The sequence below is a fragment of the Undibacterium sp. CY21W genome, assembly GCF_014284265.1.
GTDB classification, from domain to species: Bacteria; Pseudomonadota; Gammaproteobacteria; order Burkholderiales; family Burkholderiaceae_D; genus Undibacterium; species Undibacterium aquatile.
This window is the reverse complement of sequence record NZ_JACOGE010000003.1, coordinates 288,358-403,700: the sequence shown is the minus strand read 5'-3', so window position 1 is coordinate 403,700 and position 115,343 is coordinate 288,358. Positions and strand designations below refer to the sequence as shown.

At 48.6% G+C, this 115,343-nt stretch carries 100 protein-coding genes and 3 pseudogenes (2 of these 103 only partly in view); 47 read left to right on the top strand and 56 right to left on the bottom strand.

The window, feature by feature from the left end; genetic code table 11:
• Positions 1-1,007, top strand: the 3' portion of a protein-coding gene (locus H8K29_RS09830; RefSeq protein ID WP_186897428.1) for an MFS transporter. The gene continues 235 nt to the left of window position 1, outside the view; 1,007 of the gene's 1,242 nt are visible here — the last part of the coding sequence; its start codon lies beyond the left edge, outside the window; it ends in the stop codon at positions 1,005-1,007.
• Between the two features lie 29 nt (positions 1,008-1,036).
• Here H8K29_RS09830 and H8K29_RS09825 read toward each other — a convergent pair whose 3' ends face one another.
• The 3 genes from H8K29_RS09825 to H8K29_RS09815 form a co-directional block, all read right to left on the bottom strand.
• Positions 1,037-1,780, bottom strand: a complete 744-nt coding sequence (locus H8K29_RS09825; RefSeq protein WP_186897427.1) for an NRDE family protein — start codon at positions 1,778-1,780, stop codon at positions 1,037-1,039.
• The gene (locus tag H8K29_RS09820) at positions 1,771-2,058 is read right to left on the bottom strand and encodes a DUF4936 family protein (protein ID WP_186897426.1); all 288 of its coding nucleotides are present in this window, start codon (positions 2,056-2,058) and stop codon (positions 1,771-1,773) included. Before H8K29_RS09820 ends, H8K29_RS09825 begins: the two co-directional genes overlap by 10 nt.
• Positions 2,059-2,226: 168 nt before the next feature.
• Positions 2,227-3,285 carry a folate-binding protein YgfZ gene (locus tag H8K29_RS09815; protein WP_186897425.1) on the bottom strand — a complete coding sequence of 353 codons (1,059 nt, stop codon included), beginning with the start codon at positions 3,283-3,285 and terminating at the stop codon, positions 2,227-2,229.
• Between the two features lie 265 nt (positions 3,286-3,550).
• Here H8K29_RS09815 and mltG point away from each other — a divergent pair, with 265 nt between their 5' ends.
• The 14 genes from mltG to H8K29_RS09745 all read left to right on the top strand — a co-directional run bounded on the left by mltG (position 3,551) and on the right by H8K29_RS09745 (position 19,549).
• The gene (gene mltG, locus H8K29_RS09810) at positions 3,551-4,537 is read left to right on the top strand and encodes an endolytic transglycosylase MltG (protein WP_186897424.1); all 987 of its coding nucleotides are present in this window, start codon (positions 3,551-3,553) and stop codon (positions 4,535-4,537) included.
• 86 nt (positions 4,538-4,623) lie between these two features.
• Positions 4,624-5,310 (top strand): dTMP kinase, encoded by a 687-nt coding sequence (gene tmk / locus H8K29_RS09805; protein ID WP_186897423.1) that lies wholly within the window; start codon positions 4,624-4,626, stop codon positions 5,308-5,310.
• 1 nt (position 5,311) lies between these two features.
• Positions 5,312-6,346, top strand: coding sequence for a DNA polymerase III subunit delta' (gene holB / locus H8K29_RS09800; protein WP_186897422.1), 1,035 nt, complete (start codon positions 5,312-5,314; stop codon positions 6,344-6,346).
• A 19-nt stretch (positions 6,347-6,365) separates the two neighbouring features.
• The gene (locus H8K29_RS09795) at positions 6,366-6,743 is read left to right on the top strand and encodes a PilZ domain-containing protein (RefSeq protein ID WP_186883761.1); all 378 of its coding nucleotides are present in this window, start codon (positions 6,366-6,368) and stop codon (positions 6,741-6,743) included.
• Positions 6,744-6,749: 6 nt separating this feature from the next.
• On the top strand, positions 6,750-7,253 hold the full coding sequence (locus tag H8K29_RS09790; protein ID WP_186883399.1) for a GNAT family N-acetyltransferase: 504 nt from the start codon (positions 6,750-6,752) through the stop codon (positions 7,251-7,253).
• 78 nt (positions 7,254-7,331) lie between these two features.
• Positions 7,332-8,261 carry a 23S rRNA (adenine(2030)-N(6))-methyltransferase RlmJ gene (locus H8K29_RS09785; protein ID WP_186883398.1) on the top strand — a complete coding sequence of 310 codons (930 nt, stop codon included), beginning with the start codon at positions 7,332-7,334 and terminating at the stop codon, positions 8,259-8,261.
• 341 nt (positions 8,262-8,602) lie between these two features.
• Positions 8,603-10,255, top strand: a complete 1,653-nt coding sequence (locus tag H8K29_RS09780; protein ID WP_186897421.1) for a 3-(methylthio)propionyl-CoA ligase — start codon at positions 8,603-8,605, stop codon at positions 10,253-10,255.
• 117 nt (positions 10,256-10,372) lie between these two features.
• On the top strand, positions 10,373-11,608 hold the full coding sequence (locus H8K29_RS09775; RefSeq protein ID WP_186883396.1) for a branched-chain amino acid ABC transporter substrate-binding protein: 1,236 nt from the start codon (positions 10,373-10,375) through the stop codon (positions 11,606-11,608).
• Positions 11,609-11,707: 99 nt separating this feature from the next.
• Positions 11,708-12,655, top strand: a complete 948-nt coding sequence (locus tag H8K29_RS09770) for a branched-chain amino acid ABC transporter permease (RefSeq protein WP_186897420.1) — start codon at positions 11,708-11,710, stop codon at positions 12,653-12,655.
• A gap of 2 nt (positions 12,656-12,657) precedes the next feature.
• Entirely contained in the window at positions 12,658-13,944 is a 1,287-nt protein-coding gene (locus H8K29_RS09765; RefSeq protein ID WP_186897419.1) for a branched-chain amino acid ABC transporter permease, read from the top strand.
• On the top strand, positions 13,941-14,708 hold the full coding sequence (locus H8K29_RS09760; RefSeq protein ID WP_186897418.1) for an ABC transporter ATP-binding protein: 768 nt from the start codon (positions 13,941-13,943) through the stop codon (positions 14,706-14,708). The genes H8K29_RS09765 and H8K29_RS09760 overlap by 4 nt, the downstream gene beginning before the upstream one ends.
• Positions 14,705-15,412, top strand: a complete 708-nt coding sequence (locus H8K29_RS09755; protein ID WP_186883392.1) for an ABC transporter ATP-binding protein — start codon at positions 14,705-14,707, stop codon at positions 15,410-15,412. The genes H8K29_RS09760 and H8K29_RS09755 overlap by 4 nt, the downstream gene beginning before the upstream one ends.
• A gap of 162 nt (positions 15,413-15,574) precedes the next feature.
• Positions 15,575-17,653: a 3-hydroxyacyl-CoA dehydrogenase NAD-binding domain-containing protein gene (locus H8K29_RS09750; protein WP_186897417.1), complete on the top strand. Its 2,079-nt coding sequence runs from the start codon at positions 15,575-15,577 to the stop codon at positions 17,651-17,653.
• Positions 17,654-17,947: 294 nt separating this feature from the next.
• A complete protein-coding gene (locus tag H8K29_RS09745; RefSeq protein WP_186883390.1) occupies positions 17,948-19,549 on the top strand; it encodes an ABC-F family ATPase in 1,602 nt (533 codons plus the stop codon).
• A 67-nt stretch (positions 19,550-19,616) separates the two neighbouring features.
• Here H8K29_RS09745 and H8K29_RS09740 read toward each other — a convergent pair whose 3' ends face one another.
• The 5 genes from H8K29_RS09740 to H8K29_RS09720 all read right to left on the bottom strand — a co-directional run bounded on the left by H8K29_RS09740 (position 19,617) and on the right by H8K29_RS09720 (position 24,052).
• Complete coding sequence (locus H8K29_RS09740; RefSeq protein WP_186897416.1) at positions 19,617-20,204, bottom strand: hypothetical protein; 588 nt, start codon at positions 20,202-20,204, stop codon at positions 19,617-19,619.
• Positions 20,205-20,331: 127 nt separating this feature from the next.
• Positions 20,332-20,592 (bottom strand): hypothetical protein, encoded by a 261-nt coding sequence (locus H8K29_RS09735; RefSeq protein WP_186897415.1) that lies wholly within the window; start codon positions 20,590-20,592, stop codon positions 20,332-20,334.
• Positions 20,593-20,594: 2 nt separating this feature from the next.
• Positions 20,595-22,484: a ferrous iron transporter B gene (locus tag H8K29_RS09730; RefSeq protein WP_186897414.1), complete on the bottom strand. Its 1,890-nt coding sequence runs from the start codon at positions 22,482-22,484 to the stop codon at positions 20,595-20,597.
• Positions 22,484-22,774 carry a FeoA family protein gene (locus H8K29_RS09725; protein ID WP_186897413.1) on the bottom strand — a complete coding sequence of 97 codons (291 nt, stop codon included), beginning with the start codon at positions 22,772-22,774 and terminating at the stop codon, positions 22,484-22,486. The genes H8K29_RS09730 and H8K29_RS09725 overlap by 1 nt, the downstream gene beginning before the upstream one ends.
• Positions 22,775-22,942: 168 nt before the next feature.
• Positions 22,943-24,052: a DNA-binding protein gene (locus H8K29_RS09720; protein WP_186897412.1), complete on the bottom strand. Its 1,110-nt coding sequence runs from the start codon at positions 24,050-24,052 to the stop codon at positions 22,943-22,945.
• A 258-nt stretch (positions 24,053-24,310) separates the two neighbouring features.
• Between H8K29_RS09720 and H8K29_RS09715 the strand changes: the two genes are divergently transcribed.
• The 7 genes and pseudogenes from H8K29_RS09715 to H8K29_RS09685 all read left to right on the top strand — a co-directional run bounded on the left by H8K29_RS09715 (position 24,311) and on the right by H8K29_RS09685 (position 32,634).
• A complete protein-coding gene (locus H8K29_RS09715) occupies positions 24,311-25,231 on the top strand; it encodes a tyrosine-type recombinase/integrase (protein WP_255423323.1) in 921 nt (306 codons plus the stop codon).
• Between the two features lie 176 nt (positions 25,232-25,407).
• Positions 25,408-27,051, top strand: coding sequence for a Na+/H+ antiporter (locus H8K29_RS09710; protein ID WP_186897410.1), 1,644 nt, complete (start codon positions 25,408-25,410; stop codon positions 27,049-27,051).
• A 587-nt stretch (positions 27,052-27,638) separates the two neighbouring features.
• Entirely contained in the window at positions 27,639-28,298 is a 660-nt protein-coding gene (locus tag H8K29_RS09705) for an FAD-dependent monooxygenase (protein ID WP_186897409.1), read from the top strand.
• A gap of 146 nt (positions 28,299-28,444) precedes the next feature.
• Positions 28,445-31,446 (top strand): annotated as a pseudogene (locus H8K29_RS09700) (Tn3 family transposase).
• Positions 31,443-31,826, top strand: a complete 384-nt coding sequence (gene tnpC, locus H8K29_RS09695) for a Tn3 family transposase post-transcriptional regulator TnpC (RefSeq protein ID WP_186897408.1) — start codon at positions 31,443-31,445, stop codon at positions 31,824-31,826. The pseudogene H8K29_RS09700 and the gene tnpC overlap by 4 nt, the downstream one beginning before the upstream one ends.
• Before the next feature lie 116 nt (positions 31,827-31,942).
• Positions 31,943-32,224, top strand: a complete 282-nt coding sequence (locus tag H8K29_RS09690; RefSeq protein WP_186883381.1) for a type II toxin-antitoxin system HigB family toxin — start codon at positions 31,943-31,945, stop codon at positions 32,222-32,224.
• Positions 32,212-32,634, top strand: coding sequence for a type II toxin-antitoxin system HigA family antitoxin (locus H8K29_RS09685; RefSeq protein ID WP_186883380.1), 423 nt, complete (start codon positions 32,212-32,214; stop codon positions 32,632-32,634). Before H8K29_RS09690 ends, H8K29_RS09685 begins: the two co-directional genes overlap by 13 nt.
• Positions 32,635-32,676: 42 nt before the next feature.
• Here H8K29_RS09685 and H8K29_RS18190 read toward each other — a convergent pair whose 3' ends face one another.
• Both H8K29_RS18190 and H8K29_RS09675 read right to left on the bottom strand, forming a co-directional pair.
• Positions 32,677-33,684 (bottom strand): site-specific integrase, encoded by a 1,008-nt coding sequence (locus H8K29_RS18190; RefSeq protein WP_370527159.1) that lies wholly within the window; start codon positions 33,682-33,684, stop codon positions 32,677-32,679.
• A 138-nt stretch (positions 33,685-33,822) separates the two neighbouring features.
• Positions 33,823-35,670 (bottom strand): P-loop ATPase, Sll1717 family, encoded by a 1,848-nt coding sequence (locus H8K29_RS09675; protein WP_186897407.1) that lies wholly within the window; start codon positions 35,668-35,670, stop codon positions 33,823-33,825.
• Between the two features lie 320 nt (positions 35,671-35,990).
• Between H8K29_RS09675 and H8K29_RS09670 the strand changes: the two genes are divergently transcribed.
• Together H8K29_RS09670 and H8K29_RS09665 are read left to right on the top strand one after the other, a co-directional pair.
• Positions 35,991-36,248, top strand: coding sequence for a hypothetical protein (locus H8K29_RS09670; RefSeq protein WP_186897406.1), 258 nt, complete (start codon positions 35,991-35,993; stop codon positions 36,246-36,248).
• A 468-nt stretch (positions 36,249-36,716) separates the two neighbouring features.
• Positions 36,717-36,944 carry a hypothetical protein gene (locus tag H8K29_RS09665; protein WP_186883374.1) on the top strand — a complete coding sequence of 76 codons (228 nt, stop codon included), beginning with the start codon at positions 36,717-36,719 and terminating at the stop codon, positions 36,942-36,944.
• Positions 36,945-37,090: 146 nt separating this feature from the next.
• On the opposite strand, the gene H8K29_RS09660 is transcribed toward H8K29_RS09665, so the two are convergent.
• Both H8K29_RS09660 and H8K29_RS09655 read right to left on the bottom strand, forming a co-directional pair.
• The gene (locus tag H8K29_RS09660) at positions 37,091-37,708 is read right to left on the bottom strand and encodes a 4'-phosphopantetheinyl transferase superfamily protein (RefSeq protein WP_186897405.1); all 618 of its coding nucleotides are present in this window, start codon (positions 37,706-37,708) and stop codon (positions 37,091-37,093) included.
• Positions 37,709-37,725: 17 nt separating this feature from the next.
• Positions 37,726-41,793, bottom strand: coding sequence for a Pls/PosA family non-ribosomal peptide synthetase (locus H8K29_RS09655; RefSeq protein WP_186897404.1), 4,068 nt, complete (start codon positions 41,791-41,793; stop codon positions 37,726-37,728).
• Positions 41,794-42,201: 408 nt separating this feature from the next.
• On the opposite strand from H8K29_RS09655, the gene H8K29_RS09650 reads away from it, so the two are divergent.
• The 7 genes from H8K29_RS09650 (at position 42,202) to H8K29_RS09620 (ending at position 50,142) form a co-directional block, all read left to right on the top strand.
• Positions 42,202-45,129: an EAL domain-containing protein gene (locus H8K29_RS09650; protein ID WP_186897403.1), complete on the top strand. Its 2,928-nt coding sequence runs from the start codon at positions 42,202-42,204 to the stop codon at positions 45,127-45,129.
• A gap of 67 nt (positions 45,130-45,196) precedes the next feature.
• Complete coding sequence (gene pcaF, locus H8K29_RS09645; RefSeq protein WP_186897402.1) at positions 45,197-46,402, top strand: 3-oxoadipyl-CoA thiolase; 1,206 nt, start codon at positions 45,197-45,199, stop codon at positions 46,400-46,402.
• A 303-nt stretch (positions 46,403-46,705) separates the two neighbouring features.
• The gene (locus H8K29_RS09640; protein ID WP_186897401.1) at positions 46,706-48,100 is read left to right on the top strand and encodes a hypothetical protein; all 1,395 of its coding nucleotides are present in this window, start codon (positions 46,706-46,708) and stop codon (positions 48,098-48,100) included.
• Positions 48,101-48,584: 484 nt separating this feature from the next.
• On the top strand, positions 48,585-48,824 hold the full coding sequence (locus H8K29_RS09635; protein ID WP_186897529.1) for a hypothetical protein: 240 nt from the start codon (positions 48,585-48,587) through the stop codon (positions 48,822-48,824).
• Positions 48,814-48,960, top strand: coding sequence for a TonB-dependent receptor (locus H8K29_RS09630; protein ID WP_255423322.1), 147 nt, complete (start codon positions 48,814-48,816; stop codon positions 48,958-48,960). Before H8K29_RS09635 ends, H8K29_RS09630 begins: the two co-directional genes overlap by 11 nt.
• A gap of 33 nt (positions 48,961-48,993) precedes the next feature.
• A complete protein-coding gene (locus H8K29_RS09625; RefSeq protein ID WP_186897399.1) occupies positions 48,994-49,536 on the top strand; it encodes a molybdopterin-dependent oxidoreductase in 543 nt (180 codons plus the stop codon).
• A 9-nt stretch (positions 49,537-49,545) separates the two neighbouring features.
• Entirely contained in the window at positions 49,546-50,142 is a 597-nt protein-coding gene (locus H8K29_RS09620) for a nitrogen fixation protein NifQ (protein WP_186897398.1), read from the top strand.
• An 87-nt stretch (positions 50,143-50,229) separates the two neighbouring features.
• On the opposite strand, the gene H8K29_RS09615 is transcribed toward H8K29_RS09620, so the two are convergent.
• Positions 50,230-51,147 (bottom strand): diguanylate cyclase domain-containing protein, encoded by a 918-nt coding sequence (locus tag H8K29_RS09615; protein ID WP_186897397.1) that lies wholly within the window; start codon positions 51,145-51,147, stop codon positions 50,230-50,232.
• A gap of 390 nt (positions 51,148-51,537) precedes the next feature.
• Between H8K29_RS09615 and H8K29_RS09610 the strand changes: the two genes are divergently transcribed.
• Positions 51,538-51,867, top strand: a complete 330-nt coding sequence (locus H8K29_RS09610; protein WP_186885311.1) for an SMR family transporter — start codon at positions 51,538-51,540, stop codon at positions 51,865-51,867.
• A gap of 260 nt (positions 51,868-52,127) precedes the next feature.
• Positions 52,128-52,640 (top strand): helix-turn-helix domain-containing protein, encoded by a 513-nt coding sequence (locus H8K29_RS18185; protein WP_186897396.1) that lies wholly within the window; start codon positions 52,128-52,130, stop codon positions 52,638-52,640.
• Positions 52,641-52,677: 37 nt separating this feature from the next.
• Here the strand turns inward: H8K29_RS18185 and H8K29_RS18180 are convergent, their stop codons facing one another.
• The 5 genes and pseudogenes from H8K29_RS18180 to H8K29_RS17945 form a co-directional block, all read right to left on the bottom strand.
• A complete protein-coding gene (locus H8K29_RS18180) occupies positions 52,678-53,028 on the bottom strand; it encodes a nuclear transport factor 2 family protein (protein ID WP_370527158.1) in 351 nt (116 codons plus the stop codon).
• Between the two features lie 380 nt (positions 53,029-53,408).
• Entirely contained in the window at positions 53,409-53,621 is a 213-nt protein-coding gene (locus tag H8K29_RS09595; protein ID WP_186897395.1) for a hypothetical protein, read from the bottom strand.
• A gap of 2 nt (positions 53,622-53,623) precedes the next feature.
• Complete coding sequence (locus H8K29_RS09590; RefSeq protein ID WP_186897394.1) at positions 53,624-53,938, bottom strand: hypothetical protein; 315 nt, start codon at positions 53,936-53,938, stop codon at positions 53,624-53,626.
• Positions 53,939-54,088: a hypothetical protein gene (locus H8K29_RS17950; RefSeq protein WP_255423340.1), complete on the bottom strand. Its 150-nt coding sequence runs from the start codon at positions 54,086-54,088 to the stop codon at positions 53,939-53,941.
• Positions 54,089-54,301: 213 nt separating this feature from the next.
• Positions 54,302-54,496: pseudogene (locus H8K29_RS17945) on the bottom strand (replication initiation factor domain-containing protein); the annotation flags it as partial.
• Between H8K29_RS17945 and H8K29_RS09580 the strand changes: the two are divergent.
• Positions 54,458-55,066: pseudogene (locus tag H8K29_RS09580) on the top strand (OB-fold nucleic acid binding domain-containing protein); the annotation flags it as partial. The pseudogenes H8K29_RS17945 and H8K29_RS09580 overlap by 39 nt on opposite strands.
• 127 nt (positions 55,067-55,193) lie before the next feature.
• Here H8K29_RS09580 and H8K29_RS09575 read toward each other — a convergent pair.
• The 19 genes from H8K29_RS09575 to rpsB all read right to left on the bottom strand — a co-directional run bounded on the left by H8K29_RS09575 (position 55,194) and on the right by rpsB (position 76,505).
• Positions 55,194-56,135, bottom strand: coding sequence for an L-lactate dehydrogenase (locus tag H8K29_RS09575; RefSeq protein ID WP_186897392.1), 942 nt, complete (start codon positions 56,133-56,135; stop codon positions 55,194-55,196).
• A gap of 70 nt (positions 56,136-56,205) precedes the next feature.
• Positions 56,206-56,559, bottom strand: a complete 354-nt coding sequence (locus tag H8K29_RS09570) for a YkvA family protein (protein ID WP_186897391.1) — start codon at positions 56,557-56,559, stop codon at positions 56,206-56,208.
• Between the two features lie 1,454 nt (positions 56,560-58,013).
• Complete coding sequence (locus H8K29_RS09565; protein ID WP_186897390.1) at positions 58,014-59,324, bottom strand: nitrate/sulfonate/bicarbonate ABC transporter ATP-binding protein; 1,311 nt, start codon at positions 59,322-59,324, stop codon at positions 58,014-58,016.
• A gap of 99 nt (positions 59,325-59,423) precedes the next feature.
• A complete protein-coding gene (locus H8K29_RS09560; protein ID WP_186897389.1) occupies positions 59,424-61,157 on the bottom strand; it encodes an ABC transporter permease subunit in 1,734 nt (577 codons plus the stop codon).
• 444 nt (positions 61,158-61,601) lie between these two features.
• Positions 61,602-62,252, bottom strand: a complete 651-nt coding sequence (locus tag H8K29_RS09555) for an ankyrin repeat domain-containing protein (RefSeq protein WP_186897388.1) — start codon at positions 62,250-62,252, stop codon at positions 61,602-61,604.
• Between the two features lie 8 nt (positions 62,253-62,260).
• Positions 62,261-63,040, bottom strand: a complete 780-nt coding sequence (locus H8K29_RS09550) for a TatD family hydrolase (RefSeq protein ID WP_186897387.1) — start codon at positions 63,038-63,040, stop codon at positions 62,261-62,263.
• Positions 63,041-63,098: 58 nt separating this feature from the next.
• A complete protein-coding gene (gene lpxB, locus H8K29_RS09545; RefSeq protein ID WP_370527157.1) occupies positions 63,099-64,262 on the bottom strand; it encodes a lipid-A-disaccharide synthase in 1,164 nt (387 codons plus the stop codon).
• A 9-nt stretch (positions 64,263-64,271) separates the two neighbouring features.
• Positions 64,272-65,063: an acyl-ACP--UDP-N-acetylglucosamine O-acyltransferase gene (gene lpxA / locus H8K29_RS09540; RefSeq protein ID WP_186897519.1), complete on the bottom strand. Its 792-nt coding sequence runs from the start codon at positions 65,061-65,063 to the stop codon at positions 64,272-64,274.
• Positions 65,060-65,521: a 3-hydroxyacyl-ACP dehydratase FabZ gene (gene fabZ, locus H8K29_RS09535; protein WP_186885340.1), complete on the bottom strand. Its 462-nt coding sequence runs from the start codon at positions 65,519-65,521 to the stop codon at positions 65,060-65,062. The genes lpxA and fabZ overlap by 4 nt, the downstream gene beginning before the upstream one ends.
• Positions 65,518-66,579 (bottom strand): UDP-3-O-(3-hydroxymyristoyl)glucosamine N-acyltransferase, encoded by a 1,062-nt coding sequence (gene lpxD, locus H8K29_RS09530; protein ID WP_186897386.1) that lies wholly within the window; start codon positions 66,577-66,579, stop codon positions 65,518-65,520. Before lpxD ends, fabZ begins: the two co-directional genes overlap by 4 nt.
• A 3-nt stretch (positions 66,580-66,582) precedes the next feature.
• Positions 66,583-67,059, bottom strand: a complete 477-nt coding sequence (locus H8K29_RS09525) for an OmpH family outer membrane protein (protein ID WP_186885618.1) — start codon at positions 67,057-67,059, stop codon at positions 66,583-66,585.
• Positions 67,060-67,137: 78 nt separating this feature from the next.
• Complete coding sequence (gene bamA / locus H8K29_RS09520; RefSeq protein ID WP_186897385.1) at positions 67,138-69,486, bottom strand: outer membrane protein assembly factor BamA; 2,349 nt, start codon at positions 69,484-69,486, stop codon at positions 67,138-67,140.
• Positions 69,487-69,556: 70 nt separating this feature from the next.
• Positions 69,557-70,924: an RIP metalloprotease RseP gene (gene rseP / locus H8K29_RS09515; protein WP_186897384.1), complete on the bottom strand. Its 1,368-nt coding sequence runs from the start codon at positions 70,922-70,924 to the stop codon at positions 69,557-69,559.
• Entirely contained in the window at positions 70,921-72,102 is a 1,182-nt protein-coding gene (ispC, locus tag H8K29_RS09510; protein ID WP_186897383.1) for a 1-deoxy-D-xylulose-5-phosphate reductoisomerase, read from the bottom strand. The genes rseP and ispC overlap by 4 nt, the downstream gene beginning before the upstream one ends.
• Positions 72,103-72,106: 4 nt before the next feature.
• Positions 72,107-72,925, bottom strand: coding sequence for a phosphatidate cytidylyltransferase (locus tag H8K29_RS09505; protein WP_186897382.1), 819 nt, complete (start codon positions 72,923-72,925; stop codon positions 72,107-72,109).
• Between the two features lie 298 nt (positions 72,926-73,223).
• Positions 73,224-73,784 (bottom strand): ribosome recycling factor, encoded by a 561-nt coding sequence (frr, locus tag H8K29_RS09500; RefSeq protein ID WP_186885346.1) that lies wholly within the window; start codon positions 73,782-73,784, stop codon positions 73,224-73,226.
• An 84-nt stretch (positions 73,785-73,868) separates the two neighbouring features.
• On the bottom strand, positions 73,869-74,585 hold the full coding sequence (pyrH, locus tag H8K29_RS09495) for a UMP kinase (protein WP_186885347.1): 717 nt from the start codon (positions 74,583-74,585) through the stop codon (positions 73,869-73,871).
• Between the two features lie 156 nt (positions 74,586-74,741).
• Positions 74,742-75,623 carry a translation elongation factor Ts gene (gene tsf, locus H8K29_RS09490; protein WP_186885348.1) on the bottom strand — a complete coding sequence of 294 codons (882 nt, stop codon included), beginning with the start codon at positions 75,621-75,623 and terminating at the stop codon, positions 74,742-74,744.
• Between the two features lie 135 nt (positions 75,624-75,758).
• Positions 75,759-76,505 carry a 30S ribosomal protein S2 gene (gene rpsB, locus H8K29_RS09485; RefSeq protein ID WP_186885349.1) on the bottom strand — a complete coding sequence of 249 codons (747 nt, stop codon included), beginning with the start codon at positions 76,503-76,505 and terminating at the stop codon, positions 75,759-75,761.
• A 320-nt stretch (positions 76,506-76,825) separates the two neighbouring features.
• Here rpsB and map point away from each other — a divergent pair, with 320 nt between their 5' ends.
• Genes map through H8K29_RS09470 form a run of 3 tightly spaced genes read left to right on the top strand, consistent with a single transcriptional unit; the run spans position 76,826 to position 81,017 of the window.
• Positions 76,826-77,635, top strand: a complete 810-nt coding sequence (gene map / locus H8K29_RS09480; RefSeq protein ID WP_186885350.1) for a type I methionyl aminopeptidase — start codon at positions 76,826-76,828, stop codon at positions 77,633-77,635.
• A 22-nt stretch (positions 77,636-77,657) separates the two neighbouring features.
• Positions 77,658-80,210 (top strand): [protein-PII] uridylyltransferase, encoded by a 2,553-nt coding sequence (locus tag H8K29_RS09475; RefSeq protein WP_186897381.1) that lies wholly within the window; start codon positions 77,658-77,660, stop codon positions 80,208-80,210.
• Between the two features lie 60 nt (positions 80,211-80,270).
• Positions 80,271-81,017 carry a pseudouridine synthase gene (locus H8K29_RS09470; RefSeq protein ID WP_186885352.1) on the top strand — a complete coding sequence of 249 codons (747 nt, stop codon included), beginning with the start codon at positions 80,271-80,273 and terminating at the stop codon, positions 81,015-81,017.
• A gap of 143 nt (positions 81,018-81,160) precedes the next feature.
• On the opposite strand, the gene def is transcribed toward H8K29_RS09470, so the two are convergent.
• The 5 genes from def to smc form a co-directional block, all read right to left on the bottom strand.
• The gene (gene def / locus H8K29_RS09465) at positions 81,161-81,694 is read right to left on the bottom strand and encodes a peptide deformylase (RefSeq protein ID WP_186897380.1); all 534 of its coding nucleotides are present in this window, start codon (positions 81,692-81,694) and stop codon (positions 81,161-81,163) included.
• A gap of 118 nt (positions 81,695-81,812) precedes the next feature.
• Positions 81,813-82,688 (bottom strand): UTP--glucose-1-phosphate uridylyltransferase GalU, encoded by an 876-nt coding sequence (galU, locus tag H8K29_RS09460; RefSeq protein ID WP_186897379.1) that lies wholly within the window; start codon positions 82,686-82,688, stop codon positions 81,813-81,815.
• A gap of 1 nt (position 82,689) precedes the next feature.
• The gene (gene ligA, locus H8K29_RS09455) at positions 82,690-85,068 is read right to left on the bottom strand and encodes an NAD-dependent DNA ligase LigA (protein WP_186897378.1); all 2,379 of its coding nucleotides are present in this window, start codon (positions 85,066-85,068) and stop codon (positions 82,690-82,692) included.
• Between the two features lie 17 nt (positions 85,069-85,085).
• Positions 85,086-86,180, bottom strand: a complete 1,095-nt coding sequence (locus H8K29_RS09450; protein ID WP_186897377.1) for a cell division protein ZipA C-terminal FtsZ-binding domain-containing protein — start codon at positions 86,178-86,180, stop codon at positions 85,086-85,088.
• Complete coding sequence (gene smc / locus H8K29_RS09445) at positions 86,177-89,701, bottom strand: chromosome segregation protein SMC (RefSeq protein ID WP_186897376.1); 3,525 nt, start codon at positions 89,699-89,701, stop codon at positions 86,177-86,179. The genes H8K29_RS09450 and smc overlap by 4 nt, the downstream gene beginning before the upstream one ends.
• A 394-nt stretch (positions 89,702-90,095) precedes the next feature.
• Between smc and dapC the strand changes: the two genes are divergently transcribed.
• The 7 genes from dapC to H8K29_RS09410 all read left to right on the top strand — a co-directional run bounded on the left by dapC (position 90,096) and on the right by H8K29_RS09410 (position 98,235).
• On the top strand, positions 90,096-91,322 hold the full coding sequence (gene dapC, locus H8K29_RS09440; RefSeq protein WP_186897375.1) for a succinyldiaminopimelate transaminase: 1,227 nt from the start codon (positions 90,096-90,098) through the stop codon (positions 91,320-91,322).
• Positions 91,323-91,401: 79 nt separating this feature from the next.
• A complete protein-coding gene (dapD, locus tag H8K29_RS09435; protein ID WP_186885359.1) occupies positions 91,402-92,229 on the top strand; it encodes a 2,3,4,5-tetrahydropyridine-2,6-dicarboxylate N-succinyltransferase in 828 nt (275 codons plus the stop codon).
• A 113-nt stretch (positions 92,230-92,342) separates the two neighbouring features.
• Positions 92,343-93,485, top strand: a complete 1,143-nt coding sequence (locus H8K29_RS09430; protein ID WP_234030574.1) for a PilT/PilU family type 4a pilus ATPase — start codon at positions 92,343-92,345, stop codon at positions 93,483-93,485.
• Positions 93,486-93,499: 14 nt separating this feature from the next.
• The gene (locus H8K29_RS09425) at positions 93,500-93,886 is read left to right on the top strand and encodes an ArsC family reductase (protein ID WP_186885360.1); all 387 of its coding nucleotides are present in this window, start codon (positions 93,500-93,502) and stop codon (positions 93,884-93,886) included.
• Positions 93,887-93,888: 2 nt separating this feature from the next.
• Positions 93,889-95,016, top strand: coding sequence for a succinyl-diaminopimelate desuccinylase (dapE, locus tag H8K29_RS09420; protein ID WP_186897374.1), 1,128 nt, complete (start codon positions 93,889-93,891; stop codon positions 95,014-95,016).
• 78 nt (positions 95,017-95,094) lie between these two features.
• Positions 95,095-96,015, top strand: a complete 921-nt coding sequence (gene prmB / locus H8K29_RS09415; RefSeq protein WP_255423321.1) for a 50S ribosomal protein L3 N(5)-glutamine methyltransferase — start codon at positions 95,095-95,097, stop codon at positions 96,013-96,015.
• 231 nt (positions 96,016-96,246) lie between these two features.
• On the top strand, positions 96,247-98,235 hold the full coding sequence (locus tag H8K29_RS09410) for an ATP-binding cassette domain-containing protein (protein WP_186897373.1): 1,989 nt from the start codon (positions 96,247-96,249) through the stop codon (positions 98,233-98,235).
• Positions 98,236-98,327: 92 nt separating this feature from the next.
• Here the strand turns inward: H8K29_RS09410 and H8K29_RS09405 are convergent, their stop codons facing one another.
• Positions 98,328-99,185, bottom strand: coding sequence for a zinc-dependent peptidase (locus H8K29_RS09405; protein ID WP_255423320.1), 858 nt, complete (start codon positions 99,183-99,185; stop codon positions 98,328-98,330).
• 319 nt (positions 99,186-99,504) lie between these two features.
• Between H8K29_RS09405 and H8K29_RS09400 the strand changes: the two genes are divergently transcribed.
• Positions 99,505-100,092, top strand: coding sequence for a hypothetical protein (locus H8K29_RS09400; protein WP_186897372.1), 588 nt, complete (start codon positions 99,505-99,507; stop codon positions 100,090-100,092).
• A 170-nt stretch (positions 100,093-100,262) separates the two neighbouring features.
• On the opposite strand, the gene H8K29_RS09395 is transcribed toward H8K29_RS09400, so the two are convergent.
• Entirely contained in the window at positions 100,263-100,901 is a 639-nt protein-coding gene (locus H8K29_RS09395; RefSeq protein ID WP_186897371.1) for an NAD(P)H-dependent oxidoreductase, read from the bottom strand.
• Between the two features lie 501 nt (positions 100,902-101,402).
• Between H8K29_RS09395 and H8K29_RS09390 the strand changes: the two genes are divergently transcribed.
• Positions 101,403-102,515: an NADH:flavin oxidoreductase/NADH oxidase gene (locus H8K29_RS09390; protein ID WP_186897370.1), complete on the top strand. Its 1,113-nt coding sequence runs from the start codon at positions 101,403-101,405 to the stop codon at positions 102,513-102,515.
• A 130-nt stretch (positions 102,516-102,645) separates the two neighbouring features.
• On the opposite strand, the gene H8K29_RS09385 is transcribed toward H8K29_RS09390, so the two are convergent.
• The 3 genes from H8K29_RS09385 to ppsA form a co-directional block, all read right to left on the bottom strand.
• The gene (locus H8K29_RS09385) at positions 102,646-103,593 is read right to left on the bottom strand and encodes an SPFH domain-containing protein (protein WP_186885366.1); all 948 of its coding nucleotides are present in this window, start codon (positions 103,591-103,593) and stop codon (positions 102,646-102,648) included.
• Positions 103,594-103,651: 58 nt separating this feature from the next.
• Positions 103,652-104,086 carry an NfeD family protein gene (locus tag H8K29_RS09380; protein WP_186897369.1) on the bottom strand — a complete coding sequence of 145 codons (435 nt, stop codon included), beginning with the start codon at positions 104,084-104,086 and terminating at the stop codon, positions 103,652-103,654.
• A 338-nt stretch (positions 104,087-104,424) separates the two neighbouring features.
• On the bottom strand, positions 104,425-106,842 hold the full coding sequence (gene ppsA / locus H8K29_RS09375; protein ID WP_186897368.1) for a phosphoenolpyruvate synthase: 2,418 nt from the start codon (positions 106,840-106,842) through the stop codon (positions 104,425-104,427).
• 211 nt (positions 106,843-107,053) lie between these two features.
• Here ppsA and H8K29_RS09370 point away from each other — a divergent pair, with 211 nt between their 5' ends.
• The gene (locus H8K29_RS09370) at positions 107,054-107,902 is read left to right on the top strand and encodes a pyruvate, water dikinase regulatory protein (protein ID WP_186885369.1); all 849 of its coding nucleotides are present in this window, start codon (positions 107,054-107,056) and stop codon (positions 107,900-107,902) included.
• Positions 107,903-107,977: 75 nt separating this feature from the next.
• On the opposite strand, the gene H8K29_RS09365 is transcribed toward H8K29_RS09370, so the two are convergent.
• The 9 genes from H8K29_RS09365 to fabF form a co-directional block, all read right to left on the bottom strand.
• Positions 107,978-108,766 carry an RNA methyltransferase gene (locus tag H8K29_RS09365; RefSeq protein ID WP_186897367.1) on the bottom strand — a complete coding sequence of 263 codons (789 nt, stop codon included), beginning with the start codon at positions 108,764-108,766 and terminating at the stop codon, positions 107,978-107,980.
• On the bottom strand, positions 108,763-109,359 hold the full coding sequence (rnhB, locus tag H8K29_RS09360) for a ribonuclease HII (protein ID WP_186897366.1): 597 nt from the start codon (positions 109,357-109,359) through the stop codon (positions 108,763-108,765). Before rnhB ends, H8K29_RS09365 begins: the two co-directional genes overlap by 4 nt.
• Before the next feature lies 1 nt (position 109,360).
• The gene (locus tag H8K29_RS09355) at positions 109,361-109,612 is read right to left on the bottom strand and encodes a glutaredoxin family protein (RefSeq protein WP_186897515.1); all 252 of its coding nucleotides are present in this window, start codon (positions 109,610-109,612) and stop codon (positions 109,361-109,363) included.
• 137 nt (positions 109,613-109,749) lie between these two features.
• The gene (locus H8K29_RS09350) at positions 109,750-111,225 is read right to left on the bottom strand and encodes a DegQ family serine endoprotease (protein ID WP_186897365.1); all 1,476 of its coding nucleotides are present in this window, start codon (positions 111,223-111,225) and stop codon (positions 109,750-109,752) included.
• A 24-nt stretch (positions 111,226-111,249) separates the two neighbouring features.
• Positions 111,250-112,245: a MucB/RseB C-terminal domain-containing protein gene (locus tag H8K29_RS09345; RefSeq protein ID WP_255423319.1), complete on the bottom strand. Its 996-nt coding sequence runs from the start codon at positions 112,243-112,245 to the stop codon at positions 111,250-111,252.
• A 5-nt stretch (positions 112,246-112,250) separates the two neighbouring features.
• On the bottom strand, positions 112,251-112,919 hold the full coding sequence (locus H8K29_RS09340) for a sigma-E factor negative regulatory protein (protein ID WP_186897364.1): 669 nt from the start codon (positions 112,917-112,919) through the stop codon (positions 112,251-112,253).
• A 48-nt stretch (positions 112,920-112,967) separates the two neighbouring features.
• Complete coding sequence (gene rpoE, locus H8K29_RS09335; protein ID WP_186885374.1) at positions 112,968-113,570, bottom strand: RNA polymerase sigma factor RpoE; 603 nt, start codon at positions 113,568-113,570, stop codon at positions 112,968-112,970.
• Positions 113,571-113,663: 93 nt separating this feature from the next.
• Positions 113,664-114,143 (bottom strand): protein YgfX, encoded by a 480-nt coding sequence (locus H8K29_RS09330; RefSeq protein WP_186897363.1) that lies wholly within the window; start codon positions 114,141-114,143, stop codon positions 113,664-113,666.
• Positions 114,144-114,204: 61 nt separating this feature from the next.
• On the bottom strand, positions 114,205-115,343 hold the 3' portion of the coding sequence (gene fabF, locus H8K29_RS09325; protein WP_186885376.1) for a beta-ketoacyl-ACP synthase II. It continues 103 nt past the right edge of the window; only the last 1,139 of its 1,242 coding nucleotides appear in the window; its start codon lies off the right edge, out of view — the gene reads right to left on this strand; its stop codon occupies positions 114,205-114,207.

The following is a 115,343-nucleotide window of genomic DNA, read 5'->3' as shown; positions in this document are numbered from 1 at the left end:
TTATTCTTTATTCTCTGCCACTGTTGATTCCCGGTTTTTACGCACTGTTTCATCCGCCAGCGGCAACGATGGTTACGCCAATGCTCTGGTTTTTCTGTGCCTTGCTGATGGTGTATGCCGGATTCAGTCTTGCCAGTATCGCCTTTCAAAGTTGGGGCGCCGCGCTGACCCAATTGCCCGGTGAGCGTCTGCGCCTGACTGCGACACGTGAATTATGCGGCATCGCCGGTGTCGTCACTGCTGCATTGTTATCGCAATTCGCTGATATTTCGTGGGTGTCTGCGGTGCTGATCTGTAGCTTGCTGATCGCGACCTTTTTGTTGCTGCGTTTTACCCCTGACATGGTCAATCGCCATCAGGATCAGCAAAGTAGCCTGCGTTGGCGTCATTTGTTCTCGAATCCATATTTTCGCTCATTATTTCTGGTCTTTGTTCTGAATGGTATTGCGGCGGCGATTCCAGCCACCTTGTTTTTATTTTTTGCCAAAGACCGGCTGCAACTGGCGTCGTATTCTGGTGTGTTGTTGCTACTGTATTTTGTCGCTGCCGCGATGTCATTGCCATTGTGGGTCAGAATCGCGCAGCGCATCCACGAAAGTCGCGCATGGTTGCTGGCGATGTTGTTATCGGTGCTGAGTTTTATCTGGGCTTACAGTCTGCAAGTGGGTGATCTGACTGCCTTCGCGGTGATTTGCGTGTTATCCGGCTTGTGTCTTGGTGCTGACCTCGCTCTGCCTCCGGCCTTGCTCTCGGGAGTGATACGTCAGGCGGGGCATAGCGAGCGCTATGAGGGGAGCTATTTCGGCGCGTGGAACTGGGCCAATAAAATGAACCTCGCACTCGCCGCAGGTTTGTCGCTGCCTTTGCTCGACTATCTGGGCTACACGCCGGGCATCAGCTCCGGCAGCGGATTGCAAGCATTGTCATTTGCCTACGCAGTTTTGCCCTGCGTACTGAAATGCCTGGCTGCTTTGGTGTTGTGGCGAGCGCCGTTGCGTAAGGTTTGACGCATCTACTTTTTACGATTTTGCTGACCTCAACGCAGAATTTTTTCGTGGAACTCTGCCGGGTAATCCTGATGCATTTTCACCAGCGTCGAGACGCGGGTGCCGTAGTTGGGTGAGACGATGCAGGGCGCGGAGAGCAGGCGTTCCATTTCAAACGAGACGCCGGTATCCGGCAGGCGGCAATCGGGGGCAGGATTCGTATTGGCGAGCATTTCAAAGAACGCGTCTTCAGGCGCAAGCTGGCAAAGCAGGCTGCAGAATTCTGCTTTGGTCTTGATCACTTTGTGCCAGCAGGTGTCCAGCGCCGCATTTGAAATGCCGTAAATGCCCGGCGCCATCGGCAGGCCGTTACGCGGATCATCGGTGTGGCGATTCGAAAACCAGATAAGATCTTGCGCGTCACCGACGAGCAGGTTAAAGCCATTGTAGTGATCAACTTTACCGCGCAATTGGGCGACATAATCCTGCGCAGACATGTCATTTTGCAGATAGTCAGAAACCAGACCGCCACGCGAAGGTGCATCGTCACGTTTTTCGGAAGGCGCTCGGACGTTGGTGATGGCAGCAAATTTTCTGGCTGGCGCATCGGCTTGTGGGCTTTGTATTCCCAGCCAGGTGCCGCCGGATTGCAGATCGCGCCCTGCATAAATCTGCGGATGGTCTTGCCACCAGCCTGCGGGCGCCGCCGGGCGGTCATAGTATTCATCGCGATTGGCTGCGACCAGCAGCGGCGTGGCGGGGAGTAACTTCCATGCAAAAACGATCAGGCACATACATCTACATCCAAAAAATATTCAGTACGACGTTCACTGTACTGCAATTCAGCTAAGCCCGTTTGCTGTACCAGTTTTTCCAGCAGCGCGGCGAAATTGTCGGGCACATTCGCGTACACCTCCATCCAGGTGTGCAGATCATTCGCAGATTCAGGGCGTCGTTGCACTTTGGCCTTGATTGCGAATTGCGCTAGCACCAGTTGTTGCAGGGATTGTTCTGCCGCGATCACTTTTTCCTCCAGCGCGGTTCCGGCTTTGAAATAAATATAACAATCCATCGTGTGTTTTAAGGAAAAAGGGGGAGTATCTGCCAATTTACCGCTAATGTCCGCATAGAATAAGGGCTGTAAAAAATACTCCGGGGAGTATTTTTTTGCCCTGAAATCACTTTTCTGAGCTTATTTTGCGCTTATTTGGGGCGGACGAGGTCTGGATAAACGGCAGATTTAACGCGTGATATCGGTAATCTCGTAGGGTAATGGCAAGAGTTGTGCCAGCGGGCCGTCTATGCTGCCGCAACGGATCATGCCGCTTTCCTGATCTGCCAGCGTCATTTCGATTAAGGCCAGAGTGCTGTTCTCATTGATTTGTTCCGCATTCACGATCACGCCGCAGGGCTGTTTGTTTTCGCCAGCATTGGTATCGTCGCCATCGTTGACATTAAAAACATCCATGCCGTCGCTTAGTCCGACAGCCGGAATCTGCGCGAGCGTCATGCGGCGTTTGAGTTTGCCCAGATACTGGCTGCGGGCAACGATTTCCTGCCCCGGATAGCAGCCTTTTCTGAAGTTCACACCGCCGACCAGTTCAAAGTTAATCATTTGCGGCACAAATTTTTCCTGCGTAAGCTGATTGATGTGCGCGATGCCTGCCTGAATCTCACTCAGATTCCAGTCAGCAGTATTTGTTGGTTGTAACTGTGCGCAGAGTGCGACCCAAGCTGCTGCGGCTTTGTCGGCAGGGCACAGCCATTGATAACGCGCGACATTCAGCACATCGGCACAACGGAGCAACGTGCCGTATGTATTGCTGACATGCGCGTTGGTCGCCGGTAGATCTGGAAACCAGTTGGTCAGCACCTTTGCTGCCTGTGCGCCGCCGAGCGCGAAACTGACATACTGCTCGCTGACATCGTTGAGTTTTACCTTGGCGCGCAGAACAAACATGCCCAATCGTTTTTGTACCGGTGTCTGTATGGATTTGGATAGTTGTAAAACGATCGCTGCGTCGGTCTTCCAATACACAAAGCTGACCAGCATCCGCCCCTTTGCTGTGCAATACGCGGCACGGCGAACTTCACTCGCGGACAAATGTTCTACGTCATTGCTTAGCTGGTTGTGTAAGAAACTAGCGGCATCGTCACCGTCGGCTCGAATCAGGCCGGTATCCGGCAGCAGTGTCACGAAGCCCTCTTGAAAACCTGCCTTGTTCCAGACCGATACTTGTCCGCTGAGTTTGCCATCGTTGATCTGTAGATGCTGTTGCTCTGTAAATTCTTGCCACATGATTAGATTTGCTTTCTGCTGAACTGAATGAAAACCGGCGGCATCTGCGTTGTCTGTGCTTGTTGCCTGCTGACGGTATTTTTGATGAATTATAGTAGCCTCAGCAAATCTTGGTGCAGCAGGCGCGTTTTTTGCAGCCCGATAACGGCAGGATCAGAGAATAGCGTAGCGACTTGCGTTACACTACGCGCCTCAGATTTAATTGGCATATGATTTCCGCCATCTTTTTTTTCGCCATCGTTCCGCTATCAACCCACGCGCTTGTATGAGACTGATCAAAACTCTTTTTCTGTTGTGTCTATTGTCAGGCGCCGCTGCAATTGCAGGCTTTATTTACTGGACTGAGCAACCGATAGCGCTGACGTCGGCATCCGTCGAATTTACGATCAAACCCGGTAGCGGCGTTCGCAGCGCGACGAAACAGATACAGGAAGCGGGTATTCCATTGCCGCCGTTTGCATTTGAAATGCTGGCACGCGTGACGGATAAGGCGAATAAGCTGAAGGCAGGTTCTTACGAACTGCTGCCAGGGAAAACCCCGGTTGAATTGCTGGATAAAATCGTCAACGGCGATTTTTCACAAGGCTCGGTCGCGATTATTGAAGGCTGGACCTTTGCACAAATGCGCAAGGTCATTGATGCGAGTACGGCATTGAGACACGATACCAAAGGGCTGACGGATGCAGAGTTGATGAAGAAAATCGGTGCTGAATTTAATGCGGGCGAGGGCATGTTTTTTCCGGATACTTATTTATTCGCCAAAGGCAGCAGCGATATACAGCTCTATCAGCAGGCGTATGCAAGTCAGCTAAAGCGTTTGAATGATGCATGGGAAGCGCGTGCCGCGAATCTGCCTTATCAATCGAAATATGAAGCGCTGATCATGGCATCGATCATCGAAAAGGAAACCGGTCAGCCGTCGGAGCGCGCACAGATTGCTTCGGTATTTGTGAATCGTCTGAAAACCGGCATGTTGTTGCAGACCGATCCAACGGTGATTTACGGCATGGGTGACAAATATCAGGGCAAGATTTATAAGCGTGATTTGCTCACAGATACGCCGTACAACACCTACACCCGTGCCGGTTTGCCGCCGACACCGATTGCCTTACCGGGATTGGCATCGATTACGGCAGCCTTGAATCCGGCGCGCAGCGATGCTTTATACTTCGTGGCACGCGGTGATGGCACCAGTCACTTTTCAGAAAACCTGAGTGAGCATAATCGCGCAGTGAATAAGTATCAACGCTAGAACTGTGACAGTAGCAAAGTAAATAACGACGCCAATGAATGTCTGTCATCGCGGATAGTAATTACAAATACCAATAAAAAGAAAAAATGAAAGCAACTGGAAAATTTATAACGTTTGAAGGCATCGATGGTGCTGGTAAATCGACGCATATTGCGCATGTCGCCGAGCGACTCAGCCAGGCGCTGTCGCCACGCGGTGTTGAGGTCATCAGCTCACGTGAGCCTGGTGGCACGCCTTTAGGCGAAACCTTGCGTGAAGTATTGTTGCAACAAAAAATGCATCTTGAAACAGAAGCGCTGCTGATGTTTGCAGTACGACGCGAACACATTGCACAAGTCATCCAGCCTGCGCTGGAACGCGGCGACTGGGTTATCTCTGACCGTTTCACCGATGCGAGTTTTGCGTATCAGGGCGGCGGCCGTCATTTGTCGCTCGATAAGCTGAACGCTCTCGAACAATGGGTGCATCCGGATTTGCAACCCGATCTGACCTTGTTGTTTGATGTACCGCTGGCAGTGGCGCGCGCACGTCTGGATGCGACCCGCGAACTGGATAAATTTGAACAGGAAAAAGCGGATTTTTTCGCCGATACCCGCAATGAATATCTGCGCCGTGCGGCAGAATTTCCGCAGCGTTTCCGTATTATTGATTCCACCCAAAGTATTGCTGCTATCCGTGATGAACTCGACGGCATCATTGATGCGCTGTTATTGTCTGCAACAGAACAGAATCAAGTAAATCAGATTCATCAAGTAAAAACGGGTAACGCCTGATATGACCAATCCGCTTTTCAGTTGGCAAACATCTGCGTGGGACTATCTGCAATCATTGCAAGGTCGCATGCCGCATGCTTTTTTGTTGCATGGGCCTGAAGGCATAGGAAAAACAGTCTTTGCTGAGCACATGGCAAAGTCTTTGTTGTGTGAGCAGCCGGATGCCGCCGGACATGCGTGTGGTGCTTGCGGTTCCTGCGGCTGGTTCAGTCAATACAGTCACCCTGATTACCGGCGCGTTCGACCTGAATTGCTGGATGAGGAAGAAGCCTCTTCGGCTGACGCCGATAGCGAGCCCGCCGCAAAAACGAGCAAAGCGAGCAAGACACCATCGAAAGAAATTGTGATCAATCAGATCCGGGCGCTGGCGGATTTCATGAACTTGTCCACGCACAGACAAGGGCGGCGCGTGATTGTGCTCTATCCGGCCGAGGCGCTGAATATTCCGGCGGCGAATGCCTTATTAAAATCGCTGGAAGAACCCGGCGCGGATACCGTATTTATTCTGGTTTCTAACAGCATTGATAAACTATTGCCGACGATATTATCGCGTTGCCATAAATTACCGATGGGGATGCCGGAACGATCGGTTGCGCTCGCGTGGCTCAAACAGCGCGGCGTGAGTGATGCCGATGTCTGGTTGGCACAGCAGGGTGGTGCGCCGCTCGCTGCGCTGACGATGGCCGAGTCAGATACGCGTACAGAGCTGGATGATTTTCTACGACAATTAGCGCGCCCCAGTGTCGATACCAGCCTGAAGTTGGCCGATAAAATGCAAAAAATGGAGATGCCGGTGACGGTTGCGTGGATGCAGCGTTGGCTTTACGATATATTTTCTTACAAACAAAGCGGGAGAATCCGGTATTATCCTCGCTATGAAAAAGAGGTAAAGGCGTTGGCTTCCGCTATATCCAATGAAGCATTACTGAGCTTGATCAAGAGCAGTAACGAACGTCAGGCAATCGCGACGCACCCTTTATCGCCGAAATTATTTTTAGAAGATATGTTGCTTGAGTATTCTGCACTCTTCGCATAACCGCAGCGAAAGTATGTCTATGTCAGATTTAGCATTAGAACCGATGCACAATGCACCGAATCGCCCGTCAGTATTATCTCTGGCGATTAAGGAAAAAGCCGCGTTATTTGCTGCTTACATGCCGTTTCTGAAGAACGGCGGTATTTTTGTTCCGACCAATAAGGCGTACCGTCTCGGTGATGAAATATACCTGATCCTGACTTTGCTCGATGATCCTGCAAAATACCCGATTGCTGGTAAGGTGGCGTGGGTGACACCGGCCGGTGCCGGCAATAATAAATCCCAGGGTATAGGCGTTCACTTTCCCAGCGACGAAAGTGGAACAAGAATACGCTTACGTATCGAAGATGCACTTGGTGCCGCTATACGTTCTAATCGGCCTACACACACAATTTAGAGTATCATGCCGGATCATTTTTCATACAGAATCGCCAATTTTGACGATTTGCCAGCGATTGTCGCTATTTATAATTCGACGATCGCCTCCCGCCAGGTGACAGCCGATACGGAACCTGTGACAGTGGAATCGCGGCATCAATGGTTTTACGATCACGCGCCAGAGCGTCGGCCTTTATGGGTCAGTGAACAGGATGGTCAAATTACCGGTTGGTTGTCGTTTTCCAATTTCTATGGACGCCCCGCATATGCGGGAACTGCGGAATTATCGATTTACCTGCATGAAAATGCGCGTGGCAAAGGTCTGGGAAAACACTTTCTGAGTCTGGCAATCGGACACGCGCCGGCAATCAATGTCCATACCTTGTTAGGATTTATTTTTGGCCACAATACGCCTAGTCTGAAATTGTTTGAAAATTTCGGATTCGGAACCTGGGCTCACATGCCACGTGTTGCCACTCTGGATGGGATAGAGCGCGATCTGATTATTGTCGGCAAGCGTGTAGCCTGACATCCCTGTTCAACGGCTTGGTTATTATGGCAATCTGCGCAGGCAGGTTGCCTTTCATTTTTTATAGGAATTCAATTCATGCTCAGTTATCGTCACGGCTTTCATGCTGGCAATCATGCCGACGTACTTAAGCACCTGGTCTTAATTCAGTTGCTGCAATACATGAATCAGAAAGACGCAGCATATACATATATCGACACCCATTCCGGCGCAGGCTTGTATGCACTGGACAGTGGTTATGCCATGAAAAATGCTGAATATGAGACTGGTATTGCTCCTTTGTGGGATAAAAAGGATCTGCCGCCAGCGTTGGCAGAATATATGGCGCTCATCAAAGATCTGAATCCCAGTGGCAAAATGCGTTATTACCCGGGGTCACCATACTGCGCCGATAAGGTCATGCGTGAGCAAGACCGGCTGCGCTTATTCGAGTTACATCCGAGTGAAATCAAGATACTCAGTGAGAACTTCCGTAAGCTCGACGCGCACGCCGCCGAACAGGGGCGACGCCCAACGGTGCGTGGTAAGCGGGTGATTATTTCTGATGGCGATGGCTTTGAAAGTATGAAGGCATTATTACCGCCACCATCACGTCGTGGATTAGTGCTGATTGATCCACCGTATGAGGTGAAAGACGATTATCGTCGCGTTAAAGTAGCACTGGAAGATGCATTGAAACGCTTCCCGACAGGAACTTATGCCGTATGGTATCCGGCATTACAACGTCAGGAATCGCGACAACTGCCGGAAAAATTGAAGCGACTGGCGTCAAAAGAATGGCTGAATGTGACTTTATCTATCAGTGGGCCGTCGCCTGACGGATTTGGCTTGCATAGCAGCGGTATGTTTATTCTGAACCCGCCCTGGACCTTGATGGCAACCCTGAAAGAAACGATGCCGTATCTGGTTGCAGCATTAGGACGTGATAAAGACGCCCGTTTTGAACTGGAAAGTGGCGCACCGTTGACGGGCATGAGCGCAAAAGCATTGCGCCCTCAACGCGGATAACACAGAAATAATGAAAACTTGACGGTAGTTATTTGCATAGCAGTAATTATTCTTGCTTGTTTAATAAAAAGGGTGGCAGACATTGCGTGTCTGCCACCCTTTTTTTCATTATCAGGAGCAGCTTATTTTTTCCGTTTTTGCGCAGTGCAATATGCGGGAATGCGTTGCCAGAAAAGAGTTTGTAATAAATAGAGGAAATTCTCTAAGAGCATATGTTGCTATGCAAAAAAAATAGTGATTGACGGATTAGTACGGTCGTACAAAAATCAGCTAAGAATAAAATTTAGAAAATGCAGTTAAAAACGAAGTAAACAACTTAGTAGTTCATCAGAGGAGAACAAATGTCAGCGTACCCTAAGAGTCCGGTCATGGGCCAAATGATGCAAAAGCCTTTGCTTATCTCAAGCCTTATTGAGCATGCGGATCGGTATTTTGGACAAAGCGAGATCGTCTCTCGCCGCGTTGAAGGTGATATTCATCGCTACAACTACACTGAGTGCCATCGCCGCTCGAAAAAGCTGGCGAATGCTTTATCGAATTTTGGCGTCAAAATAGGTGACAGAATAGCGACGCTGGCATGGAATGGTTATCGCCATCTCGAAGCGTATTACGCCGTATCCGGCTCTGGAGCAGTGCTGCATACCATCAATCCACGTCTGCATCCCGAGCAAATCACTTACATCGTGAATCATGCCGAAGATCAGTATCTGATGTTTGACATCACGTTTTTACCGATAATCAAAGCGATTGCAGCGCATTGCCCGACGGTAAAAGGTTTCATCATGATGTGCGGGCGTGAACACATGCCCGAAGACAGTGGAGTTCCGAATCTGTTGTGCTATGAAGAATTGATTGATGCGAATACAGATGATTTTGTCTGGCCATTATTTGACGAAAATTCGGCTTCCAGCCTGTGCTACACATCGGGTACAACAGGCCATCCTAAAGGTGCTTTGTATTCACATCGTTCGACTATTTTGCATTCGTATGCATCGGCAATGCCGGATGGACTGAATGTATCTGCAAGGGACTCTATCGTTCCTGTGGTTCCGATGTTTCATGTGAATGCGTGGGGCTTGCCATATTCGGCACCATTAACCGGTGCGAAACTGGTTTTCCCCGGTCCGCACCTTGACGGTAAATCCTTGTATGAATTATTTGAGCAGGAAAAAGTGACTTTTTCCGCCGGCGTTCCGACGGTATGGTTAGGTTTGCTGAACTACGTGGAGCAAAATAAACTGACGTTCTCTACGTTCAGACGCACTGTTATTGGTGGCTCAGCCTGTCCTCCGGCGATGATGCACACGTTCCGGCACACCTATCACGTCGAAGTCGTGCACGCCTGGGGAATGACGGAAATGTCTCCGCTAGGAACGGCTTGTTCCTTGCTGACCAAACATATGGAGCTGAGTGAACCGGAAAAAGAAGCTGTGCTGACCAAACAGGGACATGTGTTGTACGGCGTTGATATGAAAATCGTCGGCGATGATGGCAAAGAGTTGCCTTGGGACGGTAAGACGTACGGCAACCTGTTGGTCAAAGGCCCGTGGATCATTAATTCTTATTATAAAAATGAAGGTGGCGAAGTGCTGGAGGATGGCTGGTTCCCGACTGGCGACGTGGCGACGATCGACGCCGATGGCTTTATGCAGATTACCGACCGCAGCAAAGACGTGATCAAATCCGGTGGCGAATGGATAGGCACGATAGATCTGGAAAACGTTGCGGTTTCTCATCCGGCGGTGATGCAGGCGGCGTGTATCGGTATTTTTCATCCTAAATGGGATGAGCGTCCTTTACTGCTGGTGGTAAAAAAGGCAGGGGCAGAAGTAACGAAAGAAGAACTCTTACAATTCTTTGAAGGTAAGGTCGCGAAATGGTGGCTGCCGGATGACGTCGCATTTATCGATGCATTGCCATTGGGTGCAACCGGTAAAATTTTGAAAAACAAACTGAGAGAACAATTTAAGGAGCACAAACTACCGACAGCATAAAAGATCAGATTGCATTACTTTGGCTGCCTCTTACATAAAACATTCCAATGAGGCAGCCAGCGCAAGACAAGTCAGCAGGGTAAAAAATTTCCATTCCTAAAAAACGGAGAGAGACAAATGAAATTCCCATTACGCGCATCTTTCGTCGCAATTGCATTCGCTTTAACTTCACCAGTATCGATGGCAGAGAATATTAAAATAGCCTACATCGACCCTTTATCCGGCCCGTTTGCACCGGTTGGCCAGAACATTCTGAATTCCTTCCAATATATCGCCGATAAAGCAAACGCTGAAAAATGGGCAGGCAATAATACGTTTGAAGTCGTTGGCTTTGACAATAAAGGCAGCCCACAAGAGTCACTGAATGTACTGAAAACAGCGATCGATAAAGGTTTTCGTTATATCACGCAAGGTAATGGTTCTGGCGTCGGTCTGGCATTGCTGGATGCAGTCAATAAATACAATGAGCGCAATCCAGGCAAGGAAATCATTTACCTGAATCATGCCGCCGTCGATCCTGATATGACGAACAGTAAATGCAGCTATTGGCATTTCCGTTTCGATGCCAATTCCGACATGAAGATGGAAGCGCTGACGACCTATATGGCAGCAGATAAGACTGTGAAGAAGGTCTATATCATCGGTCAGAATTATTCTTTCGGTCATCAGGTAACGCGGGCTGCGAAAGAGTATCTCGCACGCAAACGCTCCGACGTACAAATCGTCGGTGACGATCTTCATCCTATCGGACAGGTCAAAGATTTTTCCCCTTACATTGCCAAAATCAAAGCTTCCGGTGCGGATACCGTCATCACAGGAAACTGGGGCGCCGATCTGGCTCTGCTGATTAAGGCGGCCAAAGACGCCGATCTGAAAGCCAACTTTTATACCTACTACGGTTCGACCACAGGCGTGCCGACTGCAATGGGTGCGGCCGGTATCGATCACGTGAAATACGTGGGCTACTGGAATGTGAATAATGAGACCTACGCCGGTAAAGATATCGTCGAGGGATTTAAAGCCAAATATAAAGACGACTACTATTCCATGGCGACGTATTCCATCATTCAGGCAATGTCGCAAGCGGTAAAACAAGCAAAGAGTGCTGAACCGGCGAAAATTGCTGCTGCACTTGAAGGTGCGACCTTTAAGAGCCTCAATGGTGAAGCGGTGATGCGTAAGGTTGACCATCAGTTGCAGCAACCTCTGTACATCGCTACCTGGGTAAAAACCAACGGTAAAGATGTGAAGTTCGATCAGGAAAATACAGGGCTGGGCTGGAAAACAAATCAGAAAATTGATGCGTTTGTGGCTTCCCAGCCTTCGTCTTGTCAAATGAAGCGACCAGGTTAATTTTTTAATCTGAAAAGAGAGTCATGCCACAATTGACTCTCTTTTTTTGTCACAAAATAGTACGATCGTTCATAAGATGTCGCTGAAAGGGATGTTGCTGTGGAATTTACCCTTATTACTTTGTTGAATGGGATCAGTTATGGGCTGCTGCTGTTCATGCTGTCATCTGGCCTGACACTGATTTTCAGCATGATGGGTGTGCTCAATTTTGCGCATGCCAGTTTTTATATGCTGGGTGCCTATTTTGCCTACATGCTGAGCTCGAAATTTGGATTCTGGACGGCTTTTTTTATTGCGCCTTTACTGGTCGGCGTTCTCGGTGCTTTGGTGGAACGTTACGGTTTGCGCTCGGTCCATAAGTACGGGCACATTCCGGAATTGCTGTTTACGTTCGGATTGTCGTATGTGATCGTGGAAGTCGTGCAACTGATTTGGGGGCGATCCGTTGTACCTTATGCGATTCCGGCATCACTGGATGGCCCGTTGTTTACTCTCTACACCACAACTTTCCCGATTTATCGCGGCTTCATGATGCTGGTCGCGTTACTCATGCTGCTGTTTATTTATCTGCTACTCACCAGAACCCGGATTGGTCTCGTGATTCAGGCGGCATTGACACATCCTGATGCGGTGGAGGCGCTGGGACATAATGTGCCGCGCGTTTTCATGCTGGTATTTGGTGGTGGTTGCGCGCTCGCAGGTCTGGCCGGCGTTGTCGGTGGTAACGCGTTCGTTACCGAACCCGGCATGGCCGCGACTCTCGGCAGCATTATTTTCGTTGTCGTCGTCGTGGGCGGAATGGGGTCGCTGGCGGGGGCGTTTGTCGCGTCTTTACTGATCGGTGTATTGCAGACATTTGCTGTTGCACTCGACCATTCGTTTGCCACCGTACTGGCTAAGTTTGGTGTGCTGATCAGCGCAAGTTCTCCTCAGTATTCTTTGCTGAGTCTGACGATTGCGCAGATCGCTCCAGTGATGCCGTATCTGTTACTGGTGTTGATTCTGATCTTCAGACCGCGCGGTCTGCTTGGCACACGTGAGGGATAAAAATGACTACCACTTTAAAATATAAGCCCTTGAATCTGGGCCGCTGGCTGACCTGGAGCTGCTTTGCATTGATTCTGGTCGTCGCTCCACTGATTTTTCATGAAGGTGCTGCCTTATCTCTGCTGTCGCAGATGGGGACGCTGATGATTTTCGGATTGTCTTTCAATATGCTGCTGGGACAGGGCGGTATGCTGTCATTTGGTCATGCAGTGTATTCCGGCCTGGGGGCATTTTTTGCAGTCCATGCGATGAATATGATCGCAGAAGGCAGTCTGCCGATTCCCGTCTCCATGATTCCGCTGGTGGGGGGGATTGCAGGAATGGGATTCGGAATTTTATTTGGCTACGTGACGACCAAAAAATCCGGCACTACTTTTTCCATGATCACGTTGGGGATGGTGGAACTGGTCTTTGCATGTTCCCTGATGTTCCCTAAGTTTTTCGGAGGTGAGGGCGGAATCTCGACCAACCGGGTTATCGGACAGGCCTTCATGGGCATCACTTACGGGCCGCAAATTCAGGTCTATTATCTGATCGCATTCTGGTTGTTCGTCAGCGCGGTCGCGATGTTTGCTTTTACGCAAACGCCGCTGGGGCGCATGATTAATGCTGTCCGTGATAATCCTGAACGTGCTGAGTTCGTCGGTTACGACACACAATGGGTACGCTATCTGACCCTGATTTTGTCAGCGTTTTTTGCCGGCATTTCCGGTGGTTTGTCTGCGATCAATTTTGAAATTGTGACGGCTGAAAACGTCAGTGCCATTCGTTCCGGTGCGGTATTGCTGTTCACCTTCATCGGTGGCATAGGTTTTTTCTTTGGGCCTTTGATCGGAGCTATTCTCGGTGTGTTTTTAACGGTGATGCTGTCGGACTTCACAAAAGCCTGGCAATTGTATCTGGGGGTATTTTTCATATTGATCGTGATGTACGCGCCCGGTGGTATTGCCAGCATCCTGATGATGAATCTGCGTCTGGTGAAGTTTTCAAAATTTGGCCGCGTCTGGCCAGTCTTGTGGAAACTGTTGGTTTCATCCTTGATCGGTATCGTCGGTCTGGTGCTGGCCATAGAGATGCTGTATCAACTCTCTCTCGAATCAACACAAAATCCTGTGATTTCCATTTTTGGTATGACATTCAATTCTGTTGGTGGTGGCTCGTGGGCCATTGCTTTACTGACGCTGGCGACAGGTGTTGCCGGGTTTGTCCTGTTTAAAGCGCCTTTCCAAAAAGTGTGGGGCGAGGTGAATACAGAAATAGAAGAAGCTATGCGGAGGGCGCAGGTATGAGTGGTTTTTCGCTGGAATTAAAAGACGTCCGGAAAAGTTTTGGCAGCGCTGAAATTATTCGTGGTGCAAATCTGCAGGTGCCGAAAGGGGAGCGTTTTGCCATTATCGGCCCAAACGGAGCCGGAAAATCAACCTTGTTTAATCTGATTTCAGGACGATTCGGTATCAATTCGGGTGACATTCTCCTGAATGGCAACAGCATCCGGAATCTGAAGCCATACGAGATTAATCGCAGTGGTTTGTCGCGCAGCTTTCAGATTACGAATATTTTCCACCGACTCACTGTCTTTGAAAATTTACGCTGTGCAGTTTTGTGGTCGCTGGGCTATAAGTATTCGTTCTGGCAAAGGCTGAACGGCCTGAAAGATGCTCAGGAACGTGCAGAACATGTGCTGGAACAGATAGGCTTAAAACGGCGGCGTGATGTCACCGCTGGTTTGCTTACTTACGCAGAACAACGGGCGCTGGAGATCGGCATTACGATTGCCGGTGGTGCCGACGTGATTTTGCTGGATGAGCCTACTGCGGGCATGAGCCGGTCTGAATCTGATGCGGCGGTTGAACTGATACGCAAGGTCACGGAGGGTAAAACTTTATTGATGGTCGAGCATGATATGAGCGTCGTTTTCGGGCTGGCAGATAAAATTGCGGTGGTTGTCTATGGCGAGGTGATTGCCTGCGATACGCCACAAAATATACGCAATAATCAAAAAGTCAAAGATGCTTATCTTGGTGGTCACGCACCGACGGAGGAACACGCATGAGTGCGCTGCTTGAAATTAAAGATTTAAACGCGTTTTATGGCAAAAGCCATGTACTGCATGGCGTCGATCTGCATGTCAATGATAGCGAGATCGTCAGTTTGCTCGGACGTAACGGAGTAGGGCGTTCAACCACGGTCAAAGCAACGATGGGACAAGTTCATGCAACCGGATCTGTCTTATTCAAAGGCGAGCAGATGATAGGTCTGAAAGCCTTTCAGATCGCGCACAAAGGCCTGGGCTACGTGCCGGAAAATCGCGATATTTTCCCGACGCTGACGGTAGAGCAGAATTTACTGCTAGGTGAAAAATCGAATACCAAGACGAAACCACGCTGGGAAATGGAAGATATGTACCAGATGTTTCCCCGCTTACGCGAAAGGCGCAATACCCTGGCCGGTGTGATGTCTGGTGGCGAACAACAAATGCTGACCTTGTGCCGGACGCTGATGGGGGATCCTGATCTGATCATGATTGATGAACCAACTGAAGGTCTGGCACCGAAGATCGTTGAACTGGTGGCTGAGTATCTGAAAGAGCTGAAAAACCGGGGAGTTTCTGTGTTGTTGGTCGAGCAGAAATTAGCGATTGCACTGCAGATTTCGCAGCGGGTCTATGTCATGGGGCATGGCAGTATCGTGTTTGAAGGGACGCCCGAAGATTTGCTTGCCAACGACAAAATCAGGCAAGAATGGCTGGAGGTGTAATCGGTCTGATGAATGGCGAAAAAAGAAAATCAATAAAAATAACACGACCGTACTATTTTTAAGTTATAGTCAAGTTTGTGTGTGTTTTGTTTGAATTCGCCCACCAGATTTGATTCATTTAGAAAAACCAATTCCATTCGTATTTCAACCTTAGGAAGAGACATGAGCGCAGAATACAAAGTTGACGGCAGCATTGCCGTTATTACCCTGAACAATCCACCGGTCAATGGTCTGGGACATGCGACCCGCCACGCGATCGTCGAAGGCATGAAGCAGGCGCAGAATAACGATGCGGTCAAAGCCATCATCATCACAGGTGCAGGCAAAGCATTTTCCGGCGGCGCGGACATCAAAGAATTTAATTCTCCAAAAGCATTCGCGGAGCCCAGCCTGCATACAGTGATCAGCGTGATTGAATCGTCAGACAAACCAGTGATCGCAGCAATACACAGCGTCGCCATGGGCGGTGGTTTGGAATTGGCTTTGGGTTGCCACTATCGTGTCGCCAGCCCTGGCGCACAGATTGCATTGCCAGAAGTGAAGCTGGGCATTTTACCTGGTGCAGGCGGCACACAACGTTTGCCACGCGTCGTCGGACTGGAACTGGCCTTGAATATGATCGTTTCTGGAACGCCGATCGCTTCAGAAAAACTCGCAAAAACAGCGCTGTTCAATGAACTTGCTGAAGGCGATCTGATGGCCGCAGCAACCGCATTTGCGCACAAAGTGGCGGATGTGCGTCCGCTGCCTAAAGTACGCGACATCAAAATCGATTACCCAAACTACGAAGCCTTCCTGCAATTTTCCCGCAATACCGTACGCGCAATGTCAGGCCCATTCCCTGCGCCATTGAAATGCGTCGAAGCGGTGGCCGCTGCGGTAACGAAAAAGTTCGATGACGGTATTAAATTTGAACGCGATTTGTTCCTGGAACTGGTACAAACAACAGAATCTAAAGCGCTGCGTCATGTTTTCTTCGGTGAACGCGCAGCCAGCAAGTTGCCGGATGTTCCTGACGACACACCGACTCGTCCGGTGAAATCGGTCGCAGTGATCGGTGCCGGCACCATGGGTGGCGGTATTGCGATGAACTTTGCCAATGCCGGTATTCCTGTACAGATTCTCGAAATGAAACAGGAAGCGCTGGACAAAGGTTTGGCAACGATACGCAAAAATTACGAAAACACGCTGAAAAAAGGCAAGCTGACGCAAGAAAAATTTGAGCAACGCGTTGCTTTAATCACAGGCACGTTATCGTATGAAGCGATCGCTCAGGCAGACATGGTCATCGAGGCCGTTTTTGAAGATATGGGCGTTAAAGAGCAAGTCTTTAAAAAGCTCGATGAAGTCATGAAGCCGGGTGCGATTCTGGCGTCCAACACATCGACGCTTGATGTCGATAAAATTGCTGATTTCACCAAACGTCCGCAAGACGTGGTGGGCACGCATTTCTTCAGCCCGGCCAATGTCATGAAGTTACTGGAAATCGTACGCGGCAAAAAAACGGCGAAAGATGTGCTGGCAACCGTACTGGCGATTTCTAAAAAAATCAAGAAAACAGGCGTGGTTTCTGGCGTGTGCGACGGTTTCATCGGCAATCGTATGATCGAGCAATACAGCCGTCAGGCAGGATTCTTACTGGAAGAAGGCTGCACGCCGGAACAAGTCGATAAAGCCGTTGAAAAACTCGGTTTTGCGATGGGGCCTTTCCGCATGGGTGATCTGGCGGGGAACGATATCGGCTGGTATATCCGCAAGCGTCGTTACGTGGAAAAACCACACATCACCTATTCAAAAACAGCAGATTTGCTGTGTGAGTTGGGCCGCTTCGGTCAGAAAACCGGCGCCGGCTGGTATGACTACAAACCGGGCGATCGCAAGGCTTATCCATCTGCCGTGGTGAATGACATGATCGTCAAACATTCTGCTGATCTGGGCATAGAGCGTCGCAAAATTTCCGATCAGGAAATCGTTGAGCGCCTGATTTATTCGCTGGTGAATGAGGCTGCATACATTCTCGAAGAAGGCATCGCAACACGGGCTTCTGACATCGATATGGTGTATCTGACTGGCTATGGCTTCCCCCTGCACACCGGTGGCCCTATGTTCTACGCGGATACAGTCGGCTTGCCGAATGTGGTGCGGGCGATGGAGAAATATGCCAAAGGTCGCCACGGTGATGCGTGGAAACCAGCGCCATTGCTGGCAAAACTGGCAGAGGAAGGGAAGACGTTCAATTAAGTCTGCCGCCGTTGATTTCAAACTGAAGTATTTCAGTTTGAAAACCTGAACAAAAAGCACGATGTTGATCGTGCTTTTTGTTTTAGCAGACAAAAATGCTCAAAAAAGGGCGAAATATACTCCCCCCAGTATGTTTTAACCCCCATTGTTTCTGCGGAGATTAAGCGGTTTTATGCGGATACTCCCCCAAAAACATGAATAAGGAAAAAGACTTCAAGGCCGTAGTGAAAATCCTTCTGTTCAGCAATGTTATAATGCAAGGTTAATTCATATCATTTTGCAAAAGGTTTTTCCGTGCTATCTACCGCAAATATCACCATGCAGTTTGGCCCTAAGCCGCTGTTTGAAAATATCTCAGTCAAATTTGGCGAGGGCAATCGTTACGGTCTTATTGGTGCCAACGGTTGTGGCAAATCGACGTTCATGAAAATCCTCGGCGGCGATCTGGAGCAGTCTTCCGGCACAGTCATGCTGGATCAGAATGAGCGTCTGGGTAAATTACGTCAGGATCAGTTTGCGTTTGAAGAAATGCGTGTTCTGGATGTCGTGATGATGGGGCATACAGAAATGTGGGCTGCAATGTCTGAGCGCGACGCGATCTATGCAAACCCTGAAGCAACCGACGAAGACTACATGAAGGCGGCCGATCTGGAAGCCAAATTTGCCGAATATGATGGTTACACGGCGGAAGCACGTGCAGGTGAGTTGCTGTTGGGTGTTGGTATCCCGACTGATCAGCATCAGGGTTTAATGAGTGCTATCGCACCGGGCTGGAAGTTGCGCGTTTTGCTGGCGCAAGCCTTGTTTTCTAACCCTGATATTTTGTTGCTCGATGAACCGACCAATAATCTGGATATCAATACCATCCGCTGGCTGGAAGATATTCTGAATCAGCGCAATTCAACCATGATCATCATTTCGCATGATCGCCATTTCCTGAATCAGGTCTGTACCCACATGGCGGATATGGACTATGGAACGCTGAAAATCTATCCTGGCAATTACGACGACTACATGCTGGCGTCGTCGCAGGCACGTGCTCAGCAAATGGCAAACAATGCGAAGGCCAAGGAAAAAGTCGCTGAGTTGCAAGATTTCGTGCGTCGCTTCTCTGCCAATAAATCGAAGGCACGTCAGGCAACTTCCCGCGCCAAGCAAATCGATAAAATTAAAATCGAAGAATTTAAACCATCGAGCCGCCAGAATCCTTTCGTGCGTTTTGATGGCGAGAAGAAGTTGCATCGTCTGGCAGTAGAAGTGCAAGGTCTGACGAAGGCTTACGATCGCACGCTGTTTAAGAATGTCGATCTGATGATCGAGGCGGGTGAGCGGGTAGCGATTATCGGTGCCAATGGTATCGGTAAAACGACTTTATTGCGTTGCATTGGTGGCGACGATATTGCTGGTTTGCACGCTGATCGCGGCACTGTTAAATGGGCCGAAAATGCGAACGTCGGTTATATGCCGCAAGATCCAACCGAAGAGTTCGCATCAGACAAAAATCTGACGGACTGGATTGGTCAATGGACGCAAGAGGGGGATGATGATCAGGCCGTGCGCTCTATCCTCGGACGTCTTTTGTTTGGCGGTGACGATGTGAAGAAATCAGTGAAAGTGCTGTCCGGTGGTGAAAAAGGACGAATGATGTACGGCAAGCTGATGTTGGGTCGTCACAATGTGTTGTTAATGGATGAGCCGACGAATCACATGGATATGGAATCGATCGAGTCATTGAATATCGCATTGGAAAAATATGCGGGAACCCTGATTTTCGTCTCGCATGACCGTGAATTTGTGTCGTCGCTGGCAACCCGCGTACTTGAGATCAAAGAAAATGAAATCATTGATTTCCAAGGTACCTACGAGGAATATCTGAGCAGTCAGGGGATTGAATAAACTACTGCGGCAGCGCACGTGGTGTAATAAAAAAAGCCGGGCTATCCCGGCTTTTTTTATGTACTGATTACTTGTTACTAAAGTTGATTGCACTATCACGTAATAATGTATCGCTCTGCTGCACTTGTTCACCTTTGTATAGCAGATAATCGAGTCTGTCCCGCAAGCTGCGCGCCATTTCCCTTCCTTTTGATTTCAGCACCGCTTCCAGATAAGGCTGCCGTAACTTCTTGAAATCATCCAATGTACCTGCACGCTCGACCTTCATCTGTAAGGTGAACCCGCGCAATCCGAGAACACTTTTAATCGTTTCGTTGAAGAAGGTATACACCTCGCGAAATTGTTCAGATTCGCTCATCTCTTCAACCGCAACAGCGACGGGCGGAGGTAAGTCGCTGACGAGATTAATTTCAGGCGCAGCAGCGACGGGCGCTTCCCCGGCTTTACTGACAACGGTGATAAATTCCTGATCTAAAAGTTCCTGTACATTATTTTCGTCAAACCCTAATGCGGATACTTTTTTCAATAAATCTGTGGCGCTTTGTTTTCCGTCCACCATGACCAGCAATGTGCGAAGACGGTTAGCCAAGTGATGTTTGCGGGTAGCGATTTCCTCGCGCCCTTTTTCTGTCTTATCGTAAATGCTGTTCAACATATTGAGCATCGGCCCCAAATCATTGTTACACCAGAATCAGTATCTGGAACTCAGCAAAAGAATACAACACACTTGCCGTCGATGCTACAGGTATTGAAGGGTGTAACGGATAAAACACCTGACAATGTCAGATTTTATGGATAGGAATGACAGGTTTAGAGTGTTGACTCAATTGTGTGGGCTGCGATGTTTCATCGCAACTATGACACGATGAAGAGCAAGAACTGGCGCAGTTTTTCGCCGCACCTTCAAAGTGACTGGCGAGCTTGGGATGGCGACCACTCAGCTTGACCTGTATTTTTTTTCTGACAGACGCTGGCATCCATTTCAGCAGGAGATAGATCAACGCTGCGAATAAAATCAGAAAAGTGATTGCCATTTGTAACATGATTAAGCCCCGGTAAAAAATAGCGCCAATCGATACGTAATAAAAGACGCAATATAGGCAAGGCCAAATAAATACGCTGCCATCAATACAGGATATCGCAGGGTATTCGTTTCACGCTTTACCACACTCAAGGTTGCGATACATTGCGGCGCGAAGACATACCAGGCCAATAAAGATAAGGCGGTCGGCAAACTCCAGGATTGCGCAATGAGTGGCTCCAGCATGCTGCTAAGTTCGTCGCCGGATTGTGACAGCGCATAGACAGTGCCAAGTGCGGCAACGGCGACTTCACGAGCAGCAAGTCCTGGAACCAGTGCAATACAAATCTGCCAGTTAAATCCTATCGGGGCAAAAACGAATTCAAGCAGACGTCCGAGATGGCCAGCAATACTGTAATAAATCGGCGGTTGCGTTGCATTTTCAGGTGCGCCAGGGAAGCTGCTGAGAAACCACAGCAGAATCATTAACGCCAGAATGATGGTGCCGACGCGGGTGGTAAAGATTTTTACCCTCTCCCACAAACCTAATAATAAATTGCGCGTGTTCGGCAGGCGATAATCGGGCAACTCCAGCATGAGTGAATGCAGCTCGGCTTTACCCCATTGATATTTAAAAAAAAGAGCGACCAGCATCGCAGAAACAATGCCGGCGATATATAAGGCAAACAAGACTAAACCTTGCAAACTCAGAATGCCGAGTACTGTTTTTTCAGGAATAAAAGCCGCAATAATCAGAGCGTAGACTGGCAGTCGTGCAGAACACGTCATCAGAGGAGCGATCATGATGGTAACCAAACGATCGCGCGGGTTTTGAATTGTGCGGGTCGCCATGATGCCAGGAATGGCGCAAGCAAAACTGGACAACAAAGGAATAAACGCGCGACCGGATAAGCCTACTTTTCCCATAATTCTATCGAGCAAAAATGCTGCCCGGGGAAGATAGCCAGAGTCTTCCATCACGAGAATGAAGAAAAACAGAATGACAATTTGTGGCAGGAAAACCAGAACGCTGCCGGCACCACCGATGACACCTTTGACTAGCAGTTCTTGCAACATGCCTGCTGGCAGGGCTGATTCAACCAGACTGCCCAAACCTTCAATGGATGATTTAATCAAGTCCATCGGTAACTGCGCCCAGGCAAACACAGCCTGAAATACCAAAAACATGAGACTGGCAAAAATCAGCGGGCCGAATACCGGATGTAATATCCATCGGTCTATGCGGTAACTGAGTGGGGCGTCTTCTTTGCCTGCATCTTTTACTTGCTGTACGCATGCGGCAATTAATGCATTCACGGCAAGTTGAATTTCTTCTGGTGATCGTGTTAATGCAGCCGCTACGGGCGGAACATTATCAGTACAATCTAACGATTGCGCGAGTATTTCCAGTTGACGAAGCAAGGCGTCAACACCTTCAGTTTCAACGGCAATCGTCTCAACAACAGGAATATTCAGTGCCGATGCCAATGCATTGATATCTATATTAATCTGGCGTTTTTTTGCCAGATCCATCATGTTGACAGCGAGAATCAGTGGTAAACCGAGGTCTTTAAGTTCAAAGGCAAGTCGCAGACCCCGCTTAAGATTGGTTGCATCCACGACGCAAAGAATGGCATCAGGCAAAGCTTCGTTGGCGCGCTGACCTTTGACGACCTCTTCTGTGATTTTCTCGTCGGGAGTGATCGCATTCAGACTATATGTGCCCGGAAGATCAAGCACACTCCAGTGACGGCCATTTGGTGCCGTGAAGTGTCCTTCCTTGCGTTCTATTGTTACACCGGCGTAATTGGCGACTTTTTGTCTTGCGCCAGTCAGCCGGTTAAATAAGGCGGTTTTACCGCAGTTGGGGTTGCCGACTAATGCAATGCGTTGTGGCTTAAGATGGTCAGTCATTACGCCACCTCCGTTTTGTTGACGCCTATCAAGGCTGCCTCAAAATTCCGGAGGGCAAACGTCGATTCTCCGACCCGGACCGCGATAGGTTCGCCGCCAAAGTAACCTTTGTGCAATATTTTGATCTTCTCCCCATGAATAAATCCCAATTCCTTCAAGCGGCGGATGATATCTGTTGCCTGAATCAGGTTGCTTTGGGCTGGCTGGAACAGATCAGTCACGATGGCGGCATCGCCGACGCGAAGATGATTCAAGGTGATCGGGGAGGGGGATACAGGCAAACTGCTCATGGCACCAGACGGTAATTGATGTGAAGTAACTCTAAATGATAATGAGAATATATATCAATATCGCAGTCTATTCAATCATTCTTCCGCGTTCTTCCTGCTATTGAAAGTGAAGCGATTGATTTTACTTGGTTAAATTGAATTAAATATCTTCAGATAATATTAGCCGCTTCAGCGATCTGGCTTCGTTGTCGGGATGTCTTGTATGAGATGCTTGCTTTGGCTTTCAAGTGCCGGGTTGTCGTTAAGATTTTCGTTAGACGTAACATCATTTGCCCTGGTTTTGATGAGCTCTATTATCAGCGCCTGTTTTTCCTCTTCAACCTTTCTTGTTTTTATTTCAGACTGTTTCAGTTGCTCAGTCAGCACGTCTTGTAACTTTGCTGAGACAGCAGCGGATGTCTGTAAACGTTGTGATTCCAGTTGAGTTGCTGATAGATCCTTTTTGAGAAGGAGATTTTCTTGCTTCGTTTCTTGCAAGAGAAAGTCTGTCTGATAATGCTTTATCTGAAGGGCTTCCAGATCTTCTTTACGCTTTTGCGCATTGTTGGCAATTTCAGCGTTAATTAATAGTAACTGCTGAATCTCTGCTTCCTGCTTTGTCTGAGTGCTTTCCAAAGTTTGATTATTTTTTCTGGCAAGCTGCAGCTCACTTTCGATTTGCGTGATGCGAGTCTCGTAGGCTCTTCTGTCGTCAGAGCGCTGATTCGCCGTCGCTGTTTGGAAGTGTTCAAACTGATTTTGCATCGTCGCATTTTTCTGCTTTAACTCTCTGACTTCCTGACTTCTGTCGTCAAGCCGCAGCGTTAATCCTTCTTTTTCACTTTGCATGCCAGTGAATTTTAATTGAAGGGCTGAATATTTCTCCTCGATTGACTCCAGCTTTTCCTGTGTTGCTGCTAGTTGTGCCTCAAGAGTGATTTTGTTTGTAGTGAGAGACTCTATGAGGTCGCTAAGCGTTGCCTGCTGGGTCTTTGCGGCCTGAATCAATGCATCGTGTTCTGCGGTCAGCGCAATAATCTTGTTCTCACAGTCGCTTTGCAGCAGCGCGTAAACTCCACGTACCGCATTCAGAATGGATTCGGGCAGGCCAAATTTGGCTGCCTGAGCTTCGTCCTGATGTTCCTCTTTCCATCGTTTAAGCATGGGGGCAATGGTGCTTTTGCTCCCTGTGTCACCCATCATCTTTCGCACATTATCTACGGTGGCGGCTTCTCCTTTTGCCGCAAGCTCAGTGGCGGCTCGTGCAACGTCAGAATAAAGAATGCCCGCTCTTGCCATCACCCACCTCAATAAAATAATAAATTACATAATACGTAATATTACGATAAAAATTAAAAAAATCTATTTTTATTTATTAGAAATATAAGTATTGATAATGTATATTATCGAATGTTATATTTAAATTTAATCCAGTTTTCCCCGTTGCTGTAACGAAATATGAATTCACTGCCAGAGTCAATCCAACTAACAGATAACATTTCTGAGCCAGGCAGGAATACGCGGGCAGTGCTGCTACCAGATTCGCAAAATGGGCCTTTGACTACCTCTGCGCAGCAACTGGCTGTATTTCTCGCGGCAGCAACGTCTGAGAATACCCGCCGGGCGTATCGGTCGGCCATCAGACATTTTTTGGAGTGGGGCGAGCTGTTACCCGCCGATGAGGCCAGCCTGGTTCGTTATATGGCAGAACATGCCGGGAAACTTAATCCTCGCACGCTATCTTTACGAATTACGGCGTTATCTCAATGGCATAAACACCAAGGTTTTCCTGATCCTTGCATTCATCCTAACGTACGAAAAATCCTGACTGGCATTACGCGAGTCCATGCGAAACCTAAAAAAAAGGCGAGGGCATTAGCTATCGAAGAGCTGGAGCGCATTGTGCTTTATCTCTCTGAACAGAGCGATGTAAGAGCAATAAGGAACAGTGCTTTGCTGCAAATAGGTTTTTTCGGAGGTTTTCGTCGCTCTGAATTGGTGAGTTTGCGATGTGAGGACGTGAAATGGGAAGCAGAGGGAATTACCCTGCTGCTGCCGCGATCAAAAACTGATCAGGCGGGGGAGGGAATCGTAAAAGCAATTCCTTATGGCGATAGCAGTTGTTGTCCTGCGACGGCGTTGAAACGATGGCTCAGTATTTCTGGTGTTTATACCGGCGCAATCTTCAGGCGGATAGATCAGTGGAAGCATGTCGGCGAACAGGCTTTGCATGCGAACAGCGTGAATAAAATACTGACTGAATGCGCGACTGCAGCGGGTTTAGATTATGTCCCGGAATTCAGCAGTCATAGCTTGCGGCGTGGCATGGCGACCAGTGCTTACCGTGCCGGTGCAAGCTTCCGCGATATCAAACGCCAAGGTGGTTGGCGTTTCGACGGGACTGTTCAGGGTTATATTGAGGATGCAGATCAATTCAAAGAAAACGCTATGCATAGTCTGTTGCGTCAAAAGAAATAAACTCAATGCAAATCGCTGACGCCATAGTGGCGTTCTGATCCGATAACAAGGTAATACATTGATGATTTCTCGTGAATCATAGGAATTACCGAGATAAGCGGTAAATAGCTGTAACTCTTCTGCTATGATAATTCAGATGCTTTCTTGGTCTGGAAAGCAATTTTTCCGGTTGAACGATGCAAATAATAACAATGGTTTTGATTCTGCTGCTTGCTGTTACTGTGAGCGGCTTTATTGTCAGATTGTCTCCGGTCGCACTGCCATTGCCACTGATTCAGATTGCAACCGGTGCCATTATTGCTTCTTTTTCTCCGTTTGATGTCTCGCTAGATCCAGCCATTTTTTTTCTGTTATTTATTCCCCCTTTACTATTTTTGGATGGCTGGCGCATACCGAAAGAAGCCTTTTTTCTCGATATGAAGCCCATACTGATGCTTGCCATCGGCCTGGTCATTTTTACGGTTGTTGGTATGGGGTTTCTGATCGACTGGCTGATTCCAGCGATTCCGTTACCGGTAGCATTCGCCCTGGCAGCAATTTTATCGCCAACTGATCCGGTCGCCGTTTCTGCAATAGCGTCCAAAACACCGATTCCGCCGAGGCTGATGCACATTCTTGAAGGCGAGTCTCTGTTAAATGATGCGTCTGGTCTTGTCTGTTTTCGTTTTGCTGTGTTGGCAGCATTAACCGGAAATTTCTCCCTCGCCAAAGCATCCTGGACTTTCATGCTGGTGGCTGGCGGCGGTGCTTTGATAGGAATTGTGCTGACCTACACCATTAATCTGGCAAATCGTTGGCTGATACGGCAAACCGGAGAAGAACCGGGTGTACAGATTATGATCAGCTTGCTGATCCCGTTCGCGGCTTACCTGACAGCCGAACATCTGAATGCATCAGGAATTCTGGCTGCGGTAACCGCCGGAGTTACCATGCATTACTCTGATCTGACCGGGCACACTTTAGCGGCAACCCGCATGCAACGGCGCACTGTATGGGATACGGTGCAGATGATATTGAATGGCATCATGTTTATGCTGTTGGGTTTGCAGTTGCCGCGAATACTCGAAAGCATAGAAGAAATTGCGATTGATACTGGTATCGCCAGCCTTGCACATTTATCCGCGTATATTGTTTGCATTACTTTTGCACTGACGACTTTGCGTTTAATCTGGGTTTGGGCTTCGCTCAAACTGACTTTATTTGGCAAAAAGGGAAATGTCGCAGATAAAAAGTCTTTTCCACGGTTATTACTGGTAACCGCGTTTGCAGGTGTGCGTGGGGCAATTACCCTGGCGGGTATCCTCACTTTACCCTTGACTATGTTAGATGGCACCGATTTTCCGGCTCGTGATCTGGTGATTTTTCTCGCAATGGGCGTTATTTTACTGTCGCTGATTGTCGCCAGCATTGCATTACCCGTTCTGGCTGCCGGCTTTGAGTTCTCCGAGCCTGTGGCTCAGATTAATAAGGAAACGGTCGCACGTAATGCTGCGGCATCTGCTGCAATCCGCCGGGTTGAAGATTTGTATCGTGGCATCCCCAATGATCAGCCTGAGAGCCTGGTGCAAATGGAAGCCGCAATGCACGTAATTGAGTTATATCGACGCCGCTTGGCACATGGGTTGCGGCAGAATGGCTCGTCACACCATATTCGGGAATTAGATGTCGAACGGCAGATGCGCATCGAAGCTTTACGTGCCGAGCGCGATCAACTGTATCAATTGCGGTTAAACAGGCAACTGGATGACGTCTTACATCGTCAGTTAGTGCATGAAATTGATCTGATAGAAACAGCGCTGACCAAACAAAAACAGCACTAATGTGATGCATCGGTACGATTTCTTGTTTTAAGGCGGCGCCCAAAAAATCATTGACGGTCAGTTCCTTCTCAAAAAATGAGTGACGGATAAAAAAATAGCCCGCTACGAGCGGGCTAAAATCCAAACCTTGACGGTGTTGGAGGAGACAGAAATAACTTTACCGCATTGCAGCAAATATTCAAAATCAAATTTACAGATATCGATTATTCATTAATTTAATAACTCTGATCTTTGGGCTCACTTCGATAGATAGTCGAGATTTTGCTGAAATACGTAATTTTCGAACCATGCAACGCCTGGAGTATTGCCCTTATCGACATGTTAGTGTGTGTGATAAAATCTCCGCTGTCGAAAAAGGTGGACTGGCGTGGTGAGCCCCGGTCAGCGTCCAACCATGGGACGCCAAATGCATCTGAAATTGTTTCGGATGACCACGGCGAGAGCGGACGTGCGCCGATTTCTCGTGGAGCCTTTGATCGACAAACGAAACGGTAAATCCCGTTTTCCATCCAAAGTTTTCTTCACGGTAAGCACACGTCCTAATTCTGTTTATGGCTAATTCAATGGCCAAATATTAAGGACGAATCATGTCACTTACTCCTGTTCTCATCGTTGGTGGTAGCCTTGTTGGTTTATCTGCATCTGTCTTTCTCGCTTGGCGCGGAATACCTCATATCTTAGTAGAAAAGCACTCCGGCAGCTCCACTCATCCGCGTGCCATGGGTTATACCGAAACCACGCTGGAGCACTGCCGCATGGTTGGTATTGCCGACCGTATACCCCAAACACCTCAAAATTTCCGCTTACGCCGCGTTAAGGCATCAAGTCTTGTTGGCGAATGGCAAGGTGAACAGGCTTGGACGCCCGGCGAAGCCGACACGCACAATACTGGCCTGTCACCCAATACGGGAGCGGCCATTGCGCAGGACAAACTTGAACCTATCCTGCGCATGGCAGCGCTAGAGTTCGGTGCAGATCTTCGCTACAGCACTGAGTTGCTACATTTCGAGGATCGTGGCGATAGTATTGTCGTGCAGTTACGGGATCGAAATGCTGGTCGAGATTATGCAATCTCAGCCGATTACATGATAGCAACAGATGGCGCCGACAGTCCCATTCGCGAACGTCTTGGCATTGCACGGGAAGGTGTGGGAAATATCCGGACAGTCCGCAGTGTACTGTTCAAGTGCCAGGAGGCGGATCAGTATCTGGGGTTGAGCCGAGATACGGGTAAAAATAGCCCATAATACTTTTGGTTATAAGGTTTTAAAAATATCTCAATAATTTGAATTAGTGAAGCTTGGAAAAATTTGAGATAAATACACCAAGGACAATATATATTTTTAGTTCGACGTAGTTATAATATTTGCCATTCCAAATATTGGAGGCATGAATGGCATCGATTGAACGTACCGCGTACCCTCGTTTCCCGACCGTGCTTCCAAGCCGGGACATTCAAACATACTACACACCTTCGGCAGAAGAAATCGAATGGGTCGCTACCTTAGCCCGAGGCCAGGGCAGCCAGCTCAGTGTTTTGGTGCTCCTTAAATGTTTTGAGCAGCTTCACTACTTTCCCCAGATAGATGAAATTCCAGCCGAAATTATTTCTCATATTGCTACTGTCCGCGGTTTTCCGACTGCCTCTAATATTCACTATAAAAGCACAACCACGCTATACCGGCATCACGCAGCAATACGCAAATACTTGGGCATTGCTACATTTGAAGGCGCAGAAGCCAGGAAGTTAGCAATACGTATCGCGCGGGAAGCTGCGCAGGTCGCTGACATGCGCACCGATATTATCAATGCGACGGTTGAAGAGTTGATCGGACTCCATTACGAATTACCTGCGTTTAGTACGCTGGATAAGATTGCGGAACAAGTACATACAACTATTCAAGATCAAGTATTTCGACGAGTTGCTAAGCGTCTCAACCAAGAACAAAAGGACTTCTTGGACAACCTGTTAATTACTGATTTTGCACAACGACAGACACAGTTTCATCAGATTAAACGAAGTGCTAAACGTGCATCTAAGAAGCACTTAGAAAATGTCCTGGATCAGTTAATCTGGTTGGAATCTATCATCGACGTGGATAAACCTCTTGAGGGAATTCCGATATCAAAATTAAGGCATTTTTCCAGTCAGGCAATGGCACTTGATGCCGCAGAACTAAAAGATCTGAACTTGGAGAAGCGCTACACGCTTATCCACTCGTTCGCAATATGCGGGTTCGGGCACGAGATGATTTGGCTGAAATGTTTATACGCCGGATGGCCGTCATTCATAAAAAAGCTAAAGAGGAATTGGCCTCTATCCAATTGAAACAAAGAGCATTGTCAGAACGCCTGGTCGCTAAACTTGACGGTGTTCTTGATATTTTGGTCGAGGATCTTGATGATCAAAAAACCGGATTGGAAATCCGGAAACTCTTAGCTCCCGGCGGCGATCTGGAGCGACTGAGAGAAGAATGTGCAGCAATTCGCGTATGGAGTGGCAAAAACCATTTACCCCTTTTATGGAAACCATTCACTAGCCATCGTGCTGTAATTTTTCGCATTGCCCGCGTTTTGGAGTTCAAAGCCGCAACACAAAATCGCGCACTAACAGATGCGCTCAATATTGTCCTCGAAAACGAATCTCGCAGAACTGATTGGATGGAGGACGAAGTGGATATGTCCTTTGCTTCGGATAGGTGGCAAAAATTAGTAAAACGACCGCACGATGAAGGAGAGCCGACTAATCGGCGTTATCTGGAACTCGTTGTTTTTTCTCATTTAGCCAGCGAACTGCGCTCAGGCGACATGTGTGTTGCTGGCTCTGAGACGTTTGCGGACCATCGCGATCAGCTGTTGTCATGGGATGAATGCCAGAAGCTGTTACCAGCCTATTGTGAAAAAGTTGGACTTCCGAATAACGCGAAGGATTTCGTCGCGATGTTAAAGGAAAAACTAACAGAAAAGGCCGAAGAAGTTGATCGTAATTTCCCGGATCACCATGGCGACGTGTCTATTGGCTCGAATGGCGAGCCTATACTCAAACGTGTGGTTGCGAAAGAAATTCCTTCGTCCGCGATAGCTCTGCAAAGTACTATCATGAATCGGCTTCCGACTAGGAACTTGCTCGATGTCCTTGCCAATCTCGAACACTGGGTGAAATTCACCCGACACTTTGGCCCAATCTCCGGTAGGGACCCAAAACTTAAGCGTGCGGCCGAACGCTATCTGCTTACGATTTTTGCGATGGGCTGTAATCTCGGTCCCAATCAGGCCGCAAGACATCTGGCCGGCGACGTCACTACCCATATGCTTTCTTTCGTGAATCGTCGCCATATGACAGTTGAGAATCTGGATGCCGCAATTCGCGACTTGAATGAGCTTCATTTACGCCTAGATCTTCCGAAACTATGGGGGGACGGTAAATCGGTTGCCGCAGACGGTACGCAATACGATTTTTACGAAGAAAATTTGTTGGCCGGTTTCCATTTTCGGTACCGGAAAATGGGGGCCGTTGCTTACCGCCATGTGGCGAATAACTATATCGCAGTATTCCGCCATTTTATTGCCCCAGGCGTTTGGGAAGCCATCTACGTTATTGAAGGGTTGTTAAAGGCGCAATTATCTGTTGAAGCTGATACCGTTTATTCGGATACGCAAGGGCAATCTGCGGCCGTTTTTGCTTTCACCTATTTACTTGGTATCAATTTGATGCCGAGGATTCGTAACTGGAAAGATCTAGAACTTCACCGCGCCGAGAAAAAAATTCGATACAAGCACATTGACCGACTTTTCACTGCAACAACTAATTGGGACCTCATTGAGTCTGAATGGCAAAACATGATGCGTATTGCGCTGTCAATTCAGGCGGGTCGTATCGCCTCGCCTTTATTACTAAAGAAATTAAGCGCAAAAAATGGACGTAGTAAATTATTCTCTGCCGTGCGTGAAATGGGCGGTGCAGTTCGTACAATCTTCTTGTTGAAATGGATTTCGGATATCAAGATGCGGCAAGAAGTTACAGGTGAGACTAATAAGATGGAGTCGTACAATGGTTTTGCGAAGTGGCTTTCATTTGGCGGTGACGTCATCGCGCAAAACGATCCCGAGGAACAACAAAAGCGTCTGAGATATAACGATCTGATCGCTGCTGCAGTAATTTTGCAAAATACCGTCGACATGATGCGTGTCATTCAAACTTTGATTGCCGAAGGACATAAATTTGATGTGGACGATCTGACTTTCCTAAGTCCGTATATCACCAGCGGCGTCAAACGATTTGGTGACTATCATCTCAATTTAAAACGCGCGCCGGAGCAATGGATTCGCGATTCGCTTTTCCGCAAAGCCGCGGACGATGCAAAGCAAAAGGGAAATGAGGGGAATGCTGAATGACCGTACCAAAAGGGAAAGTGATACCTACGCCATATGGTGACATGAATGCGCTCGTATTAGAACAGCTCAGAGAAAGTTATGACACAGGGGATGTCCTCGAAATGATTGAGCAACTGGACACTATCCGTGTCCGCCTGGAGGGAGTAAATGGCATTCGCGACGATCTGATTGCCCTGCACGCTATGTCACATACTGTGATAAATGGTGCTCGTTTGGCCGTACCACCCCAGGAAACGGCCCTATGGGAAGCGGCTGAGGAGTTAGTTTCTGAATTTTCAGATTTTTCCAGGCTATTTTCAGATTTTTCCAGGCTATTTTCAGAATTTTCTGAGCGCTTACGCCCCTTGTCCGAGCTCATGCCATTAGATAACAATGACTGATTGACGTTCGAATGCGATCCGTGCAGCAATTAATTTAATGAATTTTCAGTGTTATAGCAGCGAAAGTATTAAGAAAATGATCGCTAAATAATCTCAAATTGAGATATACTGAGCCCATGAGAGTCATATCCAATAAAGCCCTAACGGATTTTTCTGCCACGTATTCGCTGTCGCATGAGCCGCTGCAGGCCTGGCGAAAAATCATTGAATCCCGGCCATTTGCTAATTTTGCAGAGATTAAAGCCACATTTAACGCAGTCGATAAGGTCGAGACGTATTACGTGTTTGATATTGGCGGCAACAAATATAGGATCGTCAGCGCGATTCATTTTGATACGCAGAAGCTGTTTGTTCGGCAGGTTTTTACACATAAGGAGTACGATAAATGGAAGCCGTAATTGATCGCTCCACAGTCAAGGAAATTTCCGAGCGTTACCAGGCATTGACTGAGTTTGTGCCGCTGAAATCCATACACAACGATGCCGACTATGAGAACGCGATTGTTGCATTGAATCAGTTGATGGATGCCGGCGGTGCAGATGAAAAGTCTCCGTTAGCCGAGCTGGTCAATAGTCTGGGTTCGTTAATCGCAGATTATGAAGACATGCAGCCCGCTGTACAGTCGGTCTCGCCCGTGGCGACACTGAAATTTCTGATGACACAACATCAGCTTACCCAATCAGATTTACCGGAACTGGGTAGCCAGGGCGTTGTATCGGAAGTTTTGCGCGGCATCCGTGATTTAAACGTGCGCCAAATGAAGGCGCTGGCTGATCGTTTTCACGTGCCTGCAAGCGTTTTTTTATAAGTTATTTGCTGTTTGTGCTAAGCTGGAATTTATCTCGATAACCTATTCGGATTTAACCTGTAGCGCCTTAGCCCCGGAGGCAAGCATGGTATTGATTCTGGTCTTGGAAAACGGGTCGGCACTCTCGACATAACGCATGGCCGATTGCACATTTTTCCAGCCCACGTACTCCATCAAGGTTTTGATATCCCAGCCATTGGCCGTCGCCCAATTCGCGAATCCACGCCGCAAGGAGTGTGCGCTATATTGCATTGGCGATTCGACGCCAGATTCTTGAAACAGCGATCGTAGCAAAGGGATCAGGCTGTCCGCATGTAATCCGTCCTGGCTGACATGACCCCAGCGATCAATCGCGCGAAATACCGGTCCGGCCTGCAGACCGGCCAACTCAATCCAATCCAGATAAGCCGACACTGGGCATAATTGGGACAATGCCGGTGCCTTGAAGCTGCTGCCCTTGAATTGCCGGTCAGCTTTCGTTTGCGGAAAATAGCAACTCATTCCTTCCCCGGACACGACGTCGACGTGCTCGATCTGTAGTCGTGTGAGTTCGTCACCGCGAAAACCGCGCCAGAAACCCAGCAATAAAATCGCTTTATTCCGGACATGGCGTAGTTCGTCGGCATGCTTTCCGGTTAGGTGCGACGTCTCGATGGACTGGTCCAGCCAGAGTACGACTTGAGCTAATTGCTCCATTTGCATCGGTTTGGCGCGTTTTCCTTGTGCGGGATGCAGCGCCTGAATACCGCGAAATACTTTACGCACAATAGGAGCCTTGGTGGGATCCGGGAATCCCTGGGTGATATGCCACTGTGCGAGTGCCGCAAGACGTTGACGCAGTGTATTGATGGAAAGCGACTCGGCATGATCGGCCAGATAGCGCGCCACACTGTCTGCCGTTGCCGGCAGAAAGCCACCCCATTCGACCTCAAAATGGCGCACGGCAGATTGGTAGCTGTTACGTGTGTTGTCCCGGGTCGCCGCGTGAACGTACTGATCGAGTTTGCTCATAGGTAGTGCGAAGCTTGAAACGAGTCTGCGATTCGTCACACTATAGCAAACATTAATGATCATACCTTAGTGGTAAGTTTCGATGCAAATGGGGAGTCGGCGTGTTCATTCAAGTGACTAGCCTATTGAGGGGCATTGAGCTCGTCTACGTAATTTGCAATTTATCCGTCTGCCTTTCTATTGTGATGACTGGTCCGTAATGCCCAAAGCATCCCAAAATGCAGGGTTAAATACATAACGGGCGTTTTCACCCAAGCGCTGCGCCCGCGTAGTTAATATTTTTGAATCATAGTTAACATCGAAAATGTATTGAACTCCGGTCTCGGTTTTAAGACCAATCACTCCGTAGTAGAGCAAAAAGCCGAAGATATTCTCTACTTGATCTGCGCTCACGCCACCGTTAGCAAGCGTCGCATTTAGCTCGTGCTTGCTCACCTCGCTTGGCTGATCAATGAAGTGATATAGCAAATCGGGAACATCCGGGCAAACATCAGACAATTCATGGTCTAACTCGATGAGCAAATCCTGGGAAAAGGCTTTGACGCCTTTTTCTATATCACTTTCCTCAATCTTACTGTGGTTAAAGTTAATCGCGAAACCTTTACTATGGGCAAAAATCTTTAATACGTTTCTTGGGCGCATAAGGGATCGCTCAATAAAATAAGCAGAGGTGTCCTCTCCGCGATAATGAGATATACAGATATCGCGCCATATTTTTTCGAAAGTTACGTTTGACTCGACTCCATCCATGCCCGACACCAATCGTAACCTTAGCATTTCCCGCAGCATGTCGGGATCAGTCCAATCCAAAACAGCGCGCATGTCTTTGCCATAGTCGGCGCTGCCTTTCATCAACAATTCGTACACATCATTTCGCACGAAAATGACGCAGTACAATTTGTGTTCGTGCTTTCGCATCTCTCGTTCAATTTTTCTCCCAGCCTCCACGAGACAACGCAGAACAATAATGTCGATTTCATCGACACCACCCGTATTCCAACCCTTATCAAGATTGTCAAACAATATCCAAACAGATTGCTTTGTGCTCAGATAGTCGGACAATTTTTGTCGTAATGATCGAATGTCGTGGGCGTGTACCAAAGACGTCACATCATCAACCGTTAGCTTGACATCTGACGACTCACCAAAACGCGCTCGATACGAGGAGGCTATTCGATTAGATAAAACAAGTAGGCGCTCGGAAAAATCGCCTTCGGTAGAAAAATTTTCCACCTTATAGCTAGCCTCAAGATCAAGATATTTTTCATATATCTCGTGATTGTGTTTATGAGTCGTCCGATCTTTTTCCAAAACCTTGTACGTGACTTCAAGTAGTAAAAGGTATTCCCAAAAAGCCGTTATCAAATGCTGCCGCGATCCTTCGGTGAGATAGGAAAGTAAATCTTCTTTCAATTTTATAAGTTGATAGCCTTCTGGTTTCAGATCGACCATTACGTTTCGCTTGTCAGCTCGTATTCGATCGCGTAACTGCAAAAACAAAGCTGTCTTACCTGCCCCCTTTCGCCCGACAACGAGGTTTACTTCTCCGCGCACAGCCCGAGTGAACTGCTCGGTCTGCATATAGTAGGCGCTCAACGTGGTCATTTCGTTTTCTGCCGTTGGGTCGCCGAATGCCATATTTTGTAAAGAATTATGGGAGACCTTTAAAGGGGGTTCCACAAGTTGCAAGTAATCAGTTAGCTCCAAAGCAAAGGATGCAACATGTTCGGCAATGTCATCGGGATGTGCGTAGTGCTTCACGTCATCTCGCACATCAAGCGGAGCCTGGAATCCGTTTGGAGCCAAAATCAGACAAGGTTTATCCATTCCATCTGCCAGGCCCGCCACGAACATGGTTCTGAGGTTATGAATGACGGCCCATTCCTTGCTATCCGGCTCAAAAGAAACCAGCACACCAGCTGAACTAGATACTTGTTTAATGGCATCTGTAGCAGAGAGGCGGGAGTCTTCACTGGGGTTAAAACTCCGATATCTATAGCGAGTTTTCTTCAGTCGCGAAGTCATCATGGTCGCCGCGTCCCCTTTATGTGGGGGTTCAACCACGTATGCAGGTGCCTTATTGTCGATCCCCTCCAATATTTGCAACGGCTTTGGATCGATGTAGCCAGTGAGTCGGTAGGATAGAGCATCGGCGTCCGAATATTCGGAGTACCCAAGCGTATCGAATATGCCGACGCGATTTGCAAGATCTTAAGTAACTCAATAAAAAAATGCCAAATGAAGACATCCGAGCATTTTCTGTCGATTGGAATGACGAAAATAGCATTCGAAAGCTGAGAATAATCCTTGATGAGCGCGGAAAGGAGATTCGAGAGGAGAGAGTTATGGATGCCTACAAACAGAAACATCCTCGTGCTATCTCTGCACCGGATCCAGAAGCCGACCTCCAAAAAACAACCGACTTCGGAAGAGATGCTCGCATCTTGAGGGAAACGTTAGCAGGACTTGGTGTTTCGAAGTTAAGGCATTTGCTAGCTTATAAAAAATCCGATTTAGAGTCTACCTCGCATATTTCATTAAACGATCGACGTAATATTTATAAATTTTTATGGAAAAATTTTGGTATTGAGTTGAAAGATTAGTTGCACAACTACAGTAATGAAATAAGCAGCGTTTTTGGCGAAAATAACCGGAATCCAGTCCCTTCTTCCACATTTTCTAATTTTAGTTATTAAAAGCATGATTTTTATAACTAAAAGTGTTATGGGCTATTTTTACCCTTATCTCGGCTCGACCTCTAATATTGCTGGAAAGTGAAGCCAGCTAATGCTTTGCGACGATATGCAGATTTCTCAGTAGTGGAAAGTTTGCGACACTTTTAAATATACTGATTGCATATACAGTATTTTATGTTAAAGTACTTTCCATGGACAAACGATGAGTCAGTGATGAATGAAAGCCTCACTGAACGATGCACTCGATGATGTCCTTCAAGATCTTTTTTGTATCAGGGAAGTTCGCATTTTTCTGTAATGACCGGAAATGCTCTGTGTTTCAAGTGTCAGAGAAAAAGTATGAACTGCCTTTATAACCAACCCGGAGATTCATTTATGGCATACCTCGATCAGTCTTTTGATACGCGTTTTAGTCTGCAATTGTCGCCAACTTCTTTTTTACTGCGTTTAGGTCGTCGCGAGATATTTGTCTGCCGCGATTACAGACAACGTGCGTATTACGTCAATCCCGTATTGGATTGCTCCACAGGCATACAGGCCGGGCATCTGGAAATTTTGTTCTGCAAGAAATGGCTGATTATTTTATCCAAGGCAAACTGGTAAGCCCTGAGGATTCGCGCCTTATGCTTCGCAATATGCACGCCTGATTTTGCTATTTTTGTTATTGCTTGCGCATGCCATAGGGTAGCAGCAGTATCAGCAAGCGCAACAGTCTGAACAGTAGCCTTGCAGGTAAGGCTGGAAAATGATCAGGGTCGCAGTATCAGCGCGCCGATATAGCCAGCGGGCAACGTCAGTGCATAGCTGCAGCAGTCTTTTAAAGCAGACTCCATCTGTTGCTGAACGTGTTCGTCGTACTCCGTCATGGCAATGCCCGCACATTTAAAACGTGCTTCCATCATCGTCCAGTACTGCGCAAACAGCGCTGCGCGTTCATCGTTTTGCGCCTGTTGTAGTGCTGCGATTTGCTGAGGGGGAAAATAGATATCGGCAACATCCTTCCAGTCATCCATAGCCTTTACTGCCATCAGATCGATACCCGGCAGTTGTTTTTGACTGATGGCGGCCAACGATAAACCGGGCTCATGGCTGACGGAAATAAAAATTTCTTGTGCAGCGATGAAGCATTGCAGTCTGCTACCTGCGACACGGATCAGTCGTATCTGTTCCGCTGTACAAGAAAATGCCTGCATCAATAATTCAGTGATGGCGAGATGCAGTTGTTGCCTGGCAGTTTCGCGTTGAAGATTTTGCGGGAAAGACAGGCATATCACCACATTTGACTGTTGACTGAAATAGTCCAGAGCAGACAGACATTGTGCTTCCCAGTCAAATACCGCAAAAGCTGGCAGACTTACGCCTTGCATGTCTGTCTCATTCGTACTTATTTGCCCGTCATCGCAGCTGGGCAACCGCGCCAATGCGAATTCGCAGGAATAAATTCCCCTTTCATGACCAGCGTCAGCGCCCCCAGGCTTGCATCATTACCGACAACTGCGCTGTACAACACGGCACTGCGCGGCCCCATGTAAACGCGTTCACCGATGTTGACGTGATCAATTTTCATGACGCGATCTTCAAATAAATGGGTTTGCGGACAGGCGAGGGCATTGATTTCGCTGTGTTCGCCAATGCTGACGCAATCAAATTCAGTAATATCCGTGGTATCCATATATACACCGCGCCCAATTTTGCAGCCGAGCAGGTTGAATGCCAGCGGTAACCACGGTGTACCGCGCAGATAACGCATGAAATTCGGTACAGCAATCCCTTCGTATAAATTGGTAATGCCTTCCGATAACCAGACAAATGGCGTCCACATGGGTACGCTGGCTTTCTTGTAGCGGAAAATCAGCAGCCATTTCAACACCAGTACAAAGACAAAGCTGCCTATCCCATACAGCAAACCTGCCGCGACCAGGTAGTACAACACTTCAGCCCAACGGTCTTCTCCCGCCAGCGGCATCAGATCAAGAACGACGGTGTAGCCGACTGCAATCACCATCGCATGGGGCGCAATAATCCGGAAAGTTTCGACCAGCGTGCGTCCTATGCGTCGCATCACTGAAGGTTTGAACGTTAGACTTTCAGGGAAACCTTTGACCTCTTCGCGTGCCGGCAAATTGATCGGTGGCGAACCCAGCCAGGTATCGCCATTTTTCATTTGCGCATTGTCTGGTGCGCAGGTATGCACGCCTATCAGCACATTCTCGGGCAATACTGTTCCATCCGGGATGTAGGCGCCGTTGCCGACAAAACTACGCCGCGAAATGACCGTTGGATGCATGGTCATCCAGCCACGATCTATCTGCTCATCGCCGAGTAATACGGCGTCGGCGATAAAGGTTTCATCGCCCAGTATCAGCATGTCCGGCACCACGCCCAAGGCTGTCGAAATTTCTGCACCTTTGCCGACTTTGGCACCCAGCATCCGGTACCAGAATGGCGCATATACCGTTGCATACACGCCATGCAGCACATTCAGACTCGATTCCTGAATTTGATTGACCAGCCACTTGCCGCAATAGATGTTGCCATGTACCGCATAACTACCGGGAGTTAACTTCGGCAAAATGCTCCAGCGTATGCCAGCAGAAAGCAAGGCTGTACAAACGATCAGAACAGCCGTTGCTGGAAACGCGAGTATGAAATATTTGGCCAGTTGCAAAGGAACGGAATTGGTTTGCAGCCAGGGGAAATTATCCGCATTATCGAACCAGTCTATCGTCACAAAACTGGGGAAGACCGGCATAAAAAACAGCGCGCTGATAAACAGCGAGCCCACGACGAAGAATGTATTTTCTCCGATCGCGCGCAGCTTACTGTAAGCTGGCCTTGCTGGATAAGCATTGGCATCAAATGCGCCGATGTCTTTTGCCGGCGATCCTTTCCAGATACGATCCCGTGGAATAGTCTGACCTTCCGCCAATGCGGACTGCCCTTCCAGATGCGCGCCTTCTTCCAAAACGACATTTCCTTCGAGCACGCAATACGAACCGACGTAAGCATCTTTGGCGATGTTGATGCTGCCGATCAAGAGCTCACCATGCTGTACCCGCACATTTTCCAGATTCGTTGCATTACCTATGCTGGCACCGTCACCGATGGACAGCAAATCCGGCGCGCGCAAGGTAATGGAACCTATCATTACATCGCGGCCTATCTTCGCGCCGAGTGCACGTAACCACCACGAATACAATGCAGAACCGCTCAGCATATAGACTGGTGCGGCATCGACCAGCCGGTCTGCCAACCACCAGCGGAAATACGTCACGCCCCACAACGGATAACGACCGGGTTTCAATCGTCCGGCAATCAGCCATTTCCCGATAATCGCAATCGCGAATTCAGCTACCGTCAGCAATAAAAACACGCCAACCGACAACAACACTGCGCGCGTAATCGAGTCGCCGGGGTCGCCGGTAAAAAAATGGTAAGCAAAAAATGGCGTCAGCCATTGCACCATGCGCATCGCCACCAGCCACGGCACCGTGGCTGCCTGCGCCGCGCCGCAGATCCAGCGTTTCCAGGCAGGTGCCGGGTTCCAGGTTTCCTGAGCATCAGCGAGGGTCGCATCCTGCAGCAGGCCAGCCGCCTCCAATACCTCAGAAATACCTTGTACACTACGTTTCTGATAGATGTCGGCAATCTTAAAATACGCAAACCGGGGATGTTTTCGTAATACAGAAACCAGTTTTGCCGCCATCAGCGAATGTCCGCCAAGATCATTAAAAAAATCAGCATTGCGCCGTATCGTCTGTCCGGGGAATAAGCTTGCCAGCGCACTGAACAACACTTCCTCAGTTGCGGACTCTGCGACGTCCGATTCGCCGGATGCGACTACGGCTTGTAAGACACATCGTTTTAATTCGTTGCGGTCGATTTTCCCCGAGGTCAGGCGCGGAACTTCATTCATAAATTCAAAGCGCGACGGCACCATATACGGTGGCAGAAGCGCGCTGAGTATACCCCGTAAGCCTGCACCGAACTCAGCGTCGGATTGCATCGCCATCGGTGCAACCGTATTTTCTGCATGATTGTCTTCGCGAACGATGAAAGCGACGATCTGGTCTATACCCTGATCCTGACGCAAGACCACGGCCACGGTGCCGACACCGGTTTGCTGGGCAAGAACGGTTTCAATTTCCCCCAACTCAACCCGGAAACCACGAATCTTCACCTGATCATCGGCACGTCCAAGACAGACCACGCTGCCATCCGGCTGAATGCAGGCAAGATCGCCGGTTCTGTATAAACGAGCTTCGTTTGCTTGTCTGGCCCACGGATTCGGCAGAAATTTTTCTGCCGTTAAATCGGGACGCCCGAGATAACCGGTTGCAACGCCCGGTCCCGAAATGCAAAGTTCGCCCGTTTCTCCCCATGACAACAAGCGCAAACCATGTTCAATATCGGTCGCAATCACCATCAGCGAATAATTCGGCAAGGGTTTGCCTATCGTCACAGCTTGCTGTGGCTGCAAAGATGCAAGACTGGCCGATACCGTCGCCTCTGTTGGCCCATAGGTATTAAACATCTGCCGCCCCGGCTTGCTCCAGCGATTGACCAGCGCTTCCGGGCACATTTCGCCACCAAGATTAATCAGACGCAAGCTGGCAACATCCTGCGAAAATAAAGCGAGCAGGGTGGGGACGGCATGCAATACAGTAATGTGATTTTCAGCGAGCGCGACAGGCAAAAGATCAGGGTCGGCAGTAATCGCTTTCGGTGCTATCCATAAGGTTGCGCCAACCAGGTAACTGATCCAGATTTCTTCGAATGACATATCGAAGGCCACTGAAAATCCCTGATAGACGCGATCAGTCGATTGGATCCTTAACACCTGATTTTCACTGCGTAAAAAATGGCAGATGCTGGCCTGACTGACCAAGATGCCTTTGGGTTTTCCCGTCGAGCCTGAGGTATAGATCACATAGGCAGGATAATCTGGTTCACTGGCGCGACGTCGCAACCATGTTTCTGGCTGATGTGCCGCCGCAGTTTCTGCGATCCAGACCTGATGACGCGATGAATGCAACTGCGCTTCAAACTCGGCACAACTCAGAATACCAACGGCGTTCGCGTCTGCCAGACAAACGGCAATACGGTCAACGGGTGTGTCAGCATCAAAAGGCAACCAGGCTGCGCCTGTTTTCGCAATACCCGCCTGCATCACCAGCAGATTAATACCACGCGGCAACCACAAGCCCACGATTTGCCCAGGGCTGACTCCGGATGCAATCAAAAATGAAGCTACACGGTCGGCAGCCAGATTTAACTCACCATACGTTAGTGAACGATCTTCAAAAATCAGTGCCGTTTTGTCTGGATAAAGAGAGGCGCTAGCCTCCAGAATGTCAGCAAGAATTTCTTTACGAATCAGATCGGGTTGAGACTGTCCATACAAAATTCCGCTATCGGATGAGCTTACAAGGGTGCTGCTAGACGAAGGCATAAGTATTCAGAAGTGGTGACGACGATTGTTTAATTGTTTTAATTATTACTGGCAGCGTTGATAGTTGATCTGGATCAGAAAGCGGGAATAACGCGCAATGTCGATAGAGTGAGAGTTTATCATTTCGGGAAAGTAAATAATGTCGAAATAGCGCACTTAGCAACATCTGTTTCTATTTATTGCGCATGATCATATTGCGTATGATTAAAAACCGGACTCGATCTTGTCCATTCGTGGAATAACCAAAAAAAGACGATGCTGCAGGAAAGCGGTTGACCATACTGAAGTCTGTCAGCTATGGTTTGCATTAGATTATTTGATATATAAGATCAATAAAATCTACGAGGATTTCTCAGTTAGCGCCGTTAGCAATCGTGTTTAGAACGACTGATCGTCATTTTTTTGCCCATGTTAAAAAAAGAAAACCTCCCCAGCAGTTTCCTGTTCATTCCATGGGTCATTCTGATTTTTGGATTGGCGCTTACTTATGCACTGCAGGATACGCCACGTGAGGCGAATCGTCAGGCGCTGCACGACGAGTTCGAATACAGATCAAATGAGATCATTGACAATATCAACCGACGATTACAAAACTATGAACAGGTTCTGGAAGGTGTGGCAGGTCTGTTTACTGCCTCCCATAAAGTCACTCAGGCTGAATTCAGCCGTTACGTAGAGACGCTGAAGTTTGAAGATAAATTTCCGGGCATTCAGGGCGTGGGTTTTGCCCGTTTTGTTAAGTCGAAAGAAAAAGCAGAGCACATCGCCGTCATGCGCGCGACCGGATCAAAAGAATACGATATCCGGCCATCAGGTGAGCGCGAGATATACGCTCCGATTACTTATCTGCAGCCGCCCAACTGGCGCAATCAACGCGCAATCGGCTATGACATGTACTCGGAGACCGTTCGTCGTGCTGCGCTGAATAAGGCAACAGAGGAAAATACAGCCATCATTTCAGGTAGGGTAAAACTGGTACAGGAGACTGACCAGGACGTGCAGGCGGGCTTTCTCATGTATATGCCCATTTACCGCTTGCATAGCAAACATGCCAACATTGAAGAGCGGCACGAGAATATTGAAGGTTGGGTGTATGCGCCATTTCGCATGAATGATCTGATGACAGGGATACTCGGTCATCGTTTCGACGAGAGCAGCTCGCCTTTTCATCTGCTCATCTATGACGGCAATTCAATTGACAAAAGTCAGTTGATGTTCGAGTCAAAACAAATCACAGAGAACAATAACTCTGCTTTTCGTACGACGAAGGTATTGAATCTATTCGGGCACGAGTGGAGTATCGTCATTAGTTCATTGCCAACGTTCGATGCCAGATTGAAAAGTGACAGGGCAAATATTATTGCTGCCACCGGCAGTATCGCCAGCATACTCTTAGCGATCGTGGTGTGGCTGTTGGTCACTGGACGCTCCCGCGCATTGGCAATCGCACGCAGTATGACGAGTGAATTAAGACAAAGCGAAGCGGAGCAAAAGAAACTCAATCGAGCACTAAGACTCATCAGCGACTGCAATATCGCGCTGTCACGTAGTGAAAACGAACATCATCTGTTGTCCGAAATTTGCCGCTTGTGCGTAGATAATGGTGGTTATCTGATGGCCTGGGTTGGCTATGCAGAAGAAGATCAGGCGAAAACAGTACGCCCGGTTGCGCAAGCTGGCTATGAAAGCGGCTATCTGGAAACGATTAATATTTCGTGGGGCAACAATCAACAGGGACAAGGCCCGACTGGTACCGCAATCCGGACAGGTACGCCACATATTATTCAGAATATCCTGACGAATGCCAGTATGGCGCCGTGGCGCAAAGCTGCGTTAGAACGCGGCTATCAATCCAGCGTTTCCTTACCGCTGATCTGTGACGCAAAAATTCTCGGTGCTTTGAATATTTACTCTTGTGAAGCAGATGCCTTTGATCCTGCAGAAGTGCAGCTATTGGAAGAACTGGTTGACGACATAGCTTATTGCATTGTCAGCTTACGCACGCGTGCAGAGAATGCAGAAACCAGAGAGAAACTGGAATTCCTGACGAATTTCGATCCCTTGACCAATCTGCCAAATCGCTTGTTGTTACGCGATCGCTTTGATCATGCCGTCATTGTCGCCAACAATGAAAACATGACGGTCAACATGCTCTATCTCGATCTTGATCACTTTAAACAAATCAATGACAGTCTGGGCTACGGTATTGGCGACCAGATACTGCTAGAAGTGGCAAACCGTTTGCAGCATAGCATTCCGGCGACAGCCACGATGAGTCGTCTGAGTGGTGACGAATTCGTGATTCTGCTTACGGGAAAATATGATGTTCCGGGAATTGCAGAGGTTGGCAATACGATCTGCGAGGCATTTTCCACACCATTCACCATCAATAACGATGTCGTGAATCTGTCCTGCTCAATTGGGATAGGACTCTATCCTATCGATGGCGATGATTTCGACACCTTATTAAAACACTCTCACACTGCTTTAAACAGTGCAAAAGAAGCAGGGCGTAATACTTACCGCTTCTTTACACGCGATATGAATGCAGGCCTGGTCGAGCAAATCCGTTTAACCGGAGGCTTATCCAGCGCGGTACGCAATAATGAGTTCGTGCTTCACTATCAACCTCAGATTGATATCAAAAGCGGGAAAATCATCGCTGCGGAGGCGCTGATACGCTGGCAACATCCGATGGATGGACTGATTGCTCCCGGTAAATTCATCGGGCTTGCCGAGCGCAGTGGTCATATTATTCAGATCGGTGAATGGGTCATCAACGAAGCGTGTCGCCATGCGCGGGCGTGGCAGGATAAATATCCTGTGCCACCAGTGGTAGCAGTCAACCTCTCGGCATTGCAATTCAAACGCGGCGATGTCCTTAAAATCGTCAGTAATGCACTTGCTGTTTCCGGCTTGCGGCCAGAACTTCTGGAACTGGAGCTGACTGAATCAATTCTGCTGCAGGACGTCGAAACAACTATCAAGTCTTTACACGGTTTGAAAAAATTAGGCATCAAACTGTCGATTGACGATTTCGGAACCGGATATTCCAGTTTGTCCTATCTGAAGCGACTCTCTGTCGATAAGCTCAAGATAGATCAGTCATTTGTCCGGGATATGCTGAGTGATTCTGATGGAGCATCTATCGTCAAGGCCATCATTCAATTAGGCCATACCCTACAGTTATCGGTCATTGCTGAAGGCGTTGAAACGGCTGAGCAACTAGCCTTTCTGGAAACGTCAGCTTGTGACGAGGCGCAAGGATACTTATTCAGCCGCCCCGTACCTGTTGAACAGTTTGTGCAATTAATCGCGCAGGATGAGCGTAGATAACGCGTAAAACTCGGTGGGTAAAAGTGGCAAGCATATAAAGACAAACCAAAGGAATGACAGAGACACGATGAAAAAGAGCGCTTTTATTTGTGATGCAGTGCGTACCCCGTTTGGCCGTTACGGTGGAGCCTTATCCGGGGTCAGAACAGATGATCTGGCGGCCTTACCCATTAAAGCGCTGATTAGTCGCCATCCGTCACTGGATTGGAGCAGGGTGGATGATGTGATTTATGGCTGCGCAAATCAGGCTGGTGAAGACAATCGAAATGTCGCCCGTATGGCAAGCCTGTTAGCGGGGCTGCCTGTGGAAGTGCCCGGTAGTACGATTAACCGTTTATGCGGTTCCAGTATGGATGCACTGGGGGTGGCTGCGAATGCGTTAAAAAGCGATAGTTGCGATCTGATGATTGCAGGTGGCGTAGAAAGCATGTCGCGCGCACCCTTTGTCATGGGCAAGGCGGACAGCGCCTTTTCACGTGCAGCAAAAATAGAAGATACGACCATAGGCTGGCGCTTTATCAATCCTTTAATGAAGTCCTTACATGGTATTGATTCCATGCCGGAAACAGCAGAAAACGTCGCTGCGGAGTTTGGCATTTCCCGCGCCGATCAGGATCTGTTTGCGCTATCGAGTCAGTTACGTACTGCACAGGCGCAGAAAGAGGGCGCATTTCACGACGAAGTTATTCCGGTCACCTTACCGCAACGTAAAGGCGATCCTGTTATTTTTAGTCAGGACGAACATCCACGCGTGACCAGTCTGGAAGCCCTCGCAAAACTCAAAGGGGTGGTGCGTGCCGATGGCTCCGTGACTGCGGGTAACGCTTCGGGCGTGAATGATGGTTCGTGTGCACTGTTGCTGGCTTCAGATGCTGGCATTGCGCAATTTGGTCTGACGCCTAAAGCACGCATCGTGGCAGTGGCTGCTGCCGGCGTGGCACCACGCATCATGGGATTTGGCCCGGCGCCTGCGATTCGTAAAGTGCTGGCGAAAGCGAATTTAACGCTGGATCAGATGGATGTGATTGAACTCAATGAAGCCTTTGCAGCGCAGGCGCTGGCGGTGATGCGTGATCTCGGTTTGCCGGATGATGCAGCGCACGTCAATCCTAACGGCGGCGCCATCGCATTGGGTCATCCATTGGGGGCGTCTGGCGCTCGCTTGGTAACGACGGCGATGTATCAGCTACATCGCAGCAATGGCCGCTATGCCTTGTGCAGCATGTGTATCGGTGTCGGGCAAGGGATTGCCATGATCATCGAACGCGTCTGACACTGAAGAGCGCCTTTTTACATTCAAATGGACTGTACACGAAGAAAAACTGACTAAACAGGTACATTTAACCGAGCAGTGCGTACAGGTTGGCAAGAACGCAGCATGGTCGTATAAAAACGTAATTCTGTAAAAAATATTTTTCTGTAAGTCCTTGTTTTTATTGGCTACCGTTTCTGTTCATTTACACCTTTAATTTCATGATCTTTACCTAAAAGTGTGGGTCTTCCACCGTTTTGCGTAATACTGTATATTTTTCACCACTGATTAATGTTGCTGATCACATAACCGAGGTGGAAAGCAATGCGCGCGAAAAACAGCCGACGGCTAAACGCTGAAGAACTCAGGGTATACGACTGGAAGTACCCAGACGAAGGAGCACTTCCTCAAGGCCCTACTAAAGATGGCTACTTCGCACGGAAGAAGGCCATAAAGCTGTACTTCGAAGGAGCCACAGAAAGCGAGATTAAGAAACAGGCCGACATAGGGCTCTCGCAGACAATTCGACTTATCAAGGAGCGCTGTCTGCTGGTTCATAGGGATGGAGAGGTATGGGGTTGGCGCGCCCTGGTTCCTTGGGAGCGTATCAATTCCTATCAGCGCAAGCACAAAATCAACGTCGATAAGTTCGGCCAGGGAGCTGTGGGCGCCTTAAATACGGTGTTAAACCAGCATCCTGCCTTACGAGAAAAATTCCTCAAACGTATTCTGTCCGCCGGCTCGCAAAATCGGATATCGGTCAGCAAACGCAATAAGCAAGGCCATTGGCAATGGTTCCTTGGAGAACTCCGCGTGCTCCGCTATGAAACCGAAAACAAGTGGCCCTTCAATACGAAAAACATGGGCTACGTTTCAGTCTGCCGATTCGTCAAATCCGTTCTAGACGAAAATCCTGAATCAGCGGCATTGGTCGTCGGCGGGCCTGACAACAAAAAGAAGATGTTGACGGGCGACGGCACCGACAGGCCAGTCCACTTATTGTTCCAGCGAGTGGAAATGGACGCGCATAAGACTGACGGTCGTTTCAGCGTCATGATTCCGCAGCCTACCGGCGGATATGTTCAAAAAATCGTCCATCGATTGTGGGTGGTCGTGATTCTCGAGGTAACGTCGCGCGCTGTGCTTGGCTACCACTTCAGCATGCGCAAAGAAGTCTCGAAGGTTGACGTACTTCGAGCCTTAAAAATGGCCCTAACCAAATCCAAGCGACTGCCAATCACCTTTGGAGATCATGCCTATTATCCGAAGGCAAACCTGCCGTCGGCTGTTTCAGAAAAATTCGTCGGTGCCTGTTGGGACGAGATCAGCGTTGACGGCTCTTTGGCCGAAACCTGCAAGCATGTAAAACAAGTATTGAAAGACGTGGTCGGATCAGACTTGCTTGAGCCCGAGAATAGTTTCGCGGTGAGAAGGAGTAAAGACGACCGTCCGTTTATCGAGACTTTTTTCCGTACGCTCGGGCAGCGTGGCTTCCAGAAGCTATCGAACATGACCGGCGGAAAACCCTCAGACAAAGGCGGGCGAGACCCGGACGAAGTCGCTCTCACCAGCCAGTTCCAGCTTGAGTATGCAGCGGAGTTGCTTGCTGTCTTGAGCCAATTACAACGCCACCCCTCATTCAAGTCTTGGCGGCCGCTCGCCGCTCGACTATCTCGAATTCCGCATGACGTATCCAGAGCGATCACTACGCTACGCTGATCCGAATTCGGTAAGCGATATGGTGAGTTTCCGGAAACTCTGTCCCGTCCACGGCGGATATACGCAGGGCAGACGGCCCTTCGTGTACTTCGCGCATGGCAGATTCTACTGTCCTATTATTACTTTAATCAACTTTCACGCGTGAAAGTTGATCGACTGGGAAGCCGATCATATCTGTAACCGTTTTATTGGTTGCAAACTATGCAGCTTCTTCGCAATTAAGACCTTCAATTTAAAAAATATGATTTTCGTCAAGACAATTCAAGTGCAATCTTTACAGCGTTATATGCAAGTGTATATTACGCATTTGCCAAGCCAATAAAAAAACCTACGCAATAAATTTCACATGTTGAAAATAATTTTGTCGGCTAACCGCGACGTAGAAGACCGATGAGATATGCCGCAAGCATTTCGAGAAGCCGTCGATTTTTTTTAAATACCGTAATATATAAGTTGCTATTACGATTTTATCGGAAGAAGACATATGGGTAAGCATCAGAATAAAAAGCGCGTTGTAACAACCAGTCCGCAATTGAAGATTCGAGTAGTCAATGCGGCAATTATTGCGACATTTATCACTTCCACTGCATGGGCTGAGGATAAATCTGATACTTCCGCGTTCGAACTAGGAACCGTTTTGGTTGTAGCAAAGCGTTTGCCAACAACCGAAATAGGTGACGTGGGCGGCGACCAGATTGCATCGGTCGTCAAGCTTGAATCTTAAACTGACCTACAGGCCAGTGAAGCATGTCACTGTGGAAGCTGGTGTCACCAATCTGAAAGACAAAAACTACGCACTCGCTGATGGCTTTCCTAATCCAGGACGCATGTGGTTTGGCAATGTCCAATATCAGTTTTAATCAGGTTTTCAATTGCATATAAAAGGAGAAATCATGTTCCAACAATGTCGCGCACTTTTGATTACCACCGCTCTCGTTTTTTGCCAGCAGGTTTTTGCGCACGAAACAACAAGTGATCTATCAAAATATGTCACCGAGAGTGTGACTGTGTCAGGTGCAGTCGAGAACAAACTCATTCTGCGCGTCAATGACTTACGACAATTCCCTCCGCAGAAAGTTGGCGAAGTACCGTTGATTTGCCAAACTGGTGCCAATGTCGGCAAATTAGAAAATTTCAAAGGAGTTCTGTTGAAGGACATTCTTGAAAAAGCGGTTGTCATTTCAAAGGATCACAATGACGTCAAAAAAACCATTGTGATTGCATCGGCAACGGACGGATATAAAGTCGTTTTTTCGTGGAGTGAAATATTCAATACGCCAATCGGAGAAGGTGTCATGGTCTTTTTTGAAAAAGATGGAAAGCCTCTGCCTGAAGATGAGGGGAGGATTGCGATGATATCGTCGAAAGACCTGCGCACCGGCCCTCGTCATGTGAAATGGTTAAACGGCATCGAAGTCAGAAAAATCGTCGATTAAGCAAGCAATATGGATACCTTTCAACTTCACCTGCTCTCTATAGTATCAACGTCAAAAATCGATGCTGATCCTATAAGAGCAGCAATTACGGGCGTACTCAGAAATGCGCAAGAAGGCGAACTTCCTCTATTCGCCTGGGCTCTGGGTATGACACAGCCTGCATTCATCACCATGTTACGAGAATGTTTTCCTGAAATTGAAGAGTTAGAAATGCTACCCGATCATCAATATCAAGGTTTGATGGCGACCATTCCAGAAGATTTTTTAATGGTAAAAAATCTTCTGTTAGATTTGTGTTCAACAAAAAAGAATGCAAAACACGTTGACTGGCTGGCAAGTGCTGTTGCCGCCGCTTGTCAGGGAAGTCGCCATCTTTGGCAAGATTTAGGTTTATCTAATCGTGACGAAGTATCTGCATTACTACAAGAATATTTCGAACCACTTTACATTCTTAATATTCAGAATCTGAAATGGAAGCGCTTCATTTACACTCAATTAGGCATGCGGCTGGATAAACCTGATTTACAACCACCGAAATGCAGGCAATGTGACCAGTTCAACTTGTGCTTTCCATTATCAGTAACAAATGACTCCCCGACTGACTGACTTTTTACATTGACGTCCTGCTTGATGTTAATGTCTTTTGCGTAAGGCATTTTTACTTTTGAAAAGCAGTAATGTCGGCGAATTCTTTCACTGGCTAGATTCAGCTTTCCGCTGTAACTTGATTTGATACATCGCGTCATCCGCTGCCTGAATTGCTTTTTCACACGTCGTCGTTTCTGGGCCCTGGACAATGACAGCTGCGCTCGCACCGGTGTAAGTCAGTGAAATTTCCTCCAACTGAAAAACTCCCTGAGTTGCTTTTGTTAGGCGTGTCTGCATGTGTGCGGCAGCTGACTGTCCGTTTTCGATATCATTCCAATTTGACCCGAATCCAATGTAAAGAAATTCATCACCTCCAAGTCTACCTAAAACGTCTGTCGCCCTCAGACAATCAGACAAGCGGGTTGTAATTTCCTTAAGAAACAGGTCGCCGATATGATGACCGTATTGGTCATTAATACTTTTGAAGTTAAGCGGATCTGTGAGAGCAATACGTTGCAAAGTTTTATTCGACTCACTTAATTCTGAAATGAGAATTTCACGCTCTAAAAAATTAGAGACGATGCTTCCGAAAAGTTCAAGAATAGTGTTGGCCTTTTGTGGCTGTTGTATTTTTACCGAACTTGCTGCACATAGCGTGCCCATAAGCCGTCCATCGCTAAAAACAATAGGCGTGCTCATGTACGAACAGATACCTAATTTTTTTGCAGCTTTGGAGTCACCCCACAAATTTTCCACATCACTTGTTGTGGTCACACAAGACTCTATTGAACGTTTACATAGCGAGTCGGCCCAACTGACGTCGAAACCCTCAGGGATCGCCAGAGTGCCTATATTGCGTGCGTATTTAACGGTCTGTTTTCCCTTATCTAGTTCAATTGTCGTAAGGTAGGTTGACTCCATTCCCGTAATGTTGTTGAGCATCTCAAGTAAAGGCCTGACCAATTGTTCAGTGGAGCGTGCGCTGTGTAAAGATTCCACCAATTGGGTGACGATAATATCCACTACATTCTCCGTAAAAACTTACTTTAGAAATACTGTGGCACATGCGCGCGAGGCGTCCAATGATTGCCACTTTGAAGTGCTGATTGGATCGTCCCAAATCCGATCGTTGTGCACACCAACCGAGTTACTACTTTACGCTGATTTTATCGAAGCGTTGTTGCAGATGTGAAATATTGTCTGGCACAAGCCAAGACGATGCGCTACTCACGCATAGAGAAGCGTAACGGATACTCGGTCGACAACCGGCCAAAAGCAGACCGTCGCAAACCGCGTAGTTCTGCCGAGTGTTGCCCCTCAGAGTGGTCCGATTTGCGCACAGATTTTACGATTCGCATAGACTAGACGAGATATCAATATGTATACATACTCCAGTGTCAATTGGAGGATGAAATGAACAAATGGATAGCCTTGGGTATAGCAATTGTGGCCGAGACTGTTGCGACGTCAGCAATGAAAGCAAGTGAGGGTTTTACGAAGCTCGCCCCCTCCATCATCGTACTAATCGGGTATGGTGTTGCGTTCTACTTCCTTTCTCAAACGCTGAAATCGATTCCCGTAGGCATTGCGTATGCCATCTGGTCTGGTGTTGGAATCGTACTTATCTCACTGGCTGGTTGGCTGCTTTTCGGACAAAAATTAGACGCTCCAGCGTTGATTGGTATAACCCTGATCATCTCTGGGGTTGCCGTCATGAACGTTTTCTCACAATCCGCTCACTGACGATCATCCTGTGCTTACTGAACGTTTTGTGAGCACTCGGGCGAGGTTCGCTTTGGGGCGAGGGCAGATGGCGGCCAATTGACGTCTACGTCGGCCTGCCCTGCTAACCTTCATTCATCGGCATAGAAGCACGAAGTTACAACGAACGGCAGATACCGGACCGACATGATTTCGCGCAGCTGGTCCTGCCGCTCACAGGGCTAGTACAGCTCGACATCGAAGGACAGCAGGGCAAACTCGATCCACTCCACGGAGCTATCGTGGAGGCTGGTGCGTGGCATTCCCAGGGCAGCATCGTTGCCAATCGCTCGCTCATTCTAGATGTGGAACAGCGTACTTTGACGAGCGATAGCTGGGCAGTCTTGCTCGACAAGCCTTTTACAATAATCAATCCAGCTGCGCGTAAGCTGGTTGAATTTATGCATCTGTGCATCGAAGCAGGAACGGCTCAACCAGACCTGATTCGCGGTTGGATGCCATTACTCTTTGATACGCTCTCAACGAGGTTCCCACAAGAAACGTCGCGCTTAAGCGCATTGTTGGCCCAAGTCGAGGCCAAGCCCGCTTTGCCATGGTCCACGGAAGCGATGGCCCATTTCGCAAGCTTGAGCATCAGCCGGCTTCACGCACTGTTTCAGGAAGAACTCGGTACTAGCCCGCGCGCGTGGCTTCTTCGGAAGAGGAACCATCTCGCATGCGAACTGCTCACACACACGAACCGAACAATTGTAGACGTGGCACTCGATGCGCTTGCAGCTGGGCTCGTCATATAACTGAGCCCAGCTGCATCCGTGTGCAGCCTAACAACAATCAGGGCGCCGCGTGCGTATAGAAGATTTTGCTGACAATCGTCCATTTTCCATCGACCTTCAGCAACTGGAAGAAGTCGCTAAACGAGAATCCAGAGACGTCGTTGGAGTCGATGCGCGCACTCGCCGCAGTACCCACAATGTCGACTCTGACGATCACGCTCTGAGCTTCGGGGGACGGGTGGAAAGGCGGTTTATCGATAGCGTCGAACAGCTCCTGAATCGACCCGCCGGTCAGCTTGCCGTTGGCATCGACGCTGAAGATGGTGTCGATGCGCGCGCTGGCGGCGGTATGCGACAGCTTGCGATTATTCTCTGGTTCATTTCCTCTACATCCTTTGCAGCGGTGCACATGTGTACGGATGCTGACGGTCGCAAGCTCTTCACGGATGGCGATTGTCCATCAGGAACGCTGTTAAAGCAGCGAATGGATGCCGTTGTTATGATATTTCGTTTTTAAAGGTCTGTATTGACCTGCTTTTTATCCTAGCATCCCATTTTACATAATATAAATTATGCGTAATCAGCAACCAAAACACTTACCACACGTCAACGCTTAAAGCGCTCGGAACTAATTTAGATACATTAGCGCTCGGAACTAATTTAGATACATTTTGGGAAGTAAATTAGATACATCGGCATTTCGCACACATGTATCACATTTACTTCCACAGCAGAAATGTGCAGAAATTTTGGCTGTACAGCAGGCATCCGTACTAAACAGTCGATTTTCTATGCTTCATAGCAGAGATAGGCTTGAATTGTTCCAACACATACAAGTCTTTCCAATAAGACCATGCGTCCGGTCTCAAAAGCTTCTTCCCAAGTGGGGAACGTGCCAGCCGCGTGAAGGCATGGTGTATAGCCCACGTCCCCGTCTTGCTCACATAAAAACATGTAGCTTTCGAGATCCTGCACGACATAACCGACACGAACTTCACTCATGATTAAGCCGCCTTGTGCTGTTCTGGTTTTGCCTGTTCTGGTTTCAACGGCGTCAAAGAGACGATGACTTGCGCCATGACTTTGCCGGACGTAACAATGTCAATTTCAACCTCGGCATAAAATGGAAACGGCAGATGTTTGTACTTGCCGAACGTACTTGCCTCACCGAATTTGTATTCACCTACGGCGAAGCCTTTTGCTGTTCCTTTTGATTCGTCAAGGCGCGTCTGAACAAACACGGTGCAACTGTCGTAAGCCTTGCCGTTGTCCATGACGCCTTTAGAGCCCTTCATACCTAAGACCAATAATTTAGCCATTTAAATCACCCAGTAATGCGCCGCTTGAATGTGCTTTTTCTCAACGTGGCGCGTACCGTCGAGAGCAAGGATGTAATCAGTGTCAGGATTGACCACCGATTGATTAAAACCTTCGTGAATATAAGAAACCGCTTTACCGAAACAAGACATCACAGCTTCGAGGCGTTTTGGTACTGCGTCTCTGTCGTCAGAGCAGGACATTTCTAACCACGCATCATCACCATGCAGAGAGCGGAAAAATGATTGATATTTACCGAATTGGTGTTTGAAAACGCGAACAGCAGTTGCGAGGGTTGTCCTGGCTGTTTTCTCTTTTAATTGAAGACGTGCGGCATGTTCCTGATCGAAGAATTCAGCGAAACACGGATACGCACCCGCAAAATATGCGGACGGTTCTAAGAGAACGTCTAAGGGGATAATGCGATCGGAGCTTTTAAACTCGACTTCGGCACGACACCACGAGGAATTTTTGTCACCGAGTTGGCGACCTTTTTCGTAGAAGCGGCAGAACTTACCGATGTCACCGATCTGGCGCGGCGTGCGGAACTGAGCCGCCACGATTTGCAGGTGCTGGCTGCAGGCAACGCCCTCACCTCGCTCGCCGGTCACCGGCGTCAGGCCTTGTGGCAGGCAGTCGGCTCCTTGCCGGATAAAGATTTGCTGCGCCCGACCACGTTGCAGGAAACCGCGCCTCAACTGCGTGCGCCCTCGGAAGCACAAGAAATTTTCAGCGATTACCATAGCATGGGGCTGACTTTGCAACGCCATCCACTGGCCTTGCTGCGCACGCAATTGCTGGCGAAACGTTTTCTGCCAGCAGAAACACTCAACACTTTTCAGCAAGATCAGTTTGCCCGCGCCTGTGGCATCGTCACCGTCAGGCAACGCCCGGGAACCGCCAATGGCGTTTTGTTTTTGACGATAGAAGATGAAACCGGCCCGGTGAATGTGATCATCTGGCCATCGCTGCTGGAGCAGCAAAGACGCGAGGTGCTGGGCGCGCGCTTATTGGGCGTATATGGAATATGGCAACGCCAGAATGAAGTCTGCCATCTGGTCGCCAAACGGCTGGTGGATATGTCGCATCTGCTGGGCGAGCTGAGCGTCAGCAGCCGTGATTTTTGTTGAGATGTACATCTCAGACGCAGCGATCTCCCAATGAACATGCGCCTTCGCAGCCTTTTTTGCCCGGCAAGCCGCATGCTGATTCAGTCTCGCTCTGGTCAGCTTGAAACACAGCTTCTTTAAGACAGCCTTAATACTGTATCGATTGCAAATGCGTTTTGATGATGGTCGCGCTTTGCTTTAATGCCGCATGTTCTTCCGCATTCAGTGTCGGGAATATCGTCATTTCTATGCCTTTACGCCCGATGATGTGTGGCAGCGACAAGGTCACATCCGTCACACCTTCGACTTCCGCCATCACAGAACTCGCCGTAAACACACTGCGTTCATCAAACAAGATACAGCGGCTGAGTGCTGCAATCGCCGCACCGATGCCGTAATAGGTGGAGCCTTTGCCAGCGATGATTTTATAAGCCGCACGCCGCACATCCTGATCCACCTGCTGCATGATTTCTGCAGTCAGCGGCTGGCCACTGGCGAGCGCAAATTGCTCGAGTGGCACACCCGCGACACTCGCCCCCGACCAGTTCAGCACCTCAGAATCACCATGTTCACCCAGCACATACGCATGCACCGAACTCGGCGCGACGTTATAACGCTGACCCAGCAGTGTGCGGAAACGCCCGGTATCGAGCATGGTGCCGGTGCCAAGCACGCGGGATGCGGGCATGCCTTCCCGCACCGCAAGTTTGGTGGCGATCTGCGTCATGATATCGAGCGGATTGGTCGCAATCAGAATAATCGCGTCCTGCGCCGCCCGCACTATTGGCGGAATAATGCCAGCGAAAATTTCTGCGTTTCGCTGCAACAGCGCAAGCCGCGTTTCGTCAGGTTGCTGATTTACCCCCGCCGCCACAATCACCAGCGCACAGCCAGCCAGATCGGCAAACGTGCCGCTATGCACATTCACCGGATGCGAAAACGGCGTCGCATGCAGAATATCCATCACATGCGCCTCTGCCAGCGCAGGGAAATGATCGACCAGCACCAGTTCGCTGCCTATGCCCTGCAACACCAGTGAATAAGCCGCCGTGCTGCCAACGTTGCCGGTACCGACGATACCAATTTTCATAAATACTTTCGGGAAGAAATGCGTTAAGCCATGAGTGTATGAGGATGAGCTGAAGACGGTCTGACTTGCTTCAGCTTGAAGCAGCCTCGCTACCAAACCAGCTCTGCAATTTTTGTTTCGCCTGCGCCTTCACATCTGCCGTGATGTACAGCGACACCATCGCCACCGCAGCCGCCAGCGCACCCAGATCATCACTGTAACCCGCGAGCGGAATCGCATCGGGAATCGCATCCAGCGGCGAAATGAAATAGGCCAGCGCGCCATATATCACCGTCTTCGCCCACGCCGGTGTTTCCGGACGCTGCGCCGCATAGTACAGATACAGCGCCTTTTCTATCACCTCACGCCCCGCCTTCAGCGCAAAGCCTTTGAGCTTTTCCCAGAAACTGCTGTCCGAATAAGCGGTATTTTCCGGCGTCGTCATCGCGCATCCTTTCTCAAAAAAACATCCCAACACCCCTGATTTTACGCCACAGAACGGCAAAAAATACTGGGGGGAGTATATTTAATAGCTCAATGAATACGCTGAGAATAAGGCGAAAACTGCACATACTCCCCTGTTTTTATCCGTCGCGCATACAACCACGCAGGTATACCTTGTTTTATGAGCAGTGAAAGCCTTCGCTACATCCCATATTGAATGACTCCGCGAATGAGAGCATTGGAATTATCTCCCAAAGTAGCAGTAATTCATCAATAGCCTTGGCGCGTTAGATAAGCCTGCCATCGACTTCCCACACCTGACGTAGAGTCCATACGTGCAGATTTTGAGAAGATTGAAGTTTACTGTCATATTTGCATCGTTGTGTTAATGTTGGTTTTTGTACTTTAAAACAAGTTAGGGTAAAACCTTAGTCCTCTAATGAGCACCGAAACTAGAAAAGCCGTACTGGATTCTTTCCGATTCAAAGTCGAGCACTTGCCTTCTGAGATTATCTATAGCGCACTGATTCTTTACGTCCTCTACGCAAGAACGCTCTTTTCCATTGTGGGAAATGTGCTCCCATTCTTTTTTGGGTTAGTTGTCTGCTATCAAATAGTTGGAATAATAGCTCGGATTTGGATGCGAAAAATCCCAGATCAATGGGATGTGATTTACTGGGTTGGTGGAACAACTGTATTTTCAGCCAGTTATGTACTAGCTATGTATGGTGCGATAGCGCTGGGCATTGATATATGGTCTCAACTAAATTTAATTTGGGAAAATTTAGCCCCTCTCACTAATCAATCCCAATTCATGGTGGTGACCGGATTGGCTGTGTGTCTCGCTGGTTGTCTGCTTTTTTGGTTTCGCTACAAGCAAAGATTTTTGTATGGACTTACAGAGATAGGAGTTGGGGTATTTTTTGGTATGCACAGGGTGAATTTGGAGCAATGGTCTGGGGCGCCTACCAGTACCAGCTTCTATCTGGCGCTACTTACCGCTGGTATTTATATAGTTGTTCGAGGAGCCGACAACATACATCAGGCATATAAAGACCATGATCAAACTCTCCAACGGTTCTCACTTTTCTTTCTCCGAAAGCCTCTTAGACCAACCCAAAAACGACGTCGAATTTCTAAAGTTCGAGTTCTTAGTGTGCGAAGGTGCCTGCGAACCCTAACCTTCCGGTCAAGGAGAACCATCCTCCAGCGTGGTGCCTCAAGACGGCCCTTACCTCAAACATTGAGACTGAAAAAAAATTCAAAAACAGGTAAGTAAATAGCGTAACTAAAAGTTCCATTGCCTCTCTTTATAGATATTCGCATGGAGTGTTACCTATTACTTGATTAGAATCCCGCAAGTACGGGAGTACAGCATAGTGACTAGCCATGTGCACCGCTTCTGCGGCTATGCTCAATTTGCCTGCATCCCACGCTGGCAAATTGAGCCGTACATTACAAAGGTTTTTGCTCCGTATCTTCCGGCAAGGTCAGACGCCCCGTGTGGTAGTCGTATTCATAGACTTCGCCGTAACGCCCCCACTCGATGGCGACTTCCAGTACGCGTTTGGCTTCGTCGGCTTTGAGGAATTCTTCCAGCAATTCCAGCAGTGGCTGCTCGGGCAGACTGGCGCTGACTTCGGCTTCCAGATTGCGGCGGATGTGGGCGGCCAGCGGCACGTGGGTCAGCAGTTGCTGGCCGAAGAGTTCCTGTTTGTGATTCTTTTCGGCCTCGTAATATTTTTGTCCCATCGGGGTCAGGATGATGTCGCCTTTGTCGAGCACGGCAAAGCCCAGCAAGCTCAGTGCTTCGTAAGTCGGGAACAATTCTTCGTCGGACAATTCGGATTCTTCGGCCAGTTGCGGCAAATCGGCGCGACCGTTGAACGGCACGTCGGCCAGCATATCGAGCACGCCTTCGATGCGGCTGACATTAGTATCGGGCAAGCGATAGCCAAGATGGCGAGCGTTGGAGGTTTCGGCGGTGGCTTCGTGGGCGTGGCGCATCGTCATCAGGCCATAGACTTCATCAATCAGTGCGCGCACTTCCACGGCATCGACATCACGCGGACGCGGCAGATCGATCTTGACTTCGCAGCGGATAGTGCCGGGGTCGCTGGATAAGACGATGATGCGGTCGGCCATCATCACGGCTTCTTCGATGTTATGCGAGACGATGAGTATGCCTTTGGTCGAGATTTTTTTATCCTGCCAGAGTTTCAGCATGTCATTACGCAGGGTTTCACCGGTCAGCACATCGAGCGCAGAAAAGGCTTCGTCCATCAGCAGAATGTCGGGGTTCGTTACCAGCGCGCGGGCGATACCGACGCGTTGCTTCATGCCGCCAGAAAGTTCGCGTGGCAGCGCGCCGCCAAAACCGGCCAGGCCGATCAGCTCTAACACGGCATCGGCACGACGTTCGCGTTCGGACGCAGGCACGCCCTGCGCTTCTAAGCCGAGTTCAACGTTTTGTTGCACCGTCAGCCACGGGAATAAGGCGAACGATTGAAACACCATCGCGATACCGGCAACCGGGCCGTAAATGTCTTTATCACGATAGGCGACTTTGCCTTTGTCGGCGGGAATCAGGCCCGCCATGATGCGCAGCAGTGTCGATTTGCCTGAGCCGGATTTGCCAAGCAAGGCGACGATTTCGCCGTCTTTGAGTTGAAAATCAACTTTATCCAGAATCAGGCGTGATTTGCCGTCGGTGGCTTTAAATGATTTGGCGACTTGATTCAGGTCTATCAGTAAAGCTTGTGTCATGTGTATTCTCCTGACAGCGGCGTTTGTTGGCTGCCGCTGCGTTTCATGGTCGTTATGCGTATGTGCAGGATGAGCAGTTTGTGAGGCGTGCTATGCAAATCAGCGTATATGGTCTTCGGCCAGCAAATACAATTTGCGCCAGAAAAACCGGTTCAGCAGCATCACAAAAATACACATCACGCCGATACCGAGGGCGATGCGATGAAAATCCCCTGCTTCGGTCATTTGTTTGATGTAACTGCCCAGCCCATCAGCAATCAGCGTGGTTTTACCCCAGGTGACATATTCCGCAACGATACTGGCATTCCACGAGCCGCCGCTGGCGGTGATTGCACCGGTGATGTAACTCGGAAAAATCGCAGGCAGATAAACGCGCTTCCATTTCAGCCAGCCTTTGAGGCCCAGATTATCTGCCGCCAGACGCAATTCATTCGGTATCGTCGCCGCGCCGGCAACGACGTTAAACAAAATGTACCACTGGGTACCGAAAACCATTAAGGGGCTGAGCCAGATATTCGGCGTCAGATTGAGTGACACCATCGCCAGCACCACCAGCGGAAACATCAGATTGACCGGGAACGCCGCCAGAAACTGTGCCACCGCCTGCACTTTTTGCGAATACTGCGGGCGCAAACCTATCCAGACCGCAATCGGCACCCACACCAGTGAGGCCAGCGCGATCAGTAGCATGACGCGGATCAGCGTGATCACACCCAGACCAGCGACGTGCGCCACTTCGCTCCAGCCGACATCACTGTGTATGAACGTCACCAGCCGGTAGATCGCCAGCATGGTGACGACAATCAGTACACCATCAAAAACACGTGACCACAGCGGGCTGATCGTTTTCTTGGCGGCGCGGGTTGATGTGCCGTCGTAGCTGACGCTGAACCACGACAGCGCATGGCTCATCAAGGACCAGAATTGCTCGGTCCAGGTACGCACCCAGCGGCTGTTGCGCATCCAGTCCAGCAACCAGGATTGTTGCGCGGTATCGCCTTGCGATTCTTCAAAACGAAACTTGTCTGCCCACGCCAGCAAAGGGCGGAAAAACAATTGGTCGTACAGCAGTATGCCGCTCAGCATGGCAGCGATGGCCCAGGCAATCGCATGGCCGTCTTTGGCTTCGATGGCGACTGCGATATAAGAGCCGATACCGGGTAATTTAATATCCTGTCCGGCGACAGAAATTGCTTCTGCTGCCACCAGAAAAAACCAGCCGCCCGACATCGACATCATCATATTCCACAGCAAGCCTGGCATCGCAAACGGCAACTCCAGCCGCCAGAAACGCTGCCAGCTCGACAACCGGAAAATGTGCGCGGCTTCTTGTAATTCTGCCGGCACATTGCGCATCGACTGATACAGGCTGAACGCCATATTCCAAGCCTGCGAAGTAAAGATCGCAAAGATCGCCGCACATTCCACACCGAGTAAATTGCCGGGAAACAGCGCAATAAACGGCGCAATGGCGATCACCTGAAAACCCAGAATCGGTACTGATTGCAGAATATCGAGCGCCGGAATCATGACTTTTTCGGCTGTGATGTATTTGACCGCAATCGCGGCAAAAATCAGGCTGAATAACAGCGAGAAAGCGAGTGCGGTAAACATGCGCAAGATCGTGCGCAGCAGATAATAGGGCAAATAAAACGGATCAAGCGATACCTGCAAGGCTTCACCAACCGAGAACGGCCGGCTCATCTGCATTGCTGCAAACGCAAATATGCTTAACAGGGCAAGAATCAGCGGTAATAAAGCCCAATCCCAGCGATTCGGGCCGCCGCTATCAACTGCGTCTTCGCGTGAACGGAGTCTGAATAATTCAAACATGCGTACCTCCGGAACTCAGGACATACGCAAAAAAAGAAGATGTCAGATAAGCCTGACAAAATAAGGTGATGCGCAACAAACTACCTCCCCTGTTGCTGACAATCGTGCCAGCAGCATAGACAGATGCATTCTACTCCGCAGCGGTGGTAAGCGAAACCACGCGACCACAACGGAAGACAGAAAAAAACAAATTGGGTAAGTAGGAGTGCAGCGAAATACGGAAGAAAACCGCTGAAGAAACTACTACCCGCCAGATGGCAAGGTAGCAGCAGAGTATCTGTGCTTACATTGCCAGGTTAAGCTCGATCGGGGATCGACAACTATAACTGTCCACAGAATTAACTCCAAAATTAAGAAGTCCGAACTTTAACACAGAGCTTCGTGAATAAACAATATGCTGCACTGCAATCAGAACAATAAGAAACAAAAATCAGCGATGTAGATTTACTTTTTCTGCGCCACGAGCGATTGCTGTAAAAGTTCCGTCAGATCGCCATGCTGGCTTTCCTTCGCAAAATCAAGCGCAGTCATACCGAGATCATTTTTCAGCGTGAGATCAGCACCCTCACCTATCAACAGCCTGGCGGCATCAAGTTTGCCAAAACGGGTTGCCATCATCAGTGGCGTCGTTTTATTCGGTGATTCGGTATCGATGTAGGCGTGATGTTCGAGCAATAAGGCGATCGCTTCGACACTGCCATTCGCGGCAGCATAGTGCAGCGCCGTCCAGCCCGGCTGATTGACCTCGGCACCACGGGCAATGATTTTTCTAACTGCATCGGCATTCCCCAGAAAACTGGCGACCATCAACGCGGTATCGCCATTTTTTGCGCGGGCATTGATGTTCAGATCCGGCACTTGCAGCAACACATCGACAACGCGCATGGACTTATTTCTGAGTGCCGTCATGAGCATTGATTCGCCGCGATATTCTTCTACCGAGTTGACATCCATGCCGCGTTGTAAAAATTCCTGAACTGCAGGTGCGTCATTGAATTTGACTGCGAAAACAAAATCAGCATAAGCGTCAGCATTTGCTGCGACCGGCATCAGACAAGCAAGAGCAAGCAGTAAAGCAGCAGGCGTTAAGCGCATGGCGAACCTCAATGGGCAAACTGAAATAGCTTGAAGAAATTTTTCGTGGTGGTTTCCTGTACTTCTGTCACGGAAACGCCTTTGATATCCGCGAGGAATTCGCCGACGTGACGCACAAAACCGGGTTCATTCATTTTGCCACGATGCGGCATCGGTGCCAGATAAGGTGAATCGGTTTCTATCAGTATGCGCTCCAGCGGCAAGGCTTTGGCCACCGCTTGTAAATCTTTGGCACTTTTAAAAGTCAGAATACCTGAGAAAGAAATATAGAAACCCATTTCTATCGCAGCCAATGCGACTTCCAGTGATTCGGTAAAACAGTGCATCACGCCTGCGACGCCACCATCTGCGGTTCCTGCGCCCTCTTCGCGCAAAATACGTATCGTATCTTCTGCGGCGGCTCTGGTATGAATAATCAAAGGCTTGCGACTCAGTCGCGAGGCGCGGATGTGCTGACGAAAACGTTCACGCTGCCATTCGAGGTCACCTTTCAGACGGAAATAATCCAGCCCGGTTTCTCCGATGGCGATGATGCGTGGGTGTTGCGCCAATTCGACCAACTGCTCCGCGCTCGGCTCTGGCGTATCTTCATAATCAGGATGCACGCCGACCGATGCGTAAATATGCGGATATTGCTCCGCTAAGGCAAGCACTTGCGGAAAATCGGGCAAATCCACAGACACGCAGAGTGCATGGGTGACGCCGTTATCCGCCATTTTTTGCATGATTTCCGGCATACGCGCAGCGAGTTCAGGAAAATTGATATGGCAATGAGAATCGACGTACATAATTAACAGTCTAAGGTAAATGCCTAATCAGGCGGTATCGGCAACAGATATGCAGCTTTTAGCGGCGCGCGATCACATCTAACACTGCTTGCGCCGATATATTGGCGGTATCGCGCAATAAGCTGTGATGCATCGCTGTGAATCTGTCTTTCAGATTCTTTTGCATATTGTCGTCATTGAGTTGCAGCCAGATCGCATCTGCCATCGCTTCAGGCGTGGCAGCAGATTGCAGGAACTCAGGAACCACAAATTCTTTTTCAAGTATATTCGGCAAACCGACCCAGGGCTGGTAGCCCATGTGTTTGAGTATCTGCCATGATGCTTCCATCATTTTGTAGGCGATTACCATCGGCTTCTTGAACAGCGCAACTTCCAAAGACGCTGTGCCTGAGGCAACCAGTACCGCATCTGCCGCAGCAATCGCCGTATGCGAGCGGCCATCGATCAGCAAAATCGGTACACCTTCCAGGCGCGCGGCGACCACCAGCTTGATGTAGTAACTACGCTGTTTATTACCCGCCATCGGCACCACGATCTGTAAATTTGGATCGCGCTGTATCAGTATTTTTGCGGCACCGATAAATGCTTCGGTGTTATATTTAATTTCGGAAATACGGCTACCTGGCAGAATGGCGACGACCTTAAATCGAGGATCCAGACCGAGCTCTTCTCGCGCAACGGCAGTGTCGATTTCCATAGGAATGACCTGTGCCAGCGGATGTCCCACGTAAGTCACAGGAATGCCTGCATCGCGATAAATCTGTTCTTCAAACGGAAAAATCACCAGCATGTGAGATACCGCTTCGGCAATTTTCTTAATGCGGCCGCCGCGCCATGCCCAGATCGATGGGCCGATGTAATGAATGGTCGGAATGCCTGCCTGCTTTAACTGTATTTCAAGATCCAGATTAAAGTCGGGCGCATCCACACCGATGAAAACATCCGGTTTTTCTGCGAGTAACTGCTGCTTGAGATTTTTACGTATGCCGCTGATTTCACGGTAGTGCATCAGCACTTCAAACAAACCCCGTACCGACAGCTTATCCATAGGCCAGTCATTGACAAAGCCCTGCTCCGCCATACGCGGCCCACCGATTCCATGCATCAGCGAATCAGGTAAACGCGGGCGCAAACCAGATAGTAAGCGGGCAGCCAGCATATCACCGGAGGTTTCCCCGGCGACCATAGAGATGATAGGACGTGATGATGCTGAGAGTGACACGAGTGTTCCTTAGCGCACGATGCCGCGCGTTGACGCGTCGAGGAAATCACGCATCAGTTTTACCTGCGCCGCCGAGTCTGCACTAAGGCTCAACATTTGCTCATCCAGTGCGGCTTTAGATTCTTCCAGCGTCAGCCCGGATTTGTAAATCAGCTTGTATGATTGCCGGATCGCATTCAACTGATCGCGACTGAAACCCCGCCGCTTCAGCCCTTCGAGATTCACGCCATGCGCTTGCGCCGGATTGCCGGACAACAAAACAAACGGTGGCACATCTTGCGTCAGGCTGGTATTCATACCAACGAACGCGTGCGGCCCGATCTTGCAGAACTGATGAACTGCAGAAAAACCGCTCATGATGACCCAGTCACCGATTTCAACGTGACCTGCCAGTGCCGCGTTATTCGAGAAAATGGTGTGATTACCGACAGTGCAATCATGCGCAATATGCACATAGGCAAGAAACCAGTTATCGCTGCCAACTTTGGTAATACCTCTATCCTGCACGGTTCCGCAATTGAATGTGCAGAATTCACGAATCAGATTGCGGTCACCGATCTCAAGATAAGTCACTTCGCCTGCATATTTCTTGTCTTGCGGCGGGCCGCCGATAGACGAAAACGAGTGAAAGTGATTATCTTTGCCGATCGTTGTATGCCCATCGATCACCACATGTGCAGCGATTTTTGTCCCCGCATCAATGCTGACATGCGGGCCGATAATAGCGTATGCGCCAACCTCAACCGTGCTGTCAAGGTTTGCCTTGGGATCAACCAGCGCCGTTGGATGGATAGCCATTATTTCTCCGTTGCGTCGTCAGTCGTACGCATGGTGCACATTAGCTCGCCTTCGAGTGCCAACTGACCATCAACCGTACCTTTGGCTTTATATTTCCAGATACCGCGTGCCACTTTCAGAATTTCCACTTCCATTTTCAGTTGATCACCTGGTTCAACCGGACGTTTAAAACGGGCACCGTCAATACCGAGGAAATACACAATGGTTTTTTCATCGGGCTTCTGACCCATCGTCAGAAATGACAGTATCGCTGCCGTTTGTGCGAGGGCTTCTATCATCAGAACGCCAGGCATGACTGGTTTATTCGGGAAGTGACCGTTGAAAAATTCCTCATTCGCCGTCACATTTTTGATCGCAGTAATGCTCTTGCCCAGTTCCCAATCCAATACGCGATCGACCAATAACATTGGATAGCGATGCGGCAGATATTCTTTGATTTCGTTAATGTTCAGTGTGTTCATGATGATTTCTCAGTCAATGTTTTAATTGTTTTTTCAAGTTGGCGAATTTTTTCACGCATACCGGAAAGATTGCGGACAATCGCCGCCGTTTTTTCCCAGTCTGCATTTTTTGCCAATGGATAGAATCCGGTATATTGACCTGGTTCCATAATTGAGCGGGATACCATGCTGCCGGAAGAAATATGGACGTTATCGACGATCGTTAAATGTCCCAGCACCATCGCCGCACCGCCAAAGGTGCAATGCTTACCAATTTTTGCGCTGCCAGCGACGCCGACACAACCCGCCATTGCAGTGTGTTCGCCGATATGGCAGTTGTGACCGATCTGAATCTGGTTATCCAGCTTGACGCCATTTTCTATGATGGTGTCAGCCAATGCGCCACGATCAATACTGGTGTTGGCACCGATTTCGACGTCATCACCAATCAATACCCGACCGGTTTGTGGAATTTTGATCCAGGCACCACGCTCATTCGCAAAACCAAAACCATCGGCACCTATCACCGCACCGGAATGAATAATCGCGCGCTGACCTATGACGCAATAATCATAAATACTGACATTGGCATGAATTAAGGAACCATCACCGATCGTGACGCCACGACCTATACTGGTACCGGCTTCAATCACAACAGCGTCACCGATAATTGCCTCAGCGTCGATACTGACATGCGGGCCGATACTGGCGGTGGGCGAAATAACAGCATGTGGGCTGACCCAGGCGCTAGGATGTATTCCCAACATTGGTGGAATCGCTGCCAACGAAGCAAAATACTGTGCTGCGCGTGCAAAATAGACGTAAGGGTTAGCGGTAATAATGCACGCCCCCTTATATTCTGCTGCGATCTGCGCATGATCTGCTTCAGTCACAATCAAAGCGGCTGCGTTGGTCGCTGCGGCTTGCTGCCTTAATTTGGAATTGGAAAGAAAGGTGATATGAGTATCGCCAGCGTCACTCAATGGAGCGATACCGACGACAACAATATCTGGAGAACCAATTAATTGACCACCGAAGCGATCGACCAATTCCCCCAGCCGAGTGCTCGTAGTGGTCATAACTTATTTGGCGAGCGCTTTGAGAACCTTATCGGTTATGTCAACGCGGGGATTATAAAAAACAGCGTCTTGTAAAACGATGTCGTATTTTTCAGTTTCAGCGATTTGCTTGACGACTTTGTAGGCACGATCAACTAAAGAGGCGATTTCCTCGTTCTTACGCTGATTCAGGTCTTCGTTAAAAATACGTTGTTTGCGTTTGAAGTCCTGATCCAGATCGGTCAGCTCACGTTGACGTTTGATTCTTTCGGACTCTGATAACACTGCAGAGTCTTTATCCAGCCTGTCCGCCATTGCCTTAATTTTCGTCGCCAGATCTTGCAGATCTTTACCGCGCTTGGAAAACTCCTGCTCTATCTTGGCTTCCGCCGCCTTAGCCGGTGCAGATTCACGTATCACCCGCTGCGAATCAAAAATGGCGACCCTGGAATCCTGCGCATGAACTTGAGCAACGCCGACGAAGCAAGCCGCACAAATCATCAAGCGTTGGAACAATTTGGACGGGGTAATATGTTGACTCAAAATAATCTCCGTAACACAAACTTATGTAAATCTAAATTAGAAACCTGTACCCATCTGGAACTGGAAGGCTTGTTTCTTATCATCAGGTTTCGCATTTAAAGCACGACCGAAACTCAGTTTCAAAGGACCCACCGGAGATATCCAGCTTATACCGATACCAGCACCGAAGCGCAAATCACTCGTGCGCATTTTTTGACCTTCATCAAATACCTGACCACCGTCGATGAATGTGAACCAACGCAGCGACTTATCCGCACCAGGGAATGGAATCTGTAATTCTACATTACCCAGCACGCGACTGGCACCACCAGTGGAATTGCCGTTGAAATCTTTAGTGCCTAAAGATGAAGGCTCATAACCACGAACCGAACCAATACCGCCAGCATAGAAGTTTTTAAATACCGGATAAGGGTTTCCGCCCAAGCCGTGACCGTAGTCAAATTCACCATTCAGTGCCAGTGTCACAGAGCGATAAATCGGTTTGAAATACTGAGCGTTATAAATGGCACGATAATATTTAAAATTACCGATCGCAGCAACTTCCAGGTTGGCGCGCTGATAACGTCCGATGGTCGGTGTCAGTACGCTGTCGCGACTATCCCTCTGCCACGCAATCGTCAATGGGAAAGAATTCGTCGTTGCGGTTCCTACGCCATAGTCAAGGGCAGTCTGATCTTTGGTGCCATTACCGTAGGTGGAAACATATTTTCTGTACGGTAAAGGACTAGATGCGTCTGTCTCAACCTTTGTTCGCTCAAAGCCCATACCAAAAAATACGGTATCGACTTCAGAGAATGGAACACCAAAGCGTAAGTTACCGCCAGTGGTCTGAATTTTGTAGTAAGACGTACTGCCGATCAACGGATTCGTTGTTCTCATATACGCATCCACACTACGACTGATACCATCGTCGGTAAAGTATGGATCCAGATGCGAAACAGCTACGGTACGGTATTGTCTGCTGGTATTAATTTCCAAACCTATCGTGTCACCACTACCAAAAACGTTGGCCTGTTGAATTGCACCGGACAATGTCAGTTTTTCTGCGCTGGAATAACCTGCACCGAACGTCAGATTACCGGTTGGTTTTTCAGTCACAGACAAATTCACATCGACCTGATCGGCACTGGTTGCCACTTCCGGCGTTTCCAATTTCACGTCGCCAAAATAACCCAGGCGTTCAACGCGGTCACGTGAGGCTTTAATTTTCTCGCCGTCGTACCAGGAACTTTCAAACTGACGGAATTCACGGCGAATAACTTCGTCACGTGTCCGCGTATTTCCGGCAAGGTTAATGCGACGAACATAGACACGCTTGCCGCCATCAACAAAAACGGTGAAGGCGACTTCTTTCTTTTCCTTGTCCAGAATCGGATTTGCATTCACATTCGCAAACGCATAACCGAAGTTACCCATGCGTTCAGAAATTCGTTTGGTGCTTTCTGTCAGGCGAGCCGCATTATAAATATCGCCCTTTTTGAGTAACATCAGCGAAGCGAGTTCGTCTTCGCGACCGAACATATCGCCTTCGAGCTTGATATTGGAAACAGTATATTTATCACCTTCAGTCAGATTGATCGTGATGTAAATATCTTTTTTATCGGGAGTAATCGAAATCTGCGTCGAGAGAATCTGCATTTCCAGATAGCCGCGATTCTGATAGAACGAACGTAAGGTTTCGATATCGCCGGATAATTTTTGTTTGGAGTACTGATCGGCTTTGGTGTACCACGAGAACCATGTCGGCGTATTTAATGCCATCAGGTCTCTTAATTCGCCATCTGAAAACGCTTTATTGCCGATGATTTTAATTTGCGCAATCTTGGCAATCTCGCCTTCATCTACCGCGAAAGTTACTTTGACACGATTTCGTTCGATTGGCGTAATCGTGGTCGTAATTTGCATACCGTATAAGCCTTTCGACAAATACTGGCGCTTCAATTCTTGCTCTGCACGGTCAACGGTTGCTTTATCAAAAATCCGCGTTTCTCCGATGCCGATATCTTTCAATGCTTTTACCAGGGCATCTTTTTCAAATTCTTTTGTGCCTGTGAATTCAACGCCTGCAATAGTTGGGCGCTCATCAAGCAAAACTACCAACACGCCGTCTTGCTCTTCGATTTGAATATCTTTAAAAAAACCAGTCGCATATAAAGATTTGATCGCAGTCGTACTTTTAGCGTCATCAAACACTTCACCGACTTTGACAGGCAGATAGCTGAATACCGTACCTGCCTCTGTTCTTTGCAAACCCTCAACGCGAATATCTTTTACTGTGAAAGGTTGTATTGCGAATGCGCTGCCGGAACATACAGTGAGCGCGGCCAGAGCCATAGAATGAAGACGAAATTTTGGCAAAGTGAAATGCTCGATATGTAATTTCATTGGGTATAAAGTTCTTTCAATACTCTCAATATGGCGTTCAGAATTGAGTTTTTTATCATCAAGCTGACTATTATGACATTAGTCGGGCTATATCATTAAAAAATGCAACTGCCATGATTGCCATCAGCAATGCTACTCCGGCACGTTGTGCAATTTCAGTAAAGCGTTCAGACACTGGCTTGCCCGTCAAAACTTCCAGCGAATAATACAACAAATGGCCGCCGTCTAGCACAGGAATAGGTAGCAAATTCATGACTCCGAGGCTGATGCTGATGAGCGCCATAAAGCTGAGATAACTGATCAGGCCGACTCTTGATGTCTGGCCCGCATAATCAGCAATAGTCAGCGGACCAGTAATGTTTTTTAAAGAAACCTCACCGACGATCATTTTCCACAGCATTTTAATGCTGACGATGCTGGTATCCCAGGTTTTTTGTACACTCTTTCCTATCGATGCGATCAGGCCTGTCTGCACGACTGTCATTTCTGGTGCCAGCATCATCTGAATTTTCAAGCGTCCGATTTTTGTTCCATTTACCTCTTCTGTAACCGGCATCGCTACCACGTCAATCTCATCACTGTTACGCTTAATGTGCAGAGTCAGGCGCTGCCCGGCAGAAGCATTGACCTTTTCCGTGAACGCCAGACCATCAAGCACAGGCTCACCGTTGATGCTCAGTATCAGGTCGCCTTTTTTCAGTCCGGCGAGACTGGCCGGACCGTCTGGCAGGATGTCACCGAGTATTGCAGGCGGGCGGGCCAGCGAGAATCCGAGTTGCGACATAAAGTCGCCCTCAAGATTCTGACTGTTCAACTGCTTCAGCGGCAATTCAACGACACGCCTGATTTGCTGATCCGGCTGATCACCGGAGACACGAACAACAGAAATTTCAGCATTATTTTTTTCCAATGCGCGCTGCATTAATTCCCAATGCACTTCACTCCAACTCTGTATCGTTTTTCCGTTGATGTATGAGATCACGTCGCCGTGACGCAAACCAGATTGATAAGCAACTGAAGTGGCAGAAGGAACGCGGATTTTTGCGACTGGCTCAGGTATTCCGTAAACAAACAACGCCGAATACAACATGATCGCCAGAATAAAATTCGCCACAGGGCCGGCAGCAACAATGACGATACGCTTCCAGACCGATTGACGGCAAAATTCCCGTGGCAAGTCTGCAGGAGGAATTTCCGCCACATCCTGCTCGCGAGCATCCAGCATCTTTACGTATCCGCCCAACGGGAGCAGCGATATCGCCCACTCGGTCTGATCTTTACCAAGCTTACGGGCGAAAATTACACGTCCCATACCGACGGAGAAGCGCAATACTTTTACCCCGCACAAACGCGCAGCAATGTAGTGTCCCAGCTCATGTATCGTCACCAGTGTGCCGAGTGTGACGATAAATGCGAGAATAGTCTGAATCAATTTCATTGCGTCACTATCGTATGGGCAACCGCACGCGCTTCTGCATCGACCGCCAGAATGCCATCAAGATCAGTCACTGGAGTGACAGCGATTTTATCCATGCATAGTGCAATCAGTTGATCTATCGCGCGGAAACCGATTTTTCCGTCTAAAAATGCTTGGACAGCAATCTCGTTACTTGCGTTCAATATCGTTGGTGCAGAGCCACCTGTTTTCAGTGCCTGATACGCGAGCGACAAACAGGGGAAACGAGCGAAATCCGGCGCTTCAAAATTGAGCTTGGAGACTTTTACAAGATCTAACGGCGATACACCAGAGGCAATGCGTTCAGGATATGCAAGTCCGTAGGCAATAGGAGTACGCATGTCCGGGTTTCCCAGTTGAGCCAGCACAGAGCCGTCGTTGTAAGAGACCATGGAGTGAATAACGCTTTGTGGATGAATCACGACTTCGATCATATCGGCAGGCGCCGAAAACAGCCAGTGCGCTTCAATGACTTCCAGCCCTTTGTTCATCATGGTGGCTGAATCAATAGAGATTTTTCGTCCCATCACCCAGTTCGGATGCGCAATTGCCTGCTCTGGTGTGACATCCGTCAGCGTGGCAATATCGCGATGCAAAAACGGCCCGCCTGATGCTGTTAACAGAATTTTGCTGACGCCGTGCTGTTCAGCCTGACCATCATAATGCCGAGGTAAGCACTGATATATCGCATTGTGTTCGCTATCAATCGGCAACAGAGCCGCTCCACTTTTCTTGATCGCATCCATAAACAGGTTGCCGGACATTACCAGCGCCTCTTTATTTGCGAGCATGACTTTTTTACCTGCACGTGCCGCAGCCAGCGAAGCCGGTAAACCAGCCGCACCGACAATCGCCGCCATCACACTGTCGCACTCCGGAGACGAGGCCACCTCACACAAAGCTTCAGGCCCGTATTGAATTTGTATCTGACCTAATTTTTTTTCTGCGAGCAAATGCCGCAAGGCATCTGCTGCACTGGCAGAACCGACGACAACAACTTGCGGCTGAAATTGCACACACTGGGCTGCGAGTTTTTCTATCTGCGTGTGCGCCGTCAATGCAAATACCTGATAGCGATCCGGGTGTCTGGCAATCACATCCAGAGTGGAAACGCCGATAGATCCCGTGGATCCTAAAATACAAACACGCTGTAAACTCATACTATTAACGCCATAAATCCAGAAGAACAGCCAGCGGCAACACGGGAATCAATGCATCAATTCTATCGAGTACGCCACCATGGCCAGGTAAGAGATTGCTGCTGTCTTTCATGCCAACCCGTCGTTTCAACATGGATTCAAATAAATCGCCGATGACACTTGCAGCGCAAAGTAAACACATCACACCAAAAAAAACCAACCAGCCTTTACGCAGAAAAATCTGTACCGCGAATGTGTCTTGTAATGCCGGAATATAGACAGAGCCAGCAGCCAGTAACAGCACCGCCACGCCACCGCCAATAGCGCCCTCCCAGGATTTTCCGGGAGAAATAGATGGTGCCAGCTTATGTTTCCCAAATGCTTTTCCTGAAAAATACGCTCCAATATCCGCGACCCAGACTATCGCCATGACGGAGAGCAGATAAAGTGGCGACACCTTGAATAACACGGCAATCGCGATAAAACATCCAAAGATAACGATGCCGTACAGCGTACTCAGGATTCCATTTGAAAACCCGAATTCAGGCGGCAAGCCCTTGGCCAGCAACGGCACCAGTCGTAACAACCAGAAGGCAACACACAAGGCAAATAATAATGGCGTAGAAAAGCTATCGAGATGAAATAAGAGATAAGCAAAGAAGGTAGCCCATCCTGCAGCCATCAGCAAAGGAAGTGGCTTTTTAAATAAACGCTGACACTCCCAGATCGCCGCACCAAAGAAAGCGACCACAATCACCGAAAAAGCGAGGAAATTCCCTGAATACAAAACCGGCAACAAAATGGCCAGCAAAATCAACGCGGTAATAACGCGGGTTTTTAACATCAATGACTCTCTGTCTGATTATGTTGTGCTGCACTGAACTCAAAAAATGGGCGATCAATCGTTTACTGCCTCTGCGGGCAAAGTATAAACGGTTTTATCCTGCATACTCACAATTGCCCTCGCCGCAATACCTGACTCATAAAGACCGAATAATTGAGAAATAACACCCTCAGGTGAGCATAAAAAAAACTACCGCCAACTCCGATCACAACAAAGAAAGGAGTCAGAAGTAGTTTTACTTACAGCTTATTCAAAATCTGAGCCAAAAAAAACCAGTAAATGTGACTTAGTGAATAGCTTAAACCGTCAACACTTCTTTTTCTTTTTCTGCCAATAACTTATCGACTTCAGCGACAAATTTGTCAGTCAGCTTTTGAATATCATCTTGTGCGCGACGCTCATCATCTTCAGAGCATTCTTTTTCCTTGAGCATTTTTTTCAACGATTCATTGGCATCGCGACGGATATTGCGAATAGCAATTTTTGCGCCTTCGCCTTCAGTCTTTACCAACTTGACCATTTCTTTACGACGTTCTTCTGTCAATGGTGGTGTTGGCACACGGATCATATCGCCCTGACTCGATGGATTCAGACCAAGATCAGAATCGCGAATCGCTTTTTCTATCGTGCTCAGCATTTTCTTTTCCCAAGGCTGAACACCGATCGTGCGCGCATCAATCAGCGTTACGTTAGCAACCTGAGTGATATTTGTCGGGGAACCATAGTAATCAACCATCACGTGATCCAGAATGCCTGTATGTGCACGGCCTGTACGAACTTTCGATAAGTCCGCTTTCAGAGTCTCAATCGACTTCTGCATTCTCTGGTCACTATTTTTTTTAACGTCTGCTACGCTCATACTGCCCTCCTGTACATCAATTCTCAGTCTTTAAAAAGCAAAAGACCCTTATCAAAATTAAACCTGTCAATCAAAAACGCTGCATTATACGTGGACAAGTGTGCCTTCGTCTTCACCCATAATGACATTCTTTAACGCACCAGGCTTAACAATAGAGAATACTTTGATTGGCAATTTCTGATCGCGGCAAAGTGCAAATGCGGTTGCATCCATCACCTGCAAATGGCGTGAGATGGCCTCGTCAAATGAAATAGTGGAAAAACGTGTCGCAGTCGGATCTTTTTTCGGATCTGCAGTATAGACACCATCCACCTTCGTCGCCTTCAAAACGATTTCAGCGCCGATTTCAGACCCGCGTAAGGCAGCAGCAGTATCGGTAGTAAAGAAGGGATTGCCAGTACCTGCAGCAAAGACAATCACCTTACCTTCTTCCAGATATTGCAACGCTTTCGGGCGAACATAAGGTTCAACCACCTGATCAATTGCGATCGCAGACATGACGCGTGCAGTCACCCCTGCCTGGCGCATCGCATCCGCTAACGCCAAAGCATTCATCACTGTTGCGAGCATCCCCATATAATCGGCGGTGGCACGATCCATGCCCTGTGCACCTGGAGCAACGCCACGGAATATATTACCGCCACCGATTACGATAGCAAGCTCGACACCTAAGCGGGATATTTCTGCAACATCCGCCACCATACGTTCAATCGTGGCACGGTTAATGCCAAATGAATCATCGCCCATGAGGGCTTCGCCAGAGAGCTTCAAGAGCACGCGCTTGTAAGCAGGTTTTGTCATGATAGGACTCCTTCTGGAAAGTTAAGAAATTAAATTAATACAAGCAATCATTTGGTTTGCTCACATTTGAAGTGATATCCAAACCAAATAATCCTGAAACTATTTTTCTGAGCTTAAAAAAACGGGCCTTTCGGCCCGTTTTTTTATTACGCCTGATTACGCTTGTTTTGCCGCAGCTACTTGAGCTGCCACTTCTGCTGCGAAATCATCGACTTTTTTCTCGATGCCTTCACCAACAACAAACATCGTGAATGCTTTCACATTCGCACCAACTGATTTGAGCATTTGCTCCACAGTTTGCTTGTCGTTTTTAACGAAAGGTTGATTGAACAAAGAAACTTCTTTCAGGAATTTCTGCACAGAACCTTCTACCATTTTTTCAACGATATCCGCTGGCTTGCCAGATTCCGCTGCTTTCTGAGAAGCAACTGAGCGTTCTTTTTCGATCAATTCCGCAGGCACTTGTTCTGTCGACAAAGCAACTGGTTTCATCGCAGCGATATGCATTGCTACGTCTTTACCAACTTGTTCATCAGCACCTTCAAATTCAACAACAACACCGATACGTGTGCCGTGCAGATAAGAAGTCAGCTTAGCTGGTGTTTCAAAACGTGCGAAACGACGGAAGGACATGTTTTCACCGATCTTACCAACCAGTGCTGCACGAACTTCTTCTACTGTCTTGCCATCGAGTGGCAATGCGCCCAAAGCAGCTACGTCAGCTGGATTGTGCTCAGCAATCAATTTAGCGCAAGTGTTAGCCAATGCAATGAAGTCATCATTTTTTGTAACGAAGTCTGTTTCGCAGTTAACTTCGATCAAAGCACCGACATTACCGGAAATATAAGAAGCAACTACACCTTCCGCAGTAACGCGGGAAGAGGCTTTAGATGCTTTGCTACCCAGTTTTACACGCAGAATCTCTTCTGCACGATCCATATCACCATCAGCTTCTGTCAAAGCTTTTTTGCATTCCATCATTGGCGCATCTGTCTTTGCGCGCAAAGCACCAACCATCGCTGCTGTAATCGCTGCCATGTTATTCTCCTAAATCGGTAGTGCTATTCAGCACTGATCATCAAATTTTGTTTTAAAAAAAGGGGCGAACGACTGTTGCCCCATTTTTCGTGTTTCGGTTATAAATCGCCCCGAAACTCTCTATCTGAACAAAAATTACGCTTGTTCTACTTCCACAAACTCGTCAGAACCTGGCTTTACTGCTTCCAGAACTTCATTCACTGCGTTTGCACGGCCTTCCAGGATTGCATCAGCAACACCGCGGGCATACAGAGCAATTGCCTTGGATGAGTCATCATTACCAGGAATGATGTAAGCAACACCTTCAGGAGAGTGGTTAGTATCGACCACACCGATAACAGGGATGCCGAGTTTAGCTGCTTCAGTAATTGCACCTTTGTGGTAGCCAACGTCAACCACGAAAATTGCATCAGGAACGCCGCCCATATCCTTGATACCGCCGATAGATTTTTGCAGTTTAATCATTTCACGATCAAACATCAGCGCTTCTTTTTTGGACAACTTCTCTACGGAACCATCTTCAACAGCAGCTTCCATTTCTTTCAGGCGCTTGATCGATGTTTTTACTGTTTTGAAGTTAGTCAGCATACCGCCCAACCAACGTTGATCAACGTAAGGCATACCTGCACGTTGCGCTTCTGCTGCGATGATTTCGCGAGATTGGCGTTTTGTACCAACCAGCAGAATTGTGCCGCGATTTGCAGACAATTGACGGATATGCTTCATCGCTTCCTGGTACAAAGCCAGTGTTTTTTCCAGGTTAACGATATGAATTTTGTTGCGGTGACCGAAGATGTACGGTGCCATTTTTGGATTCCAAAAACGTGTTTGGTGACCAAAGTGCACGCCAGCTTCCAGCATTTCACGCATTGTTACAGACATAATAAACTCCAGGGTTAGGTCTTGAATCCAGCCAGTGATCTCTCTGCCTGAGCAGAAAAGACACCCTTTTCGACCGGATTCGATTGATAAGAATATGAATTAACCTATAAGAAATTTGCATTCATTTACAAGCTAACCATCTATTCTACTATGAAATTGCGATTCTCCTCAAGTATGAAGTTGACTTCGCTGCGACAGGCGCACTTTTCACGTCTATAATTATTGATTACCTGCTGATAGCACTTATTTATCGCACTTTCTCACGCAGCGATGCGTTCTTTTTCATTCAATTCAATATCGCTGCTCTACTACGAAACAATATGGAATCCATTTCAATTAAAACCGCGGAAGATATCGCCGGTATGCGTATCGCCGGAAAACTGGCATCAGAAGTCCTTGATTACATTACCCCATTCGTTCAGGTCGGCGTAACAACCGGTGAACTGGATCGTCTTTGTCACGAATATATGGTGAATGTACAAGGCACGATTCCGGCCCCGCTGAACTATTGCCCCCCTGGTTACACGCCCTACCCGAAAGCAATCTGTACTTCTGTCAATGACGTGATCTGTCACGGTATTCCTGGCGATAAAGTCTTAAAAAGCGGCGATTCCGTCAACCTTGATATTACCGTCATTAAAGATGGCTACCATGGTGATACCAGTCGTATGTTTTTGCTGGGGGAGCCATCTATTTTAAGCAAGCGCCTGAACCAGATCACTTATGAATGCATGTGGCTGGGCATTTCAAAAATCAAACCTGGCGCTTATCTGGGTGATATCGGGCATGTGATTCAGCAGCATGCTGAAAAAGCCGGTTACAGCGTGGTCCGTGAGTTTTGTGGACATGGCATCGGTAAAGTTTTCCACGAAGCGCCTCAGGTCATGCATTACGGCAAACCCGGCACCATGGAAAAACTGGAAGCGGGTATGATTTTTACCGTAGAACCGATGATTAATGCCGGTCGACGTGAGATTCGCGCCATGGGTGATGGCTGGACTATCCGCACCAAAGATCGCAGCTTGTCTGCGCAATGGGAACATACTGTGCTCGTCACCGAAACAGGTTATGAAATCTTGACGTTGTCGGCTGGCTACCCACCAATTCCTGACTACATTCAACTCGTTTAAACGTACAAGGCGACCCGGAATAATGCTTTCACCAGCACTTGCATTCAAAGAAGAAATCAAGTCAGCACAAGCGTCAGCAATAATGGCGTTTAATGACAATCACAAAGCTGAACAGTTACTGAAGGGTTTATGCCGCAGTGTGGATCATGTGCTGGAAAAGATCTGGAAACATTTCGACATACCCAAGGAATGTTCACTGGTCGCCGTCGGTGGCTATGGTCGCGGCGAGCTTTTTCCTTATTCTGACGTAGATGTTCTGATCTTACTGGACAAAGCACCGACACCGGAAACGCAAAGCAAACTTGAGTGTCTGGTGCAGTTGTTCTGGGATATCGGGCTTGATATCGGACACAGCATACGTACAGTAGAAGAATGCCTGCAAGAATCGGCAGCAGATATTACTGTGCAGACCAGCATGCTTGAGGCGCGTCTGGTCTGCGGCAGTCGCAGCCTGTTCCGTAAGCTGCAACAATGCTACGCGGAGGCAATGAACCCACAAAAATTTTTTCAGGAAAAACTGCTGGAACTCCGGCAGCGGCATGTCAAATACGAAGACACGCCATACAGTCTGGAGCCGAATTGCAAGGAAAGTCCTGGCGGTCTGCGCGACTTACAAGTCATTCTCTGGGTTGCCAGGGCAGCCAATCTCGGCAACTCCTGGCGCGAACTGGCGCAGCGCGGTTTGATTACCGACACCGAAGCGCATCAACTCAAACGTAATGAACGCGCATTTAAAGACATACGCGCACGCCTGCACATCGCTGCGGGACGCCGTGAAGATCGGCTAGTGTTTGATATACAGACACCGATTGCAGAATCATTCGGATTCAAAACGACGGAATCGCGACGTGCCAGCGAATATCTGATGCAGCGATATTACTGGGCCGCCAAAGCAGTCACCCAGCTAAATCTGATACTGCTGCAGAATATCGAAGCCGTTTTGTTTCCTCAGCCATCGGTGCCTCGTCCCATCAATGAGCGCTTCAATGAGGTCAATGGCTTCATCGATATTGCCTCTGACGACACGTTCCAAAGCAATCCGTCAGCGTTACTGGAAATTTTTCTCGTAATGGCGCGCCATAGTGAACTAAAAGGTATGACAGCGCGAACAACGCGCGCGTTATGGCATGCCCGCTTACTGATTGATGCCGAATTCAGGCACAACATCTTCAACCGCTCACTCTTTTTACAAATATTGCAGGCCCCACAGGGCATCACGCATGCTTTGCGGCGCATGAATCAGATGAGCATACTCGGCCGTTATCTGCCCAATTTTCGGCGGATTATCGGACAGATGCAACATGATCTGTTTCATGCCTACACCGTCGATCAGCATATCCTGATGGTCGTGCGCAATCTGCGCCGCTACACGATGCCCGAGCATGCCCATGAATATCCATTCTGCAGCCAGTTGATCGCCAATTTCGATCAGCCCTGGGTGCTATATATCGCAGCGCTGTTCCATGATATCGCCAAAGGTCGCGGCGGCGATCATTCCGTGCTTGGAATGGCTGACGCTAAGAAATTTTGTTACGACCACGGACTGAACCGCGCGAATACGGAACTGGTGATTTTCCTTGTGCAGAATCATCTGACCATGTCGCAAGTTGCGCAAAAGCAGGATTTATCCGATCCGGATGTCGTGCTGAATTTCGCCAAATTAGTAAAAGACGAACGCCATCTGACCGCGCTGTATTTGCTGACCGTATCTGATATCCGTGGCACCAGCCCGAAAGTATGGAACGGCTGGAAAGCAAAGCTGCTGGAAGACCTGTATCGCATGACCTTACGCGTTCTTGGCGGCGAAGCGCCATCAAAAGACAGCGTATTAAAAAATCGTCAGAACGATGCACTGAAAGCCTTACGCCTGGTCGGCATTCCGCCGGACGCACATGAAAAACTCTGGCAACAACTGGATGTCGGCTATTTCCTGCGCCATGACGCATCTGACATTGCATGGCAAACCAGAGTACTGTACGACAGAATTGATAGCAGCACGCCAGTAGTGAAATGCCGTTTATCAACGATAGGCGAAGGCCTTCAGGTCACCGTCTATGTCAAAGATCAGCTGGATTTGTTCGCGCGGATTTGCAATTATTTTGACAGCAAAAATTTCGATATTCTCGACGCCAAAATTCATACCTGTAAAAACGGTTACGCACTCGACACCTTTATGGTCAGCGAGCCTAGCTTTGCACACCAGTATCGCGACATCATTAATCTGATCGAACACGAACTGAGTGAATCGCTGGCGCAGCAAACGCCATTATCGCCGCCGAATCGCGGGCGACTTTCGCGCATGTCGCGCAACTTCCCTATCGTGCCGACGGTGGATTTACGGCCAGATGAAAAAGGCCAGTATTATTTATTGTCGATCTCTGCGAATGACAAAAACGGTTTACTGTATTCGATTGCCGAGGTGCTGACGAAATACAAAATCAATCTGCACACCGCGAAAATCATGACGCTGGGCGAACGGGTTGAAGACGTGTTTATCGTTGATGGCGCTGCGCTGCAAGGCGCTCGTACCCAGATTCAGTTTGAAACTGATCTGTTGGACGCATTACGGGTGTAAACTCGCATCCTTTTTTCATCCGGACTTGCTTAGTCCGGATTCACCGCTTGATATTTCACCATGACAGAATTAGTAAGACTCTCAAAACGCATGTCCGAACTCGGATTGTGCTCCCGCCGCGAAGCGGATGAATGGATCGCCCGCGGCTGGGTGCGCGTCGATGGCCAGGTCATCTCCGAACTCGGCAGTAAAGTATTACCACATCAAAAAGTAACGGTTGAACGACAAGCAGCGGCAGAGCAATCCAAGCGCGTGACCGTTCTGATCAATAAGCCAGTTGGCTACGTCAGTGGTCAGGCAGAAGATGGCTACACACCAGCGATTGCGCTGATCAAACCGGAAAACCGCTGGTCAGAATGCAAGGTCGATACGGCATTTCATCCTACCCAGTTGCGCAGTCTGGTACCTGCCGGGCGTCTTGATATTGATTCTGTTGGCTTATTAGTGCTGACACAGGATGGCAGAATTGCCAAACAATTGATTGGTGAAAATACAGTCGTCGAAAAAGAATATCTGGTGCGGGTTGCTTATTCCAAACCGGGCAGATTGCCCGATGCAGATCTGCGCCGACTGAATCACGGCCTGATGCTCGATGGTAAAAAATTGCTGCCTGCCAAAGTCAGTTGGCAAAATGAAGATCAGTTGCACTTCATTTTGCGTGAAGGGAAAAAACGTCAGATTCGCCGTATGTGCGACATGGTGGGCTTGCGCGTCCTGGGTTTAAAACGAGTGCGTATCGGCAAAGTCAGACTGGGTAATTTACCCGAAGGGCAATGGCGTTATCTGCGTGAAGACGAACAATTTTGATCGTTAAAAAACACGATCTGATATCACTGAATCAGATACTCCCCCCTATTTTTGTCTTTTTACACCTCATGTCCTTGAATAATAAGGGCTGCAAATAATACTCCGGGGGAGTATATTTAGCCCCTCCAAAGCCAAATCCAGGATTAGTCGTCGTCTGCGGGGTCCAGTTCCGGAAATAATACTTCGGTAAAACCGAATTGCGTCATATCGCGGATGCGCATCGGATACAAAATGCCGTTCAGATGATCGCATTCATGCTGCACGACGCGCGCATGAAAACCATCGACGTCACGACAGATAGGCTTGCCGAACTGATCGACACCTTCATATCGCAAAGACGACCAACGCGGCACCAGCCCGCGCATTCCGGGTACCGACAAGCAACCTTCCCAGGCCTCGTCGGTTTCATCACTGAGTGGCGTCAGCACGGGATTGAGCAAGACTGTTTCCGGCACAACGGGTGCATCGGGATAGCGCGGATTCGATTTAAAGCCAAAAATAAGCAATTGCAGATTTACGCCGATTTGTGGTGCAGCCAAACCCGCACCATTGGCCGCAGCCATGGTCTCAAACATTTCACTGATCAACTGATGTAGTTCCGGCGTATCGAATTCAGTGACTGGCTCTGCGACGCGCAACAAACGCGGATCGCCCATTTTCAAAATCGGATGGATCATATTTTTTCCTCACTTCAGATTGATAGCTATCGCGACAGCCAAGATACATCAATTTAAAAAAGACGCAAAAAAAAGACCAGATCGCAATGATCTGGTCACGCTGCAATTATGTGGCTGATTACTTGATCGATTTTAAGAATTCAGTAAATTCTGCGCTGGTTTCTTTGTGTTTCAAACCAAGTGCAACGCTGGCTTTGAGGTAACCCAGTTTAGAACCGCAGTCATACCGGGTCGCTGCCGGGCGAAATGCATAGACAGGGTAATCTTTCAGCATCGCCGCGATACCATCGGTCAGTTGAATCTCACCGCCAGATCCTTTACCCAGATTTTCGAGGTAAGAGAAAATACGTCCGGACAGAATATAGCGTCCAACCACTGCCAGGGTGGAAGGTGCGACATCCGGCATCGGTTTCTCAATAATTCCCTGCATGCGCTCGAGTCTGTCTTTGTATGGCGTACCGCTGACGATACCGTACTGACGGGTGAATTCGCGTGGTACATCCTGTACTGCAATAATACTGCCACCTTCGGCCTCATATTGCTTCGTCATCTGCGCCATGACTGATGGCTGACCAACATCGGCGTCCATCAGATCATCGGCCAGCAGAACAGCAAAAGGATCATCACCTATCACCGGGCGGGCACACAGCACCGCGTGACCAAGTCCAAGCGCGGCAGGTTGCCGGATATAAATACAATTGACGCTTTTCGGAATCACATTGCGCACGAGATCAAGCAACGCTTCCTTGCCTGCGGCCTCAAGCTCGCTCTCGAGTTCGTAGGCTTTATCAAAATGATCTTCAATCGCGCGCTTGTTCCGGCCGGTGATGAACACCATTTCTGTAATTCCCGCCTCCACCGCTTCTTCGACCGCATACTGGATCAGCGGCTTATCGACGATAGGCAGCATTTCCTTTGGTTGCGCTTTAGTCGCCGGTAAAAAACGGCTGCCCAAACCGGCAACAGGAAAAACGGCTTTTTTAATTTTTCTCATTTCAGCTCCTGGAACATAATTGAAGTAAATCTGCTTCTGTCAAAACAGCGACACCTAATTCTCTTGCCTTCACTAACTTACTGCCTGCCTCTTCACCAGCTACAACATAGCTGGTCTTTTTCGACACTGATCCCGCCACCTTGCCACCTGCCACTTCAATCATGGCGCTCGCCTGATCGCGCGTTAATGTCGGTAAGGTTCCAGTGAGGACAAATGTTTTTCCGGCAAATACGCCCTCATCTTCTGCAGCCTGCGGCAACTGCTGCAGCAATTCCTGCGCTATTTTTTCCAGTTCCAGCAAACGCTGCCGGTTTCCGGGAAGTGCCAGCCATTGCATCAGCGCCGCATGCACATCCGACGGCAAACCAAGATCAGTAAAACCGTCATCCCCCAATGCTGCCAGATTCTCCATCGACATGCCGCGATCTTGCAATTGTTTGCATCGGGTTGCCGTCAGTTTCGGGATATCCAACGCTGCCAGCAACATTGCAAATTCGAGGCGCTCACGCAATTTCGCACTGGGCGCATGTTCGTCTTTTGGTACAACATCCGCCTGCAAAAGAGCGTCCAGCGCCTGCTGATTTTTAGGTTCCGCAAAAAAATCAGCGATCGCATCAGCAACCGTCGCGCCGATATCTGGTAAGACACGCAATAAGGCCGATGGCGCATGACGTATCAAAGCAAGTTGCCCCAACCAGTCGGCCAGCGTTTTCGCCGTCGATTCGCCGACATGCCGGATGCCAAGTGCAAACAACAAGCGATCTAAAGAAGGTTGCTTGCTGGCCGCAATCGCGGCAAGTAAGTTTTCCGCCCATTTTGTGGCGATTTTCCCTTGCTGAACAGTTTCAGGCGTGATGCCGTCGCGTTCATCTGCCCGTTGTTTCATTTCCAGCAGATTATCCAACGTCAGCTTGTACAAATCGGCAATGCCATGCACATAGCCGAGTTCAACCAGATTCTCGATATAACGCTCACCCAGACCTTCAACATCCATCATCCTGCGACCAGCGAAGTGACGAATAGCCTCTTTACGTTGCGCCGAACAAAACAAACCACCAGAGCAACGTGCGATTGCTTCCCCCTCTTCCCTGACCACATGGGAACCGCATACGGGACAAGATTTTGTCATTTCAAATGCGGCAGGCGCAGGCTCAGGGCGACGCTCCAACACGACAGCAACCACTTCCGGAATCACGTCGCCGGCACGTCGTACGATCACAGTGTCACCGCACCGCACATCCTTGCGCCTGACCTCATCTTCATTGTGTAAGGTGGCGTTGGTGATTGTGACACCGCCGACGAATACCGGTGCCAGCCTTGCGACTGGCGTCAATGCGCCAGTACGTCCGACCTGAATATCTATTCCCTGCACCACGGTCATCGCTTCTTCGGCTGGAAACTTATGCGCCAGCGCAAAGCGCGGCGCGCGTGACACAAAACCCAATTCCGTCTGCTGGGCAAAATCGTTGACTTTATAAACGACGCCGTCAATTTCATAGGCGAGCGCAGGACGCTTCTGTTGTATCGCACGATAAAAATCGAGTAAGCCAGAAGCGCCACTGACCAGCGCATTTTCATCACAGACAGGAATACCAAGATCGCGGTACCACGCCAGCAGCGCGCGATGCGAAGCAGGTAACTCAGCACCGTCAAGCGCACCAATGCCGTAAGCAAAAAAACGTAAATTACGCTGCGCAGTGATTTTGGAATCAAGTTGCCGCAAACTGCCAGCGGCCGCATTGCGTGGATTGGCAAATTCCTTAGCCCCAGCATCACGCTGGCGCTGATTCAATTTTTCAAAATCGCGTTTAAACATCAGAACTTCACCACGTACATCCAGCAATGCTGGCGGGTGCGGCGTATTCAGCCGTAGCGGTATGCTGCGTATGGTGCGGATATTTTCCGTCACATCTTCGCCGGTAAAACCATCGCCACGCGTTGCAGCCTGCGTGAACACGCCATCAACGTAGCGCAGATTAATAGCGAGACCATCAAACTTCAGATCGATCGCATACTCAATCTCGTTACTGGCGTTTAATCCTTCGCGAACGCGCTTATCAAACCCAAGCACGTCTTCATCTTCAAAGCCATTGTTCAGCGACAGCATAGGGACTGCGTGCTGCACCTGGCCGAATTCAGGTAAGGCCTGCCCACCGACACGCAAGGTCGGTGAGTCGACTGTTCTTAAGTCAGGGAAATCCGTTTCGATTTTTTGCAGTTCAGCGAATAATTTATCGTATTCGCTGTCAGGAATAGTCGGCTGATCCTGCACATAATAGGCATGACTGTGGCGCTCAATTTCACGACGCAAGTAAGCAGATCGCTCAACTACCGTCGCGAAGGATGGTTCAATTGGCGCTCCAAATAAATCATTTTGCATGAAACAGAACTGCCAGCTTAACTGAATAAACGTTGCGCGCGTACTGAACCGGCAGGAATCTGCGCCTCTGCCATCGCCGCATAAAATTCATTGACTTGTCCTGCGATTTCATCCAGGGCTGCTTTTGAAATCGGCTGATTGCCATCATCCACGACCGTGCCGCCAAGGCGGGTCGCCAATGAACGAGCGCACGCTGCCATCGCACCAAAACCATCGCGAGACGGCGCAACGCAAGGCACATCCAGCAACAAGGTCAGGCGCGATGTTAAGGCTTCGCTGACGCCGACATTGGTGGATAAGGTAAACAAACTGCCGCCATCACCGTCCGGCATCATCAGGCGCCCGTCCGGACGCTGATCAAATCCCATTTTTTCCAAAGCGGCGATCAACGTATTGAGCGCCCAAGCAGCGCCGGTGGCAGCCACATTAACACTCAATTGCGCATCGTGTTCAGCTACGAACTGATGTAATTCTCGCGCGTGAGAAATCACGGAGTTCATGTCTGGAATATCAGGGTGGGCATTCAGGTTATCGGCAATCGCACGTAATTTCATGACGAACTCTGAATACTCCAGTTCGTTTAACGCGCCGCTACGACTGACCATCTGTATGCCTGCGAACAAGGTAGTGTACGCACCGCCGATGGCGATTACGTCGCGCTCGCCGCTATGGGTCTGACCAATGAAATGCACTGGCTTTTTACCGACATACTTAAGGTCTGCAATTTCTGCCAGAATTTTTTCGCCACGGACAGGCGTATCAAATTCAAGCGGAATCACGCAATCTATCAGTTCATCAACCGGCAATTCTTTTTCGGCAGAAACTGTTTTCGCATCCTCATTGACTTCTGCAGCCAGTTCCGACTCAACACTGTCTGTCAATACCGGTTCTGCCGGGCGAGTAACAGGGATGTTTTCATCAGCAAAAACAGGTTCATGTCTTTGCGTGACGTCTGCGGGCAGATCAGGATTGAGCAGTACGTCATCCTGCCCGTCATCGAACGCATTTTCGACGGTTTTCTTGGCTTTGTATTCCTGCCATTTATTAAAGGCGACCACACCAACGACCAAAGTACCGCTGATAGCTAATAAACTTAATTGTAGATCTGTCATGCTGCTTGAGCCTCAGTAGCAAAATTGACGGCGGATTCCATATCCACCGCCACAATTCGGGAAACCCCCTGTTCCTGCATAGTGACACCAATCAGTTGCTGTGCCATTTCCATTGCAATCTTATTGTGGGAGATAAATAAAAACTGGGTATTGGACGACATGCGTTTCACCATATTACAGAAACGCTCAGTGTTTGAATCATCTAAAGGCGCATCCACCTCATCCAGCAGACAGAATGGTGCAGGATTGAGCTGAAACATAGAAAATACCAGCGCCGTCGCGGTCAAGGCTTTTTCGCCGCCGGACAGCAGATGTATCGTCGCATTCTTTTTGCCCGGAGGCTGTGCCATCACCTGCACGCCAGAATCCAGAATTTCGTCGCCGGTCATGATCAGTTTCGCCTGACCACCACCGAATAAAATCGGGAACAGCTCAGCAAAGTGATGATTGACCTTATCAAAGGTATCTTGCAGCAATTCACGCGTTTCAATATCAATCTTTTGGATTGCATCTTGCAAAGTGGTGATTGCCTCGGTCAGATCGGCGTGCTGTGCATCGAGGAAAGTTTTACGCTCTTTCGCCTGCACCAGTTCATCGAGTGCCGCCATATTCACTGCGCCCAACGCGGCAATCGCATTATTCAGACGCGTCACCTCACCTTGCAAATAAGAAGGTTTCAGATCTGCATGCAGTTTCTCTGACAATGCGGCTTCATCGACTTCAAAATTGCGCAATTGTTCGTCGTATTGTTCTTGCGCGAGGCGCGCTGCCTGCTCTTTCAATTGCAATTCGACGATGCGGTCGCGTTGTGGCTGCAAGCCGCGTTCTGTCTGCGCTTTATTGTCTTCATACTGGCGTAATTGCTGCGTCAGCTGATCCAGCTCATGCCGAGCATCCGCCAGAGCACGTTCCTGATCGCTGCGACGATCCAGCAAATCCTGCAAACCCGCCTGCGCGGTCTGGTCGTCCATCGATTCCAGCTCCAGCTGACCTTGCTGCATGCTGGCAAATAATTGCGCAGATTGCTCCAGCGCTGTCGCAATATTGCGACGCATTTCTTCCATTTTACTGCGGTGCGATTTTTCAGCGAAAGCAGCTTCCTGCGCCGCCAGTTCAAGATCACGCAAACGCTGGCGCGCCTGATTCAACTGCTGTTCTTTTTCCAGATACGCCGTCTGCCCTTCTTCATGCGACTCCTGCAACTCGGCCAGTTCCATATCGAGCATTTCAAATTTTTGCTCGGATTCGGCTCTGGCCTGTTGTTGTTCGCTTTCCTGCGCGGCGATTTCGGCCAGATCAGTGCTGATCTGTGTGCTGCGCTGATTAAAACGCTCCTGCACTTCAGCCAGTTTCATGTATTCAATTTGCAGACTGTGCGTTGTTTGCGTCAGTGTGCCAACGCGCTGACGTAATTCCTGCAACTGCTGCGTCGCCTGGCTATACACAGATTCAGCACGAACCGAGCGCGCTTTCGCTTCATCTGCGAGCAATTGTCTGGCACGGCATTGCTTACTGATATTGTCGATTTCCTGCTGACGCCCGAGCACGCCATCCTGCTCGGAATCCGAGGCATAAAAACGCACACTGGAGCGGGAAATCACATGGCCTTGCTTAGTAATAAAGGACGCGCCCGGCGGCAACTTCACGCGATCAATAAAGGCAGACGCGACATCTTCAGCGATGTAAACCTGATGTAACCAGTCCTGCATCAGACTGCGGATACCGGCATCGTTCAACTGCAACAGGCTGATGAAAGGTTTTAAACCAGACACCGCCGACGGCTGATCTGCCAAGATCTGCGGACTGTACACTGCCAGCTTTGCTGGCGGCGCATCATTAAAAAATGCTTTTGCCCAATCAAGATTGGACATCTCCAGCGAGGCGGTACGCTCACGCAAGACAGATTCCAGCGCCGTTTCCCAGCCAGCTTCAATATGCAGCTTTTGCCATAGCTTAGGCAAGCGTCCAAGTTCGTGTTTTTCCAGCCAGGGCTGAACTTTCCCTTGTGTTTGCACTTTTTCCTGCAACTGCTTTAATGCCAGCAGGCGTGCTTCAAGTTGCGCTAATTCAGCGGCATCCTGATTCACCTGCTGCTGCGCCTGTTTGCGTTCGTCTTCGAGCACAGGCAAACGTTCCTGTGCTTCTTCGAGTTGCATACTCAACTCTTCCAGCATTTGTTTTTTTTCTTCAAGCTGGAAAGACAAATTATCCAGATGACTGGAGTCTGGCATCGCCAGCCCCTGTTTTTCCTGCATCAGGCGCTCTTTACGCGACGCCAGCGTGTTCAGAATATTCGAAGCATTACGCTGATGCGCGGATTCGAGTTCAATCTGCTGCTGCATCTGCATAATCCGGGCACGGGATTCGGTCGTTTTCAGTTGCGACTCACGCCACACCTGCTCCATCGCAGGCAAAGTATCCTGTTGAGATTGCGCCGTTTCCGATGCCAGCTCTGCGCGCATCGCCAGTTCTTCCACTTGAATTTCGGCTTCTGAAAGCTCGTCTTGCAGTTGATGACTCTGACGTTGCCACTGATCACGCTGGGCAGTCAGTGAATGCAGCTGCGATTGCAGACGACTACGCGATTCGATCACAAACTTGATTTGCGCCTCAAGGCTGCCGATTTCAGCATTCGTCTGATACAGATGCCCCTGTGCCTGATGCATGTGATCGCCGACCGCGTAATGTGCCTGACGCATTTGCTCGAGTTCGAGCTCTACGTGACGCAACTTAGCTGTTTGTTCTTCCAGATCGAGCTGAGTTTTTTCTATTTCAGCAAAATATTTCTTTTGTTCATTGGCGGCTTCATTCTTACGCAGCAGCCATAATAATTTTTGCTTTTCTTCCTGATCGGATTGCAGCTCGTGAAACTTATTCGCAATCACTGCCTGCGCTTCCAGTTTTTCCAGATTGTTGTTCAACTCACGCAAAATGTCTTCGACGCGCACCAGATTTTCATGCGTGTCGTGAATGCGGTTCTCGGTTTCGCGGCGACGCTCTTTGTAGCGGGAAACACCGGCGGCTTCTTCGAGGAAAATACGTAATTCTTCAGGGCGCGCTTCGATGATCCGCGAAATCATGCCCTGACCGATGATCGCGTAGGCGCGCGGCCCGAGGCCGGTACCGAGGAAAATATCCTGAATATCGCGGCGGCGAACCGGCTGACCATTGATGTAATAAGTGGAAGTGCCGTCCCGGGTCAGTGTGCGCTTAACGGCGATTTCACCATACTGACTCCATTGCCCCGCCGCTTTGCCCAGACTGTTATCAAACACCAATTCGACTGAGGCACGACCAGCAGGCTTTCTGTGGGTGGATCCGTTAAAAATGACGTCCTGCATGGATTCGCCACGCAACTCTGATGCTTTTGATTCGCCCAGCACCCAGCGCACCGCGTCGATGATGTTCGATTTGCCGCAGCCGTTTGGCCCGACAACACCGACCAACTGACCTGGCACCTGAAAATGAGTGGGTTCAACGAAAGATTTGAATCCCGACAATTTAATAGAAGTTAATCGCACTTAATGAAATATTATTATCGTTTGCAGACAAACCCGTCACTGCTCTCAGATGCCTTGCAAGGCACCACCACCAAGCCTTGCCAGTACCTGACTATCAGCCCAGCATCATACCATTTGATCTGCCGAATTTTCATGCCTGAAGTTTAAGAAATCGCTAACTTTAACTTTATTTTGTGAGAATTCTTACAAATTAGCGTGATGAAATATCCTCAAAGCCTGCCTCTGAAGAATCTGGCAAAGGCTATAATACGAAATTCTGTCAATTCAGTATCAGGCAAACGTATGCCGGTCATGATATTGCGCAATAAATCCGGTGAAAGCAAATATTGCCTCAAAATATTGCTTCACTAAGACAGCGACCTGAGACTTTCCCGTATTGATAACGAATCTAAAAATGCACTTTCATCCTCACCTCGCCAAGTTACAACCGTATCCTTTTGAGAAACTCAAACGTCTGTTTGCTGATGTCACACCCAATCCCACTTACACGCCCATCAGCCTTGGTATAGGTGAACCGAAACACCCTACGCCTGAATTCATTAAACAGGCACTGATCGCCAATATGGCCGGGCTGGCAAGTTATCCGGCAACGACTGGTTCTGATGCGTTGCGTAAGTCGATTTCAGAATGGGCGGCGCGCCGCTACGCGATTCCGGCGCTCAATCCGGCAACACAGATTTTGCCGGTGAACGGCTCACGTGAAGCCTTGTTTTCGCTGACGCAAACGGCCATCAATACTGAAGAATGTCAGGACGGGCTGCCGCTGGTATTGTGTCCGAATCCTTTTTATCAGATTTATGAAGGTGCAGCCTATTTGTCCGGCGCGGAGCCGTATTTTGCGAATGCGGATCCGCAACGCAATTTTGCCCCAGATTACAAAAGCATTCCGGAAGACATCTGGAAACGTGTGCAGTTATTGTTTATCTGTTCCCCGGGCAATCCTACGGGTGCCGTGCTGAATCTGGACGACTGGAAAGAATTATTTGAGCTATCAGATCGCTATGGTTTTGTGATTGCGGCTGACGAGTGTTATTCCGAGATTTATTTTAAGGAAGAAGCACCTTTAGGTAGCTTGCAGGCGGCGCAGCTATTGGGACGCCCTGATTACCAACGACTGATCACTCTGTCGAGTTTATCGAAACGCTCTAACGTGCCAGGTATGCGCTCCGGTTTTGTTGCTGGCGATGCGGAAATTATTAAAAAATTCCTGCTGTATCGCACCTATCACGGCAGTGCAATGAGCCCGATGATACAGGCCGCATCGGTGGAAGCATGGAATGATGAAACCCATGTGGAAGAAAACCGCGCCAAGTACGTCAAAAAGTTTGCCCAGATCACACCGCTGTTGCAAGAAGTGCTGGATGTGCAGTTGCCCGATGCCGCCTTTTATTTGTGGGCCAAAGTTGATCACCTGAAAGGTATCAGCGACACCGAATTCGCACGACGCTTATACCAACAATATAATGTGACGGTCTTACCCGGCAGTTATCTCGCCCGCGAAGCGCATGGCATCAATCCAGGAGAAAACCGCATACGCATGGCGCTGGTCGCCGAAGTCGGCGAATGCCTGGAAGCAGCGCAGCGCATCGTCGCGTTTTGCAAAGAACTGAGTAACGAATAATACTAAATACAGCAGACACACACTCAGGCACATTTAAAAATACTTTTACATTAATTCATTTCTTTAAAAGAAGATCACCATGACACAACAATTACAGCAAATCATCGATCAGGCATGGGAAAACCGCGCTGACTTTTCACCGAAATCTGCGCCTGCAGAAATCCGCGAAGCTGTTGCGCACGTACTGAGCGAACTGGATGCCGGCAGCCTGCGCGTTGCGCAAAAAATCGATGGTCAATGGCATGTCAATCAATGGGTAAAAAAAGCGGTATTACTGTCGTTCCGACTGGAAGACAATATCTGCATGCCGTCCGGCGATCACATGCAGTTCTTCGATAAAGTACCGACCAAGTTTGCGAATTACACAGCCGAAGATTTCGCTAAAGGCGGCTTCCGCGTCGTACCGCCAGCAGTTGCACGTCGTGGCAGTTTCATTGCTAAAAACGTGGTACTGATGCCTTCGTATGTGAATATCGGTGCGTATGTGGATGAAGGTGCGATGGTGGATACCTGGGCGACCGTTGGTTCCTGCGCGCAGATCGGTAAAAACGTACACTTATCCGGCGGTGTCGGTATTGGTGGCGTACTGGAGCCTATGCAGGCAAATCCTACTATCATCGAAGATAACTGCTTCATCGGTGCCCGCTCTGAAATCGTCGAAGGCGTGATCGTCGAAGAAAATTCCGTGATCTCTATGGGTGTGTATATCGGCCAGTCAACCAAGATTTACGATCGCGCCACTGGCGAAGTCAGCTATGGCCGCATTCCTTCCGGTTCTGTTGTTGTTTCCGGCAGCCTGCCGTCGGCGGATGGCAAATACAGTCTGTATTGCGCGGTGATCGTTAAACGCGTTGATGCACAAACACGCTCCAAAACCAGCATCAATGAATTATTGCGCGGCGCTTAATTCGTTGATGGACTGACTAATAAACAGGTTTGAGTCTTACCATTTATTGAAAGAAGAAATTAGCCGGGTCACGATGGTGGTCCGGCTAATTTACTCTCAGAAAAGGAATCATCATGGCGGCAATGGAACGTTTATTTCAGCTGATGAAAGAAAAACATGCGTCAGACATGTTTTTTGCCATCAATTCACCTGTGCATTTGAAGATTAACGGCAACCTGCTGCCTATCAATCAACAAAAAATGGATCAGGCAAATATTCTGTCTTTGTTGGCAGAGGTGGTTTCAGCCGAACACCTCGCGGCACTCGAGCGAGATAATGAGCTCAACATCGGTATCGGTGCACCAGGTATCGGTCGTTTCCGTCTTTCCGCGTTTCGCCAACGTGGTTCTTTTTCAGCTGTATTCCGTTTTGTGCCGGGAAATATTCCGGCGCTGAACACATTGAATTTGCCGCCTGTATTACCCGAACTGATCATGGAAAAACGCGGCCTGATCCTGGTTGTCGGTGCGACTGGCTCAGGTAAATCGACCACCATTGCCTCAATGCTGGATTACCGCAATGAAGTCAAAACAGGCCACATCCTGACCATCGAAGATCCGATTGAATACCTGTTTCACAGTAAAAAATCGATCGTCAATCAGCGCGAAGTCGGCACCGATTCCGACAGCCTTGAAACGGCATTAAGAAATTCCTTACGTCAGGCACCGGATTGTATTTTGATTGGTGAGATTCGCGATCTGAATACCATGATGTCGGCGATTGCCTATGCGCAGTCCGGCCATCTGGTATTGGCGACCTTGCATGCAAACAATAGTTATCAGGCGCTGAACCGTATCATCAGTTTCTTCCCTATGGAAAACCGCTCAGCCTTATTGCTTGATCTGGCATCCTCTATCCGGGCGATTATTTCTCAACGCCTGATTCGTTCGACCGATGGCGGTCGCTGTCCCGCAATCGAAATCATGCTTAATACCCGTTATGTTTCCGAGCTGATCGAAAAAGGCGATATTTTCCAGATTAAAGAAGCGATAGAAAAGAGCTTGTCGCCAGGTTCGCAAACGTTTGAGCTGGCATTAATGAAACTGATTAAACAAGGTCTGATCAGCAAAGAAGAAGGATTGGCAAATGCAGACTCCGCCAATAACTTGTTGTGGCTGTTGAATAATGAAGCCTCAGGCACGCCTCAGCCGCAACCCGAGCCAGAGCCAGAAGAAAGAGAAGAAGCATCTTTCACTGAATTTACCCTGAACGCATAACGCTAAAAAGTAATATGACACAAAGCCGCACTCACTCCGTCACTGTCTTTGGCATTCCGAATTGCGACACCGTGAAAAAATCCCGCGTCTGGCTACAGGAACAGGCAATTGATTTTGTTTTCCATGACTTTAAAAAACAAGGTCTGGATCAACGCACGATCGAACAGTGGTTGCAGCATCTGAGTCTGGACGTGCTGATCAACCGCAAAGGTACAACCTGGCGTGCGCTGAGTGATGAACAAAAAGCCGCTGCCAGCCATCAGGAAGCAGCCATTGCTTTGATGCTGAACCAGCCGTCGCTGATCAAACGCCCGGTACTGCAAATCAGTCAGGGGCAGCAGATACAACATGTATCGGTTGGTTTTTCCACCGCACAGTTTGAAGATATTTTTAAAAAATAATGATGAGTAAAACCCTCGCCCTTACCGAACAACTGATCGCACTGGATTCCGTCACGCCCGAAGATAAAGGTTGCCAGCGCACGCTGATTTCCCTGTTAGAACCGCTGGGTTTTCATTGCGAAACCATACAATCCGGCGACGTCACCAACCTCTGGGCACGTCGCGGCAATACTCAGCCTTTGGTCGTCTTCGCTGGCCATACCGACGTTGTGCCGACCGGCCCGGTGGCGCAATGGCAATCGGCACCATTCACGCCGACCCATCGGGATGGGAAATTGTATGGACGTGGCGCAGCCGATATGAAAACCTCGATTGCCGCCTTTGTGGTGGCGACCGAAGAATTCATCGCCGCCCATCCTGATCATCAGGGTTCGATAGGTTTTCTGATCACCAGCGATGAAGAAGGCCCGGCCACCGACGGCACTGTCGTCGTTTGCGAGCAGCTTAAAGCCCGTGGCGAGCAGCTGGATTACTGCATCGTCGGCGAACCAACCTCTGTCGATGTGCTGGGCGACACCATCAAAAATGGCCGACGCGGCACCATGTCGGGAAAACTGACAATCAAAGGCGTGCAGGGTCACATCGCCTATCCACAATTAGCCAAAAACCCTCTCCATCTGTTTGCACCGGCAATGGCAGAACTGGTGGCAGAAGTCTGGGATGAAGGCAATGAATATTACCTGCCGACATCGTGGCAAATGTCGAATATGCATTCTGGTACCGGCGCATCGAATGTGATCCCGGGTGATGCTGTCATCGATTTCAATTTCCGCTTTTGCACCGCCAGCACCGCAGAAAGCCTGCAGCAACGGGTGCATGCGATTCTCGATAAACACGGCCTCAGTTATGATCTGAAATGGACGATAGGCGGCCATCCTTTCCTGACGCCGAAAGGCAATCTGAGTGATGCGCTGGCGGATGCGATTCGCGCCGAAACCGGCGTAGAAACCGAATTATCGACGACCGGCGGCACCTCCGACGGCCGTTTCATTGCCAAAATTTGCCCGCAAGTGGTAGAGTTCGGGCCGCCGAATGCCAGCATTCATAAAATCGATGAACACGTAGAATTACGCTACATCGACCCATTAAAAAATATTTACCGCCGTACTTTAGAAAATCTGCTGAAATAAATTTCAGTAATTTCAGCAGAAAAATCACCGTGCATCCGCCTGAATCCGTCACTGCAACGACACCATTCAGGCGATGCCATGGCAAGAAAGAATCCTATGACCACACCCGCCTCTACTTTTAAAACCCTGCGCGATTTGTTGCGTTATGCAGTCAGCCGCTTCACCAAAGAACAGCTGTTTTTTGGTCATGGCAGCAGTAATGCGCTGGACGAAGCCGCCTATCTGTTGCTGCATACGCTGCATCTGCCACTGGATAAAATTGAGCCGTTTTTAGACGCCAATTTATTGACCTCAGAAATCGACGCCGCCCTGCGCGTGATAGAACGCCGCGCCACTGATCGCGTGCCAGCCTCGTATCTGACCAATGAAGCTTGGCTGGGCACCTATAATTTCTACGTTGATGAGCGCGTGATCGTGCCGCGTTCCTTCATTGCTGAATTAATTCCTGATCACTTTTCACCATGGGTCAGCGATCCCGACAATATCAGCAACATACTCGAACTCTGTACGGGTTCCGGTTGCCTGTCGATCATGCTGGCGGACATGTTCCAGAACGCGCATGTCGATGCGATTGATATTTCAGCCGATGCGCTGGCAGTTGCCGAACGCAATGTCGCCAAATACGAATTACAGGATCGCGTCACGCTGATCGCATCCGATCTGTACACCAATGTGCCGGATAAAAAATACGATCTGATCATTACGAATCCACCGTATGTGAATTCCGGCTCCATGGATAAACTGCCGCAGGAATACCGGCATGAGCCACAAATTGCGCTGGCAGGTGGCGACGACGGCATGGATCTGGTGCGTAAAATTGTTGCCGGTGCGGCGCAGCGCTTGACGAAAAATGGGTTGCTGATGGTAGAAATCGGCAATGAACGCGCGTTTGCCGAAGCCGCTTTCGCCGATCTGAATCTGACCTGGTTATCCACCAGTGCCGGTGACGATATGGTATTTCTGGTCGAAGCGCACGATCTGGCAAAGTTCACAGCCTGATGCAGATGCTCGCTGCCAGGTCAGTATTCCGACAGCAATCGCAAAAATCACAGTAAATCGCAACCACGCAATACGAGTAGTAGTGGTAATAACCATGGTTAAGAAAACTGGGCAAAGCATCATTTGCCCAGTTTTCACCCAAAATATACTCCCCGGAGTATATTTAAAAGCCCTTTATTTACGCTGACAATTACAGCAAAAAGCAACATACTCCCCTTATTTTAAGTTTATATGATACGTTTGCAGCAAGTCGTTCTCGCCCGTGGCACCAAGCCTTTATTCGATAGCGTCGATGTCACGCTCAATCCCGGCGACAAAATCGGCCTGATCGGTTCCAATGGCGCGGGCAAATCCAGTTTGTTTGCGATGTTGCGCGGCGAGCTGCATCCGGATCAGGGCAGCATAGAATTTCCGGCCAAATGGCAACTCGCCCACGTCGCGCAGGAAACCCCGCCACTCGAACGCAGCGCGATTGATTACGCGATTGATGGCGATGTCACTTTACGCAAACTCGAAGCCGAATTAGCCGAACTCGAAGCCCAGCCAGAAAGCCACGATAATGGCATCGCCATTGGTAATATGTACGGCTCACTGGCGGATGCCGACGCCTACACCGTGCGTTCACGCGCCGAACAATTACTGATCGGCCTAGGCTTCAAACTTGAACAACTCGAAGAATCCGTCGCCAGTTTTTCCGGTGGTTGGCGTATGCGCCTCAATCTGGCGCAGGCGCTGATGTGTAAATCTGATTTGCTGCTGCTCGATGAACCGACCAACCATCTGGATCTGGATGCCATCATCTGGCTTGAAGACTGGCTGAAACGCTATGCTGGTACGCTGATCATCATTTCGCATGACCGCGATTTTCTGGATGGTGTGGCGAATGTCATCGTGCATATCGATGAACGCAAACTCAAACGCTATTCCGGTAACTACTCGGCGTTCGAACGTCAACGCGCAGCGCAGCTGATTCTGGCAGCGGGCATGATAGAGAAACAAAACCGCAAGCGCGCCCATTTGGAATCCTTCATCAGCCGCTTTGCCGCCAAAGCCTCCAAGGCAAAACAGGCGCAAAGCCGGATCAAAGCCTTGGCCAAGATGGAAGAATTGGCACCGCTGCGGGCTGCAGCTGAATTTTCATTTGAATTCCGCGAACCACTCAGCGCGCCGAATCCTATGCTGGTGATGGAAGATGTCGATTGCGGCTACCGCATCGAATCGGCAACCGATCACAGCTTCACAGAAAAATGCATCGTCAGCGATGTGAAGTTTTCTCTGCAAATCGGTCAGCGTATCGGTTTGCTCGGGGTGAATGGTGCCGGTAAATCAACGCTGATCAAAACCATCGTCGGCGATATTCCGCCACTGCATGGCACCATGCAAACCGGCAAAGGTCTGTCGATCGGCTATTTTGCCCAGCACCAGGTCGAAATGCTGCGCCACGACGAATCCCCTTTATGGCATCTGGCCCATATTGCGCCGGATGTACGTGAGCAGGAATTGCGTAATTTCCTCGGTGGTTTCAACTTCCCTGGCACGATGGTCACCAGCCCGATCAAACCATTTTCCGGCGGCGAAAAAGCCCGGCTGGCGCTGGCGATGATCGTCTGGCAACGCCCTAACCTGCTGCTGCTCGATGAACCGACCAACCATCTGGATCTGGAAACACGCGAAGCCCTGACCGATGCGCTGGCGCAGTTTGAAGGCACGCTGGTCGTGGTGTCGCATGACCGGCATTTGCTGCGCGCAACGACTGACGAATTCATCATCGTCGCCGATGGTAAATTGCAGCCCTTCGATGGCGATCTGGACGATTACAAAGACTGGCTGTTTAAAAACAAACTGGAAAAAGCCGCCACGCCTGCAGCATTACCGCAGAAAGAAAAGAAAGAAGCCAGCCTGCCACTCGCCAAATCAATTCCGGTTGCCAAGGTTGATGATAAGGAACAGCGCAAACGTGATGCCGAGGAACGTCAGCGTCTGGCAAATGTGCGCAAGCCTATCGAGACACGCATCAAACGTCTGGAAGACGAGATGGCCAAGCTGAATAGCAAAAAGAAAGACATCGATGTGCAGCTCGAAGACAGCGATATCTACAGCGACGCCAACAAGGAAAAGCTGAAAACTTTGCTGCTGGATCAGGCTTATCTGGTGAAAGAATTATCCCAGATCGAAGCCGACTGGCTGGAGCAGCAAGAGTTTCTGGAAGCCGCTATTTAAGGCTGACGTGATGGCTTAGCATATCAAAAGGGACGCACATCGCGTCCCTTTTTTACATCTGCATCCAATCACGCATAGTCACTAAAACCCTCTCAGACCCACTCACGCGGATCAACGCAGTAATAGCTTTTCAATTGGGCAAATAAGGCCGGATGATGTAAGGCCAGTGCCGTACTCTTCTTGAAAAATGCTTCGGTGGTGACGGCAAAAAATTCTGCCGGATTCGTCGCACCGTAAGGATCTATCACATCAGGATAAGGCTGCTGATGGTGTAGATGACTATGCGGATGATGCGACTGTATCGCTTGCTGTAACTGGGCAAACTCTGCCGCCATCACTTGCGACCACGCCTGATAGGCCGCCGCATTCGGCAGCGCAGGTGCGCCATTTGTACTGCCGGTTTCGCTATCGAGCTGATGCGCGAATTCGTGCAACACCACATCTTGTCCACGCGCTTCCGTCTCAGCATTATGCGCCGCCTGATCCCAGGCCAGAATCACGCGGCCATCGCTCCAGGATTCGCCACTGAGGCCTTGATTCGTATGCGTGACCACCCCGCCGCTATGCATCTCTTTGCGCGGCGCGACAAATGCCGACGGATACACCAGCACATGCGTCAGTTGCGGATACACGTCCGAGGTACGATTCAGCAACAGCAGACAGGCTTTGCCAGCAATCGTGACCCTGATCTCATCGGTGATGACCAGACCATCACAACCGACAAAGGTTTTCTGATATAAAAACTGACGAATCCGGCGCTTTAACTGCATCTGCAAATCCGTTGGCATGTGTTTGTACGCAGGCAAATTTTTGCGCAGAATTTTTGAATAATTCAAAGGAAACGCCCGTGACAACACATAGCGCAGCCGGGCGCGCGGCGCAACGAATACGCCCAGGATCAATGCCACCGTAATGAATAACAACCACCCCATATTTGCGCTCCATTTCATTCAACGTCATCTCTGACCGCGAATACGTGTCAGCCCAGCCCTGCGGAATATGCTTGCATGCTGATTGCATACCTCATACAAAATGGGCATGAGTGGAACGAAGTCAAGTGCTGTATTTGCTTAGTCTGAGAACAGAGGTATTGGCAGCAGAAAAAACATGGCATCGGTATCGACGTAACGTGGGTGGATAGATCAACACGTGACGGCAACGCGACGACAGGCTCAGCAAATATTTATCTGGACATACAAGTCGCATTGTAAAATTCACATTGCCACGCTATTTCCACTGTCATTTTCCCACTTCTGGACACTTATTTTTATGATGAAATTTCTCTTATCCGCTTTGTTATCCTTTGCCACCGTACACAATGTCAACGCGCAGGATTATCTCGATGCAATGGCAAAGCGCTCTTGCGAATGCGTAGAAAAACTTCCGGAAAATATCAATAAGCAGTCGATAACGATGCAGGTAGGATTTTGCATATTGCAATCAGCCACTCCGGACGACAAACTGAAAATACTGAAAGATCATCAGGTCGATATGAATAATCCCATGAAAGATGGGCAAAAAACGGGCGAGCTTGTCGGTGCACGAATGGCATCCGTATGCCCCGCTACCTTAATAAAGTTAAGCACAGAGGCGGTGGAGGCACGCGGCTCTGTCAGCGGAAAAATCAATAAGGTCGATGCGGATAACTTTGTCGTATTTTCTTTGCAGGAAGCATCTGGAAAAGTCAGTAAATATATCTGGCTGACGCAGGTGAACAGTAATCTGGATCTGGCAGCTTCATACAAAACCCTGATTGGCAAAACTGTGAAAATCTCGTTTGAAACCAAAGACGTTTTTGATCCTAAAATTGGCGAATACCGGCCGTTTAAAATTATCACAAATCTGCAGGGAAATTAAATTCACCCAATGTCTGTTAACTGTTTTCATGCCGTACACAGTTTGCACCCCCGGGTTTGATGTTCTATTACAGGAACTGTGATACATAAAAAAAGCTGCGATGAAAATCGCAGCTTTTTTATTTTATCCGCATGCTTTTCACAGCAACGCGGATGCTCCGTCAAAATGGATTATTTGACTTCGGTGACAAATTTCGCAGTCGGACGACGGACTTTTTTCAGATTGACTAACCAGTCTTTGTCTTCTTCGCGATAGCCCAATGGCAGGATCACGACGCTGCGTAAGCCTTTGGCGCGCAGACCGAGGATTTCGTCCAGCGCGGCTGGATCAAAACCTTCCATCGGTGTGCTGTCAACTTGTTCTTCGGCTGCCGCAACCAGCGCAGTACCAAGGCCAATGTAAGCCTGACGCGCAGCGTGCTGGTAGTTCGTTTCTGCATCACGCGCAGGGTAAGTCGACAACAACATGTTGCGATAGTTTTCCCATCCTTCGTTTTTGAATCCGCGCTCATCGTTGGTCAGATCAAACATCATGTTGATGCGTTCGGCTGTGTAGTTATCCCATGCGGCAAACACCAGCAGATGCGAGCCTTCAGTGATCTGCGCCTGATTCCAGCCGATGGCTTTGATTTTTTCGCGGATTTCTGCATTCGTCACCACCAGCACTTCGTATGGCTGCAAACCACTGGAAGTTGCGGTCAAGCGAATCGCTTCAAGAATACGGTCCACTTTTTCTTGTGGCACCGCCTTGGCTGGGTTCATTTTTTTGGTCGCATAGCGCCATTTCAATTTTTGAATTAAATCGGACATTACTGGCTTTCGATAAGAGATTGATCTTGGTCAGATCTGATTTTCCATCGCACGTAGTAACCTGTTGCAACGGAATATTCGTTCTGATTAGGACTACTATATCAGGTTGCGCCATTTGTTTCACAAGAGGGCTTTTTTCGTCCTATTGCAAAAATCTGAACGAGAGCATCGTCAGCGATAGCGCCGATATTTTCTATAGAAAATACATTTTTTGGGGAGTATATGGCTTTTTACCCCATAACCTCCTTGATAAATAAGGCGCTATAAAAATACTCCCCGGGAGTATTTTTATAGCGTTTTAAGGCACTTCTGACTCTGTGTCATTGCTCAGCACAAATAAGTTTCGGCGGCATACCGACTACAAAAAAAGCTGCTGCCAGCAGTTTCATTGATCTTTCGGCATAATGGCTCTGATGATTTTCAGTTCGGGCTACCGTTGTCTTGGCCTTGAATTCCTTTTTACACATCCATTTGTTTTCTTTTTTGCCTGGGATCTAAAAAATGAGCACCCTCTTTTCACCTTTCAAACTCGGCAACCTGACTCTTAAAAACCGCATCATCATTGCCCCTATGTGCCAGTATTCCGCCGTGGATGGTGCAATCGGCGATTGGCATCTGATGCATCTCGGCAGCCTTGCCACTTCTGGTGCGGGCATGTTGATTATCGAAGCAACTGCAGTCGAACCTGCGGGTCGCATTTCGCCATACGATGTCGGTCTCTGGTCAGATGCAACCGAAGCCGCGCTGGGTAAGGTTTTACAGTCAGTACGTCAATATTCGGCTATGCCAATCGCAGTGCAACTGGCACATGCCGGCAGAAAAGCATCCAGCCAACGCCCTTGGGATGGCGGCCAGTTGATTGCCGAAGCGGATGGTGGCTGGCAAACCGTGTCAGCGTCTGCGATTCCACACAACGCCAAAGAAACCGCGCCGCTGGTGCTGGATGCGACCGGATTGGAACGTGTCAAACAGGCTTTTGTTGATGCGGCCAAACGTGCGCACCGGCTGGGCATTGATGCAATCGAGTTACATGCCGCACACGGTTATCTGATGCATCAGTTTTTATCGCCATTGTCGAATCAACGCACCGATCAATACGGCGGCAGCCTGGAAAACCGTCTGCGTTTTCCATTAGAGATATTTGATGCGATGAAAGCGGCGCTGCCAGATGGCTATACGCTGGGCATACGGATTTCGGCCAGCGATTGGGTTGAGGGCGGCTGGGATGTCGCGCAAAGCAGCGTCTTTACCAAAGAGTTAGAGCAACGTGGCTGCGCATTTATACACGTATCCAGTGGCGGCCTCTCACCTTTACAACAGATTCCACTGGAACCCGGTTATCAGGTGCATTTTGCGGAAGCGATCAAGAAAGTGACAACAATGCCAGTGATTGCAGTCGGGCTGATTACCGAAGCCGAACACGCAGAAAGCATTCTGAATCAAGGGCAAGCGGATATGATAGGTATTGCCCGTGGCATTCTGTATGATCCGCACTGGCCATGGCATGCAGCGGCAAAGCTGGGGGCAAGCGTCGATGTCCCACCGCAATACTGGCGCTCACAACCACGCGAATATAAAACCTTGTTTGGTGAAACCCGTATGGGCGGTCGCTGAACAACGTAAGTAATAAAAAAAGGACTGCCCTTCACATGGCAGTCCTTTTTTAGATTCAATTTAAAATAGCAGCGACTCTAGTTGATTGGTATCGCTGCCTTAGGTTGCATTACATTGCGTCACGGTCTCCTTATACCGGGCGACGTGGTGCTTCGACCGTTGCTGGTTTTTGTGATTTTACAACCTGCATCGCTGTCGCGATTAATCCACTCATATCACCCAGATTCGCTGGCACGATAATCGAATTATTCGTCTTCGCCAGATTACCGAATGCGCCCACATATTGCTCTGCCACTTTCAGATTCACGGCATCAGAGCCACCCGGTTCCTGTATCGCGGCAGCCGTTTTACGGATCGCTTCCGCGCTCGCTTCGGCAATCGCCAGAATCGCCGCCGCCTGACCTTGTGCACGGTTAATGGATGCCTGCATCTCACCTTCAGACTTCGCAATCGATGCTTCACGTTCACCAGTGGCGATATTGATCTGCTCTTGTTTGCGGCCTTCAGAAGCTGCGATCAATGCACGTTTTTCACGTTCAGCGGTAATTTGCGCCTGCATCGCATGCAAAATTTCTTTTGGCGGCGTCAGATCTTTGATTTCATAACGCAATACTTTCACGCCCCAGTTTGCGGCAGACTCATCAATCGCGCTGACGATCGTGGTATTGATGTGGTCACGTTCTTCAAAGGTTTTATCGAGCTCCATCTTACCGATCACCGAGCGCAAAGTGGTTTGCGCTAACTGAGTAATGGCCGCGATGTAATTCGAGGAACCATACGAAGCACGCATCGCATCTGTAATCTGGAAATACAGAATGCCATCGACCTGCAACTGTGTGTTGTCTTTCGTAATACATACTTGCGGCGGTACATCCAGTGGGATTTCCTTGAGTATGTGTTTGTACGCGATGCGATCTATGAACGGCACAACGATATTCAAACCCGGCCCCAGTGTGCTGTGATATTTACCTAAACGCTCAACGACCCAGGCGTGCTGCTGAGGCACAACATTAATTGTTTTGATCACAAACACAATTGCCAGCACTAACAGCACCAGAGCTACGCTACCTATTTCCATATAGTCACCTTAATTTTATTGAAAATTTACTCAAAAATGTCTGCGTTTCTTGTCCTGCTTACGAGGGTTTGACAATCAGACGACTGCCCTGCACTTCATCAATCACATAGATCCCCGGATAACCGGCAGAGTGCTGTAATTCGACATCCCACATCGCGCCACGATACATCGCACGTGCAATGTATTTACCATTTCCCTGATCCTGCCAGTCCTGCACCTGCAATGTCTGACCGATATCCATATTCACGTTCGGATCGTGCGCAACACTCTTATTTCCTTTCCAGCCGTATTTGCTGTTGTGTAATGCCAGTGTCGCCAGGCTGCCTACCAGCGCAGCGATTATCATCTGCGATGACGTCGACAGTGTGAAAACAGCAGCAATTGCACCTGCTGCCAGCCCCATAGAAATCATCAGCAAATAAAAAGTGCCGGTGAATAATTCAAGTATGACGACCAGTCCGGCAATGACCGCCCACATCATCCATGCATTCATTTTTTGTTATCTCCTTGTTGTTCGTTGGTGATTGCTGTCTTGTTAAGGTATTGCATTGTGATTTAATACAATAAAAGAAACATCGGTAATATATATGATAATTTACCCATAAAAAAAAGCCCTTGCGACCAGTTGGTAGCGAGGGCTTTTTTACGGAATGTGTTGATGTAATTGATTTTATTTTTATTTCGTTTTCAATGATTCAGAGTTTAACCATTCGCAAAAAAATAACAATAAATTTATTAACTATGTGCGCACGAAACAACGGAATAAAAATGAAAAAACGCGAGAGAACATTACTGTCCATCTCGCGTTTCAACAACTAAAATCAGAAAAAATTACTTACTGACTGCTGCCAGTTTTTGCCAGGTATCCACCACGGAATCAGGATTCAGAGAAATTGATTCTATGCCTTCTTTCATCAGCCATTCAGCAAAATCCGGATGATCAGATGGGCCTTGGCCGCAAATACCGACGTACTTATTCAGCTTACGGCAGGCAGCAATCGCTTTGGAAAGTAAAGCGCGGACTGCAGGATCTCGTTCATCGAAATCTGCTGCCAGCAACTCAAGACCAGAGTCGCGATCAAGACCCAACGTAAGTTGAGTCAGATCATTCGAACCGATAGAGAAACCGTCAAAGAATTCGAGGAATTCTTCTGCCAGAATCGCATTGGAAGGAACCTCGCACATCATGATCAGGCGCAAGCCATTTTCACCGCGTTTCAAGCCATTTTTCGCCAGTAAATTCACGACTTTCTCTGCTTGGCCCAGTGTCCGTACGAATGGCACCATGATTTCAACGTTGGTTAAACCCATGTCATTACGTACGCGCTTCATTGCCTGACATTCCATCTCAAACGACTCATGGAAATCGGAGGCAAGGTAACGTGCAGCACCACGGAAACCCAACATTGGATTTTCTTCATCCGGCTCATAGCGTGAACCACCAATCAGCTTTTTGTACTCATTGGATTTGAAATCAGATAAGCGAACGATGACTTTCTTAGGCCAGAATGCGGCAGCAATCGTCGCTACGCCTTCGGCTAATTTATCAACGTAAAAAGCTCTTGGCGATGCATGACCGCGTGCTACAGATTCAACCGCTTTTTTCAGATCAGCGTCAATGTTCGGATATTCCAGAATCGCTTTTGGATGAACACCGATATTATTGTTGATGATGAATTCCAGACGCGCCAGACCAACGCCATCATTTGGCACCGATTGGAAATCAAACGCCAGTTGTGGGTTACCAACGTTGAGCATGATTTTCAACGGCAATTTGGGCAGGTCGCCACGCAACTCTTCCGTTACCTCGGTTTCCAGCAAACCATCATAGATCTTACCTTCATCGCCTTCTGCGCAAGATACGGTGACCAATGTTCCATCTTTCAGAACATCCGTCGCATGACCGCAACCAACCACCGCAGGTACGCCAAGTTCGCGCGCAATAATCGCCGCATGGCAGGTACGGCCACCACGGTTAGTCACAATCGCGGAAGCACGTTTCATGACTGGTTCCCAGTTAGGGTCCGTCATATCTGCGACCAGAACATCACCTGGTTGTACACGTTCCATTTCAGATGGATCATGAATCACGCGTACGCGACCCGCGCCGATTTTCTGACCAATCGCACGGCCAGACGTCAGTACAGTACCAGTACCTTTGAGTTTGAAACGTTGTTGTGCGTCGGTGGCACTTTGCTGAGATTTCACAGTTTCAGGACGCGCTTGCAGAATATACAGCTTACCGTCACGACCATCTTTGCCCCATTCGATATCCATAGGACGACCGTAATGTTTCTCGATGATCACCGCATACTTCGCCAGTTCAACGACTTCAGTATCGTTCAACGAGTAACGATTGCGCAATTCGACAGGAACATCCACAGTCTTGACCGAGCGGCCTGCTTTTGCTTCGCCGGTAAATTCCATTTTGATCAGTTTGGAACCGATATTACGACGGATCACCGGCAATTTACCTTGCTCCAACATCGGTTTGTGCACATAGAATTCATCCGGATTCACGGCACCCTGCACCACCGTTTCGCCCAAGCCATAGCTGGAGGTGATGAATACAACATCTTCAAAACCAGATTCGGTATCGATCGTAAACATCACGCCAGCTGCGCCGAGATCAGAACGAACCATACGTTGCACACCGGCCGACAAGGCAACCTCAGCATGAGTGAAGCCTTTGTGAACACGGTAGGAAATGGCACGGTCATTGTACAGAGAAGCAAAAACGTGTTTCATCGCTTCCAGCACGTTTTCGATACCAACCACATTCAGGAAAGTTTCTTGCTGGCCGGCAAAAGATGCATCTGGCAAATCTTCCGCAGTAGCGGAAGAGCGTACTGCAAACGACATTTCTGCCGTCGAATCTGCAACCAGCCGGTTGTAAAATTCTTCAATCTCTTTTTGCAAACGTGGCTGAAAAGGTGTTTCCGTAATCCATTGACGAATTTCGGCACCAGCTTTTGCCAGTTCTTTGACATCATCAATATCCAGATGCTCAAGACGGTCAGCGATACGTTGCGCAAGCGAAAGACCGCCATCAACTGAATAGGATAAAAAATCGCGAAACGCTTGTGCTGTGGTCGCAAAACCACCCGGAACACGAACACCAGCGGAAGCCAGCTGGCTGATCATTTCGCCTAAAGATGCATTTTTTCCGCCGACGGATTCAACATCCGTCATGCGTAAATGCTCAAACGAAGCGACATAAGTCGCTTCGGTATTTGCTGCGTTGGACATAACAACCTCTTTTGATGGTAAGAAATCTTTGCTAAGTACTGCTTCGTCGCTGACCAGATTTTTGTTATTCTTGGGGCTAGCGACTTTTCATATCCTGTTAACGCATTTTACATTGTGTCTCGCAAAATTGAGCTATGTGGCAAAAGAAATTGCCTACTTTTTTGTTGGATCGATATGCCACAATTTCACCTAAACTTTCAAGATCGCCCCTATGCCTGATTTCTCCAACCCGAATTTGCCACCAGCAAACCGTACTGTCTATTTCATTTCCGACGGAACAGGAATTACTGCTGAAGCATTCGGGCATTCAGTTTTAACCCAGTTTGACCTCAAATTTCGTCAGATTCGCCTGCCATTTGTCGATAGTGTCGATAAAGCACATGACGCAGTGCGCCGAATCAATGATGCGTTTGCCCTTGACGGCAACAGACCCATCGTATTTTCTACACTGGTCAAAAAGGAACTCGCTACCATCGTATTTAAATCCAAAGGCTTGCATATGGATTTAATTCAAACCTTTGTTTCGCCTTTGGAACAAGAATTAGGGGTGAAATCCACGCACACGATAGGCCGTAGCCATAACATCACAGACTCAGAAGAGTACAAAAATCGCATAGAAGCGATTAACTTTTCACTAACACATGACGATGGGCAATCGCATAAAAATCTGGCCGCCGCTGATGTCATTCTGGTTGGCGTGTCACGTTCAGGAAAAACGCCGACCAGTTTGTATCTGGCGATGCAGTATGGGATCAAGGCCGCAAATTACCCACTGATTCCCGATGATTTCGAACGTGGGAAAATGCCAAGTGCGCTACCAGAATTTCGTCATAAATTGTTCGGACTCAGCATCACACCCGAACGACTCTCAGAGATTCGCAATGAACGCCGGCCAGGAAGTAAATATGCGTCGATAGAAAATTGTCGCTATGAAGTGAATGAAGCCGAAGCAATGATGAAGCGTGAAGGCATACGCTGGTTGTCTTCGACAACTAAATCCATTGAGGAAATATCGACGACTATTTTGCAAGAAATTAAAGGAGATACTAAATTGTATTAATGATAGGCGGCTGCATTGCCGCACTGTCAGATCAGATGTCTGAAAAAATCCCGGCAAGCAGCCGGGATTTTTATTTCATTGGAAAGATTGTTGACGTACTTGCTCAAAAAAACAGATTGCTGCACTTGCAGCGACATTCAACGACTCAATTGCCGCTTGCTGAGGGATAGTGACGGTCATGTCTGCCAATGCCATCAGGCTATCGGAAACCCCTTGCCCTTCATGTCCGAATAACCAAATAAGCGGTTGTGCGAGGTCCGCCTGGTAAATCGTGGTTTTTGTATGTGAACTCGTGGAAAGTACAGGAATACTGGCATTCTTCAAAACAACTTCGAGGTCAATATTTTCAAAAATATTGAGTAAAAAATGGGCTCCCATACCTGCCCGCATGACTTTCGGAGACCATGCGAATACGGTACCGGAACTACAAAAAACATTTTTAATTCCGGCTGCAGCCGCACTTCGTAAAATCGACCCCAGATTTCCTGGATCTTGCAAACCATCAAGAGCAACCGAGTTTTCCAAAATATTTTCAGGCAACACAGGGCTAGGTGTATTAACGAGAAACATAATACCCACACCATGTTCGACCTGGCTGATGGCCTGATACAAATTGGCCGGTAAGCTAATGCACTGAATATGCTGTGACTCGCACAATTCCAGTAATTTACTCACTTCCGGATCATTTAACACGGCATCAGAGACTATGCATAGCTCCGGGGCACCGAGATGCTGCTGGTAGGCTTCGCACAGATGTACTCCATCGAGCAAGGTACGCCCGGCTTTACGTCTGACCTGCGAGCTGGTCGCTAGTAATTTCAATTCTTTGTACAAAGAATTTTCGCGCGAAGTAATTTGTTTCATTTCAATAAAGCCTTAACAGGCGCATAGGATTTGCGGTGAATTGGTGCGACGCCGTGTTCACGTAATCGTTCAAGGTGTAACGCTGTCGGATAACCTTTATGCTGATCCAGCGCATATTGAGGATAAGTAAGATGAAGCTGGTACAGAGCGTGATCGCGTGCTGTTTTTGCGAGAATAGATGCAGCAGAAATTGCCGCCACCTTGTCGTCTCCCTTAACTATAGCCTCAGATCTGACTGACATTACCGGGCAACGGTTACCATCAATTAACGCAAGTGTCGGTGTGATCGCCAAGCTCTCAACCGCGCGGCGCATGGCAAGCATGGTTGCCTGCAAAATATTCAACTCATCAATTTCCTGCTCTGAGCATTCAGCCACTGACCATGCAAGAGCATACTTCTTGATTTCCTCAGCCAGCACATCCCGTCGCGCTTCGCTGAGTTTTTTGGAGTCACGCAAGCCGTCAATCGGATGGTCGGGATCGAGAATGACCGCAGCCGCCATAACCGGGCCAGCCAATGGCCCCCGCCCTGCCTCGTCGACGCCACATATCAACTCACCGTCGTAGGCAAACAAATCTAAACTTTCTTGCATATCAAGCCTGAAAAAATGCCTTTAAAGCATTCTGATCTAAAAAATAATGGCAAATTTCTTCCGGTGGATGACCGGGCTTTTTGCCAATCAACACCGGTACAAGTTCATCATACAAATGAACCAGCTCTGCATCGGTATCAACATCAATAACTTCAACAGAAAACTGACAGTCTGCTGTGTAAGCTCGCAATTGCTCCAGCATGTCATCACAAAGATGGCAGTAACTCCGCGAGTACAGTGTGAAAGCGATCATAAATAAAGCGACATAAATAAAGTAGCGCATTATAAGTCCACAGCACTCTCAAGCATAAAAACACGAGCAATATTTATAAAAAAAGCTGCCCATTTTTAGGAGCAGCTTTTTTATATGCCGGATTTAGCAGGCTGAATTTATTTGGCTTGCGGTTTAATCGGAATAAATTGAGAGATATTTTCACGACGAACCAGAACAACCGCTGTTTTTTTACTATCCAGTTTTGCAACCATGCTGGTGAATTGCTTCGCATCTTTCACATCAACATTATTTAAGGTCAGGATAATATCGCCTTGCAGCAAGCCAGCTGCAGCGGCTGCGCCATCAGCAGACTCAATCACAACACCCCCTGCTGGCAATTCTTTTTTCTGTGCATCGCTCAAATCACCAACGGCAAGTCCGAGGAAATTAGTTTGCTCTTTTTTCGCTTTTTTCTCGGATTTCTGAGCAACTTTGTCCTGCTCCATTTCGGCAACAGTAATCGTCATTTCACGAATAGCGCCTTTTCTCCAGACGGTCATCGTTGCTTTCGAGCCCGGTTTCGTCGCACCGACAATCCGTGGCAGATCAGTTGATTTTTCAACCGATTGTCCATTGAACTTAAGGATCACATCACCGTCCTGCAACCCGGCTTTTTCTGCCGGAGTACCAGCTTCAATTCTGACAACGAGTGCGCCCTGCGCCTTTTGCAAGCCAATGGAATCGGCCACATCTTTAGAGACTTCGCCAATCTGCACACCAATACGGCCTCGCGTTACCTTGCCAGTGCCTTTCAATTGATCAGCAACACGCATTGCTTCATCAATCGGAATCGCAAACGAGATGCCCATATAACCGCCGGAACGACTGTAAATCTGTGAATTGATACCGACAACCTCGCCGCGCATATTAATCAACGGGCCGCCTGAATTTCCGGGATTCACCGCAACATCGGTCTGAATTAATGGCAGATAGTCGCCAGTATCACGCGCCTTGGCAGAAATAATTCCCGCAGTCACGGTATTGTCCAGATCAAATGGCGAGCCAATCGCAATCACCCATTCGCCGGCCTTGATTTTATCTGAATCACCTATCGTCAATTTCGGTAATTTCGTGCCTTCAATTTTTAATACTGCGACGTCTGTGCGTTTATCACTGCCAATGACTTTCGCTTTGAATTCACGCTTATCTGTTAGTTTAACGTAGACATCTGTCGCACCATCAATCACGTGTGCATTGGTCAGCACATAACCGTCCTGTGAAATGATGAAACCTGAGCCAACGCCACGAGGAACCTCCTCTTCTTGTTGCGGCGCCTGTTTGCGTCCTTTCGGCACCGGAGCCTGCTTAGGAATCGGCATTCCGAAGAAGCGGCGGAAGAATTCCTGCATCTGCTCGTCTTCCATTCCGTTCATCCCCTGAGCCTGTTGCATTTTTTCAGTCGTACGGATGTTGACAACGGCTGGTCCGGTCTTTTCGACTAACTCAGTAAAATCAGGCAAACCTGTGACTGCGGACGCTGCCTGGGCGACAGGTATAGCATTCACCGCTAAGGGCGCCACAAAACCCACGCAAGCACTGATCGCTATAGTGGAAATCAATTTTTCTAAAGGAAAAAGTTTTTTTGTTTTCATGGGGTCACTCACTTACTTAGATTGTTACTTGGTTTTAAACTCAATTGAGTTCATCACTTGCTGAATCGCTGTTACAGGAACTTCACCAACGACAGTCAGCCAATAAGCCCCTTGTCGTTTTCCCATAATAGTCATTGCGCCTTGCTGCAAACTACCTTCAGTACGGCTTTCACTATCGGGCTCTATAAACACGGAAATAGCGGCCAGACCATCAGAAAATATCATTTGTATGACCTGGTGCGAGGCGCCGGATTTACCCCCTGCCGATGCCGGAGGCGCTGGGATCACCCGCTTCATTTCCTTGGTTTTACGAAACCCGGCTGGCAGTGATCTGACTATCCAGCCGGAGTTGATATTGGATTGCACCGTTAAGTTTTCAATATGCCAGCGCGAGATATTTTGAAAACTGGGTTTCAATTTATTTTTATCAATATCGTTCAGCTTCAACTCTGTAAAAGCAATCTGCTCGATGACGTCATTCTTTGCATTCACTGTCTGTGCACGTAAGAGCAATCCGGATTGTTTTTCCGCACAAAGACGATAGCCGTAACGATAAGCATCTTTCGGCTGCAACAAATAGGTCTGACATGTGAGTCCGGCAACACGATTCAGGTCGGCTTTTTTTATGGTGTAATTGTCTGGCAGTGACGATGCATTCTGAGTCAGTAAGGCGGGAAAAACTTCTTGCGTCACATTTTTTTCGATCTGTATCGTTTTACTTTCAGGAAGATAGCAAGATACCTCGTCACCTTTGCGAATATATTCACGCGGTTTGCCATCCAGAATTTCAAGTTTCTCCAACTCGCCATGCTGATCTACAAAATGCGTGATTTTAGAAGTTCTGATCTGACTGGCTTGCTGATAAACAAACGTACCCGAATAATTCAGATTTTGTGCTGATGTCTGAATTCTCTTTAATACTTCCTGCGCTGCCTTCTGATCATCTGCCGCATAAACTGAGCGACCGATAACGCACAAACCCATCAGCAGAACTGGCCATCGGAAACGATAAAACAACATAATCCTTACTTCTCCGCTGGGCCAGAAACTGCATTCGCCCGGGTAACATACTGCGTACCAGCACTAATTGCCGGGGAAAATTTTTGATGAGCAATCAGATAGCTATCAATTCTGGGATCGCGCAGCATTTCGACTGGTGCAGTCTGACGCTCATTTACCTGTTTAGAGGATTCCACTGCCGGCTCAACTTGTGCAAGCTCCTTCGTCGACAAATCAGGCGTCACCGGCGCTGACGCCAGTTGCAGTTTGTTTGCTGATTTTGGTGAGACAATTTCAGATACCTGTACGGTCTGCACCTGATTTTGATTTAACTGCAGCAACTGCGGCACAAATACGAACGCAAACAAAGCAGCGACTGCAGCAGTTGCAACGGACAGATATGAGCGAAGATATTGCGGCTTATCCGACTCTTTCGACTCATTCTTCACGTGCATCTTTGGCATCAAAATAGCTGGTTCGCTGGCAAAGCGTGCTGCAAAACGCTGATTAAAATCTGCGCTTAAAGGCGTGGCAAGATCGTCTGAGCGCAACACATCACCTATGTGATGATAGAGCCCCCAAACATCTTTGCTTTCAGTCGAATCCATATCTGTAAGTATGGCATCCAGCGTGACATCGTCTATCTCGCCATCAAGCAACGCTGATATGTTTTCGTTTTTCCTGGTTTCGGTCATCATATTTCTACAAAAATCATGCCTGTTCAATTCATTATCTGACATCAACTACCAACGCTGATCCAGATTCGTTCCTAAAATCGGTCTCAATCGTTCCGCAATCGCCTCGCGGGCACGAAATATTCTGCTGCGTACAGTACCAATCGGGCACAACATGACGTCGGCAATTTCATCGTAACTCAAGCCCTCAATCTCTCTTAGAGTGATTGCATTCCTTAACTCTTCAGGCAAAGAAGACATCGCTGCATTGACAGTCTCCGCAATCTGCTTACTTGCCAATAAAGATTCAGGCGTATTGATATCCCTTAGTCCATCTGCATCAACAAAAGTTTCAGCCTCATCGACATCAGCATCGGTTGATGTCGGCGCCCTGCGTCCCTGTGTGACCAGATAGTTTTTTGCAGTGTTGATGCCTATCCGGTAAAGCCACGTATAAAAAGCTGAATCACCACGAAAATTAGGTAAAGCCCGATAGGCTTTTATAAATGCCTCCTGCACCACATCCTCTGCCTCAGCCTGATCATAGATGAGACGAGACACGAGCCGCATTAGTTTCCGTTGGTATTTGGAAACCAGAAGCTCAAATGCCTTTTTATCTCCACGCTGCACGCGCTCAACCAATATCTGGTCTATCTCGCGCTCTGTCGTCACTCAATCATCCCGTTTTTGATTAATCTTATTTTTAGTTTAATGTGCACAACTGCATTCAGCATCAATGTCTGCAAGTATGAGTGGGTATCCGGGTTAAAAGTTCCCTGCCCCCTTCGTATTCGTTGCGGCCACTTTATCGTGATGTATCAGTATCCATAACAGAGTCACCCGCAATCGATGAAACGCTGTCAGGCTAACTGAATCTGGCAGGATAAGAATACGGTGAATTTTTCCATCATCGGAAGCAAAACGTAAAGCCATCACATACTGCCAAATGACGCTACTGCGATGCAACTTAACTGCCGTCGATGAACCAATCTGCCCTGTCATCTGAAGAAAAATATCACCACTCTTAAACACACTAAGATCATAGACCGGCCTTCTTGAACTCATCATCAGCGACAGAATACTCACGATTGCAAAACCAGCTACCGCGATTAAAAATGAAATAGATGGTAATTGTCTATTTAATAGGAATAAACACCAGCCTATGTTTGCGAGTACAACCATCAGGCAGAGCAGATAGTGCAGCAGCCTCGATGGTTTAATGGTGACCCGAACGGATATCGTCATATAAACAAAAAGGCACTTCATTTCAAAGAAACAAAGTGCCTTTTTCTAATGTACTGATGAATTATATTTTTGCGAAAATCAAAGTTCCGTTTGTACCGCCAAAACCAAACGAATTCTTCATCGCATAGTCAATTTTCATGTCTCTGGCTACGTTTGCACAATAGTCGAGATCACACTCAGGATCTTGATTAAAAATATTAATTGTCGGTGGTGACACCTGATTATGCAGTGCCAATACCGTAAATACAGATTCTATCCCGCCTGCACCACCGAGCAAATGCCCCGTCATGGATTTAGTGGAATTCACCGTCAATTTATATGCATGGTCCGCAAATGTTGCCTTAATCGCGTCAGTCTCATTCTTATCACCCAACGGCGTCGACGTTCCATGTGCATTCAGATAATCAATCTGATCAGCATTAATACCCGCATTTTTCATTGCGTTAATCATACTGCGACGTGGACCATCCATGCTAGGCGAAGTAATGTGATATGCGTCACCACTCATACCGAAGCCGATCACTTCAGCATAAATTTTTGCACCACGCGCTTTCGCATGTTCATATTCTTCCAGCATCATGACGCCAGCACCTTCGCCAAGTACAAAGCCATCACGGTCTTTGTCCCAAGGACGAGAGGCAGTCGCCGGATCATCATTACGGGAAGAAAGCGCCCGGGCTGACGCAAAGCCCCCCAAACCTAACGGAGAAATCGTTGACTCTGCACCACCGGCGATCATCGCGTCTGCATCACCGTATTCAATCATGCGTGCAGCCTGACCTATACAATGCAGGCCGGTCGTGCATGCTGTAACTATCGCCAGATTTGGCCCTTTCAAGCCATATTTGATCGATAAATTACCCGAAATCATGTTGATGATAGACGCTGGCACGAAAAATGGGCTAATGCGGCGTGGACCACGTTCAATCAAGGTTTCTTTCGTTGCTTCGATCAGCGGCAAGCCACCGATACCGGAACCGACGATAACACCGATGCGCTCGGCATTCTCTTCGGTAACAACCATTCCACTGTCCTGAAACGCCTGCATCCCCGCGGCAATGCCGAAATGGATGAAAGTGTCCATGTTACGAGCTTCTTTTGCCGGAATGTAATCCTCGACATTGAAGTCCTTCACTTCTCCAGCGAAATGCGTGGAAAAGGGAGTTGCATCAAATTTGGTAATCGTAGCGATACCAGATT

Coding starts and splice junctions, on each gene's coding strand:
- H8K29_RS09825 (WP_186897427.1), bottom strand. CDS start 1,780: ATGTGCCTGATCGTTTTTGCATGGAAGTTACTCCCCGCCACGCCGCTG.
- H8K29_RS09820 (WP_186897426.1), bottom strand. CDS start 2,058: ATGGATTGTTATATTTATTTCAAAGCCGGAACCGCGCTGGAGGAAAAA.
- H8K29_RS09815 (WP_186897425.1), bottom strand. CDS start 3,285: ATGTGGCAAGAATTTACAGAGCAACAGCATCTACAGATCAACGATGGC.
- mltG (WP_186897424.1), top strand. CDS start 3,551: ATGAGACTGATCAAAACTCTTTTTCTGTTGTGTCTATTGTCAGGCGCC.
- tmk (WP_186897423.1), top strand. CDS start 4,624: ATGAAAGCAACTGGAAAATTTATAACGTTTGAAGGCATCGATGGTGCT.
- holB (WP_186897422.1), top strand. CDS start 5,312: ATGACCAATCCGCTTTTCAGTTGGCAAACATCTGCGTGGGACTATCTG.
- H8K29_RS09795 (WP_186883761.1), top strand. CDS start 6,366: ATGTCAGATTTAGCATTAGAACCGATGCACAATGCACCGAATCGCCCG.
- H8K29_RS09790 (WP_186883399.1), top strand. CDS start 6,750: ATGCCGGATCATTTTTCATACAGAATCGCCAATTTTGACGATTTGCCA.
- H8K29_RS09785 (WP_186883398.1), top strand. CDS start 7,332: ATGCTCAGTTATCGTCACGGCTTTCATGCTGGCAATCATGCCGACGTA.
- H8K29_RS09780 (WP_186897421.1), top strand. CDS start 8,603: ATGTCAGCGTACCCTAAGAGTCCGGTCATGGGCCAAATGATGCAAAAG.
- H8K29_RS09775 (WP_186883396.1), top strand. CDS start 10,373: ATGAAATTCCCATTACGCGCATCTTTCGTCGCAATTGCATTCGCTTTA.
- H8K29_RS09765 (WP_186897419.1), top strand. CDS start 12,658: ATGACTACCACTTTAAAATATAAGCCCTTGAATCTGGGCCGCTGGCTG.
- H8K29_RS09760 (WP_186897418.1), top strand. CDS start 13,941: ATGAGTGGTTTTTCGCTGGAATTAAAAGACGTCCGGAAAAGTTTTGGC.
- H8K29_RS09755 (WP_186883392.1), top strand. CDS start 14,705: ATGAGTGCGCTGCTTGAAATTAAAGATTTAAACGCGTTTTATGGCAAA.
- H8K29_RS09750 (WP_186897417.1), top strand. CDS start 15,575: ATGAGCGCAGAATACAAAGTTGACGGCAGCATTGCCGTTATTACCCTG.
- H8K29_RS09740 (WP_186897416.1), bottom strand. CDS start 20,204: ATGTTGAACAGCATTTACGATAAGACAGAAAAAGGGCGCGAGGAAATC.
- H8K29_RS09735 (WP_186897415.1), bottom strand. CDS start 20,592: ATGTTACAAATGGCAATCACTTTTCTGATTTTATTCGCAGCGTTGATC.
- H8K29_RS09730 (WP_186897414.1), bottom strand. CDS start 22,484: ATGACTGACCATCTTAAGCCACAACGCATTGCATTAGTCGGCAACCCC.
- H8K29_RS09725 (WP_186897413.1), bottom strand. CDS start 22,774: ATGAGCAGTTTGCCTGTATCCCCCTCCCCGATCACCTTGAATCATCTT.
- H8K29_RS09720 (WP_186897412.1), bottom strand. CDS start 24,052: ATGGCAAGAGCGGGCATTCTTTATTCTGACGTTGCACGAGCCGCCACT.
- H8K29_RS09710 (WP_186897410.1), top strand. CDS start 25,408: ATGCAAATAATAACAATGGTTTTGATTCTGCTGCTTGCTGTTACTGTG.
- H8K29_RS09705 (WP_186897409.1), top strand. CDS start 27,639: ATGTCACTTACTCCTGTTCTCATCGTTGGTGGTAGCCTTGTTGGTTTA.
- tnpC (WP_186897408.1), top strand. CDS start 31,443: ATGACCGTACCAAAAGGGAAAGTGATACCTACGCCATATGGTGACATG.
- H8K29_RS09690 (WP_186883381.1), top strand. CDS start 31,943: ATGAGAGTCATATCCAATAAAGCCCTAACGGATTTTTCTGCCACGTAT.
- H8K29_RS09685 (WP_186883380.1), top strand. CDS start 32,212: ATGGAAGCCGTAATTGATCGCTCCACAGTCAAGGAAATTTCCGAGCGT.
- H8K29_RS09675 (WP_186897407.1), bottom strand. CDS start 35,670: ATGACTTCGCGACTGAAGAAAACTCGCTATAGATATCGGAGTTTTAAC.
- H8K29_RS09670 (WP_186897406.1), top strand. CDS start 35,991: ATGGATGCCTACAAACAGAAACATCCTCGTGCTATCTCTGCACCGGAT.
- H8K29_RS09665 (WP_186883374.1), top strand. CDS start 36,717: ATGGCATACCTCGATCAGTCTTTTGATACGCGTTTTAGTCTGCAATTG.
- H8K29_RS09660 (WP_186897405.1), bottom strand. CDS start 37,708: ATGCAAGGCGTAAGTCTGCCAGCTTTTGCGGTATTTGACTGGGAAGCA.
- H8K29_RS09655 (WP_186897404.1), bottom strand. CDS start 41,793: ATGCCTTCGTCTAGCAGCACCCTTGTAAGCTCATCCGATAGCGGAATT.
- H8K29_RS09650 (WP_186897403.1), top strand. CDS start 42,202: ATGTTAAAAAAAGAAAACCTCCCCAGCAGTTTCCTGTTCATTCCATGG.
- pcaF (WP_186897402.1), top strand. CDS start 45,197: ATGAAAAAGAGCGCTTTTATTTGTGATGCAGTGCGTACCCCGTTTGGC.
- H8K29_RS09640 (WP_186897401.1), top strand. CDS start 46,706: ATGCGCGCGAAAAACAGCCGACGGCTAAACGCTGAAGAACTCAGGGTA.
- H8K29_RS09635 (WP_186897529.1), top strand. CDS start 48,585: ATGGGTAAGCATCAGAATAAAAAGCGCGTTGTAACAACCAGTCCGCAA.
- H8K29_RS09625 (WP_186897399.1), top strand. CDS start 48,994: ATGTTCCAACAATGTCGCGCACTTTTGATTACCACCGCTCTCGTTTTT.
- H8K29_RS09620 (WP_186897398.1), top strand. CDS start 49,546: ATGGATACCTTTCAACTTCACCTGCTCTCTATAGTATCAACGTCAAAA.
- H8K29_RS09610 (WP_186885311.1), top strand. CDS start 51,538: ATGAACAAATGGATAGCCTTGGGTATAGCAATTGTGGCCGAGACTGTT.
- H8K29_RS09595 (WP_186897395.1), bottom strand. CDS start 53,621: ATGAGTGAAGTTCGTGTCGGTTATGTCGTGCAGGATCTCGAAAGCTAC.
- H8K29_RS09590 (WP_186897394.1), bottom strand. CDS start 53,938: ATGGCTAAATTATTGGTCTTAGGTATGAAGGGCTCTAAAGGCGTCATG.
- H8K29_RS17950 (WP_255423340.1), bottom strand. CDS start 54,088: ATGTCTTGTTTCGGTAAAGCGGTTTCTTATATTCACGAAGGTTTTAAT.
- H8K29_RS09575 (WP_186897392.1), bottom strand. CDS start 56,135: ATGAAAATTGGTATCGTCGGTACCGGCAACGTTGGCAGCACGGCGGCT.
- H8K29_RS09570 (WP_186897391.1), bottom strand. CDS start 56,559: ATGACGACGCCGGAAAATACCGCTTATTCGGACAGCAGTTTCTGGGAA.
- H8K29_RS09565 (WP_186897390.1), bottom strand. CDS start 59,324: ATGACACAAGCTTTACTGATAGACCTGAATCAAGTCGCCAAATCATTT.
- H8K29_RS09560 (WP_186897389.1), bottom strand. CDS start 61,157: ATGTTTGAATTATTCAGACTCCGTTCACGCGAAGACGCAGTTGATAGC.
- H8K29_RS09555 (WP_186897388.1), bottom strand. CDS start 62,252: ATGCGCTTAACGCCTGCTGCTTTACTGCTTGCTCTTGCTTGTCTGATG.
- H8K29_RS09550 (WP_186897387.1), bottom strand. CDS start 63,040: ATGTACGTCGATTCTCATTGCCATATCAATTTTCCTGAACTCGCTGCG.
- fabZ (WP_186885340.1), bottom strand. CDS start 65,521: ATGAACACACTGAACATTAACGAAATCAAAGAATATCTGCCGCATCGC.
- lpxD (WP_186897386.1), bottom strand. CDS start 66,579: ATGACCACTACGAGCACTCGGCTGGGGGAATTGGTCGATCGCTTCGGT.
- H8K29_RS09525 (WP_186885618.1), bottom strand. CDS start 67,059: ATGATTTGTGCGGCTTGCTTCGTCGGCGTTGCTCAAGTTCATGCGCAG.
- bamA (WP_186897385.1), bottom strand. CDS start 69,486: ATGAAATTACATATCGAGCATTTCACTTTGCCAAAATTTCGTCTTCAT.
- rseP (WP_186897384.1), bottom strand. CDS start 70,924: ATGAAATTGATTCAGACTATTCTCGCATTTATCGTCACACTCGGCACA.
- ispC (WP_186897383.1), bottom strand. CDS start 72,102: ATGAGTTTACAGCGTGTTTGTATTTTAGGATCCACGGGATCTATCGGC.
- H8K29_RS09505 (WP_186897382.1), bottom strand. CDS start 72,925: ATGTTAAAAACCCGCGTTATTACCGCGTTGATTTTGCTGGCCATTTTG.
- frr (WP_186885346.1), bottom strand. CDS start 73,784: ATGAGCGTAGCAGACGTTAAAAAAAATAGTGACCAGAGAATGCAGAAG.
- pyrH (WP_186885347.1), bottom strand. CDS start 74,585: ATGACAAAACCTGCTTACAAGCGCGTGCTCTTGAAGCTCTCTGGCGAA.
- tsf (WP_186885348.1), bottom strand. CDS start 75,623: ATGGCAGCGATTACAGCAGCGATGGTTGGTGCTTTGCGCGCAAAGACA.
- rpsB (WP_186885349.1), bottom strand. CDS start 76,505: ATGTCTGTAACAATGCGTGAAATGCTGGAAGCTGGCGTGCACTTTGGT.
- map (WP_186885350.1), top strand. CDS start 76,826: ATGGAATCCATTTCAATTAAAACCGCGGAAGATATCGCCGGTATGCGT.
- H8K29_RS09475 (WP_186897381.1), top strand. CDS start 77,658: ATGCTTTCACCAGCACTTGCATTCAAAGAAGAAATCAAGTCAGCACAA.
- H8K29_RS09470 (WP_186885352.1), top strand. CDS start 80,271: ATGACAGAATTAGTAAGACTCTCAAAACGCATGTCCGAACTCGGATTG.
- def (WP_186897380.1), bottom strand. CDS start 81,694: ATGATCCATCCGATTTTGAAAATGGGCGATCCGCGTTTGTTGCGCGTC.
- galU (WP_186897379.1), bottom strand. CDS start 82,688: ATGAGAAAAATTAAAAAAGCCGTTTTTCCTGTTGCCGGTTTGGGCAGC.
- ligA (WP_186897378.1), bottom strand. CDS start 85,068: ATGCAAAATGATTTATTTGGAGCGCCAATTGAACCATCCTTCGCGACG.
- H8K29_RS09450 (WP_186897377.1), bottom strand. CDS start 86,180: ATGACAGATCTACAATTAAGTTTATTAGCTATCAGCGGTACTTTGGTC.
- dapC (WP_186897375.1), top strand. CDS start 90,096: ATGCACTTTCATCCTCACCTCGCCAAGTTACAACCGTATCCTTTTGAG.
- dapD (WP_186885359.1), top strand. CDS start 91,402: ATGACACAACAATTACAGCAAATCATCGATCAGGCATGGGAAAACCGC.
- H8K29_RS09430 (WP_234030574.1), top strand. CDS start 92,343: ATGGCGGCAATGGAACGTTTATTTCAGCTGATGAAAGAAAAACATGCG.
- H8K29_RS09425 (WP_186885360.1), top strand. CDS start 93,500: ATGACACAAAGCCGCACTCACTCCGTCACTGTCTTTGGCATTCCGAAT.
- dapE (WP_186897374.1), top strand. CDS start 93,889: ATGAGTAAAACCCTCGCCCTTACCGAACAACTGATCGCACTGGATTCC.
- prmB (WP_255423321.1), top strand. CDS start 95,095: ATGGCAAGAAAGAATCCTATGACCACACCCGCCTCTACTTTTAAAACC.
- H8K29_RS09410 (WP_186897373.1), top strand. CDS start 96,247: ATGATACGTTTGCAGCAAGTCGTTCTCGCCCGTGGCACCAAGCCTTTA.
- H8K29_RS09405 (WP_255423320.1), bottom strand. CDS start 99,185: ATGAAATGGAGCGCAAATATGGGGTGGTTGTTATTCATTACGGTGGCA.
- H8K29_RS09400 (WP_186897372.1), top strand. CDS start 99,505: ATGATGAAATTTCTCTTATCCGCTTTGTTATCCTTTGCCACCGTACAC.
- H8K29_RS09395 (WP_186897371.1), bottom strand. CDS start 100,901: ATGTCCGATTTAATTCAAAAATTGAAATGGCGCTATGCGACCAAAAAA.
- H8K29_RS09390 (WP_186897370.1), top strand. CDS start 101,403: ATGAGCACCCTCTTTTCACCTTTCAAACTCGGCAACCTGACTCTTAAA.
- H8K29_RS09385 (WP_186885366.1), bottom strand. CDS start 103,593: ATGGAAATAGGTAGCGTAGCTCTGGTGCTGTTAGTGCTGGCAATTGTG.
- H8K29_RS09380 (WP_186897369.1), bottom strand. CDS start 104,086: ATGAATGCATGGATGATGTGGGCGGTCATTGCCGGACTGGTCGTCATA.
- ppsA (WP_186897368.1), bottom strand. CDS start 106,842: ATGTCCAACGCAGCAAATACCGAAGCGACTTATGTCGCTTCGTTTGAG.
- H8K29_RS09370 (WP_186885369.1), top strand. CDS start 107,054: ATGCCTGATTTCTCCAACCCGAATTTGCCACCAGCAAACCGTACTGTC.
- H8K29_RS09365 (WP_186897367.1), bottom strand. CDS start 108,766: ATGAAACAAATTACTTCGCGCGAAAATTCTTTGTACAAAGAATTGAAA.
- rnhB (WP_186897366.1), bottom strand. CDS start 109,359: ATGCAAGAAAGTTTAGATTTGTTTGCCTACGACGGTGAGTTGATATGT.
- H8K29_RS09355 (WP_186897515.1), bottom strand. CDS start 109,612: ATGATCGCTTTCACACTGTACTCGCGGAGTTACTGCCATCTTTGTGAT.
- H8K29_RS09350 (WP_186897365.1), bottom strand. CDS start 111,225: ATGAAAACAAAAAAACTTTTTCCTTTAGAAAAATTGATTTCCACTATA.
- H8K29_RS09345 (WP_255423319.1), bottom strand. CDS start 112,245: ATGTTGTTTTATCGTTTCCGATGGCCAGTTCTGCTGATGGGTTTGTGC.
- H8K29_RS09340 (WP_186897364.1), bottom strand. CDS start 112,919: ATGACCGAAACCAGGAAAAACGAAAACATATCAGCGTTGCTTGATGGC.
- H8K29_RS09330 (WP_186897363.1), bottom strand. CDS start 114,143: ATGACGATATCCGTTCGGGTCACCATTAAACCATCGAGGCTGCTGCAC.